General features: G+C 73.5%; 102 protein-coding genes and 2 pseudogenes (1 of these 104 only partly in view). 56 read left to right on the top strand and 48 right to left on the bottom strand.

Features of this window, described 5'->3' with window-relative positions; all coding sequences use genetic code 11:
- Positions 1–472: the 5' portion of a TetR/AcrR family transcriptional regulator gene (locus tag DDJ31_RS02865; RefSeq protein WP_240678304.1), read on the bottom strand. 101 nt of this gene lie to the left of the window's left edge; only the first 472 of its 573 coding nucleotides appear in the window; the start codon lies at positions 470–472; its stop codon lies beyond the left edge, outside the window.
- A 78-nt stretch (positions 473–550) separates the two neighbouring features.
- Here DDJ31_RS02865 and DDJ31_RS02870 point away from each other — a divergent pair, with 78 nt between their 5' ends.
- The 4 genes from DDJ31_RS02870 to DDJ31_RS02885 all read left to right on the top strand — a co-directional run bounded on the left by DDJ31_RS02870 (position 551) and on the right by DDJ31_RS02885 (position 3,717).
- On the top strand, positions 551–1,432 hold the full coding sequence (locus DDJ31_RS02870) for an SDR family oxidoreductase (RefSeq protein WP_127181878.1): 882 nt from the start codon (positions 551–553) through the stop codon (positions 1,430–1,432).
- Between the two features lie 241 nt (positions 1,433–1,673).
- Positions 1,674–2,666, top strand: coding sequence for a dihydroxyacetone kinase subunit DhaK (dhaK, locus tag DDJ31_RS02875; protein WP_127181877.1), 993 nt, complete (start codon positions 1,674–1,676; stop codon positions 2,664–2,666).
- A 48-nt stretch (positions 2,667–2,714) separates the two neighbouring features.
- Positions 2,715–3,314 carry a dihydroxyacetone kinase subunit DhaL gene (gene dhaL, locus DDJ31_RS02880; protein ID WP_127181876.1) on the top strand — a complete coding sequence of 200 codons (600 nt, stop codon included), beginning with the start codon at positions 2,715–2,717 and terminating at the stop codon, positions 3,312–3,314.
- A complete protein-coding gene (locus DDJ31_RS02885) occupies positions 3,307–3,717 on the top strand; it encodes a PTS-dependent dihydroxyacetone kinase phosphotransferase subunit DhaM (RefSeq protein ID WP_127181875.1) in 411 nt (136 codons plus the stop codon). Before dhaL ends, DDJ31_RS02885 begins: the two co-directional genes overlap by 8 nt.
- 167 nt (positions 3,718–3,884) lie before the next feature.
- Here the strand turns inward: DDJ31_RS02885 and DDJ31_RS02890 are convergent, their stop codons facing one another.
- On the bottom strand, positions 3,885–4,523 hold the full coding sequence (locus tag DDJ31_RS02890) for a TetR/AcrR family transcriptional regulator (protein ID WP_127181874.1): 639 nt from the start codon (positions 4,521–4,523) through the stop codon (positions 3,885–3,887).
- A 171-nt stretch (positions 4,524–4,694) separates the two neighbouring features.
- On the opposite strand from DDJ31_RS02890, the gene DDJ31_RS02895 reads away from it, so the two are divergent.
- Positions 4,695–5,453 (top strand): SDR family NAD(P)-dependent oxidoreductase, encoded by a 759-nt coding sequence (locus tag DDJ31_RS02895; protein WP_127181873.1) that lies wholly within the window; start codon positions 4,695–4,697, stop codon positions 5,451–5,453.
- A gap of 214 nt (positions 5,454–5,667) precedes the next feature.
- Here DDJ31_RS02895 and DDJ31_RS02900 read toward each other — a convergent pair whose 3' ends face one another.
- Positions 5,668–6,363 (bottom strand): glycoside hydrolase family 75 protein, encoded by a 696-nt coding sequence (locus DDJ31_RS02900; protein ID WP_127181872.1) that lies wholly within the window; start codon positions 6,361–6,363, stop codon positions 5,668–5,670.
- 495 nt (positions 6,364–6,858) lie between these two features.
- Between DDJ31_RS02900 and DDJ31_RS02905 the strand changes: the two genes are divergently transcribed.
- Both DDJ31_RS02905 and DDJ31_RS02910 read left to right on the top strand, forming a co-directional pair.
- A complete protein-coding gene (locus DDJ31_RS02905; protein ID WP_240678303.1) occupies positions 6,859–7,839 on the top strand; it encodes a fibronectin type III domain-containing protein in 981 nt (326 codons plus the stop codon).
- A 375-nt stretch (positions 7,840–8,214) separates the two neighbouring features.
- On the top strand, positions 8,215–8,820 hold the full coding sequence (locus DDJ31_RS02910; protein WP_127181870.1) for a hypothetical protein: 606 nt from the start codon (positions 8,215–8,217) through the stop codon (positions 8,818–8,820).
- A 67-nt stretch (positions 8,821–8,887) separates the two neighbouring features.
- On the opposite strand, the gene DDJ31_RS02915 is transcribed toward DDJ31_RS02910, so the two are convergent.
- The 4 genes from DDJ31_RS02915 to DDJ31_RS02930 all read right to left on the bottom strand — a co-directional run bounded on the left by DDJ31_RS02915 (position 8,888) and on the right by DDJ31_RS02930 (position 13,024).
- Positions 8,888–9,487, bottom strand: a complete 600-nt coding sequence (locus DDJ31_RS02915) for a PadR family transcriptional regulator (RefSeq protein WP_127181869.1) — start codon at positions 9,485–9,487, stop codon at positions 8,888–8,890.
- 24 nt (positions 9,488–9,511) lie between these two features.
- The gene (locus DDJ31_RS02920; protein WP_127181868.1) at positions 9,512–11,527 is read right to left on the bottom strand and encodes an NADPH-dependent 2,4-dienoyl-CoA reductase; all 2,016 of its coding nucleotides are present in this window, start codon (positions 11,525–11,527) and stop codon (positions 9,512–9,514) included.
- Positions 11,528–11,660: 133 nt separating this feature from the next.
- Positions 11,661–12,029, bottom strand: coding sequence for a hypothetical protein (locus tag DDJ31_RS02925; RefSeq protein WP_127181867.1), 369 nt, complete (start codon positions 12,027–12,029; stop codon positions 11,661–11,663).
- 119 nt (positions 12,030–12,148) lie between these two features.
- Positions 12,149–13,024 carry a hypothetical protein gene (locus DDJ31_RS02930; RefSeq protein WP_127181866.1) on the bottom strand — a complete coding sequence of 292 codons (876 nt, stop codon included), beginning with the start codon at positions 13,022–13,024 and terminating at the stop codon, positions 12,149–12,151.
- A gap of 293 nt (positions 13,025–13,317) precedes the next feature.
- Here DDJ31_RS02930 and DDJ31_RS02935 point away from each other — a divergent pair, with 293 nt between their 5' ends.
- On the top strand, positions 13,318–15,384 hold the full coding sequence (locus DDJ31_RS02935; RefSeq protein WP_127181865.1) for a SpoIIE family protein phosphatase: 2,067 nt from the start codon (positions 13,318–13,320) through the stop codon (positions 15,382–15,384).
- A 6-nt stretch (positions 15,385–15,390) separates the two neighbouring features.
- On the opposite strand, the gene DDJ31_RS02940 is transcribed toward DDJ31_RS02935, so the two are convergent.
- Entirely contained in the window at positions 15,391–16,197 is an 807-nt protein-coding gene (locus DDJ31_RS02940; RefSeq protein ID WP_127181864.1) for a putative protein N(5)-glutamine methyltransferase, read from the bottom strand.
- A gap of 238 nt (positions 16,198–16,435) precedes the next feature.
- Between DDJ31_RS02940 and DDJ31_RS02945 the strand changes: the two genes are divergently transcribed.
- Positions 16,436–16,897 (top strand): MarR family winged helix-turn-helix transcriptional regulator, encoded by a 462-nt coding sequence (locus DDJ31_RS02945; protein WP_127181863.1) that lies wholly within the window; start codon positions 16,436–16,438, stop codon positions 16,895–16,897.
- A 31-nt stretch (positions 16,898–16,928) separates the two neighbouring features.
- Here the strand turns inward: DDJ31_RS02945 and DDJ31_RS02950 are convergent, their stop codons facing one another.
- From DDJ31_RS02950 to DDJ31_RS02960, 3 genes are all read right to left on the bottom strand, one after another.
- The gene (locus tag DDJ31_RS02950) at positions 16,929–17,420 is read right to left on the bottom strand and encodes a hypothetical protein (protein ID WP_127181862.1); all 492 of its coding nucleotides are present in this window, start codon (positions 17,418–17,420) and stop codon (positions 16,929–16,931) included.
- Positions 17,421–17,773: 353 nt separating this feature from the next.
- The gene (locus DDJ31_RS02955; protein WP_127181861.1) at positions 17,774–18,499 is read right to left on the bottom strand and encodes a GNAT family N-acetyltransferase; all 726 of its coding nucleotides are present in this window, start codon (positions 18,497–18,499) and stop codon (positions 17,774–17,776) included.
- Positions 18,496–19,410 carry an NADP-dependent oxidoreductase gene (locus tag DDJ31_RS02960; protein ID WP_127181860.1) on the bottom strand — a complete coding sequence of 305 codons (915 nt, stop codon included), beginning with the start codon at positions 19,408–19,410 and terminating at the stop codon, positions 18,496–18,498. Before DDJ31_RS02960 ends, DDJ31_RS02955 begins: the two co-directional genes overlap by 4 nt.
- 213 nt (positions 19,411–19,623) lie before the next feature.
- Between DDJ31_RS02960 and DDJ31_RS02965 the strand changes: the two genes are divergently transcribed.
- The 5 genes from DDJ31_RS02965 (at position 19,624) to DDJ31_RS02985 (ending at position 23,774) form a co-directional block, all read left to right on the top strand.
- Positions 19,624–20,229 carry a sulfite oxidase-like oxidoreductase gene (locus DDJ31_RS02965; protein ID WP_127181859.1) on the top strand — a complete coding sequence of 202 codons (606 nt, stop codon included), beginning with the start codon at positions 19,624–19,626 and terminating at the stop codon, positions 20,227–20,229.
- On the top strand, positions 20,222–20,977 hold the full coding sequence (locus tag DDJ31_RS02970) for a ferredoxin reductase (RefSeq protein ID WP_127181858.1): 756 nt from the start codon (positions 20,222–20,224) through the stop codon (positions 20,975–20,977). Before DDJ31_RS02965 ends, DDJ31_RS02970 begins: the two co-directional genes overlap by 8 nt.
- A gap of 148 nt (positions 20,978–21,125) precedes the next feature.
- Positions 21,126–21,710 carry an Rv1733c family protein gene (locus tag DDJ31_RS02975; protein WP_127181857.1) on the top strand — a complete coding sequence of 195 codons (585 nt, stop codon included), beginning with the start codon at positions 21,126–21,128 and terminating at the stop codon, positions 21,708–21,710.
- A gap of 85 nt (positions 21,711–21,795) precedes the next feature.
- On the top strand, positions 21,796–22,764 hold the full coding sequence (locus DDJ31_RS02980; RefSeq protein WP_127181856.1) for an acetylxylan esterase: 969 nt from the start codon (positions 21,796–21,798) through the stop codon (positions 22,762–22,764).
- 266 nt (positions 22,765–23,030) lie between these two features.
- On the top strand, positions 23,031–23,774 hold the full coding sequence (locus DDJ31_RS02985) for a GntR family transcriptional regulator (protein WP_127181855.1): 744 nt from the start codon (positions 23,031–23,033) through the stop codon (positions 23,772–23,774).
- Here the strand turns inward: DDJ31_RS02985 and DDJ31_RS02990 are convergent.
- On the bottom strand, positions 23,752–24,489 hold the full coding sequence (locus DDJ31_RS02990; protein ID WP_127181854.1) for a class I SAM-dependent methyltransferase: 738 nt from the start codon (positions 24,487–24,489) through the stop codon (positions 23,752–23,754). The genes DDJ31_RS02985 and DDJ31_RS02990 overlap by 23 nt on opposite strands.
- Before the next feature lie 216 nt (positions 24,490–24,705).
- On the opposite strand from DDJ31_RS02990, the gene DDJ31_RS02995 reads away from it, so the two are divergent.
- Positions 24,706–25,107 carry a nuclear transport factor 2 family protein gene (locus DDJ31_RS02995; protein WP_127181853.1) on the top strand — a complete coding sequence of 134 codons (402 nt, stop codon included), beginning with the start codon at positions 24,706–24,708 and terminating at the stop codon, positions 25,105–25,107.
- Between the two features lie 95 nt (positions 25,108–25,202).
- Here DDJ31_RS02995 and DDJ31_RS03000 read toward each other — a convergent pair whose 3' ends face one another.
- From DDJ31_RS03000 to DDJ31_RS03010, 3 genes are all read right to left on the bottom strand, one after another.
- Complete coding sequence (locus DDJ31_RS03000) at positions 25,203–26,249, bottom strand: LLM class flavin-dependent oxidoreductase (protein WP_127181852.1); 1,047 nt, start codon at positions 26,247–26,249, stop codon at positions 25,203–25,205.
- Positions 26,249–26,758, bottom strand: a complete 510-nt coding sequence (locus DDJ31_RS03005) for an SRPBCC family protein (protein WP_127181851.1) — start codon at positions 26,756–26,758, stop codon at positions 26,249–26,251. The genes DDJ31_RS03000 and DDJ31_RS03005 overlap by 1 nt, the downstream gene beginning before the upstream one ends.
- Positions 26,759–26,955: 197 nt before the next feature.
- Positions 26,956–27,456 (bottom strand): winged helix-turn-helix transcriptional regulator, encoded by a 501-nt coding sequence (locus tag DDJ31_RS03010; RefSeq protein ID WP_127181850.1) that lies wholly within the window; start codon positions 27,454–27,456, stop codon positions 26,956–26,958.
- Between the two features lie 234 nt (positions 27,457–27,690).
- Between DDJ31_RS03010 and DDJ31_RS03015 the strand changes: the two genes are divergently transcribed.
- A complete protein-coding gene (locus DDJ31_RS03015) occupies positions 27,691–28,821 on the top strand; it encodes a chitinase (RefSeq protein ID WP_171480763.1) in 1,131 nt (376 codons plus the stop codon).
- A gap of 27 nt (positions 28,822–28,848) precedes the next feature.
- Positions 28,849–29,616 (top strand): NPP1 family protein, encoded by a 768-nt coding sequence (locus tag DDJ31_RS03020; protein ID WP_171480764.1) that lies wholly within the window; start codon positions 28,849–28,851, stop codon positions 29,614–29,616.
- A gap of 134 nt (positions 29,617–29,750) precedes the next feature.
- Here the strand turns inward: DDJ31_RS03020 and DDJ31_RS03025 are convergent, their stop codons facing one another.
- Positions 29,751–30,986: a cytochrome P450 family protein gene (locus DDJ31_RS03025; protein ID WP_127181848.1), complete on the bottom strand. Its 1,236-nt coding sequence runs from the start codon at positions 30,984–30,986 to the stop codon at positions 29,751–29,753.
- Positions 30,987–31,648: 662 nt separating this feature from the next.
- Here DDJ31_RS03025 and rho point away from each other — a divergent pair.
- Both rho and DDJ31_RS03035 read left to right on the top strand, forming a co-directional pair.
- Complete coding sequence (gene rho / locus DDJ31_RS03030) at positions 31,649–32,791, top strand: transcription termination factor Rho (RefSeq protein WP_127181847.1); 1,143 nt, start codon at positions 31,649–31,651, stop codon at positions 32,789–32,791.
- Between the two features lie 430 nt (positions 32,792–33,221).
- A pseudogene (locus DDJ31_RS03035) lies at positions 33,222–34,022 on the top strand (D-alanyl-D-alanine carboxypeptidase family protein); the annotation flags it as partial.
- Positions 34,023–34,105: 83 nt separating this feature from the next.
- Here DDJ31_RS03035 and DDJ31_RS39825 read toward each other — a convergent pair.
- From DDJ31_RS39825 to DDJ31_RS03095, 13 genes are all read right to left on the bottom strand, one after another.
- Positions 34,106–35,452, bottom strand: coding sequence for a glycosyltransferase 87 family protein (locus DDJ31_RS39825; protein ID WP_127181845.1), 1,347 nt, complete (start codon positions 35,450–35,452; stop codon positions 34,106–34,108).
- A complete protein-coding gene (gene mptB / locus DDJ31_RS03040; RefSeq protein ID WP_127182983.1) occupies positions 35,449–36,843 on the bottom strand; it encodes a polyprenol phosphomannose-dependent alpha 1,6 mannosyltransferase MptB in 1,395 nt (464 codons plus the stop codon). The genes DDJ31_RS39825 and mptB overlap by 4 nt, the downstream gene beginning before the upstream one ends.
- A gap of 101 nt (positions 36,844–36,944) precedes the next feature.
- The gene (locus DDJ31_RS03045) at positions 36,945–37,868 is read right to left on the bottom strand and encodes a glutaminase (protein ID WP_171480765.1); all 924 of its coding nucleotides are present in this window, start codon (positions 37,866–37,868) and stop codon (positions 36,945–36,947) included.
- Positions 37,869–37,913: 45 nt separating this feature from the next.
- Positions 37,914–39,326, bottom strand: a complete 1,413-nt coding sequence (aspA, locus tag DDJ31_RS03050) for an aspartate ammonia-lyase (RefSeq protein WP_127181843.1) — start codon at positions 39,324–39,326, stop codon at positions 37,914–37,916.
- A 206-nt stretch (positions 39,327–39,532) separates the two neighbouring features.
- On the bottom strand, positions 39,533–40,549 hold the full coding sequence (locus tag DDJ31_RS03055) for an asparaginase (protein ID WP_127181842.1): 1,017 nt from the start codon (positions 40,547–40,549) through the stop codon (positions 39,533–39,535).
- 28 nt (positions 40,550–40,577) lie between these two features.
- The gene (locus tag DDJ31_RS03060) at positions 40,578–42,020 is read right to left on the bottom strand and encodes an amino acid permease (RefSeq protein WP_127181841.1); all 1,443 of its coding nucleotides are present in this window, start codon (positions 42,018–42,020) and stop codon (positions 40,578–40,580) included.
- Entirely contained in the window at positions 42,017–42,694 is a 678-nt protein-coding gene (locus DDJ31_RS03065) for a FadR/GntR family transcriptional regulator (RefSeq protein ID WP_127182982.1), read from the bottom strand. Before DDJ31_RS03065 ends, DDJ31_RS03060 begins: the two co-directional genes overlap by 4 nt.
- Before the next feature lie 197 nt (positions 42,695–42,891).
- Positions 42,892–43,728 carry an undecaprenyl-diphosphate phosphatase gene (locus DDJ31_RS03070; RefSeq protein WP_127181840.1) on the bottom strand — a complete coding sequence of 279 codons (837 nt, stop codon included), beginning with the start codon at positions 43,726–43,728 and terminating at the stop codon, positions 42,892–42,894.
- 68 nt (positions 43,729–43,796) lie between these two features.
- Positions 43,797–44,171, bottom strand: coding sequence for a fluoride efflux transporter CrcB (gene crcB / locus DDJ31_RS03075; RefSeq protein WP_127181839.1), 375 nt, complete (start codon positions 44,169–44,171; stop codon positions 43,797–43,799).
- A 144-nt stretch (positions 44,172–44,315) separates the two neighbouring features.
- Positions 44,316–44,666, bottom strand: a complete 351-nt coding sequence (locus tag DDJ31_RS03080) for a DUF190 domain-containing protein (protein ID WP_127181838.1) — start codon at positions 44,664–44,666, stop codon at positions 44,316–44,318.
- A complete protein-coding gene (locus tag DDJ31_RS03085) occupies positions 44,663–45,124 on the bottom strand; it encodes a fluoride efflux transporter FluC (protein ID WP_127181837.1) in 462 nt (153 codons plus the stop codon). Before DDJ31_RS03085 ends, DDJ31_RS03080 begins: the two co-directional genes overlap by 4 nt.
- Positions 45,125–45,418: 294 nt before the next feature.
- On the bottom strand, positions 45,419–45,706 hold the full coding sequence (locus tag DDJ31_RS03090) for a helix-turn-helix domain-containing protein (RefSeq protein ID WP_127181836.1): 288 nt from the start codon (positions 45,704–45,706) through the stop codon (positions 45,419–45,421).
- A 131-nt stretch (positions 45,707–45,837) separates the two neighbouring features.
- On the bottom strand, positions 45,838–46,473 hold the full coding sequence (locus tag DDJ31_RS03095) for a ScbR family autoregulator-binding transcription factor (protein ID WP_127181835.1): 636 nt from the start codon (positions 46,471–46,473) through the stop codon (positions 45,838–45,840).
- Positions 46,474–46,633: 160 nt separating this feature from the next.
- Here DDJ31_RS03095 and DDJ31_RS03100 point away from each other — a divergent pair, with 160 nt between their 5' ends.
- From DDJ31_RS03100 to DDJ31_RS03170, 15 genes are all read left to right on the top strand, one after another.
- Positions 46,634–47,635 (top strand): ScbA/BarX family gamma-butyrolactone biosynthesis protein, encoded by a 1,002-nt coding sequence (locus DDJ31_RS03100; RefSeq protein WP_127181834.1) that lies wholly within the window; start codon positions 46,634–46,636, stop codon positions 47,633–47,635.
- On the top strand, positions 47,632–48,561 hold the full coding sequence (locus tag DDJ31_RS03105) for an NAD-dependent epimerase/dehydratase family protein (RefSeq protein WP_164785056.1): 930 nt from the start codon (positions 47,632–47,634) through the stop codon (positions 48,559–48,561). Before DDJ31_RS03100 ends, DDJ31_RS03105 begins: the two co-directional genes overlap by 4 nt.
- A 295-nt stretch (positions 48,562–48,856) precedes the next feature.
- Entirely contained in the window at positions 48,857–49,792 is a 936-nt protein-coding gene (locus tag DDJ31_RS03110; protein ID WP_164785055.1) for a hydroxyacid dehydrogenase, read from the top strand.
- 29 nt (positions 49,793–49,821) lie between these two features.
- Positions 49,822–51,231, top strand: a complete 1,410-nt coding sequence (locus DDJ31_RS03115; protein ID WP_127181831.1) for a M20/M25/M40 family metallo-hydrolase — start codon at positions 49,822–49,824, stop codon at positions 51,229–51,231.
- The gene (gene sbnA / locus DDJ31_RS03120; RefSeq protein WP_127181830.1) at positions 51,228–52,208 is read left to right on the top strand and encodes a 2,3-diaminopropionate biosynthesis protein SbnA; all 981 of its coding nucleotides are present in this window, start codon (positions 51,228–51,230) and stop codon (positions 52,206–52,208) included. The genes DDJ31_RS03115 and sbnA overlap by 4 nt, the downstream gene beginning before the upstream one ends.
- A gap of 56 nt (positions 52,209–52,264) precedes the next feature.
- Positions 52,265–53,272: a 2,3-diaminopropionate biosynthesis protein SbnB gene (gene sbnB, locus DDJ31_RS03125; protein WP_127181829.1), complete on the top strand. Its 1,008-nt coding sequence runs from the start codon at positions 52,265–52,267 to the stop codon at positions 53,270–53,272.
- A 34-nt stretch (positions 53,273–53,306) separates the two neighbouring features.
- Positions 53,307–54,572 carry a CoF synthetase gene (locus DDJ31_RS03130; protein ID WP_127181828.1) on the top strand — a complete coding sequence of 422 codons (1,266 nt, stop codon included), beginning with the start codon at positions 53,307–53,309 and terminating at the stop codon, positions 54,570–54,572.
- A 3-nt stretch (positions 54,573–54,575) separates the two neighbouring features.
- On the top strand, positions 54,576–56,378 hold the full coding sequence (gene asnB, locus DDJ31_RS03135; RefSeq protein ID WP_206280746.1) for an asparagine synthase (glutamine-hydrolyzing): 1,803 nt from the start codon (positions 54,576–54,578) through the stop codon (positions 56,376–56,378).
- A 42-nt stretch (positions 56,379–56,420) separates the two neighbouring features.
- A complete protein-coding gene (locus tag DDJ31_RS03140; protein ID WP_127181827.1) occupies positions 56,421–57,419 on the top strand; it encodes an aspartyl/asparaginyl beta-hydroxylase domain-containing protein in 999 nt (332 codons plus the stop codon).
- Between the two features lie 59 nt (positions 57,420–57,478).
- Positions 57,479–58,855: an ATP-grasp domain-containing protein gene (locus tag DDJ31_RS03145; protein WP_127181826.1), complete on the top strand. Its 1,377-nt coding sequence runs from the start codon at positions 57,479–57,481 to the stop codon at positions 58,853–58,855.
- Entirely contained in the window at positions 58,852–60,180 is a 1,329-nt protein-coding gene (locus DDJ31_RS03150) for an oxamate carbamoyltransferase subunit AllG family protein (protein WP_127181825.1), read from the top strand. The genes DDJ31_RS03145 and DDJ31_RS03150 overlap by 4 nt, the downstream gene beginning before the upstream one ends.
- Entirely contained in the window at positions 60,177–61,418 is a 1,242-nt protein-coding gene (locus DDJ31_RS03155) for an MFS transporter (RefSeq protein ID WP_206280744.1), read from the top strand. The genes DDJ31_RS03150 and DDJ31_RS03155 overlap by 4 nt, the downstream gene beginning before the upstream one ends.
- A 28-nt stretch (positions 61,419–61,446) precedes the next feature.
- Positions 61,447–62,475 (top strand): threonine aldolase family protein, encoded by a 1,029-nt coding sequence (locus DDJ31_RS03160; RefSeq protein WP_127181824.1) that lies wholly within the window; start codon positions 61,447–61,449, stop codon positions 62,473–62,475.
- Between the two features lie 226 nt (positions 62,476–62,701).
- Positions 62,702–63,781, top strand: coding sequence for a DMT family transporter (locus DDJ31_RS03165; RefSeq protein WP_127181823.1), 1,080 nt, complete (start codon positions 62,702–62,704; stop codon positions 63,779–63,781).
- 5 nt (positions 63,782–63,786) lie between these two features.
- Positions 63,787–64,407: a ScbR family autoregulator-binding transcription factor gene (locus tag DDJ31_RS03170; RefSeq protein WP_127181822.1), complete on the top strand. Its 621-nt coding sequence runs from the start codon at positions 63,787–63,789 to the stop codon at positions 64,405–64,407.
- Positions 64,408–64,414: 7 nt separating this feature from the next.
- Here the strand turns inward: DDJ31_RS03170 and DDJ31_RS03175 are convergent, their stop codons facing one another.
- The 3 genes from DDJ31_RS03175 to DDJ31_RS03185 form a co-directional block, all read right to left on the bottom strand.
- Positions 64,415–65,236 carry an alpha/beta fold hydrolase gene (locus DDJ31_RS03175; RefSeq protein ID WP_240678302.1) on the bottom strand — a complete coding sequence of 274 codons (822 nt, stop codon included), beginning with the start codon at positions 65,234–65,236 and terminating at the stop codon, positions 64,415–64,417.
- A gap of 157 nt (positions 65,237–65,393) precedes the next feature.
- Complete coding sequence (locus DDJ31_RS03180) at positions 65,394–66,953, bottom strand: glycosyl hydrolase 53 family protein (protein WP_127182978.1); 1,560 nt, start codon at positions 66,951–66,953, stop codon at positions 65,394–65,396.
- 190 nt (positions 66,954–67,143) lie between these two features.
- Positions 67,144–69,165: a beta-galactosidase gene (locus DDJ31_RS03185; protein WP_127181821.1), complete on the bottom strand. Its 2,022-nt coding sequence runs from the start codon at positions 69,163–69,165 to the stop codon at positions 67,144–67,146.
- 183 nt (positions 69,166–69,348) lie between these two features.
- Between DDJ31_RS03185 and DDJ31_RS03190 the strand changes: the two genes are divergently transcribed.
- From DDJ31_RS03190 to DDJ31_RS03215, 6 genes are all read left to right on the top strand, one after another.
- Positions 69,349–70,662, top strand: coding sequence for an extracellular solute-binding protein (locus DDJ31_RS03190; RefSeq protein ID WP_127181820.1), 1,314 nt, complete (start codon positions 69,349–69,351; stop codon positions 70,660–70,662).
- 116 nt (positions 70,663–70,778) lie between these two features.
- Complete coding sequence (locus DDJ31_RS03195; RefSeq protein WP_240678472.1) at positions 70,779–71,630, top strand: carbohydrate ABC transporter permease; 852 nt, start codon at positions 70,779–70,781, stop codon at positions 71,628–71,630.
- A complete protein-coding gene (locus DDJ31_RS03200) occupies positions 71,627–72,532 on the top strand; it encodes a carbohydrate ABC transporter permease (RefSeq protein WP_127181818.1) in 906 nt (301 codons plus the stop codon). Before DDJ31_RS03195 ends, DDJ31_RS03200 begins: the two co-directional genes overlap by 4 nt.
- Positions 72,529–73,560, top strand: a complete 1,032-nt coding sequence (locus tag DDJ31_RS03205; RefSeq protein ID WP_127181817.1) for a LacI family DNA-binding transcriptional regulator — start codon at positions 72,529–72,531, stop codon at positions 73,558–73,560. Before DDJ31_RS03200 ends, DDJ31_RS03205 begins: the two co-directional genes overlap by 4 nt.
- Before the next feature lie 133 nt (positions 73,561–73,693).
- Positions 73,694–74,044, top strand: coding sequence for a VOC family protein (locus DDJ31_RS03210; RefSeq protein ID WP_127181816.1), 351 nt, complete (start codon positions 73,694–73,696; stop codon positions 74,042–74,044).
- 70 nt (positions 74,045–74,114) lie between these two features.
- Positions 74,115–74,534: a MarR family winged helix-turn-helix transcriptional regulator gene (locus tag DDJ31_RS03215; protein ID WP_127181815.1), complete on the top strand. Its 420-nt coding sequence runs from the start codon at positions 74,115–74,117 to the stop codon at positions 74,532–74,534.
- 42 nt (positions 74,535–74,576) lie between these two features.
- On the opposite strand, the gene DDJ31_RS03220 is transcribed toward DDJ31_RS03215, so the two are convergent.
- A complete protein-coding gene (locus DDJ31_RS03220) occupies positions 74,577–75,200 on the bottom strand; it encodes a TetR/AcrR family transcriptional regulator (RefSeq protein ID WP_127181814.1) in 624 nt (207 codons plus the stop codon).
- A 214-nt stretch (positions 75,201–75,414) separates the two neighbouring features.
- Between DDJ31_RS03220 and DDJ31_RS03225 the strand changes: the two genes are divergently transcribed.
- Positions 75,415–76,326, top strand: coding sequence for an oxidoreductase (locus DDJ31_RS03225; protein ID WP_127181813.1), 912 nt, complete (start codon positions 75,415–75,417; stop codon positions 76,324–76,326).
- Here DDJ31_RS03225 and DDJ31_RS03230 read toward each other — a convergent pair.
- From DDJ31_RS03230 to DDJ31_RS03240, 3 genes are all read right to left on the bottom strand, one after another.
- Complete coding sequence (locus DDJ31_RS03230) at positions 76,298–77,425, bottom strand: hypothetical protein (RefSeq protein WP_206280742.1); 1,128 nt, start codon at positions 77,423–77,425, stop codon at positions 76,298–76,300. The genes DDJ31_RS03225 and DDJ31_RS03230 overlap by 29 nt on opposite strands.
- Positions 77,426–77,562: 137 nt before the next feature.
- On the bottom strand, positions 77,563–77,952 hold the full coding sequence (locus DDJ31_RS03235) for an SseB family protein (RefSeq protein WP_127181812.1): 390 nt from the start codon (positions 77,950–77,952) through the stop codon (positions 77,563–77,565).
- A 701-nt stretch (positions 77,953–78,653) separates the two neighbouring features.
- A complete protein-coding gene (locus tag DDJ31_RS03240; RefSeq protein WP_127181811.1) occupies positions 78,654–79,526 on the bottom strand; it encodes a ketopantoate reductase family protein in 873 nt (290 codons plus the stop codon).
- A gap of 70 nt (positions 79,527–79,596) precedes the next feature.
- Here DDJ31_RS03240 and DDJ31_RS03245 point away from each other — a divergent pair, with 70 nt between their 5' ends.
- The gene (locus tag DDJ31_RS03245; protein ID WP_127181810.1) at positions 79,597–80,226 is read left to right on the top strand and encodes a TetR/AcrR family transcriptional regulator; all 630 of its coding nucleotides are present in this window, start codon (positions 79,597–79,599) and stop codon (positions 80,224–80,226) included.
- Between the two features lie 455 nt (positions 80,227–80,681).
- Entirely contained in the window at positions 80,682–81,101 is a 420-nt protein-coding gene (locus DDJ31_RS03250) for a hypothetical protein (protein ID WP_127181809.1), read from the top strand.
- Between the two features lie 124 nt (positions 81,102–81,225).
- On the opposite strand, the pseudogene DDJ31_RS03255 reads toward DDJ31_RS03250, so the two are convergent.
- Positions 81,226–81,567: pseudogene (locus tag DDJ31_RS03255) on the bottom strand (hypothetical protein); the annotation flags it as partial.
- Between the two features lie 112 nt (positions 81,568–81,679).
- Between DDJ31_RS03255 and DDJ31_RS03260 the strand changes: the two are divergent.
- Both DDJ31_RS03260 and DDJ31_RS03265 read left to right on the top strand, forming a co-directional pair.
- Complete coding sequence (locus DDJ31_RS03260; RefSeq protein ID WP_127181807.1) at positions 81,680–82,345, top strand: SDR family NAD(P)-dependent oxidoreductase; 666 nt, start codon at positions 81,680–81,682, stop codon at positions 82,343–82,345.
- A 183-nt stretch (positions 82,346–82,528) separates the two neighbouring features.
- Positions 82,529–83,974: a glyceraldehyde-3-phosphate dehydrogenase gene (locus tag DDJ31_RS03265; protein WP_127181806.1), complete on the top strand. Its 1,446-nt coding sequence runs from the start codon at positions 82,529–82,531 to the stop codon at positions 83,972–83,974.
- Positions 83,975–84,044: 70 nt separating this feature from the next.
- On the opposite strand, the gene DDJ31_RS03270 is transcribed toward DDJ31_RS03265, so the two are convergent.
- Positions 84,045–85,916 carry an FAD-binding dehydrogenase gene (locus tag DDJ31_RS03270; RefSeq protein WP_240678300.1) on the bottom strand — a complete coding sequence of 624 codons (1,872 nt, stop codon included), beginning with the start codon at positions 85,914–85,916 and terminating at the stop codon, positions 84,045–84,047.
- A 203-nt stretch (positions 85,917–86,119) separates the two neighbouring features.
- Here DDJ31_RS03270 and DDJ31_RS03275 point away from each other — a divergent pair, with 203 nt between their 5' ends.
- A complete protein-coding gene (locus DDJ31_RS03275) occupies positions 86,120–87,292 on the top strand; it encodes a PucR family transcriptional regulator (protein ID WP_127181805.1) in 1,173 nt (390 codons plus the stop codon).
- Between the two features lie 24 nt (positions 87,293–87,316).
- Here the strand turns inward: DDJ31_RS03275 and DDJ31_RS03280 are convergent, their stop codons facing one another.
- Both DDJ31_RS03280 and DDJ31_RS03285 read right to left on the bottom strand, forming a co-directional pair.
- On the bottom strand, positions 87,317–89,365 hold the full coding sequence (locus tag DDJ31_RS03280) for a galactose-binding domain-containing protein (protein ID WP_127181804.1): 2,049 nt from the start codon (positions 89,363–89,365) through the stop codon (positions 87,317–87,319).
- Positions 89,366–89,505: 140 nt separating this feature from the next.
- Positions 89,506–91,053 carry a hypothetical protein gene (locus DDJ31_RS03285; RefSeq protein ID WP_127181803.1) on the bottom strand — a complete coding sequence of 516 codons (1,548 nt, stop codon included), beginning with the start codon at positions 91,051–91,053 and terminating at the stop codon, positions 89,506–89,508.
- A gap of 254 nt (positions 91,054–91,307) precedes the next feature.
- Between DDJ31_RS03285 and DDJ31_RS03290 the strand changes: the two genes are divergently transcribed.
- Positions 91,308–91,763: a hypothetical protein gene (locus DDJ31_RS03290; protein WP_164785054.1), complete on the top strand. Its 456-nt coding sequence runs from the start codon at positions 91,308–91,310 to the stop codon at positions 91,761–91,763.
- Between the two features lie 403 nt (positions 91,764–92,166).
- Here DDJ31_RS03290 and DDJ31_RS03295 read toward each other — a convergent pair whose 3' ends face one another.
- Positions 92,167–92,898 (bottom strand): DUF7873 family protein, encoded by a 732-nt coding sequence (locus DDJ31_RS03295; RefSeq protein ID WP_127181801.1) that lies wholly within the window; start codon positions 92,896–92,898, stop codon positions 92,167–92,169.
- A 102-nt stretch (positions 92,899–93,000) separates the two neighbouring features.
- Here DDJ31_RS03295 and DDJ31_RS03300 point away from each other — a divergent pair, with 102 nt between their 5' ends.
- Complete coding sequence (locus tag DDJ31_RS03300; protein ID WP_127181800.1) at positions 93,001–93,606, top strand: hypothetical protein; 606 nt, start codon at positions 93,001–93,003, stop codon at positions 93,604–93,606.
- 51 nt (positions 93,607–93,657) lie between these two features.
- On the opposite strand, the gene DDJ31_RS03305 is transcribed toward DDJ31_RS03300, so the two are convergent.
- Together DDJ31_RS03305 and lnt are read right to left on the bottom strand one after the other, a co-directional pair.
- Positions 93,658–94,137, bottom strand: a complete 480-nt coding sequence (locus DDJ31_RS03305) for an NUDIX hydrolase (RefSeq protein ID WP_127181799.1) — start codon at positions 94,135–94,137, stop codon at positions 93,658–93,660.
- Between the two features lie 89 nt (positions 94,138–94,226).
- On the bottom strand, positions 94,227–95,834 hold the full coding sequence (gene lnt, locus DDJ31_RS03310; RefSeq protein ID WP_240678299.1) for an apolipoprotein N-acyltransferase: 1,608 nt from the start codon (positions 95,832–95,834) through the stop codon (positions 94,227–94,229).
- A 289-nt stretch (positions 95,835–96,123) separates the two neighbouring features.
- On the opposite strand from lnt, the gene DDJ31_RS03315 reads away from it, so the two are divergent.
- Positions 96,124–97,128 (top strand): O-antigen ligase family protein, encoded by a 1,005-nt coding sequence (locus tag DDJ31_RS03315; protein WP_127181797.1) that lies wholly within the window; start codon positions 96,124–96,126, stop codon positions 97,126–97,128.
- A gap of 10 nt (positions 97,129–97,138) precedes the next feature.
- Here DDJ31_RS03315 and DDJ31_RS03320 read toward each other — a convergent pair whose 3' ends face one another.
- Both DDJ31_RS03320 and DDJ31_RS03325 read right to left on the bottom strand, forming a co-directional pair.
- Entirely contained in the window at positions 97,139–97,684 is a 546-nt protein-coding gene (locus tag DDJ31_RS03320; RefSeq protein ID WP_127181796.1) for a hypothetical protein, read from the bottom strand.
- Between the two features lie 105 nt (positions 97,685–97,789).
- A complete protein-coding gene (locus DDJ31_RS03325; protein WP_164785053.1) occupies positions 97,790–98,575 on the bottom strand; it encodes a glutamate racemase in 786 nt (261 codons plus the stop codon).
- A 70-nt stretch (positions 98,576–98,645) separates the two neighbouring features.
- Between DDJ31_RS03325 and DDJ31_RS03330 the strand changes: the two genes are divergently transcribed.
- Entirely contained in the window at positions 98,646–99,824 is a 1,179-nt protein-coding gene (locus DDJ31_RS03330) for a glycosyltransferase (RefSeq protein WP_127182976.1), read from the top strand.
- Between the two features lie 13 nt (positions 99,825–99,837).
- On the opposite strand, the gene DDJ31_RS03335 is transcribed toward DDJ31_RS03330, so the two are convergent.
- Positions 99,838–101,136, bottom strand: a complete 1,299-nt coding sequence (locus DDJ31_RS03335) for a TerD family protein (protein WP_127181794.1) — start codon at positions 101,134–101,136, stop codon at positions 99,838–99,840.
- 298 nt (positions 101,137–101,434) lie between these two features.
- On the opposite strand from DDJ31_RS03335, the gene DDJ31_RS03340 reads away from it, so the two are divergent.
- The 4 genes from DDJ31_RS03340 (at position 101,435) to DDJ31_RS03355 (ending at position 106,095) form a co-directional block, all read left to right on the top strand.
- The gene (locus DDJ31_RS03340) at positions 101,435–101,863 is read left to right on the top strand and encodes a DUF6643 family protein (RefSeq protein WP_127181793.1); all 429 of its coding nucleotides are present in this window, start codon (positions 101,435–101,437) and stop codon (positions 101,861–101,863) included.
- Positions 101,864–101,907: 44 nt separating this feature from the next.
- The gene (locus tag DDJ31_RS03345) at positions 101,908–102,822 is read left to right on the top strand and encodes an MOSC domain-containing protein (protein WP_127181792.1); all 915 of its coding nucleotides are present in this window, start codon (positions 101,908–101,910) and stop codon (positions 102,820–102,822) included.
- 123 nt (positions 102,823–102,945) lie between these two features.
- Positions 102,946–103,551: an Rv1733c family protein gene (locus DDJ31_RS03350; protein ID WP_127181791.1), complete on the top strand. Its 606-nt coding sequence runs from the start codon at positions 102,946–102,948 to the stop codon at positions 103,549–103,551.
- 108 nt (positions 103,552–103,659) lie between these two features.
- Positions 103,660–106,095, top strand: a complete 2,436-nt coding sequence (locus DDJ31_RS03355; RefSeq protein ID WP_164785052.1) for a right-handed parallel beta-helix repeat-containing protein — start codon at positions 103,660–103,662, stop codon at positions 106,093–106,095.
- Here the strand turns inward: DDJ31_RS03355 and DDJ31_RS03360 are convergent.
- On the bottom strand, positions 106,065–108,119 hold the full coding sequence (locus DDJ31_RS03360; protein WP_431029284.1) for a hypothetical protein: 2,055 nt from the start codon (positions 108,117–108,119) through the stop codon (positions 106,065–106,067). The genes DDJ31_RS03355 and DDJ31_RS03360 overlap by 31 nt on opposite strands.
- Before the next feature lie 905 nt (positions 108,120–109,024).
- Between DDJ31_RS03360 and DDJ31_RS03365 the strand changes: the two genes are divergently transcribed.
- Together DDJ31_RS03365 and DDJ31_RS03370 are read left to right on the top strand one after the other, a co-directional pair.
- The gene (locus DDJ31_RS03365) at positions 109,025–109,840 is read left to right on the top strand and encodes a DeoR/GlpR family DNA-binding transcription regulator (RefSeq protein WP_127181789.1); all 816 of its coding nucleotides are present in this window, start codon (positions 109,025–109,027) and stop codon (positions 109,838–109,840) included.
- Between the two features lie 213 nt (positions 109,841–110,053).
- The gene (locus DDJ31_RS03370) at positions 110,054–110,524 is read left to right on the top strand and encodes an SRPBCC family protein (protein ID WP_127181788.1); all 471 of its coding nucleotides are present in this window, start codon (positions 110,054–110,056) and stop codon (positions 110,522–110,524) included.
- A 272-nt stretch (positions 110,525–110,796) separates the two neighbouring features.
- Here DDJ31_RS03370 and DDJ31_RS03375 read toward each other — a convergent pair whose 3' ends face one another.
- On the bottom strand, positions 110,797–111,921 hold the full coding sequence (locus DDJ31_RS03375; protein WP_127181787.1) for a PLP-dependent cysteine synthase family protein: 1,125 nt from the start codon (positions 111,919–111,921) through the stop codon (positions 110,797–110,799).
- Between the last annotated feature and the right edge of the window lie 61 nt (positions 111,922–111,982).

Genomic DNA, 111,982 nt, shown 5'->3' on the forward strand with positions numbered 1-111,982 from the left:
TGGCCGCGGTCGACGTGCCGGCCCGCACCTGCCCGCGGCGCACCGCGCTGTCCAGACGGGCGGTGAGGGCGGCCTCGTTGGTGGCGGTGAGGCTCTCGTAGAACCTCACCGCCACCTCGTCGCTCTCGGCCGCCGCGGCGGTGCACGCGCGGATCAGGGAGGCGTTCTCGGGCTCGGCGAGGAAATCGGCGAAGGCTCGCAACCAGGCGCGCAGGTCGTCGCGGGCCTCGCCGCTGTCCGCGATCACGGCGGTCCTGGCCGGGACGTACCCCTCCAGGATGCACTCGGCGACCAGCTCGTTCTTGGAGCGGTACCAGCGGTAGACGGTCTGCTTGCCCGCGCCGGCGGCGGTCGCGATGCGGTCGATCGACAGCTTGTCGTACCCGCTCGCCGCCAGCTCGTCCCGGGTCGCCTCCAGGATGGCCTGCCGTGCGCTCTCGCTCCGAGCACGCCCCCGCGGTGAGTCAGCCATGGTGACGAGATTAGCGGGAGAGGTAGGGTGACCAAGTCATCGAGACAACCTGTCTCGTAAATGGGCGGGAGGCGGAACATGAGCGCGAAGGTGCTGGTCATCGTCGGAGCCGGTGGCATGGGCCTGGCGGTGGCGCGCAGGCTGGGCGCGGGCCGCACGGTCCTGCTGGCCGACATCGGGCAGGACGCTCTCCGGGCCGCCGAACAGACGCTGGGCGACGAGGGCCTCACCGTGGTCACGCAGGTGGTCGACGTGACCTCGGCCGCCTCCGTCCAGCACCTGGCGCTGACCGCGCGGGCGGCGGGCGAGGTCGACCAGGTCGTGCACACCGCCGGACTGTCCCCCGTCCAGGCGCCCGCGCGGGCGATCCTCGAGGTGGACCTGCTCGGCGTGGCGCTCGTGCTCGACGCGTTCGCACCCGTCGTCGCCGCCGGGGGCGCCGGCGTGGTGATCGCCAGCATGGCAGGCCACCTCGCGCCGGCGCTCACCCCCGAGCAGGAGCACGCCCTCGCCCACACCCCCGCCGACCAACTCCTCCAACTGCCGTTCCTCAGCCCGGACATCGTCACCACCCCGGCCGCCGCCTACGGGATCGCCAAGCGCGCCAACCATGTGCGCGTCGCGGCCGCCGGCTCCGCCTGGGGCGAGCGCGGCGCCCGCCTCAACAGCATCAGCCCCGGCGTGATCTCCACTCCGATGGGACAGCAGGAGCTCGCGGGCGAGTCCGGCCGAGTCATGCGCGCCATGGTCGACGCCTCCGCGACCGGCCGTCTCGGCACGCCCGGCGACATCGCCGCCGCAGCCGCCTTCCTGCTCGGCCCGGACGCGTCGTTCATCACCGGCACCGACCTCCTGGTCGACGGCGGTGTCGTCGCCGCCGTGAGGTCCGGCCGCCTCGGCACCCTGACCGCCCCGGCCGCACCGACCGGCCCGAGCGGCCCGAGCGGCCCGACCGCATAGCCTCGCCCCCCCCTTCCGCGAGGGGCCGTGGATCACGGTGGTCCCCCACGGTCTGGGACGCCCGGCACGGCCCAGCTCGTGACCTTCACCGCCGCAAGGTCGATACTTTCCCTAGGGGCCCGCTCCCGCCGCCCCTGGGCAGCACAACTGAACACTCCGAGATCGACAACCGGCCAGATCCACTCTGACCAGTGAAGACACCGGCCAGAGGCCCATCTGCCCATCTCGCCAGGAGGTACCGATGAGGATGCTCATCAACGTCCCGGAGACCGTGGTGGCCGACGCGCTGCGCGGCATGGCGGCGGCCCATCCCGAACTGACCGTCGACGTCGAGAACCGGGTGATAGTGCGGCGGGACGCCCCCGTGGCCGGGAAGGTCGCCCTGGTGTCCGGCGGCGGCTCGGGGCACGAGCCACTGCACGGCGGGTTCGTGGGGCCCGGCATGCTGTCCGCCGCCTGTCCTGGCGAGGTGTTCACGTCCCCGGTGCCCGACCAGATGCTGCGGGCCGCCGCGGCCGTGAACAGCGGCGCGGGCGTGCTGTTCATAGTCAAGAACTACACCGGCGACGTCCTCAACTTCGACATGGCGGCCGAGCTGGCCGAGGACGAGGGCATCCAGGTCGCCAAGGTGCTGGTCAACGACGACGTGGCGGTCACCGACAGCCTGTACACGGCCGGCCGCCGCGGCACCGGCGCGACGCTGTTCGTCGAGAAGATCGCCGGCGCAGCCGCCGACGAGGGACAGCCCCTGGAACGCGTCGAGGCGATCGGACGGCAGGTCAACGAGAACTCCCGCAGCTTCGGCGTCGCGCTCAGCGCCTGCTCCACCCCCGCGAAGGGCAGCCCCACCTTCGATCTCCCGGACGGCGAACTGGAGTTGGGCGTCGGCATCCACGGCGAGCCCGGCCGGGAGCGGCGGCCCATGATGACGTCGGGTGAGATAGCCGAGTTCGCGGTGGACGCCGTCCTCGACGACATGTCCCCGCGCAACCCGGTGCTCGTGCTGGTCAACGGCATGGGCGCCACCCCGCTGCTGGAGCTGTACGGCTTCAACGCCGAGGTGCAGCGCATCCTCACGGCGCGTGGTGTCGCCGTCGCCCGCACCCTCGTCGGCAACTACGTCACGTCCCTCGACATGGCCGGCGCCTCCGTCACCCTCTGCCAGGTCGACGGCGAGCTGCTGCGCCTGTGGGACGCGCCGGTGCGGACCGCGGGGCTGCGCTGGGGTATGTGACACGGTGAGGCCCGGTAACGCACCGTACTCATCACGTTAGGAGATCCCGTGCTCGACGCCGATTTCTTCCGTCGTTGGATGACGGCGACCGCCGCGTCCGTGGAGCGCGAGGCCGATCGGCTCACCGCGCTCGACTCGCCCATCGGGGACGCCGACCACGGCAGCAACCTGCGCCGGGGGTTCGCGGCCGTCACGGCGACCCTGGAGAAGGAGGCCCCGGACACCCCTGGCGGGGTGCTCACGGTCAGCGGACGGCAGTTGATCTCGACCGTCGGCGGGGCGTCCGGGCCGCTGTACGGCACGCTGCTGCGCCGCACCGGCAAGGCTCTCGGGGACGCCGCCGAGGTCAGCGAGGCCGAGTTCGCCACGGCGTTCCGCACCGGGGTGGAGGCGGTGATGACCCTCGGCGGCGCGGCACCCGGCGACAAGACGATGATCGACGCCCTGCTGCCCGCCGTCGACGCGCTCGGCGACGGTTTCGGGGCCGCCCGCACGGCGGCCGAGCAGGGCGCGCTGGCCACCACACCGTTGCAGGCGCGCAAGGGACGGGCCAGCTACCTGGGCGAGCGCAGCATCGGCCACCAGGACCCCGGCGCCACGTCGGCGGCCCTGCTGGTCGCGGCCCTCACGGAGGCACACGGTGACTGACACGAATCTGGTCGGGATCGTCCTCGTGTCCCACAGCGCCGCGGTCGCCGCGTCCGTGGCCGAACTGGCGCGCGGACTGACCGGCGGCGGGACGACGGTGCGGGTGGCCTCGGCGGGCGGCGCCGAGGACGGCGGGCTCGGCACCAGCGCGGAGCTGATCGCCGAAGCCGCCGCCTCCGTGGACCGCGGGGCCGGCGTCGCCATCCTCACCGACCTGGGCAGTGCCGTGCTCACGGTGAAGGCGCTGCTCGCCGAGGGCGACGAACTCCCGGACGGCGCCCGGCTGGTGGACGCCCCGTTCGTCGAGGGAGCGGTGGCCGCGGTCGTCACGGCGTCCACGGGCGCCGACCTGGCGGCGGTGGAGGCGGCGGCCGCGGAGGCGTACACCTACCGGAAGGTCTGACTCCGACCGGCGGGGGGCGGGGGAGCCTGGCCGAGGGTCCGAGCCTGGTCGAGGGATGGATGTGCCTGGTCACGGGCGGATGTGGCTGGTCAGGGGCCGGAGGGCTGTACGAGGTCCGGGCCGCCTGGTCGGGGGCCGAGGGTCTGATCAGGTGCCGGGGGCCCTCGTCAGGTCAGCCCCTCCGTGGCGGTGATGAGCGCCTCGCGCAGGGTGCGTTCGAGGGCCGCCTCCGCCGCCGTGCGGTCGAGGCCGGCGTCGGCGTCGTGCCAGGCGTAGTGCTCGACGGCCGCGCGCAGGGCCGCGTTGAACATCGCCGCCTGGATCGTGGACCGCAGGTCGTCCGCCGGCAGCCCGGCGCGCTCGGCGAGGGCGCGGGCGAACGCCGGTTCGGCTTCGTCGTGGGTCTGGAGCCAGACCGCGCGCAGCCCCGGCTCGGTACGGGTGAGCCGCACCAGGGCGCCCACGGTGGCCCGGTCGGGGCCCTGCCCCACCCGCAGGTCCGTCGTCAGGGCCGGTGTGAAGATCTCGTCCAGGGGCTCCCCGGGCCCCCACTGTCGCAGCCGGTCGGCGAGCAGGTCGATGCCCGCCGTGAAGAGGGGCCTGACGCACGCCTCCTTGCTGGGGAAGTAGCGCCAGACGGTGCGCGCGGAGATGCCGACCGCCTGCCCGATCTGCTCGCCGGTGGTCGCCGTCACGCCCTGGTTGACGAACAGGTCGACCGCGGCCCGCGCGATGTCCAACCGGATCTCGGCCTTCCGCTCCTCGGTGAGGGGCGGCCGTCCGGTGCGTCCGCCGGCTGCGGTCATGTCGTCCTCCGGCTCAGGTGATCCCGTTTCCGCGCATTCTCCCCCACATCTTTATGTCACTCACAGACAATAAGTCGTAGAGTGGGTCCAGGCGAAGCGTCCGCGCACCCGCGGAACGCCCTCACACACGCCCTCACACACGTCCTCACACGGAGATCGGGAGCACCTCACATGACCGCAGTCGACGGACGCAGCGTGATCGTCACCGGGGCGGGCTCGGGCATCGGGCGCGCCGCCGCCCTCGCCTTCGCGGCCCAGGGCGACCGGGTCGTGGTCGCGGACCTGAACGCCGACACGGCCGGGGCCGTCGTCACGGAGATCGAGGAAGCGGGCGGCACCGCGGTGGCCGTGGTGGGCGACCTCAGCGACCAGGCGGTGGTCGACGAGGTGGCACGCACCGCCGTGGAGTCCTTCGGCGGGGTCGACGTCCTCGTGAACAACGCCGGGATCATGGACCGGATGTCGGCGCTCGCGGACGTCTCGGACACCGAGTGGGAGCGGGTTCTGCGGGTCAACCTCACCGCGCCCTTCCTGCTGACCAGGGCGGTGCTGCCGCACATGCTGAAGGCGGGCAGGGGCGCGATAGTGAACACCGCCTCCGAGGCGGGCCTGCGGGGCAGCGCGGCGGGCGCCGCCTACACGGCTTCGAAGCACGGGGTGGTGGGGCTGACGAAGAACCTCGCGGTGATGTACCGCAAGCAGGGCATCCGGGCCAACGCGATAGCCCCGGGCGGCACCCTGACCGGCATCGTCCTCGACGCCGACCAGACCGCCCACGGCCCGGCCACCCTCGGCGCGCACTTCGTCAACGCCGGCGCGCTGGCCCAGCCCGAGGAACAGGCCGCGGTGATCGTGTTCCTCGCCTCGGACGCCGCGAGCAACATCAACGGCGCGGTGCTGCCGGTCGACGACGGCTGGGCGGCGGTCTGACGACGGGGCGGGGTACCGACGGCGGGTCCTGCTACCGACGGCGGGCCCGGGTACTGACGGCGGGCCCGGGTCCTGACGGCGGGCCCGGGTCCTGACGGCGGGCCCGGATTCCGGCGCCCGGCGCCCGGCGCCTGGTCCGTGCCCGCCCGGAACCGCACCGACCACCACCGACCGACCACCACCGCTGGTCACCGCCGCCCGCCGAGCGCCCGGCTCACTTGCCGGTCAGGAACATCCGCGCGAGGCGCTCGCCCGTGGCGACCGTGGCGGCGCGGTCCTCGATGGGCTTGATCCGCGCGTCGCGGAAGACGATGTAGGTCACGTCCTTGGCGGTGCCGCCGTCCCGTGGGTCGGCGACGATCCCCAGGCCGCGGGCGGTGGCGTAGGACGCCTCACCGATGACCCTGCGCGGGCCGACGTCCCCGACCACCGCGTACCGCACCCGGTCCCGGTAGACGACGGCGGCCACGGAACCGCCGCCCACCCCGTGGTCGCGGTGGTTCCAGATACGGCTCGGCGCGGGCACGACGATGTACGGCAGCGACTCGGCGCTCAGCGGACGCCCGTCGGACTGCGGGAAGGCGGTGGCACCGGAGAAGAGCGGGTCGGTGCGGCGGTTGCAGCGGGCGGTGGGCCGGCCGTCGCAGTCGATGTCCAGGTCCGCCTTCCAGAAGACGGCGTCCCTGGTGCCGCAGACGGGGATGTTCGCGGGCATCCCGTCGTCACTGCGGTAGCGGCCGCGGGAGACCTGGACGCACGTGCGCGTCCTGGCCAGCAGATCGGCGGCGCGGACCGTGCCCTCGCTCCACGCCACCGGCTCCTCGTGGACGCGGAGATCCGCGCCGGGCAACATCGCCGGGGCGAGCAGGGCCATGCCTGCCGCGGCCAGCGTCAGCGAAGGGACACGCACGACAAGGGACCCTTTCCGAGGAGGCTCTGACGGACACTCAGCCCAATCTGGTGCCACCTCTGGCACTCGGCCACCGTAAGGGGGCCGGACGGTGCGCCACGGTCCGCCCGGTGACACGCACCCGCCGTTCGGCCTACCGGCGACACCCGCCGTGCCCGGTGCCACCCGCCCCGCGGCCGGATCCGACGACCACCCCGACGCGCGCTCGCGACGCCAGGCCCGGCAACTGCGGGCAGGGGCCGGGAGGCTGAGCCCGTGTCGGCTCCTGCCACCCGGCCGCCCGCGTCACGGCACGGGGTCAGCGACGACAGCGGGCCCGCGCCAGCGGTACGAACTACCTTGCCCTCAAGGCGAGTTCGACCGCGAGAGACTCCAGCATACGTAACGCGGGAGGGTGCTCACGAACGCCCGAACCCGACCGCCCTCTTGATGGGAGGCACCAGGGACGTCATATTGGTCCGGACCATTGCCGTCACCGTCCGGGGAGGCAGAGCCGTGCGCCGTGCCGCCGTTCTCCTGCGTCGAGCCCTCGTCCTCGCCGCCGCGCTGCCGCTGGCCGTCTCCTGCGGCTGGGGCGGCGGGGACGACGACGGCCGGCTGCCCGGGGCCCCGGTGGGGGTCACCGCCGAGGCGGGCAGCGCCACCAGCGTGCACGTGATGTGGAACGCGGTGTCGGCCCAGCCGGCCGTCACCGGGTACGAGGTGTACCGGGGCGCCACGAAGGTGCGGGAGGTGCCAGGCGGCGAGCGCATGGTGGACGTCGTCCGGCTCTCCCCCGGCACCGCGTACACCTTCACCGTGCGGGCCAGGAACAGCGAGGGCCGGCTCGGGCCACCCAGCCGCACGGTGCGGGCGACGACCCCCGCGGCCGTCGCCGCCGACCGGGCCGCGCCGTCCCGGCCCGGCTCCACCCGGGGGCGGGCCGTCGGCAGCCGGGCCGTCCAGCTCTCCTGGTCCGCGTCGACGGACGACCGGGCGGTGCTCTCCTACGACGTCTACCAGGGGACGACGAAGATCCACAGCGTGGGCGGGAACCAGACGGCGACCGTCGTCACCGGGCTGCGGCCCGGCACCGCGTACGCCTTCACCGTGCGGGCCAGGGACGCCGCCGACAACGTCTCGGAGCCCGGCGCCACCGTCCGCCTCACCACCCCCGGGACCGACGACGGCCGCGACACCGCGCCCACCGGGTTCAAGGCCACCAGCCACCGCGAGGACGGCGCCTACTCGCTCGACCTGTCCTGGACCCCGCCGCGCACGGACGGCGTGATCACCGAGTACCAGATCCGGCTGGACGGGCAGGCCGCCACCTCCCTCGTCTACGGCGGGAACCCGCCGCGCGGCAAGGCGACCTACAGCTTCTACGTGGGCCGGGACGCCGGGGTGACCCACCGGGTCAGGATCCGCGCCAAACTGCCCGACGGCACCTGGGGCGGCTACTCGACGGAACGGACCGTGACGACCGGCGGCGGATGACCCGACCGCGACGCCGCGCGAGGGGCGTCGCGCGACGGGCGACGCCCCAAGCGACGGGCGACGGACCACGGACCACGGACCACGGACCACGGACCACGGACGACGGGCGACGGGCGACGGGCGACGGGCGATCGCTGGGTCGTCACCTCGGGTGGGCGCACGGGCGGCTCGCGGGTGAGGGGGCGGGCGGGCTTCAGCGGCCGTCCGGCGGCGGTCGCCGTGGTGTGCGCCGGACGATGGAACGCGTCACCTGCCCGGCGGCGGTCCGGGTGCGGGGCGGGCCCGGGGCGCGTTGGCTGCCCCTGAGGCAGCACGGGCGATTCCCGATCCCAGGCGGCGCAAGGGGTTCCGCCGACCGTGCCGTCGGAGGATCGCATGCGCCCTGCACCCCGCCCCCAGCGCCCCGCCGTTCTCACCGCCGCGCTCACCCCGGCGCTCGCGGTCGCGCTCCCGCTCGCCCTGGCCGCGGGGCCGGCCCAGGCCGCGGGTTCGGGGATCTCCGTGAGCACGAGCGGCTCCACCGTGTCGGTGACCACCACCACCTGCTCGCACACCAGCAGCAGCGGCAGCTGGGGCACCGCCGCGCTGCTCACCAGCAGCCAGACGAGCGCCAAGCAGGGGCGCCAGGTGGCGCTGTCGGGGACGGTCAACCTCCAGTCGGCGGCCTGGCAGAGCGTCAGTCCTGGGACGTACACCGTCATCGTCGACTGCTCGAACGGCGCCCGTGCGGGCTCCCAGTCGGTGATCGTGTCGGGCACCACCACCCCGACCACCTCCTCCACCTCGGCCGCGTCGTCCTCCACCTCCAGTTCCGCGTCCAGCGCCACGAAGGCTCCGTCCCGTGGGGTCCTGGGCGGTCTCGGCGGCTCGGTCAAGGACTACGGGCCCGTCACGCTCGGCGTGGGCAGCGCCCTGGTGGGCACGGGGGTGATCGGAGCGGCCTGGTTCCTGCGCCGACGCGCCAAGCCACACCGGCTCTGAACTCGACCCGCACGCCCCGACCCCCAGCCCCGGCCCTCAGCCGCGGCGGCTCCTCGGCTCCCCTGGTTCACATCGTGCCGTCAGGGCCGTCAGGGCCGTCAGGATCGTCGTGGCCGTCGAAGTCGGCGAGGTCCCCGAGGTGGGTGAACTCCGTCAGGGCGTGGCTGAGCCACTGGGTCCAGAAGGTCTCCAGGTCGATGCCCGCGCGCAGGACGAGGTGCTGGAGGCGGTCCTGCGGGGTGTCCCTGCCGGGCGGGAAGTCCCGCTTCTCGATCGCCTCGTACTCGGCCAACTGCCGCTGGTGCAGGTCGAGATGGCGGCGCAGGTCGGGCTCGATGCCGGTGCCGCCGACCACCGCCGCGGCGCGCAGCCGCAGCAGCAGGGCGTCGCGGTAGGGCTTCGGGTCCTGGGACGCGGCGGTCCAGCGGGCGAGTTCGGCGCGGCCGGCCTCCAGCACCTCGTAGCTCTTCCGCTGTCCGCGGGCCGGCTGCGCCGTGGGCAGCGCGCGGATGTGCCCGTCGGCCTCCAGTCTTCCCAGCTCGCGGTAGATCTGCTGGTGCGTGGCCGACCAGAAGTACCCGATCGACCGGTCGAACCTGCGGGTCAGCTCCAGCCCCGACGACGGTTTCTCGAGCAGGGCGGTGAGGATCGCGTGCGGGAGTGACATGGGGGTCATCCTAGGGACGGGCGCCTACAGGGCCGCCGCGACCTCGGTGCCCTGCCTGACGGCGCGCTTGGCGTCCAGTTCGGCGGCCACGTCGGCGCCTCCGACGAGGTGCGCGGCGCGGCCGGCGGCGCGCAGTTCCTCGTACAGGCCGCGGCGGGGTTCCTGGCCGGTGCACAGGACGACGGTGTCGACGGCGAGGACGGTGCTCCGCCCGTCGACGGTGAGGTGGAGTCCGGCGTCGTCGATGCTGTCGTAGCGCACGCCGGGGACCATGGTGACGCCCCGGTGTTTGAGTTCGGCGCGGTGGATCCAGCCGGTGGTCCTGCCGAGGCCGCCGCCGACCTTGGTGGGCTTGCGCTGGAGCAGGTGCACGGTGCGGGGCGGCGCGGGCCGTTCGGGGGTGACGAGTCCGCCGGGGGTGCGATGGCCGGTGTCGACGCCCCAGCGGCGGAAGTACGTCGCGGGGTCCTGGCTGGCCCGCTCGCCGTCGTCGGTGAGGTAGGCGGCGACGTCGAAGCCGATGCCGCCCGCACCGAGGACGGCGACCCGGTCGCCGACGGGCGCCTCGTCGCGCAGCACGTCCAGGTAGCCGAGGACGCTCGGGTGGTCGACACCGGGGATGTCGGGGACGCGCGGGGTGACGCCGGTGGCGACCACGATGTCGTCGAACTCGGCGACGTCGGACGCCTCGACCCGCACGCCGAGCCGCAACGCGACTCCACGCGCCGCGAGTTGGTGGCGGAAGTAGCGCAGGGTCTCGTCGAACTCCTGCTTGCCGGGGACCTTGCGGGCGACGTTGAGCTGGCCGCCGATCTCGGCCGCGGAGTCGAACAGGGTGACGTGGTGGCCGCGTTCGGCCGCGGTGACCGCGCAGGCGAGCCCGGCCGGGCCCGCGCCGACCACGGCGACGCGCCTGCGCAGCCGGGTCGGGGAGAGGACCAGCTCGGTCTCGTGGCAGGCGCGCGGGTTGACCAGGCAGGAGGTGATCAGGCCGCTGAAGGTGTGGTCGAGGCAGGCCTGGTTGCAGCCGACGCAGGTGTTGATGGCCTCGGGTGTGCCGGCCCGCGCCTTGGCGACGAAGTCGGGGTCGGCGAGCATCGGGCGGGCCATCGACACCATGTCCGCGCAGCCGTCGGCGAGCAACTCCTCGGCGAGTTCGGGGGTGTTGATGCGGTTGGTGGTGACGAGCGGGACGGTCACCTCGCCCATCAGACGTCTGGTCACCCAGGTGTAGGCGCCGCGTGGCACGGACGTCGCGATGGTGGGGATACGGGCCTCGTGCCAGCCGATCCCGGTGTTGATGAGGGTCGCGCCCGCCGCCTCGACGGCCTTGGCGAGGGCGATGACCTCGTCGAGGGTGGAGCCGCCGGGGATCAGGTCCAGCATGGACAGCCGGTAGACGACGATGAAGTCGTCGCCGACCGCCGCGCGCACCCGGCGCACGATCTCGACCGGGAAGCGCGAGCGGTGCTCGTGGTCGCCGCCCCAGCGGTCGGTGCGCCGGTTGGTGGGCGCGGCGATGAACTCGTTGATCAGGTAGCCCTCGGAGCCCATGATCTCGACGCCGTCGTAGCCGGCCAGCCGGGCGAGGCGGGCGGCGCGGGCGTAGTCGTCGATGGTCTCCTCGATCTCGGCGTCGGTGAGTTCGCGCGGTCTGAAGGGGCTGATGGGGGCCTGGAGGGGGCTCGGGGCGACCAGGTCCCGGTGGTGGGCGTACCGGCCGAAGTGCAGGATCTGCATCGCGATCTTGCCGCCCTCGCGGTGCACGGCCTCGGTGATGACGGTGTGCCGTTCGGCCTCGGCCTCGGTGGTGAGGGTGGCGCCGCCCTCGTAGGGCCGTCCCGCCTCGTTGGGCGCGATGCCCCCGGTGACGATCAGGCCCACTCCCCCGCGCGCCCGCTCCGCGTAGAACGCGGCCATCCGCTCGAAGCCGTGCTCGGCCTCTTCCAGGCCGACGTGCATGGAGCCCATGAGGACGCGGTTGGGGAGCGTGGTGAAGCCCAGGTCGAGCGGGCGGAGCAGGTGCGGGTAGCGGCTCATCGTCGGGCCCTCCGTGCGGGGGTCGTGCCCCTGGTGGTCGTGCCCTCTTTGTAGAGGACCCCACCCGCATTGTGCAACTAGTTGCAAAAGATCGAGGCGCGCGTCACCCTCCCGCTCCTCGGTCCCGGACGGCCTACCTGCTCTCCAGCCTCAGGTGCACGTCCCGTTCCTGGTCGCCGGAGGCGCCCGTCAGGTCCTGGACCGAGTAGACGGACTCCAGGGCCCTCCGGAAGCGTTCCACCGCCCAGTAGCCGCCCTGCACGTCCGCCGAGACCGTCCCGTCGAGATGGGCGGGGGCGGAGCCGGTGTGCGCGTCGGCGACGTCGAACGTGCCGAGCCAGACCATCGGGCGGGTGGTGTCCTGCTGCGCGGGGGCGTCCTCGGCGGTGCGGTCCGACGCGAAGCAGGCGCACAGGGTGCCGAAGACGGTGCCGGCGTCCTGCCGGCTGCAGTCGCTGAGGAAGACGGAGACGGGTTCCGGGTGCGTTCGCTCGTGGTCCATGGCGTTCGCTCCTCTCGGGGTGGGCGGCCGGTCCGCGGCCCGGCCGGGGGTGCCCCTCGGACCGCGTCCCCCTTCAAGGGAAACACCACCGGCCGCCCGGGGCACCACCTCGGCCCCGCTCAGCCCTTCGTGAAGCGGTACGTCTTGCTGTCGGTGAGCACGCAGAAGCCCGGCGAGACGACGATGACCCGCAGGGTGCCGGTACGGCGGTCGTAGTCGATGCCCTCGGCCTCGAAGGTGCCCGAGCAGGAGCTGCGCAGCGGGAGCTGGCGCAGGGCGCTGACATGGCCGGAAACGTTCGAGGTGCCGTTCGGGGCGGCCGACAGGTCGACCTGGAGGAGCGGCTTGGTGACGCCGAACAGGCTGCCCTCCGGGTCGTCGGACGAGCACAGGAGGGTGGTGCCGGTGGAGAAGTCGCAGCCCTGGACGTCCCGGACCGGGTGGTCGAGCTGGACGGTGGAGACCTGCGGGAGGTTCGCCGACGGGGAGGTGGCGGGGTTGACGCCGGGGGTCGGGAAGACCAGGAAGCGGGTCATGGTGCCGTACTCGCCCGAGAGCATCCACTGCCCGTCGGGGGTGATCGCGACCCAGGAGTTGTTGAGGGCCTCGCCGGGGCTGAGCGTGTGGACGTACTCCGACCAGCCGCCGCCCGGCGCCTGCACGCGGTACATCTTGGCGGTGCCCGAGTCGGCCTGGTAGGGCTCGATGTAGTGGCCGTCGTAGGAGGCGTCGGGGTCGCCGACGTGGTTCCAGCCCCGGCTGGACACCGAGATCGGGATGGTGCCGATGCCGGTGTAGCGGTTGGCGCTGTTGGCCGGGACCTCGACGGAGGCCAGGCCCTGGCTCTCGGTGAGCGGGTCGGCGCGGTCGGAGCCGACCTCGGTCCAGGTGTCGGCGGCCGACGCGGGCGGCGCGGCCGACAGGACGGCCGCCGTGGCGAGGGCGAGCAGGGCGGTCAGGGTCGCGTGACAACGTTGCCGGGCGCGCGGAGCCATGGGGGAACCTCCGTGGGGCGTGAGGGGAGAAGCGTGCTCGGCGGACAGTCTGGCCGGGCCCCGTAGGCATGTACAGACCAACATCGGAACGGCGGCTGTCGGCCGGGACAACCCTGGGCGGCCCCCATCCCGCACAGCCGTCACTCGGTCACCGCTTCACCGGACAGATCCGGCCATGGTGAGAGATGGTGGAGGGGAGCGTCGGGGTGGTCACAGGTGACTTCGCGCGCGGTGGAACTGGGGAGTCGGCACGGGGGACCACGTGCCGTGCGACGGCGAAGGCGGTGCGTGTCATGGGTCCGACCGGGTTCCCGGTGACCGGCGACGAGGAATCGGTCGGCCCGAGCGGCCTGCTGGACGTGCTGGGCGTGGCCTCGGTGCTGCTGGATGCCCGGGGGCACATCGTGCTGTGGAGCCCGCACGCGGAGGAGCTGTTCGGCTACTCGGCGGCGGAGGCGCTCGGCCGGTACGCGGCCGGGATCATGGTCCACGAACGCCATGTCGACCTGGTGGTGAAGCTGTTCGCGGACGTCCTGGCCACCGGCCAGAGCTGGGCGGGCGCCTTCCCGATCCGGCACAAGGACGGCCGCACCCGGCTGGTGGAGTTCCGCAACATGCGCCTCCTCGACGACCGCGGTGACGTGTACGCGCTCGGCCTGTGCGCCGACCACGGCACGGTGCGGCGGCTCGAACGGGACGTGGCGCTCTCCACCCGGATGATCGCGCAGTCCCCGATCGGGCTCGCCGTCCTGGACACCGAACTGCGGTACGTCTCCGTCAACCCGGCTCTCGAGCGGCTGAACGGAGTGCCGGCGGAGGACCACATCGGCCGGCCGCTGCGGGAGGTGCTGCCGGACGTGGAGGTCGACGTGGTGGAGGCGGAGGCCCGGCGGGTCCTGGAGACCGGCCGTCCGCTCGTCGACCGGCGGACCGTCGGCCGCACCCCCGCCCTGCCGGACGACGACCGCGTCTGGGCGGTCTCCCTCTACCGGCTGGAGGACGCGGCCGGCCGGGTGCTCGGCGTGGCCGGTTCGGTGGTCGACGTCACCGAGGAGCACCGGGCGGGCGTCGAGGCGGAGGCGGCGCGACGGCGCCTCGCGCTGATCGCGGACGCCTCCGCGCGCATCGGCACCACCCTCGAACTGGACCGCACGGCCGACGAGTTGGCGGACGTGGCGGTGCCCGAGCTGGCGGACGTGGCCGCCGTCGACCTGCTGGAGGCGGTGGTCGAGGGCAGACGCAGCAGTTTCGGCCCCCAGGAGCCGGCGCGGATACGGGCGCTGGCCGTCAGGGGACCGGACGCGCCCGAGGCGCTGCGGGCCGCCGACCCGCCGGGGCAGGTCGCCAGGTACGGTCCCGACCGGCTGGTCACCGAGTGCGTGCGCACCGGGGAGACGGTGCTGGTGGCGGAGGTGACGGCGGCCGACCTGCCGCGCATCGCCCGCTCCCCCGAGGCGGCGGAGCTGCTGGCCCGCGCGGGCGTCCACTCCTATCTCGCCGTCCCGCTGATCGCGCGCGGCGAGGTGCTGGGCGCCCTCGACCTGAAACGGACCGGCAACCCGCTGCCGTTCAGCGCCGACGACGTGCTGCTGGCACGGGAGTTGGCGGCGCGGGCGGCCGTGCAGATCGACAACGCCCGCTGGTACCAGAACGCCCGGGACACCGCCCTGACCCTCCAGCGCAGCATGCTGCCGAGCCATCCCCGGCTGACCGGCGGTCTGGAAGTGGCCTCCCGGTACCAGCCCGCGGGCGCCACCAGCGAGGTCGGCGGGGACTGGTTCGACGTGATCCCGCTGGACGGCGGGAAGACGGCGCTGGTGGTCGGCGATGTGATGGGCAGCGGCATCGACGCGGCGGCCACGATGGGCAGGCTGCGCACCGCGACCAACACGCTGGCCGTCCTCGACCTCGATCCTGCCCGGCTCCTCGCGCACCTCGACCGCAGCAGCGACGACGTCGACCAGTCCATCGCGACGTGCGTGTACGCCGTGCACGATCCGCGCGCGGGCCAGTGCAGGATCGCCAACGCCGGGCATCTGCCGCCGGTGCGGCTGCGTCCGGGGCGCCCGCCCGAGCTGCTCGAACTGCCCACCGGGGGGCCGCTGGGGGTGGGCGGGGTGGAGTTCTCCACGACCACGGTCGACCTGGTGCCCGGCGACCGGATCGTCTTCTACACCGACGGCCTGGTGGAGACGCGCCGCCATCCCCTCGACGAGCGGCTCGACGCGCTCCTCGACCTTCTCGACGGGCCCGACGCCCCGCTGGAGGAGACGTGCGACCTGCTGCTGCGCACCCTCCACCAGCCGGACAACTCCGACGACGTCGCCCTCCTCATCGCCCGGGTGCGGGCGCCCGGCTGAGCGGGTTCACGGGCGGACGCCGAGCACCACGTGGGCGTACCGCTCCTCGTCGGTGGCGAGCCGGACGGCCAGTCCCGCGGCGCTGAACACGGCCTGGGCCGCGGCCGCCTGGCGTTCGCTCGTCTCGACCAGCAGGCAGCCGCCGGGCGCGAGCCACCGGGGCGCCCCGCCGGCCACCCGGCGCAGCACGTCGAGTCCGTCGGGGCCGCCGTCGAGGGCGACGAGCGGTTCGTGGTCGCGGGCCTCCGCAGGGAGGAGGCCGACCTCGCCGGTGGGCACGTAGGGGACGTTGGCGGCGAGGATGTCGACGCGTCCGCGCAGGTGGCCGGGGAGGGCGTCGAAGAGGTCGCCCGCGTGGGCGTGGCCGCCGGCGGCGGCGACGTTGCGGCGGGCGCAGCGGACGGCGGCGGGGTCGATGTCGGCGGCGTGCAGTTCGACGCGGGCGCCGAGCGCGTCGGCGAGGGCGGCGCCGACCGCGCCCGAGCCGCAGCACAGGTCCACGACGACCGAGGCGTCAGGGGCGTGCGCGAGGGCCTGCTCGACGAGGAACTCGGTACGGCGGCGCGGGACGAAGACGCCGGGTTCGACGGATATCCGCAGGTTCCTGAACTCGGCCCAGCCGACGACGAGTTCGAGGGGGTGCCCGGCGACCCGGCGATCCACGAGCCGGGTCAGTTCCGCGGGGGTGCGGGCGGCGTCGAGGAGGAGCCTGGCCTCGTCCTCGGCGAAGACGCAGCCGGCGGCGCGCAGCGCGGCGACGACCCGGTCACGGTGGCGGGGCGAGGATAGGGGTGCGGGATCGGAGAGGGTCATGAGGGGCGAGAGCCTTTCGGGAGCCGAAGGGCGCTCTCGTGGTCACCGGCAGCGGTGATCCGGCGTGACCGGAGGGGAGAGCACCCGACCTGACTGAGCGGTAATGGGTCTCACCTCCTCGGTGGGCGACGGCCGGGACGTTCCGCGGCCGGACGGCGTCACGGTACCCCAACGGCCCTCGGCAGGGCGATCGGCGGGTCGAGTTGTACTCTGCAACCAGGTGAGCGAGGGAGGTGCGGTGGACGCAGCCGATGCCGTGGAGGTCATCCAGCGCGAGATGACGGTGTTCGCCCGGCGGGCCCGTGCCTCGGCGGGGCGGATGCATCCCGAGCTGTCGCTGGTGTCGTACACGCTGCTCGGGCACCTGGAGGAGAGCGGCGGCTGCCGGGCCACCGATCTGGCCGCGCACTACGCGCTCGACAAGTCGACGGTCAGCCGCCAGGTGACGGCGCTGGAGCGGACCGGCCTGGTGGAGCGGCGCCAGGACGCCGAGGACCACCGGGTGCAGGTCCTCCAGCTCACGGACGCCGGGCGGCGGATCCTCGCGCAGGTCACCGAGAGCAGGCGCGCCGCGTTCCGTGAGCGGCTCGCGGAGTGGCCGGCGGCCGACCTGGAGCGGTTCGCGGATTACCTGGTCCGCTACAACACCCGCCCGGACGCCCTCGCCGACCGCGACGAGCGGGGCTCGGCGCTGTTCTGAGACCCGGCGCGGGACGGTGTGCCGTGTTCGGCTACGCCGTTCCGTCGCCCGTCGGCGTGGCCGGGTCCTCCTCGGCGAGCCGGCTGGCGAGCCTCTCTATCGCCGATCGGATGCCGTGGCCGTAGGCGTCGTCGTCGAGCGCGTCGAGGTGCTCCCGGGCCTGGGCCAGGTGGGTGCGGGCCTGTGCGGTGTCCCGGAGCCGGTGGAAGTCCGCGGCGAGGTTGAGGTGCAGGGACGGATAGAACCCGCGGATGGCCAGGGAGGAGTCGTGCTGCTTGGCCCGGTCGTCGGTGACCGACGCGGCGGCGTCCAGGGCACGCAGATCCCAGGCCAGTTCGCTCCGCGGGTCCGGCTGGAGATCGGCCATGTAGTGGGCGAGGACGCAGCGGTGGAACGGGTCGCCGTCCGGGCTGATCTCCTCCCAGATCTCGGTGAACCGCTGCCGGGCCCCGTCGAGGTCACCTGCGTGCTGCATTCGCATGGCCTCCTCGATGTGCTGCATGGTCTTGTCCTCGGTGGTCATGGCGGCCCTCTCCGTCGCTCGTCCGGTGATCGCGACGAAGCGTAGGGGCAGCCACTGACATGAGGCCGGGGTCGGCGGCGCGTGAGCGAGTGAGTGGTGTGCCATTGGTGGTTGACGGGGGCCAGGGGGGTTCTCTCCCCGGCGGCACGGCACCTCCTCCAGCGGTGCGGGGAGACCGGAGCCCCGCCGCCCTCACGAGTCCACCGCCCTCGAAAGCGGCCTCGGGACCCAGCCACCCGACGCGCCCGCCCCGCTCCGGAGTCCGATCCGGCTGCGACCGCTCGGTCCACGCCCCCTGGGCAGCAGTCCACGACACGCGCCGACCGACGGTCAGCTGATCCACAGGAGATGGCTCAGCCGACCGCCACCGCCTCCCTCTCCTCCGTCAGGTGTTCGGGGGCGCGGGCCGCAAGGAACGCCGTCGTGCGGCGCAGCCGGAAGCCGAGGGACTCGTAGAGGCGGATGGCGCCCGTGTTGGCCGCGCCGGTGTGCAGGAACGGGGTCTCGCCGCGTTCCTTGATGCCGTGCGCGACCGCGCGGATCAGCCGGGTGGCGAGCCCCTCGCCGCGGTGGGCGGGGTCGGTGCAGACGGCGCTGATCTCCGTCCAGCCCGGCGGGTGCAGCCGCTCCCCCGCCATGGCGACGAGGGCGCCCTCGCGGCGGACGCCCAGGTAGGTGCCGAGTTCGACGGTGCGGGGCAGGAAGGGGCCCGGCTGGGTGCGGGCGACCAGGTCGAGCATCTCGGGCACGTCGGCGGGGCCGAGCCTGACGGCCTCCGGCTCGGGCGCGGTGACCAGGCCGTCGTCGACGAGCTGGACGCCGTCGAGGTGGAAGACGATCTCCCAGTCGGGCGGTACCCGGCCGTTGAAGCCGAGCAGCGGGACCTCGGCGCCCGGTCCCGTGAGCGCGGCGAGGTCGGCCCAGTCGTCGGCGTCGGGTTCGTCGGGCAGGGCGATCCACGGGGTGACGTCGACGGGGTAGCGCAGGATGCGCCGGTGCCGTTCGGCGAAGTGGGCGTGCGGTCCCGTCAGCGAGGTGAGGGCGGGGTTGTCGAGGACGTGCGCTGCCTCGGCGCTCATCCGGCGACCTCGATGACGATCTTGCCGCGGGCGTGGCCTTCCTCGACGGTGCGCAGCGCCTCGTCGGCCCGTTCCAGCGGGAAGGTGTCCGTGACGTGCGGGTCGAGGTCGCCGCTGACCACGAGGGCGGCGACGGCGGCCAGTTGCGCCGAGGTGCGGTCGCGCACCACCCGCGCGCCGCCGAGCCGCTCGACCTCCGCGGGCGGGGCGCCGGCCGTGACCAGCCGGGTCCTGTCGGTGAGGAGGGTCGCCGCCTCGGCGAGGACGTCGCCGCCGACGAGGTCGTAGACGCCGTCCACGGTGCCGGGCACCCGGGTGGTCCAGCCGTCGCCCGAGGGGACGTGGGTGGCGCCGAGGGACTCCACGAGGTCCCGCTTGCCCTCGCTGGCGAGGCCGAGCACCCGCAGTCCGAAGGACCGCGCGATCTGCACGGCGGCCACCCCGACGCCGCCGCCCGCGCCGGTCACCAGCAGGGTGTCGCCGGGCGAGAGGCCGATCTGGCGGACGCCGTCGTAGGCGGTGACGCCCGCGACCGGGAGGGTCGCGGCGTCGGTGAAGGAGAGCCCGTCGGGCTTGGCGGCGATCAGGTCGGTCGACAGGAGCGCGTAGGTGGAGTAGCCGCCTTCGACGGGCCGGCCGAACACGGCGTCGCCGACGGCGGGCTCGGTCACGCCCTCGCCCGTCTCCTCGACGACGCCGGAGACCTCGTTGCCGAAGACGGCGGGGAAGACGCCCTCGCCGGTCTCGCCGGGGCGCCGGTAGCCGGTGCGCTGCTTCCAGTCGACGGGGTTCACGCCCGCGGCGCGCACCGCCACCAGTACCTGGCCCGGCCCCGGAACGGGCCGCTCCACCTCCACCAGGGCCTCGGTCTCCGGTCCGCCGTAGCGGGTGAACACATACGCCTCGGGCATGGCTGCCACTCTCCTTCGCTTCCGCCCGGTATCCGGTGGTACGGGCACCGGCCCGGTCCTCCTCCGGGAAGGAAGATCGACGCGCGGCTATTCCCGGGCTCCGGGACTGTTCACGCCGCCTTAACGATCGGTGGCCCTCCCCGGGCGGGAGCACACCTGACGTGCACGTACCGTTGAAACGTCATCGATCGTCCCGACCTTCCGTGGGAACCCATGAACGTCACCCGCGACTTCACCGGGCGCGCACGCGTCCACAACCCGGGGCTGCCGCCCGGCCAGTACGACGCGGGCGACGACTGGCCCGTGCTCTCCGCCGAGGTCACGCCCGATCTGACGGCCGCCGACTGGAGCTTCCGGGTCGACGGCCTGGTGGAGCGTCCCCGCGCGTGGGACTGGGACGAGGCGCGCGCCCTGCCGGGCTCCGAGTACGCGGGCGACATCCACTGCGTGACGAGCTGGTCGAAGTTCGGGGTGCGGTTCGGGGGCGTCTCCCTCGACGCCTTCCTCGACGTCGTGCGGCCGCTGCCGACCGCCACCCACGCGGTCGCCTACGCGCACACCGGGTACACCACCAATCTGCCGCTGGCGGATCTGACCGGCGGACGGGCGTGGATCGCCTTCGAGTACGGGGGCAGGCCGCTGCCGCCCGAGCACGGCGGGCCCGCCCGGCTGCTGGTACCGCACCTGTACTTCTGGAAGAGCGCCAAGTGGATAGCCGGCATCCGGCTCCTCGACCACGACGAGCCGGGTTTCTGGGAGCAGAACGGCTACCACGCGCGCGGCAACCCCTGGCGCGAGCAGCGGTACGCCGGTGACTGAGACGAGCACGCCGCGCACCCGGTTCGCGGTGCCGGGACGGATCGCGGTCAGCAACCGGGCTGCCGCGCGGTGGCAGACCGCGACCCTCACCGAGATCCGGCGCGAGACGCCGCGCGCGGCCAGTTTCCGGTTCGCGGTGCCCGCCTGGGCGGGGCATCTGCCCGGCCAGCACCTGATGCTGCGGCTGACCGCGCCGGACGGGTACACGGCCCAGCGGCACTACTCGATCTCCTCCGCGCCCGACGACTCCGGGCACCTGGAGCTGACCTTGGACCATGTCGACGGCGGTGAGGTGTCGGGCTGGTTCCACACCCGGGCGCGGCCCGGCGACGAGGTGGCGGTGCGGGGGCCGCTGAGCGGCTTCTTCGCCTGGCCGGGCGACCGGCCCGCGCTGCTGGTCGGGGCGGGTTCCGGGGTCGTCCCGCTGATGTCGATGGTGCGGCTGCACCGGGCGCGTGGGCTCACGGTGCCGCTGCGGCTGCTGGTGTCGGCGCGCAGCCCCGAGGAGCTGATCTACGCCCGCGAGTACGGCGCCGAGACCCTGCCGGTCTTCACGCGCGAGGCGCCGCCCGGGGTGCCGGTGGGGCGGCTGGCCGCCGCGCACCTGGCGCCGGTGCTGGCCGAGCGGCCCGCGGGCGGCTGGGAGGCGTACGTGTGCGGCTCGAACGCCTTCGCCGAGCACGCGTCGCGGCTGCTGGTGGCGGCCGGGCAGCCGGTGGACCGGATCCGGATCGAGCGCTTCGGCTGACGGTCCCAGGACCGGCCGGGAGCCGCCGCGCCGCGCCGGGGTGCGCCGGGCGGGGGGTGTGCGGACTCGCACGTCCGGTCCGTGCGGAGCGACAATGGGACCCGGACACGGAACGCCCCTCCGGCATCGCTGAGGCGAGGAGGTCGGCATGCGGACCCGGGTGCGCGGCTGGCGCTGGCGGCAGAACCCGCTGCGGCGCCACTCGGACGTCGTCGAGGCTTGGACGGCGCTCCTGGTGGCGGTGCTGCTGTGTCTGGGGGCGCCGCTCGCCGGTGTGATGGCCGGCTGGTGGGCGCACGACTACGCGTACACGGTCGCGGCGGCCCAGCGGGCCCGGCTGCACGAGGTGCGCGCCGAGGTCGTCGGCCTGGACGCGGCCACCCAGCCCGGGGTGGGCGCCGGGGACGGCAGCGCCTACCGGGCGACGGTCCGCTGGACGGAACCGCACTCCGGGCGGCACACCACCACCGCGCCCGTCCCGCCGCAGTCACGGCAGGGCTCGGTGGTGGAGATCTGGCTCGACTCCCGGGGCCGGGCGGTGCCCGCGCCACCGGGTGACACGGCGGTCTGGCAGCACGCCGTGACGATGGGCGCCTGCGCGGCGGGCGGCACGGCCGGCGCGGTCCTGCTCGGCAACGCCGTGGTGCGCCGCACGGCGACCCGGCACCGGATGGCCGAGTGGGAGCGGGACTGGGCGAGGACCGAACCGGAATGGCGGCCGCGACGGCTGTGAGGTGGGCCGGAAGCCCTGGTAAGCGGCCGGACCGCCCACGTACGGTGTGATCATCCGCACGGTCCCTTCACAAAGGCGGTCCCCGATGGCCCTGTTCGATCTGCCCGTCGACGAACTGCGCGCGTACCGCAGCGAGTCCACCGAGCCCGACGACTTCGACGCGTTCTGGGCGACGACCCTCGACGAGACCCGCGCGCACGACCTGGACGCCCGCTTCGAACCGGTCGACACCGGGCTCACCACCGTGGACGTGTACGACGTGACGTTCAGCGGGTTCGGCGGGCACCAGGTGAAGGGCTGGCTGACGCTGCCCGCGGGCACCGACCGGCCGCTGCCGCTGGTGGTGGAGTTCGTCGGGTACGGCGGCGGGCGCGGACTGCCCCACGAGCATCTGCTGTGGGCGTCCACGGGCCGGGCGCACTTCCTGATGGACACCAGGGGCCAGGGCAGTGCCTGGGGCGCGGGCGGCGGCACCGCCGACCCGGTGGGCGGAGCGCCCTCGTACCCGGGGTTCATGACGCGCGGCCTGGACGCGCCGGAGAACTACTACTACCGCCGGGTGTTCACGGACGGCGTGCGCGCGGTCGAGGCGGCCCGCTCGCACCCGCTGACGGACGCGTCCCGCACGGTGGTGCTGGGCGCCAGCCAGGGCGGCGGCATCACGCTCGCCGTCGGCGGTCTGGTGCCCGACCTGGTGGCGGTCGCCCCCGATGTGCCGTTCCTGTGCGACTTCCCGCGCGCCACCGTCCTGACGGACCGTCACCCGTACCGCGAGATCGGCCTGTTCCTCAAGACGCACCGGGGCCGTACCGGCGACGCGCTGCGCACCCTCTCCTACTTCGACGGGGTGCACTTCGCGGCCCGCGGCACGGCACCGGCGCTGTTCTCCACCGCTCTCGAGGACCAGACCTGCCCGCCCTCCACGGTCTACGCGGCCTTCAACGCCTGGAACCACGAGGACAAGGCGATCGAGGTGTACGACTTCAACGACCACGAGGGCGGCGGCCCGTTCCAGGAGGCCGCGAAGGTCCGCTGGCTGGGCGCGTACGCCTGACGAGGCCCGGGGCGCGGCGGGATGCGGCGGGCGGGCCGGGGCGGGGCGGGCCTGGGCGGGACCGCCAGGTGTGGGTGGTCGTGGGTCAGTTGCCGGGGGTCAGGCGCCGGGTGTCGGGGGTCAGGTGCCGGGTGATCCTTCGGCCGCGCGGTGCGGTTTCGGCCGAACCGAGCGGCCGCCCTTCCCTGGCTGTTTAGACCAATGTTAGATCTGGTGGCGCAATGAGCCCGCACGGCTACCCCCTGTCACCGATCAGGAGGCGCGGCATGGCCCGCACCACCCCGCACGACCAACCATCCCCCACGGAAAGGCCGTTGTACTGGCGCGTCGCCGGCGAACTCCTCGACGAGCTGCGCGAAGGCGCCGCCGTTCCGGGCCAACGACTGCCGAGCGAAAGGCGATTGGCCCGGCACTACGGCGTCAGCAGGGAGACCGTGAGGCAGGCCCTCGAAGTGCTGCGCCGGGACGGGCGGGTCGTCACCGACCGGCGCGGCACCCAGGTCACGCTGCCCGGGGCCGCGGGCCGGGCCCCGTCCGCGATCACCTTCCCGGTGGGGTCGAGGAGCGTCGAGCCGGGGGCCGCCGACCGGGCCACGGTCACCTGGGAGACCCCGCCGCCCGAGCATGCCGAAGCGCTCGGACTGGCCCCGCACCGGCCGACGTTGGTGCACCGGTACGCGTCGGCGGGGGCCGACGGCAGCGACCGGCGGTCCGCTCTGACATCGTTTTCCCCGATCGCGCTCTCCGAGGTCGCGGAGCTGGCCCGCTACCGGGACCGCGCCGACGGCACCGCCCCGGCCCAACTCCGGCTGGCCTACGACTGGATGCGCAAGGCGGGTCTGACCCTGCACCACCGGGACTCCATCACCCGGCTCGCGGACACCCCGTCGGTCCGGGTGACCCGGCGCGTGCACGACCAGTACGCGCGCCCGCTGGAGATCACCGATCTGCTGGTGGACGCCCGACAGGACGTGCTGGTCTACGAGTTCACGCTGCCGGCGGCAGGCTGACCCGCGCCCTGCGCGCCGTCACCAGGCAGGCCCGGGGGCTGCCGTCCGCGCGTTCGCCGAACTCGGCGAGCGGGCGCCGCTCCACCACGAAACCGGCCCGCCGCAGCTCCCGGCCGACCTCGCCGAGCCGGAAGGCCCGGTAGTACATCACGAACGGCGGGCGCCGGACGGCGTTGCGCACGCGCATGCAGGCGTCGAAGCCGAGCAGCGCCCAGTACAGCGGGGAGGTCGGCCGGGGCGGGGCGAGGACGGGGAAGGCGAAGGTGCCGCCCGGCCGCAGCACGGAGTGCACCTGGGTGAAGAGGCCGGGCAGTTCGGCGGGCAGGAAGTGGCCGAACGCCCCGAAGCTCACGACCAGGTCGAAGGCGCCGGGGCGGAACGGGAGGCGGCGCGCGTCGGCGCGGACTAAGGAGGCGTGCGGGGCGGCGCGGCGGGCCACGTCCAGCATGCCGGTGCTGAAGTCGACGCCGGTGGCCCTCCCCCGGCACACCGCGTCGAGCACCGGCAGCCCCGCGCCGGTGCCGCAGCACAGGTCGAGTCCATCGCCGTAGGGGCCGGTCCGCCGCAGGGCCGCGGCGACCGCGTCGAGGACGGAGTCCGGGGTGCGGAACGGCGTGTGGTCGAACTTCGGGGCGAGCAGGTCGTACCCGCGCTCGACGGAGGACAGCGCCTGGACGGCGAGTTCACGCAGGCTGGGGCCTTCGGGGCTGAACACCTGCCCGAGCTTAGGGCCTGCCGTCCGGATCACGCGCCGGAACCCGGGACCGGGAGCGGCGGAGGGACGCGTGGACAGTGCGCGCCGGCCTGGATATGCTCATCCGCACCTAGTCAATTAGTTCACTATCACTGTCACCGCGGCGGCACGCGGTGCTCTCCCTTGTGGTCGAGTCGGCTGCCGCCGCCCCCGCTCCTCTCCCCGTGAGGTGATCAGATGCGCGCGTTCCGTGAGGCGGTCGAGGCCGGTGATCTCGATGCCGTCGAGGCGCTGCTGGCCGAGGACGTCGTCTTCACCAGTCCCGTCGCGTTCAAGCCGTACCCGGGCAAGGCGATCACCGCGGCGATCCTGCGCGCGGTCACCCGGATCTTCGAGGACTTCCGGTACGAGCGTGAGCTGGCCGGCGCGGACGGCCGTGATCACGCGCTGGTGTTCAGGACCCGGGTCGGCGGGCGTGAGCTGACCGGCTGCGACTTCATCCATCTCGACGAGAACGGTCTGATCGACGAACTCACCGTGATGGTGCGGCCGTTGTCGGCGGCGCAGGCGCTGTCCGAGGCGATGGGCGCGCAGTTCGACCGGATCGTCGAGGAGGCGGAGCGGAGCGGCACGCGGTGAACCGCGGGGCGGAACCCGGGACATGGCTCAGCGATGGTCCGACCTGTTCGGGGAGCGTCGGGACAGCGGTGGACGGCGCCGCCCCGGGGTGGGTGTCAGATCGCGTGGACGAGTTCGATCGCGCGGCCGAGGGTGGCGAGCCGCTCCTCCAGGGTCCGGCCCGCCGGGTAGAGCCGCACGGTGTCGACGCCCGCGTCCCGCCACACCCCGAGCCTCGCCCGGACCATCGGTTCGGTGCCGATCAGGGTGGTGGCCAGGACCATGTCGTCGGTGACGAGCCCGGCCGCGCCGTCCCGGTCCCCGGCCTGCCAGCGGGTGCGCACCTCGGCGGCGACCTCGGCCCAGCCCTGCCGGCTGTAGGCGCGGTGGTAGAAGTTGGTGGAGGCCGAGCCCATGCCGCCCAGGCTGAAGGCGAGTTCCTTCTTGCGTCCGGCGACCATCGCGGCGAGGGCGTCCTCGTCGGGGGCGAAGGCGACCTCGGCGCCCTGGCAGACGTCGAGGTCGGCGCGGGTGCGTCCGGCGCGGGCGAGGCCCTCGTCGAGCGGGGCGAAGTAGGCGTCGGCGGCGCCCTCGGGCACGAAGCTGGTGCCGAGCCAGCCGTCGGCGATCTCGGCGGTCAGCCGCAGCATGGCGGGCGAGAGGGCGGCGAGGTGGATCGGCAGCGGGTGCTCGGCGCGCAGGGAAAGCCGCATCGGGACGGCCTCACCGCCGGGCAGTGGAATGGTGAACTCCTGCCCCGTGTAGGCGAGTTTGCCGCCCGCGACGACCTGTCTGACGATCTCCACGGTCTCCCGCATCCGGGCCAGCGGCCGGGCGAAGGGGACGCCGTGCAGCCCCTCGATCACCTGCGGTCCCGAGGCGCCGAGGCCGAGCAGGAACCGTCCGCCGGAGAGGTTGGAGAGGGTGATCGCGGTCTGGGCGACGGCCACCGGGGTGCGGGTGGCGAGTTGCATGATCCCGGAGCCCAGCAGCATGCGGTCGGTGCGGGCCGCGTAGTAGCCGAGGGCGGAGGGCGCGTCGGAGCCCCATGCCTCGGCGACCCAGCAGACGTCGAGGCCGAGGCGTTCGGCCTCGGTGACGAACTCGGCCTGCTCGGACCAGTGTTCGCCGCCGGACGCCTCGACGGTGGTGGCGGCGCGCATCAGTTCCGCTCCGCCAGGCGCTTGATGCGGTCGAGGGTGGCCGTCATGTTCCGTTCGAACTCGCGCAGCCGGACGAAGACGATCTTCTGCTCCTTCTCCGGCATCCGCTCGATGGCCCGGCTCAGTCCTGAGCTGCCGGGGCCCATCCGCACCCACTCGGTCAGTTCGGTGCCGCCGCGTTCGGCCCGGAGTCCGAAGCGCCAGAGCGCGGTCGGTTCGGCGACGTCCTGCACCGCCCAGGCGAAGGCACGCGCGGGCGCGCACTCGACGACGTAGGAGGTGGTGGACCACTCGCCGAGCGCGTCATGGCGGCTGCGGCCCAGGAAGCGGGCGCCGAGCGCGGGCTTCGTGGCGCCGTCGAGCCATTCGGCGGAGCGGAGTTCGTCGCTCAGCTCCGGCATCAGCGCGATGTCGCTGACCAGCGGCCAGACGCGTTCGGGCGGGGCGTCGATCCAGGTCCGCACCTCGACCGTGGGTCCGTCGGCGTAGCGTGCGCCCGTCCACTCCACAGCGGTCGGCCTCCTCGCCTTTAGCGGGTCTGACCTCCAGAGTTGCTTCATAGGACTCACCCTGTCAAGGGAACGCGCCCAGCCCTGCGGAACCGGCCGGGCCGAATCGGCGGGATCAGGACGTGCCGGCCCGGTGGGACGACGACGCGCCTTTCGGCGGAATCGGCTCCGAGCGGCCTCCTCGTCGGGCGGCGGGATCAGTCGACGCCGAACCGGCGCCGCACCTCGGGGCGTTCGCGCAGCCGATCGGGGAAGCCGGGGCCCATCCGCATCGCGGTGTCGTCGGCGCGCAGCGGCTCGCGGCAGGCGGCGCAGACCACCTCGGCCTCGGTGTCGTGGCCGCAGCGGTCGTGGCGCAGGACGACCGGGGCGCCCTCCTCGCCGGCGAGCCACCGGTCGCCCCAGCGGGTCAGCGCGGCCAGCACCGGGAAGAAGTCGCGGCCCTTCTCCGTCAACACGTATTCGTGGCGCGGGGGTTCGTCCTCGTAGCGGCGGGTGTCGAGCAGCCCGGCCTCCACCAGTCTGCGCAGCCGGTCGGCGAGGGTGTTGCGGGAGATGCCCAGTTCCCGCTGGAACGCGTCGAAGCGGCGGACTCCGTAGAAGGCCTCGCGCAGCACCAGGGGCGTCCACGCGTCGCCCAGCAGATCCACGGTCCTGGCGATCGAGCAGGGCCAGTGCGAGAAGGACGTACGTCTCATCCGTTCACGATAGCCACTCCCCCGCCGGGGCCCGGCCGGTGCCGGGGTCAGGGCCCGTCCGGCCGTCGACGGCGTTCCTCTCCACGCCTGTTGACGCATCTGACCGGCACCTGTCAAGGTCTGGACCAAGGGGCGAGCGGGCTTTCCACCACCCCTCCGCGGTCCACCAACACCCCTTTCCCCACAGGGCGTTGAACCCCCCACCCACCCCCGCACCACCAAGGAGTGACAGCGATGTCCACCCCTCGTTTCCGCCGGATCCGGCCCAGACGGCTCGCCGTCGCCACCGTGCTCACCGCCCTCTTCACCGCCTTCCTGAACGTCACGCCCGCGAGCGCGGCGGACGGGCAGATCAGCGGGCTCGCCGGGAAGTGCGTCGACGTCGCCGCCGCGAACAACGCCAACGGCACCGCCGTCCAGCTCTACGACTGCAACGGCACCGCCGCGCAGATCTGGTCCAACCCGGGCGACGGCACCCTGCGGGCGCTCGGCAAGTGTCTGGACGTCGTCGACCGCGGCACCGGTGACGGCGCCGCCGTCCAGCTGTGGGACTGTTCCGGCGGCAGCAACCAGCAGTGGGTGGTGACCGCCGCCCGCGACATCGTGAACCCGGCCGCCGACAAGTGCCTCGACGTCCGCGACAACAACAGCGCCAACGGCACCCGGTTGCAGATCTGGACCTGCTCGGGCACCGCCAACCAGAAGTGGAACGCGCCCGCGAGCGGCGGAGGCGGCGGCACCCCGTCCGGATTCGTGGTGAGCGAGGCCCAGTTCAACCAGATGTTCCCTGGCCGGAACTCCTTCTACACCTACAGTGGGCTCACCGCCGCGCTCAGCGCCTACCCCGGCTTCGCCACCACGGGCGGCGACACCGTGAAGAAGCAGGAGGCGGCGGCGTTCCTCGCCAACGTCAACCACGAGACCGGCGGACTCGTGTACATCGTTGAGCAGAACACCGCCAACTACCCGCACTACTGCGACCCCGGCCAGCCCTACGGCTGCCCGGCGGGCCAGGCCGCCTACTACGGCCGCGGGCCCATCCAGCTCAGCTGGAACTTCAACTACAAGGCGGCGGGCGACGCGCTCGGCATCGATCTGCTCAACAACCCCTGGCAGGTGGAGAACAACGCCTCCGTCGCCTGGAAGACGGGCCTCTGGTACTGGAACACCCAGTCGGGCCCCGGCACCATGACGCCCCACAACGCGATGGTGAACGGCGCCGGCTTCGGCCAGACCATCCGCTCCATCAACGGCTCCCTCGAATGCGACGGCCGCAACCCGGCACAGGTGCAGAGCCGCGTCGACGCCTACCAGCGCTTCGCCCAGATCCTCGGTGTCACGCCGGGCGCCAACCTCTACTGCTGACCGCGCGGCCCGCAACCAGGAGCACAGATGAGCACGTTGAAGTCCCTCACCCGGGCGGTCCTCGGCGCGGTCGGCGCGCTGGCACTCGTCGTGGCGGTACCGGCAGGCGCGCACGCGAGCGTGCTGCGACAACTCCCGCAGAACGCCGACGGCCTGGAGCAGACGTTCTCCCCGGCCTACGACTACGACAAGGACGGCTGCTACGCGACGGCGGCCATCGGCGCCGACGGCACCCTCAACCCCGGGCTCAAGCTGGGCGGTGACGTCAACGGCCACTGCCACGACCCCGCCCAGCTCGCCGCCGCCAACACCTACGCACGGGAGAAGTGCAACAACGGCTGGTGCGCGGTGATGTACGCCAGCTACTTCGAGAAGGACCAGGCCACCCTGGGTCCCGCGGCGATCGGGCACACCCACGACTGGGAGCACGTCGTGGTGTGGATCCGCGACAACGAGGTCCAGTACGTGGCGGTGTCGCAGCACAGCGGGTACCAGATCGCCGCGCGGTCGGCCATCCGCTTCGACGGCACCCACCCGAAGGTCGTCTACCACAAGGACGGCGCCTCCACGCACTGCTTCCGCTTCGCGAGCGCGGGCGACGAGCCGCCCGAGAACTCCACCGGCGGCTGGTTCTACCCCCGCCTCGTCGGCTGGAACGGCTACCCGGACGGGCTGCGCGACAAGCTGATGGGCGCGAACTTCGGCAGCGCCACCCTGAAGATCAGGGACAGTGACTTCGCGTACTGGCTCGGCCGGGGCAAACCGTCCGGCATCCCCTTCGAGCCCGACGCCTGACAGGTCGCCCGCGGGCGCCTGCCTCGACCTGACGGACGGTGCCCGCGCCCGGCTCGGGGGCGGCCTCGACCCGGCCGCGGGGCACCTCGCCGTCACCCGGCCGGTCCTCGGCCGACGGGCCCGCGCGCGGCGGGTCAGGCGCGCAGGCGGACCGGCAGGGTGCGGACGCTGTTGCCGACGAAGCTCGCGTGGCGCGGGAGTTGCTCCTCCGGCACCGCCAGGTCGAGGTCAGGGAAGCGGGTGAAGAGGCGGCCGAGCGCGGTGGTCGCCTCGATCCGGGCGAGCGGGGCGCCCAGGCAGTAGTGGGCGCCGTGACCGAGCGAGAGGTGCCGGGCGGCGTCCGGGCGCCGGGGGCGGGTGACGTCGAAGCGGTCGGCGTCGGCGCCGTGCGCGGCCGGGTCGCGGCCCGCGGCGGAGTACCCGGCGAGCACCGGGGTGCCGGCCGGGATCACCGTCCCGCCGAAGGTCAGGTCCCGCACCGGGTAGCGGAACGGGAAGTAGCTCACCGGCGCGTCCCAGCGCAGCGTCTCCTCCACCACGTCGCCCCAGTCGGCGCGCCCCTCCCTCACCAGGTCGAGCTGGTCGCGGTGGGCGCAGAGGGCGCGGACCGCGTTGGTGATCAGGTTGAGGGTGGTCTCGTGCCCCGCGATGATCATCAGGACCAGGGTGCCGATCAGTTCGGCGTGGCTGAGCCGGTCGCCGTCCTCGTCGCGGGCGGTGAGCAGGGCGGTGGTGAGGTCGTCGCCCGGGTCCTGGGCCTTGGCCGCGGCGAAGGCGGTGAGGGTCTCGGCCAGTTCCCGGTTGGCGGCGATCGACCGCTCGGGCGTGATGTCGGTGGCCACGACCTGGTTGGAGAGGTGGTGGAGCCGGTCGCGGTGGGCGGCGTCGACACCGAACAGCTCACCGATCACGCCCATCGGCAGTGGCAGCGCGAAGTGCCGCCGCAGATCGGCGACCTGGCCGTTCTCCTCGGCGGCCCGCTCCAGGTCGTCGAGGAGCGATTCCGTCAACTCGGCGATCCTGGGCCGGAGTTCCTCGACCCGCCGGGTGGTGAAGGCCCGGCTGACCAGGGAGCGAAGCCGTCGGTGGTCGGCGCCGTCGGCGGTGGTCATGCCCTGTACGGACGCGAAGGTGGCCAATGGCCACCCCGGCGGGATCCCGCCCTCCCGCAGGGCGGTGAAGTGCCGTGCGTTCTTGGCGACTTCGGGATGCGCCAGGAACTCCCGGAGCGTGTCGTGGCCGAGGACGGCCATCCCCTCGACCTCGCCCGGCAGGACGACCGCGGCGACCGGACCCTCGGCGAGCATCCGGGCGTTGGCGGCGTGCGGGCAGCCGCCCGCGGGGTCGAGTCGGTGCTGGGCGGTGGTCATGGGCGCTCCCGACGGCCGGACGAGATGACGAGCTGATCGAGATGACGAGCTGACGAGCTGACGAGCTGATCGAGGTGACGAGATACAGACGCAGCCGATCGTAGGGGCGGCGCCCCCGATGACGACGCCGGTTCCGCGTCAATCCCGGGCGGGTGGCCTGGAACAGCGGGCAGCACGGAACGCGCGGGTGGCCCGGACCACGCGGAGTACACGGGCGGCGCGGACGGCGCGGACGGTGCGAACGGCGCGGGGTACGCGGGCGGAATACGCAGGGCGGTCGAGGCGTTGAAACCGGCAGGAAGACCTCCGGGCAGGAACCTCCCGGCAGGAGGACCTTCCGCCGGACGTGTCCGGGGCCGGTGAGGTCGGCGCCGCGAACCGCGTGCCTCACCCGCGTCCCGGTACGCCTGTGGTACAGTCACGGCAGCACTTGTGCACGCCCCACTCAGGGGCGCCGGTGCAGTTCTTCTCTCCACGCCGTATCGCCACCGTTCCCGGTCGGCATCCCGGCTCTCCAGCATCACCTCGTGACCGGTACGACCGTGTCGTACCCCGAGGCAGTGCTTTCCCGCCGCCGAAGGCGCGTACGCCGCCTTCCTCTCGCGGCCCCTCCCCTCTCTCCGCATGTCCCATGCCATCCGTCCGCGAAAGGACCGATCCCCATGACCACCACACTCGAACCCCCTCAGCTGAAGCAGGAAACCAGCGCCCAGACGGTCACCGGTGTCCTGGACATCGACCCGGCGGGCAAGGGCCACCTGCGGGCGAGTGACCTCCAGCCCACCCCCGCCGACCTGCCCGTCTCCCCCGCGCTGATCCGTCGTCACGGACTGCTCAAGGGCGACCTCGTCGAGGGCGTACGCGGCGACCGGCGCACCCTGACCGACGTCGTCCGCGTCAACGGACGCACGCCCGCCGACCTGCGGACCCGCCGTCACTTCCGTGACCTCACACCGCTGCACCCCCAGGAGCGGCTGCGCCTCGAACACCCAGGAGCCGGACTGACCGGCCGCGTCACCGACCTGATCGCGCCGATCGGCAAGGGCCAGCGCGGGCTGATCGTCGCCCCGCCCAAGACCGGCAAGACCGTGCTTCTCCAGCAGATCGCCGCGGCCGTCGCGGGCAACCACCCCGAGTGCCGGCTGATGGTCGTGCTCCTCGACGAACGCCCCGAGGAGGTCACCGAGATGCGGCGCTCGGTGCGCGGCGAGGTGTACGCCTCGACCTTCGACCGGGCGCCCAAGCAGCACATCGCCCTCGCCGAGCTGGTCATCGAGCGGGCCAAGCGGCTCGTCGAGGCCGGCGAGGACGTCGTCATCCTGCTCGACTCCCTGACCCGGCTGTGCCGGGCCCACAACAACGCGGCGGCCTCCGGTGGCCGCACCCTCAGCGGCGGTGTCGACGCGACGGCGCTGATCGGGCCCAAGCGGTTCTTCGGAGCCGCGCGTCTCGCCGAGGAGGGCGGCTCCCTCACGATCCTCGCCACCGCGCTGGTGGAGACCGGCTCCCGCGCTGACGACTTCTACTTCGAGGAGCTGAAGAGCACGGGCAACATGGAGCTGCGGCTCAGCCGCGACCTGGCCTCCCGCCGGGTCTTCCCCGCCGTCGACATCACTCCGTCCGGCACCCGCCGCGAGGAACTCCTGCTCTCCCCGGCCGAGTCGACGGCCGTGCGCGGACTGCGCCGTGCCCTGCAGACCCGCGAGGGGCAGGCCGGCGTCGAGACCCTGCTCGAACGGCTGCGGGCGACCCCGGACAACGCGACCTTCCTGCGCCGCGTCCAGCCCACCCTGCCCGCCGACTGACGCGCGGGAACACGCCCGGCCGGCGCGTCGGAACGCGCCTGGCTGACACCCGGGAGCGCGCCCGGCCGACACCCGCGCCCCGGCTCACCCACCGGGCTGACCCACCGGCCACCCCGTGACCCGCCTCCGCCGCACCCCGCGGCCACCGTTCCCCGCGAGCCGCTCCGGGCGCACCTCCGCCCCACCCCATCCGCCGCAAGCCGCTCCGGGCGCACCTCCACCGCACCCCATCCCCCGCAAGCCGCTCCGGGCGCACCCCCGCCGCACCCCATCCCCCGCAAACCGCTCCGGGCGCACCTCGGCCGGGTCGAATCACCGTCCCGCTGCGGCATCCGGGTGCTCGCGTACCTCCTCTCGGCCGGGGCAGCGCGCCGAACGGCGGCTCCATTCCTACGTTTGCGGTATGACTATCGGATTCTCTTCCCGGGCGATGGCGTCGACCTGCGCGCTCTGTGTGACGGGTCTGCTGGCGTTCGCACCCGCCACCGCGTCCGCCGAGCCCGGCCCCGATACGCCCGGCGGGCCGCGGGCCGCGACCCCGGCGCCGGCGCTGCTGTACGAGGACGGCGTCCAGGTCAGACCGCGTCGCGGCGCTCCCCAGGTGCCGGACGTCTCCGCGCTCTCCTGGGTGGTCGCCGACGCCCGCACCGGCGAGGTGCTCGGCGCCCACGACGCGCACCGCCAGCTCCCCCCGGCGAGCACCCTCAAGACCCTCTTCGCGCTCACCGTGCTGCCGGTGCTGCCCGGCGGTCTGCGCCACACGGTCACCGAGGACGAGCTGTCCGACATCGGGCCGGGATCAAGTCTGGTCGGCGTCTCCGAGGGGCACAGCTACCAGGTGGCCGACCTGTGGCGGGGCGTCTTCCTCAACTCGGGGAACGACGCCGTGCACGTGCTGGCCGCGCTCAACGGCGGCTGGGACGCCACCGCCGCGCAGATGCGGGCCAAGGCCCGTGCCCTGGGCGCCCGCGACACCCACGTCCTCTCCCCTGACGGGTACGACACCCCCGGCCAGGTCTCCTCCGCCTACGACCTCGCCGTGTTCGGGCGGGCGGGACTGCGCAACGCCGACTTCGCGCGCTACTGCGGGACCGCCGACGCCACCTTCCCCGAGGACGGCTGGTCGGTCGAGATCCAGAACACCAACCGGCTGCTGACCGGCGCCGACGGCGTCGCGCCCTATCCCGGTCTGATCGGCATCAAGAACGGCTACACGAGCAACGCGGGCAACACCCTGGTCGCGGCGGCACGGCACGGCGGGCGCACCCTCGTCGTCACGGTGATGAACCCCCAGGCCGGCGGCGGCTACGCGGTCTACGACGAGGCCCGCGAGCTGCTCGACTGGGGGTTCGACGCGGCCGGGCGGGTCGACCCGGTCGGTTCGCTCGACGCCCTGCGGCCCACGCCCCGGGTCCGCCCCGAGCCGCGTCCGGTGGCCGCGTCCGCCGCCCCGCCCGCCAGGACCCGGTGGGCGGAGACGGCCGCGGTCTCCGGCGCGGCGGCGCTCGGCGCGCTGCTGGTCGCGGTGGTGACGCGGGCCAGGGGCCGGCGCCCCGACGAGCGGTGACCCGCGGGCAGCCACAGCAGCAGCCCGAGGGTGATCCAGGTGTACGTGTTGCCGCCGAGGAAGCCGCCGACCCCGGAGGCGTCGTCGAACCACAGCCACACCACGCTGGTGCAGAGCACGGCGTACAGGGCGCCCGCCGTCCGCGAGTGCCCGGCCCTGAGCAGCACCGCGAACGACGGCAGCAGCCACACCAGGTGGTGCACCCAGGTGATGGGGCTGACCAGGCAGGCGACCAGGCCGGTCAGCGCGAACGCGGCGGCCGGGTCGCCCGCGGCCGTCGCCCGTCGCACCCGCACCGCCCAGACCGCCAGGACCAGCAGGACCGCCCCGGCCCACACGGCGCGGTCCTGGACCCCGAGGCGGGCCAGGATGCCCTGGAGGGACTGGTTGGAGACGTAGTCCAGGCGTCCGACCCGGCTGGTGTCCCAGAGCGCCTCGGTCCAGTAGAAGCGGGAGGCGCCCGGCGCCACCAGGAGGGCGAGGGCGGTGGCCGCCGCCGTCACGGCCGTCGCACGGGCGGCGGCGCGGCGCTCTCCCGTCAGTAGGAGCAGCCCGATGAAGACGGCCGGGGTGAGCTTCACGGCCGCCGCGAGCCCGATCCCGACGCCCGCCCAGCGGTTCCGCCCGGTGCTCAGCAGCCGGGCGTCGACGAGCACCAGGGCCAGCAGCAGGACGTTGACCTGCCCGAAGCTGAAGGTGTCGCGCAGCGGCTCGAACAGGGCGAGCAGACAGGCGCCCAGGACGGCGCCGTACCAGCCGTAGCGGCGCCACGCCCCGTCGGTCAGGAGGTGCGCGACGAGCGCCAGGGCCGCGAGGTTGAGCAGCAGCGCGAGGACGACGGCCGTGCGCAGGCCGACCAGGGCCATCGGCAGCATGCAGACGGCGGCGAACGGCGGGTAGGTGAAGCCGTAGCCGGTGCCCGGCACCCGGTAGTCGTAGAGCCGGCCGCCACCGTGCACCCAGCTGTCGACGGCGCCGTGGTAGACGCGCAGGTCGAACCAGTCGCGCAGCAGCGGCACGGTCGCGGTGAAGGCCGCGACGGCGGCCGTGAGGGCGAGGGCGAGCAGCAGGCGGCCCCGGTCGGTGCCGCTCACGCGAGGTGTCCGGGGGCCGGCGCCTGCGCCGCCTGGTGGGCCTGCCACAGGACGACCACGGCGAGCGCGCCCCCGGAGACCGCGAGGACCAGTTGCCCGGAGTCGGCGGGGCCGCCGCTCGGCAGGGTGGCCAGGGCGAGCACCCCGGTGACGGCGGCCATCCGGTGCCGTACCGGGGCGGTCGGGGCCGCGGCGGCGATCAGGAACAGGCCCCAGAGCGCGTACCAGGGGCGGACGGCGGGTCCGAAGGCGGCGACGGCGGCGAGGCTCAGGCCGAGCGCGTACACCGGGCGGGGCCGCAGCCGCCACCAGATCGCCGTGAGCAGGACGGCGGTGAGGGCGAGGCCGAGCAGATGCCAGGCGGGCACGGCGAGCGGGGCGAGCGAGCTGCCGAGGTGGTGGAGGAGGGCGCCGGTGGCGCGGCCGAGGAGGCTGGTGAGGGCCCAGTTCTGGGCGGAGACGGGGGTGTCGAGGGCGCCGATCCAGCCGTAGCCGGTGCCGGCGACGGCGGTCGCGGCGACCGTGGTGGCCGCGGCGGCGGCGACGGTCGTCGCGGTGGCCCGCAGCGGACCGCGCCCCGCCCTGATCTGGAGGACGGCGACGGCGGCGAGCCCGAGCGCGGCGGGCGCCTTGACCAGCGCGGCGAGCGTGACGAGGACGGCGCCGACGACCGGCGGGCGGCCGAGCGCGGCGACCAGTCCGACGCCCAGCAGCCCCAGCATGACCGCGTCGTTGTGGGCGCCCGCGACCAGGTGGAGGAGGACCAGCGGGTTGAGGGCGCCGAGCCAGAGCGCGGCGGCGGGGTCGGCGCCGCTGTGCCGGGCCAGCCGGGGCAGCGCGGCGGCCATCAGGGCGACCCCGAGCAGCGCGACGATCCGCATCCCGACCAGCCCGGCCGGGAGTTCGCCGCGGGTCAGTCCCGACAGGCCGCGGGCGAGGACGAGGAAGACCGGGCCGTAGGGGGCGCCGGTGTGCCGCCACAGCGGGGCGACCTCGTCGGCGAGCGGTCCGCCGAGCCGGGCGGGGCCGTGCGCGTAGACGTCGATGTGGGCGTCGACCATCGCGCCCTGCGCGAGGTAGCTGTACACGTCCCGGCTGAACAGCGGCGGGGCCAGCAGCAGCGGGGCCGCCCAGACCGCGAGGACCAGCAGCAGGGCGCGCGGGGTGGGGGGCCGGCTGCCGCGCACCAGGCGGCCGAGGAGGATCCAGGCCGCGATCAGCAGGACGACGCCGAAGTACACGCCGACCAGGCCGAGGGCGGCGCGGGCGTCCGCGGGGGCCGCCAGTTCGCGGACCGGCAGCGCGCCGGCCGTCTCACCGCCGAGGGCGAGGAAGGCGGTGCCGGCCAGGCCCAGCACCTGGCAGCGGCGGAGATCGACGGGGAAACCCAGGGCCAACACGTGGGAAGCGTGCCAAGGCCGGATGACCGCGAGGCGACGGGTCGCCCTCCGGGCGGGGGCCTGCGTGTGACCGGCGCGTGCCCCGGTGGCGGTCAGAACACCGAGAGTCCGGTGAGGGTGGTGAACCGGTCGAGGGCGGCCACGCCGGAGACGGAGTTGCCGCGTTCGTCGAGCCCCGGGCTCCAGACGCAGAGCGTGCAGCGGCCGGGGACGACGGCGATGATCCCGCCGCCCACCCCGCTCTTGCCCGGCAGCCCGACCCGGTAGGCGAACTCGCCCGCCGCGTCGTAGGTGCCGCAGGTCAGCATCACCGCGTTGACCTGCTTGGCCTGGCTGCGGGTGAGCAGCCGGGTGCCGTCGGCGCGCAGGCCGTGCCGGGCCAGGAAGCCGGTGGCGAGGGCGAGGTCGGCGCAGGAGGCGCGGATCGAGCACTGCCGGAAGTACTGGTCGAGGAGGACGGGCACCGGGTTGTCGATGTTGCCGTAGGAGGCCATGAAGTGGCCGAGGGCGGCGTTGCGGTCGCCGTGCGCGGCCTCGGACTCGGCCACCTCGGGATCGAAGTCGAGGCCGGGGTTGCCGCTCTCGGCGCGCAGGAAGGCGAGCAGTTCGCCGGCCGCGTCGCCGGTACGGGTCTGGAGGCGGTCGGTGACGACGAGGGCGCCCGCGTTGATGAACGGGTTGCGCGGGATGCCGTTCTCGTACTCCAGCTGTATCAGGGAGTTGAAGGCGTTGCCCGAGGGTTCCCTGCCGACGTGCTCCCACAGGGCGTCGCCCTCGCGGGCCAGGTCGAGGGCGAGGGTGAAGACCTTGGTGACGGACTGGGTGGAGAACGGCTCCCGCCAGTCCCCGACGCCGTAGACCGTGCCGTCGGGTTCGGCGACCGCCATGCCGAAGCTGCGCGGGTCGCAGGCGGCGAGCGCGGGGATGTAGTCGGCGGGCCGGCCGCGGCCGGGGGTGCGGGCGACCTCTTCGGCGATGCGGGCCAGGACCGGCTCGAAGGTCGGCGGAGACGTCATGATCACTATTGTGCCTCCGGGCCGGTCCTGGTGCGCGTCCGCAGGTCAGCCGGTGGCGGGGCCGGTGCCGGCGACCACTTCGGGCCGCAGCAGTTCGCTGAGCCGGTCGGCGGGCAACAGGCCCTTCTCCAGGACGAGTTCGGCGACGCCCCGGCCGGTGGCGAGGGCTTCCTTGGCGATGTCGGTGGCCGCCGTGTAGCCGATGTAGGGGTTGAGGGCGGTGACCAGGCCGATGGAGTTCTCGACGCTGGCGCGCAGCGCCTCGGTGTTGGCGGTGATGCCGTCGACGCAGCGTTCGGCGAGGGTGAGGCAGGCGCTGCGGAGGTGGGTGAGGCTCTCCGAGAGGGAGTGCAGGATGATCGGTTCGAAGGCGTTGAGCTGGAGCTGGCCGGCCTCGGCGGCCATCGTGATGGTGACGTCGTTGCCGATCACCTCGAAGGCCACCTGGTTGACGACCTCGGGTATGACCGGGTTGACCTTGCCGGGCATGATGCTCGAACCGGCCTGCACCGGGGGCAGGTTGATCTCGCCGAGCCCGGCGCGCGGCCCCGACGACAGCAGCCGCAGGTCGTTGCAGCTCTTGGAGAGCTTGACGGCGATCCGCTTGAGGACGCCCGACATCTGGACGAACGCCCCGCAGTCCTGGGTGGCTTCGACCAGGTTGGCGGCGGTGACCAGGGGCAGTCCGGTGATCTCGGAGAGGTGGTGGCGGGCCGCCTCGGCATACCCGGCGGGGGCGTTGAGCCCGGTGCCGATGGCGGTGGCGCCGAGGTTGATCTCGTGGATCAGCTCGACGGCCTCGCCGAGCCGGCTGCGGTCCTCGTCGATCATGACGGCGTAGGCGGAGAACTCCTGGCCGAGCGTCATGGGGACGGCGTCCTGGAGCTGGGTGCGGCCCATCTTGAGCACGTCGTGGAACTCGGCGGCCTTGCGCGCGAAGGAGCCCTGGAGGACGGACATGGCTTCGAGCAGGGCGTGCACCGCGAAGACCGCGGAGATCTTGACGGCGGTCGGGTAGACGTCGTTGGTGGACTGGCCGAGGTTGACGTCCTCGTTGGGGTGCAGCAGCGCGTACTGCCCCTTCTCGTGGCCGAGCAGCTCCAACGCCCGGTTGGCGATGACCTCGTTGGCGTTCATGTTGGTCGAGGTGCCTGCGCCGCCCTGGATGACGTCGACGACGAACTGGTCGTGCAGCTTCCCGGCGCGGATCTCGCGGCAGGCGGCGACGATGGCGGCGGCCTTGCGCGGGTCGAGCAGCCCCAGTTCCTCGTTGGCGAGGGCGGCGGCCTCCTTGACGGCGGCGAGGGCGTCGACGAGGTGCGGGTAGGCGGAGATGGGGGTGCCGGTGATGGGGAAGTTCTCGGTGGCCCGCAGGGTGTGGACACCCCAGTAGGCGTCGGCGGGGACATCCCGGTCCCCGAGCAGATCGTGCTCACGACGGGTGACGGCGGTGGTCATGGGGTGCGTATTCCTCTTCCGGACGGGTCGATTTGCTTCGGGGGGGCGGGGCCTGGTTCGGGGGCGCGGGGAACTGTCTTCCCGGGGCGCGGGGAGCTGTCTTTCCGGAGCGCGGGGAGCTGTCTTTCCGGAGCGCGGGGAACGGCGCGACCGGCCACAGCCGGCCCGCGCCCGCTCCCGCTCCCGCTCCCGGACGACCGCGGGCGTCACACGGGAGAGGGCCCCGTGACCGGGTCGAGCGCCCGCACCACCCGCACCGCGCCCACCGGCTTCCCACCGCCGAGCAGCGCCTCCCCGGCGAAGGGGGTCAGTGCCGAGGGGTCGACCCCGGCCCTGACGAGCGCCGCCGCGGTGACCGGGACGCGTGCCCGGTCCGCCCCGTCGGAGATCTTGACGGCGACGGCCCGGCCGTCGGGCAGCGCGGCGATCTCCACGCCCTCGAACCCGTCCTTGGCGAGCAGTCCCGGCACGGCGCCCATCAGCGCGGCGACGTCCCGTCCGGCGCCCGAGGCCATCTCCGGGTAGGCGCGCATGGCGTCGGCGACGCGTGCCTCGGGGGTGCCGGGCGCGGCGGTGGTGACGCGGGCGGCGGCGCGGGCCAGCCCGCCCAGGGAGACGGAGAACAGGGGTGCGCCGCAGCCGTCGACGGTGACGCGGGCGATCCGCTGTCCGGTGAGGTCCTCGACGATCTCGGCGATGGCCTGCTGGAGGGGGTGGCCGGGGTCGAGGTAGTCGTCGAGGGACCAGCCGTTGAGCGCGCAGGTGTAGAGCATGGCCGCGTGTTTGCCCGAGCAGTTCTGCGCGAGCCGGGAGGGCGCGCGGCCCTCGCGGATCCAGGTGTCCCGGACCGCGGTGCCGAACGGCAGGTCGGGGACGTTGCGCAGCCGGTCCTCGGTGAGTTCGGCGAGGGCGAGGATGCGGCGGGCGCCGGCCAGGTGGCGTTCCTCGCCCGAGTGGCTGGCCGCGGCGAGGGAGAGGAGTTCGCCGTCGAGCGGGAGTCCGGCGCGGACCATCGCGACGGCCTGGACCGGCTTGAGCGCCGAGCGCGGATAGAACGCGGCCTCGATGTCGCCGATCTGGAGCCTGACCTGTCCTTCGGCGTCGAGGACGACGACGGAGCCGTGGTGGACGCCCTCGACGACCCCGTCGCGGATCAGGTGGGCGACGGGGGCGTGCAGGGGCTCGCGGATCTGGGGTGCGTCCGCGACGTTGCTGCTGTACATCACTGCCTCTCGGGGAACGGCGCGTGGGTCACGCGTCGGTTCCGGTGGTGGACGTGGGTGCGGTGCGGCCGCGGATGCCGAACCATCCGGCGACCAGGGCGGCGACGATCAGCGGCAGGCACAGCACGGTGGTGCGGCCCGCGCCTCCGTCGGCGTACATGAGGACCAGGACGGAGACCAGGAAGGCCAGCGTCACGAGTTCGGTCCAGGGGGAGCCGGGCAGCCGGTAGCTCGGGCGGGTCAGCTCGCCCGCCCGCGTCTTCCGCCAGAAGAACAGGTGGCAGACCATGATCATGCCCCAGGTGGCGAGGATGCCGAGGGCGGCGAAGTTGAGGACGATCTCGAACGCGTCGGCGGGGACCACGAAGTTGAGGGCGACGCCGAGGACGCAGATGCCGCTGGTGAGCAGGATGCCGCCGTAGGGGACCTGGCTGCGGCTCATCCTCGCGGTGAAGCGGGGCGCGGAGCCGTTGACGGCCATGGAGCGCAGGATGCGGCCGGTGGAGTAGAGGCCGGAGTTGAGGGAGGACATGGCCGCGGTGAGGACGACCAGGTTCATCACGCCGCCCGCCGCGGGGACGCCGATGTTGGAGAGCACGGTGACGAAGGGGCTCTGGCCGGCGGTGTACTTGTTCCAGGGCAGCAGCATGGAGAGCAGGACGACCGAGCCGACGTAGAAGAGGGCCACCCGCCACATGATCGAGTTGATCGCCTTCGGCATGATCTTCTCGGGGTTCTCGGTCTCGCCCGCGGCGACGCCGACGAGTTCGACGGAGGCGTAGGCGAAGACGACGCCCTGGATGATCAGCAGCATGGGCAGCAGGCCGTTGGGGAAGACGCCGCCGTGGTCGGTGATCAGGGACGGGCCGGGGGTGTTGCCGTCGACCGGGTGCTGGGTGACCAGCAGGAAGATCCCGATACACATGAAGATCACCAGGGCGCTGACCTTGATGATGGCGAACCAGAACTCCAGCTCGCCGAAGAACCTGACCGAGATGAGGTTGACGGTCAGCACCACGGCGAGGGCGATCAGCGCGATCACCCACTGCGGGATGTCGGAGAACATGCCCCAGTAGTGGGTGTAGGTGGCGACGGCGGTGATGTCGGCGATGCCGGTGGTGGCCCAGTTGAGGAAGTACATCCAGCCGGCGGTGTAGGCGCCCTTCTCGCCGAGGAACTCACGGGCGTAGGAGACGAACGCGCCGGACGAGGGCCGGTACAGGACGAGTTCGCCCAGGGCGCGCACCACCAGGAAGGCGAAGAGGCCGCAGACCGCGTAGGCGATGAAGAGGGAGGGCCCGGCGTCGGCGAGCCGGCCGCCCGCGCCGAGGAAGAGGCCGGTGCCGATGGCGCCGCCGATGGCGATCATGTTGACGTGCCGGGACTTGAGGGACTTGCTGTATCCTGCGTCCCCCGCGTCCACATGGGCGGCGGTTCGGCGCGTCTCCTCCTGGATCGACTGCTCGCTCACGCGTCGGTTCCGCCTTCCGGGCTGCTGTCCGCGCGCACGGGGCGCACGATGTCGGTGAGGGTCGTCTCGACGCGGTCGAGATGGTGGGCCATGGCTTCGACGGCGTCGGGTTCGGAACCGTCCATCAGGGCCTCGACGATCGCCCGGTGCTCGTGGTTGGACTGCTCGCGCCGGCCGCCGAGTTCGTTGAGGAACGCGGACTGGCGGGCCAGCGCGTCCCGGATCTCCTCGATGACCCGGCGGAAGACGGGGTTCTGCGCGGCCTGGGCGACGGCGAGGTGGAAGAGCGTGTCGAGGGCGACCCACGAGGTGGTGTCGGTCTCCTGCTCCATGCGCTCCAGCAGATGGGCCAGGTGGTCGAGGTCCTCGGGGGTGCGGCGGACGGCCGCGTACCCCGCGACCGGGATCTCGACGTGCCGGCGCACCTCCAGGAGGTCGCTGGCCGCGTAGTCGCCGAAGGTCGGGTCCTCGACGGTGTTGGCGACCACGAAGGTGCCCTTGCCCGTCCGGGAGACGGTCAGGCCCATGGTCTGCAGGGCCCGCAGCGCCTCGCGCAGCACGGGCCTGCTGACTTCGAGGCTCCGGCACAGCTCGGCCTCCGAGGGGAGCTTGTCCCCCACCGCGTAGGCGCCGCGTTCGATGGCGGCGCGCAGGTGCCCGAGGACCGCCTCCATGGCGCTGACGCGCCGAGGGCCCTGACTGGCTGTCTGGCTGTCTGACAGGTTCACGAGGGTGATCCTGGGGGTGACGGGCGGGAGCTGTCAAGGGTGGCGGGACAAGCGATCCGGCGGGCCGTCGGCGGGGCGGGCGACCGGGCCGCCCGCCCCTTAACGCACCGGGACGGTCCGCCCCGCGCCGGTGTTCCGGCAGGTCAGCCGCTGATCGCGCCCACCGAGAGCAGGCCGAGGAGGAGCACCCCGACGATGATCCGGTAGATCACGAAGGCGTTGAAGTTGTGTTTGGCGACGTACTTCAGCAGCCAGGCGATGGAGGCGTACGCCACCACGAAGGAGACGACCGTGCCCGCGGCGAGCGGCGCGGCGCCCACCCCGGTGCCCAGGGCGTCCTTCAGCTCGTAGATGCCGGCGCCGGTGAGGGCCGGGATGCCGAGGAAGAACGAGAGCCGGGTGGCGGCGACCCGGTCCAGGTCGAGCAGGAGGGCCGTGGACATGGTGGCGCCCGAGCGGGAGAAGCCGGGGAAGAGCAGCGCGAGGATCTGCGAGCTGCCGACCAGCATGGCGTCCTTGAAGCCGGTGTCGTCCTCACCGCGCTTGTGCCGGCCGCGCTGGTCGGCCACCCACATCACGCCGCTGCCGACGATCAGGGAGGCGGCGACCACCCACAGGGAGGCGAGCGGTCCCGCGATGAGCGGCTTGGCGGCGAGGCCGACGACCACGATCGGAATCGTCGCGGCGATCACCCACCAGGCGAACTTGTAGTCGTGGTGGTAGCGCTCCTCCTTGTCCACGAGGCCGCGCCCCCAGGCGGAGACGATCCGCACGATGTCCTTGAAGAAGTACACGAGCACGGCGGCGATGGCGCCGACCTGGATGACGGCCGAGAACCCGACGACGGCGGTGTCGTCGACGGGGATGCCCATCAGGCCCTCGGTGATCTTCAGATGGCCGGTCGAGGAGACGGGAAGGAACTCGGTCACCCCCTCGACGGCTCCGAGGACGACGGCCTGACCGACGTTGATGACGCTCATGGGATCCAGTTCTGAGATGGTCGACAGTGCTGTAGACAGTGTTACTACGCCGGAGCGAGAACGACTGCTTACCCCCACACCGCCCGAGCGAGCGACACCCCCGCAAAAGCCGCGCCGAGGCCCGCCGCCACGCTCCCGACGACGTTGGCGGCGGCGTAGAACCCGGCACCGGTCTCGGTGAGTCTCAGCGTCTCGTGGGAGAAGGTCGAGTACGTCGTCAGCGCGCCGCACAGGCCGGTCCCGATCAGCAGTTGGAGGTGCGGATCCGCCGCTCCGGCGGCTGCCGCGCCGGTCAGCACGCCGAGGACGAGACAGCCGCCGACGTTGACGACGAAGGTGCCCCAGGGGAAGACCGAGTCGTGCCGGGACTGCACCGCGCGGTCGGTCAGATAGCGCAGCGGGGCGCCCACCATGGCACCCGCGACGACCAGCAGCCAGTTCACAACGACCTCTTACCCTTCGCGTCCGGTTCGCCGGTTTCGTCCGGCCTCTCTGGTCCCGGTGGTTCCTCTGGTCCCTCTGGTTCCTCTGGTCCCGGTGGTTCCGATGGCCCCTCTGGTTGCGGTGGTTCCGCCGGCTCGTGCGCGTCAGCCGGGTTCGCCGCCGCGTCCGACATAGCGGACGACCTCGCAGGCGTCGAGGGTGACAAGGCCGTCCTGGACGAGTTCGTCGAGCTGCGGCAGGAAGGCGCGGATCCGCTCCTCGGTGTCGACGACGACGACCGCGACCGGCAGGTCCTCGCTCAGGGACAGCAGCCGCGAGGTGTGGATCCGGGAGGAGGCGCCGAAGCCCTCGACGCCCCGGAAGACGCTGGCACCGGCGAGCCCGGCCGCGTGGGCGCGGTGCACGATCTCCGAGTAGAGGGGCTTGTGGTGCCAGACGTCGTTCTCACCGATGAACACGGTCAGGCGCAGCGCGGTCCCGGTCAGCCTGGTCATGACTGCCTCCACTTCAGGGCGCGGCGGGCCAGGGTCGCCCCGCCCTGGACCGCGGTGAGCGCCGCGAGCAGGGTCGCGGCGAGATAGGCGAGGCCGACGCGGGCGTGGCCGCCGTCGACGAGTCGCTGGATGTCGACGGCGTAGGTGGAGAAGGTGGTGAACCCGCCGAGGACGCCGGTGCCGAAGAAGGGCCTGACCAGCCGGTGGGCCACCCACACGTCGGTGATGAGGACCATGAGGACGCCGATGGCGGCGCATCCCACGACGTTCGTCCAGAACGTGCCCCAGGGGAACCCGCCGGGTCCCGCGGGCCAGTGGAGGGCGATCGCGTAGCGGGCGCAGGCGCCGAGCGCGCCGCCTAGGGCGATCACGGCGACGATCGGGGCCTGGCCGCGCCAGTCGGCCCGCCGGACCGGGCGGGGCGGGGTGCGCGGGCTCTCGGTCTCCGGGGAGGTCATGGGCACGCTTCTCCTACTCGCCGGGCCCGCGCAGGCGGGCGCCGCTGGGTCGCAAGTAGGGACCGTTGGCGGCACCGGTGCCGCGGTTCGGGTACGGCGGGCCCCACCGCCGCGCCGCGAGGGTGCTCGCGGCCGGGCACCAGGTTAACGCCGCCGCGGTGGTGGGGTCATGTCGGCCAGGGTGGAGCGGGGGCCAGCGCGGCGCGCGGCGGGCCCCGATCGGCGTCGGGGTCCCGCGGCGCGTTCCGGGCCCTGTGGCGCGTTCCGGACCCTGTGGCTCGTTCCGGGGGTCGACTACCAGCCTTTTTCGAACAGGCGAGCCACCTCGGCCGTCCGCATGTCGTCGCGCCGGTAGTGGGTGCGGCCCCGGACGCTGCGCGCGCGCAGCAGCCCGAGGTCGGCGAGGAGGCCGAGGTGGGTGTCGGCGACCGTGCGCGGCACGCCGAGCCTGGCGGCGACGGCGTCGGCGGTGACGCCGTCCTCGGCGAGGTCGCCGTCCGGCTGGGGCGGGAAGTGCGCGACGGGGTCCCGCAACCACTCCAGGACACGCAGCCGCAGGTCGCTGACGGGAGTTCTGAACATCCTGCCCCCTCCGGCCGAACCGCCACGCACCGCGGCCTCCCACTCTCCCGCACCCGGCGCCGCCGTGTCCGGCACTCCGCGCGCGTTGGCCGGGACCGGGCGGCTCGGGCCGGGTGCCGGGCCCCGCGGGGTCAGACGCGCGCGGGCAGTCCGAGCCCCGGCGAACCGGCGGGCAGGGCCTGCGCGGCGGCCTCGGGGGTCGCGATGCCGGGCAGCAACTGCCGCCACCAGCCGGTCAGTCGCTCATGGAGGTCACGGCGTTCGGAGAGCACGTGGGACAGCATCTGGATGCCGGTGAAGGAGCCCACGACGGTCGCCGCGACCTCGTCGGGCGCCATGTCCTCGCGCAGTTCGCCCGCGCCCTGGGCGCGCGCCAGGTCTCTGCCGAAGGCGCGCAGCCACCAGTCGTACAGATCGGCGTCGTTGGCCTGGAAGGTGCCTCGTTCCACGGTGAGCCGGATGCTGGCGCGGAACAGGACGTTGGTGCGAAGGTGGTGGGCCAGTTCATGGGTGAGGTCGATGACCTGCTGGAGGGGTGAGGTGGAGTGAGTGCGGGTCCCGACCGGGATCTCGGTCTGCGCGGCCATCACCCCGCGCGCGATGTCCTCCTTGGACGCGAAGTGGAAGTACATGGCGCCCTTGGTGACGCCGCTGCGCTCCTGGATCTCGTTGATGCTCGCGGCGGCGTAGCCTCGCTCGTCGAAGACCTCGGCCGCCCCGACCAGAAGCCTCCGCCGTGTCTCGATCGCCCGTTCCTGTCGTGCCATTGCGTGAAATCCTCGTTTCCTGGGCGTGGCAGGTTCATGAGCAACCTGGTGAGACGGCCCAAAACAAACCGTACGTTAGGTACTGTACCGGCGGACGACCGCACCCGGGCCCTCCCTGGTGTCGCACCTTTCGGGCAAGCGCAGACAGGAGCCGTGTGACATGTCAGTCGACATCAGCCTTCCATCCCCCTCCCCCGCTTCCGCTCCTCCCTCCACCGACCAGCGGTTACGCCCGCTGTCCTTCGACCGGACGGCGCCGCGCGGACTCGTGCACCGGCGGGCCGTCGGAGAAGTCTTGCTCACCGACTGGATACGCCTCGGGCAGCACCGTTTCCAGGTGGGAGCCCAGTGGCCGCGCGGGCACGCCTTCTACGGCCCGATCGGTGAACTCTGGCACGACCCGCTGCTGGCCGCCGAGAGCGTCCGTCAGGCGTCGTCTCTGGTCAGCCACGCCTTCTACGACCTGCCCTGCGACCATCCGACCCTGATGACGGAGCTGGACCTCGACGTCAGACCGGACGCGCTGCGGCTCGACGGCCGTCCCGCCGACGCGGTGCTCGGCATCGACTGCACCGGTGTGACGGTCCAGGGCACCCGGCTCACCGGGATGACGATGAACGTCCAGATCACCCGGGGCGCCGTCCGGCTCGGCCGGGCCCGGATGACGCTCAACTGCCTGCGCCCGTCGGTCTACCGGCGGCTGCGCGGCGCGCACGCCGAGGTGCCCGAGGCGCTGCCCGAGCAGCCCGCGCCGCTGCCTCCGCGCGAGGTGGGACGCGCCGTCGAGGCCGACGTGGTGCTCGGCCCGCCCGCCGCGAGCCTCGCGGAGCCCGGCGAGGGCGCCTGGCCGCTGCGGATCAACTGGTCCCACCCCACGCTCTTCGACCACCCCACCGACCATGTGCCCGGGATGCTGCTCCTTGAGGCCGCGCGGCAGGCGGCCCAGCGGCTTTCGGGGCCCGGTCCTGTCCTGGTCCGCGCGATGCAGAATCGATTCCTCCGCTATGTGGAACTGGACTCCCCCGTTCTGGTCAGGGCCCGCCCGGTGACCGCGGCCGACGGAGGCCGGCAGATACGCGTGACGGCCGAGCAGGACGGCAGCGTCGCCTACACCTGCGTCCTCGACACGCACCGCGCGCCGGCCGCCGGGAGCGGCGGGTGAACCGCCCGCACGTCCTCGTCACCGGCGGGGCCGGGTTCGTCGGCGGCGCGGTCCTCCCGCTGCTGCGGGCGGCGGGCGTCCGGGTCCGGGTGCTCGCCCACCGGCGGCCCACCGAGCGCGGGCCGGACGTGGAGGTCGTGGACGGCGACCTCACCGACCCGTCGAGCGTGCGCGGCCTCTGCCAGGGCGTGGACCGCGTCCTGCACCTCGCTTCCTACGTCGGCAAGGACGAGGAGCGGTGCCAGGCCGTGAACGTCGAGGGCACCCACCGGCTGGTCGCCGAGGCCCGCCGGGCGGGCGTGACCGGGTTCGTGCGGCTCGGCACGGCCGCGGTCTACGGCAACGGGCCCTTCGTGCGGACGGCCGAGGGCGCGGAGGAGCCTCGTCCCGTCTCCTCGACCAGCCGCAGCAGGCTGGCCGGGGAAGAGCCGGTGCTGGCGGCGGGCGGCGCGGTGCTGCGTCCGTACCTGGTCTACGGCGCGGGCGACCGGTGGGTGATGCCGGCCCTGGCGCGGATGCTGCGCGCCCTGCCCTCCGGGCTGCCCGAGCGGGGGTCGGCGCGGCTGTCGCTCACCGAGGTCGGCAGCCTCGCCGCGGCCCTCGTCGGGACGGCCGTGCACACGCCGCCGCGGCGGGCCGCCGGGGTCTTCCACGCCTGTCCCGAGCGGCCGGTGACCCTGCGCGAGCTGGTCGCGACCGCCCACCGGGAGCTGGGACTCCCGCTGGTGCGGGGCGACCAGCCGTTCGAGCGGGCCCGCGAGGAGCTGCTCGCCGCCGGGTGCGACCCCCATCTCCTCGACCTGTTCGGGGTCGACCACTGGTTCGACGGCACCCGGCTGCGCACGCTGGGCTCCCACCCGCCGCTGACCGGCCTCGCCGAGGGGCTCGCCGCGCACGCCGACTGGTACCGCGCGCACCTCCCCTGACCCACCGGCACTCCCCCGCCCCGCGCCGCGGCCCCCGGGCCCCGCGGACCGGTGCCCGCCGATCGGCACCGGCCCGCGGGACGGCCGGCCCTTCGGTCCCGGCCTCGCGCTCCCCCGGCCTCCCGGTCCTCCGTGTTCCGCCCCTCCGTCATCTGGTCCGGACCGTGACGCGGGCCACAGGAAACGGTGGCGTGAGGACCCTTCCCCTGAAACAAACCGACCGTTACGCTTCCCTCATAACAAACCGAATGTTCGGGTTTTTACCTGGCTTCGACGCCTCTTCGAGGAGAGATCCGTGCCCACGCCGATCGTGATCGTGAGTGACGCACTGCCCGGCGACACCGTCGCCCCCCTGAAGGCCGCGTGCGACGTCCGTCAGATCGACGGCCGTGACCGCCAGGCCCTGCTCGCCGCGCTGCCCGAGGCGGACGCCCTGATCGTCCGCAGCGGCACCCGGGTAGACGCCGAGGTGCTCGAACGCGCCACCCGGCTGCGGGTCGTGGCCCGCGCGGGCGTCGGCCTCGACAACGTGGACACCGCCACCGCGCGGGCCCTCGGCGTCACCGTGGTCAACGCCCCCGACGCCAACTCCGTGAGCGTCGCCGAACTGACCGTGAGCCTCGTCGTCGCCTCGGTGCGCCACCTTCAGGAGGCGGGCCGCTCCCTCCGGGCGGGCGAGTGGCGCCGCTCCGACTTCGCCGGGACCGAGCTGTCGGGACGCACCGCGGGCATCGTCGGCTTCGGCCGCGTCGGCCGGGAGGTCGCCCGCCGCCTGGCCGCCTTCGACATGCGGATCCTCGTGCACGACCCGTACGCGGACACCCTCGCCGACGACGTCCACGCCACCGGCCTCGACGAACTGCTCGCCGCCGCCGACGTGGTGACGCTCCATCTGCCGAGGACCCCCACCACCACCGGCCTCATCGGCGCCCGCGAACTGCGGCTCATGAAACCCACCGCGCACCTGGTCAACACCGCGCGCGGCGGCATCGTCGACGAGAGCGCCCTGTACCGGGCGCTGTGCGCGGGCACCCTGGCCGGCGCGGCGCTCGACGTCTTCGCCACCGAACCGCCGGGCGCCTCACCGCTGTTGGACCTCCCCAACGTGGTCGCCGTCCCGCACCTGGGCGCCTCCACCGCCGAGGCGCAGCTGCGGGCCGGGCACGAGGCCGTCCGCAAGGTCCTCGCCGAGCTGGCCCCGCTGCTGGCCCCCGCGCCCACCACCGTCTGAGCTCCCGCACCCGCACGCAGGAGACCACCATGTCTGCACGCCCCACAGCCGCCCCCGGGCGCTCGCTGATGGCCCGAGCCCGCGACGACCTCGCCGCCCTGGTCGGGCTGCGCACCGTCGCCGGCGTATCGCCCCCCGAACAGTTCCACCGCGCGGCCCGGCTGATCGCCGACCTGCTCGTGGACGCGGGCCTGCCGGAGATCCGGCTGCTGCCCGCCGACGACGGCACCGAGACCGTGTACGCCCGCAGGCCGGGACCGCCCGGCGCACCCCGCGTGGTGCTCTACGCCCACTACGACGTCGTCTCCGCGCAGGACGAGACGGCCTGGCGGAGCCCGCCGTTCGAACTGACCGAGCGGGACGGCCGCTGGTACGGACGCGGCAGCGCGGACTGCAAGGGCAATGTCGTCGCCCACCTCACGGCGCTGCGCTCCCTCCAGGACGCCCTGCCCGACGAACCCTGGCCCGAGCTCGACCTCGTGGTCCTCGTGGACGGCTGCGAGGAGCCGGGCGACGCCGCCCTCGAGAAGCTCCTTCGGGCCCGCCCCGACCTGCTCGCGCCGGACGTCGTGGTCGTCGCGGACACCGGCAACCTCGCGCCGGGCGTCCCGACCCTCACCACCTCGCTGCGCGGCATGGCCGTCGTGGAGATCACCGTCTCCACGCTCGCCAGGACCCTGCACTCGGGCCAGTTCGGCGGGCCCGCGCCGGACGCGCTGACCGCCCTGATCCGGCTGCTCGCCACCCTGCACGACGCCGACGGGACCCCGTGCGTGCCCGGCCTCGGCTCCGCGAGCGGCCCGGGACCGGGCCGCGCCGGGTACTCCGAGGCGGAGTTCCGCGCCGACGCCGGGGTCCTGGACGGCGTGCGGCTCATCGGGTCGGGAACGGTCGCCGAGCGGCTGTGGGACCGGCCCGCCGTGACCGTGCTCGCCGTGCGGTCGCCGTCCCTCGACGACGCCGTGCCCGCCCTGCTGCCCTCGGCGAAGGCCCTGGTCAGTGTCCGTACCCCGCCGGGCACCGAGGTGGCCCGGGTGCACGAGGCGCTCGCCGGTCATCTGCGCGAGCACGTCCCGTGGGGCGCCCGGCTCGACATCAGGCGCGTCACCAGCGGTCCCGCGTTCCGCGCGGACACCGGCGGCCCTGCGCACACCGTGATGCGCGAGGCGCTGTCGGACGCCTTCGGGGTGCCGGCCCGCGAGGTGGGCGCGGGCGGCTCGATCGCCGTCTGCTCCGCCTTCAGGTCGCTCTACCCGGACGCCGAGATCGTCCTGTGCGGGGTCGAGGACCCGCCGTCGAACATCCATGGCACCGACGAGAGCGTCAGCCCCGGGGAGATCGCCGCCCTGGCCCGTGCCGAGGCTCTCTTCCTGCGCCGCCTGGCCGCCGCCCGCACGGGCCGGCGCGCCGCCCCGACCGGACCGCGGGAGGACCGATGATCTACCAGCGCGCCTGCGACATCGTCACCGACGACGTATTCCTCGAACTGGACCGGATCCTGCCCGACAGCCGTCTCTTCCTGAAGCTGGAGGGGATGAACCCGGCCGGTTCGGTGAAGCTCAAGTCCGCGCTCGGCATGGTGGAGGACGCCGAACGCAAGGGCAGGCTCTGGCCCGGTGGCCGGATCGTGGAGTCGTCCTCCGGGAGCCTCGGCATCGCCCTGTCCGTGATCGCCGCCGCCCGCGGCTACCACTTCACCTGCGTGACCGACCCGAACGTCTCCCCGCAGAGCCTCGCCCTCATCCGGGCCCTCGGCGGCGAGGTCGTCGAGGTCACCCGGCGCGACCACAACGGCGGCTACCTGGGCACCAGGATCGCCCTCATCCGGGAGATGACCGCGGCCGACCCCGGCCTGGTCTGGCTCAACCAGTACGCCAACCCGGCCAACGCGCAGGCCCACGCGCAGCGGACCGCCACCTCGATCCTCAAGAACATCGGCCACGTCGACGTGCTGCTGGTCGGCGCGGGCACCACCGGCACCCTCATGGGCTGCACCCGGCACTTCCGGGCGTTCTCGCCGTGGACGCGGATCATCGCCGTCGACACCGCGGGCTCGGTGACCTTCGGCGGCCCGCCAGGACCCCGGTACATCCCCGGCCTCGGCACCAGCCGCCGCCCCGAACTGTGCAGGCCCGACCGGGTCGACGAGATCGTCCTGGTCGACGAGAGCGACGCGGTCCGGATGTGCCGCAGGCTCGCCCGCGACCACGGGCTGCCGGCCGGCGGGTCCACCGGGTCCGTGCTCGCGGCCCTCGAGTCGGTCGCCGACCGCGTCCCGCCCGGCTCGCGCGTCGTGGCGCTCTCCCCCGACATGGGCGACCGCTACGTCAAGACGATCTACGACGACCTGTGGGTCGCCGACACCTTCGGCGCCGACGTCCTCGACGACGCGGACGCGCGCCCCGTCGCCGTGTGACCGCCCGCGGCCCACCCGCACCGACGCGACCCCCGCACCAGCAGAGAGGCACCCGCATGTTCGACTTCCACGTGGTGGGCGGAACCGCCCTGCGCACCCTCATCGACGTCTCGCGCCCCGACATCGTCGAGACGGTCCGCGCCGCCTACCTCACCCACGACGCCGGCGACTCGGTGAACCCCAACAGCTACTTCCTGCGCTTCCCTGAGAAGCCCGAGGCCCGCATCATCGCGCTCCCCGCCCACCTCGGCGGCGACCACCGCGTCTCCGGCATCAAGTGGATCGCCAGCTACCCCCGCAACATCGAGCGCAACATCCCGCGCGCCTCCGCCACCCTGCTCCTCAACGACCACGGGACGGGCTACCCGTTCGCCTGCCTCGAGGCGTCCCAGATCAGTGCCGCCCGCACCGCCGCCTCCGCCGTCCTCGGCGCCCAGGAACTCACCGGCGGCCGGAGCGCGCGGCGGGTCTGCCTGGTCGGCGCCGGGGTCATCGCCCGCAACATCGCCGAGTTCCTCGCCGCCCAGGCGTGGTCGGTCGAGCAGTTCGTCGTCCACGACCGGGAGCCCGGCTACGCCGACGCCCTCGTCCGGCGCGTCGCCGACCTCGGCTACCGCGCCGAACGGGAGGACTCCTTCGAACGGGCCGCGGCCGACGCCGACCTGGTGATCTTCGCGACCACCGCGCCCCGGCCCTGGGTCACCAGGCCCGACACCTTCGCCCCGGGACAGACCGTCCTCAACGTCTCGCTGCGCGACCTCGGCCCCGAACTGGTGGCGGGCGCGCAGAACATCCTCGACGACGTCGACCACTGCCTGACCGCCGACACCTCGCCGCACCTCGCCGAACAGCTCCTGGGACACCGGGACTTCATCGACGGCACGCTCGCCCAGATGATCCGCGGCCGGATCGCGCCGGCCACCGACAAACCCCGGATCTTCTCCCCGTTCGGGCTCGGCGTCCTGGACCTCGCGGTGGGCGAGAGCCTCTACCGGCAGGCCGTGGAGAAGGGCCTCGCGACGGAGGTGCCCGGCTTCTTCGGTGAGACCACCCGCTGGAGCTGACCCGCCCGCCGCACCCGACGAGAAAGGCACCCGCATGCCGCACCCCACCGCCACCGCCGCGCGGACCGGCTCCCCCGCCCGCGCCGCCGAGCTGGCCGCGCTCGCGGCCGGCCACGCCCAGCGCTTCCCGTGGTACCGCGAACTGCTGCTGCGCCGAGGCGCGCTCGGCTCGGGGGACCTCTCCGACCTGCCGCCGGTCTCCACCGGCCTGCTCGGCGCCCACTACTACACCGCGGACCACCCGCACCTGCCGGACGCCTCCGCGTACCACACCTCGGGTACCTCCGGCGGGCTCCGCAAGCGCATCCTCTACTCGCCCGCCGACGACGACGCGTATGTCGCCCAACGCCGCTGGCTGTTCGGGGAGTTCACCGCGTCCGTGCCGGCCGGCTCGGTCGCCGTCGCCGACCTCGGCACCGGCCACGCGGCGGCCTCGGCGCACCGGGTCTTCGAGGAACTCGGCTTCCAGGCCCACGACATCGACTTCACCCGGCCGGTGGACGAGCACGTCGAGAGGCTCAACTCGCTGCGTCCCGACGTGTTCTTCACCATGCCGATGATCCTCGACCGGCTGTTCCAGGCAGGTCCTGAGCTGGACATCAGCCCGCGGAAGGTGATGGTGGTGGGCGATGTCGCGCCGCCCGCCTGGCGGGCCAACGTCGCGAAGCGCTTCGCCCTCGAACCCGCCGACGTCCTCGACGTGTTCGGCTCGATCGAGATCGGCGCCATCGCCCACTCCTGCGCGCAGACCGGCCTCTACCACTTCCACGACCACATCGTCCCCGAGGTGATCGACCCCGAGGAGCTGGCCTCGGCGAGCGAGCACGACCGGGTGCCGTCCCGGCAGGAGGGCAGCGGGGCACTGCTGCTCACCTCCTTCACCCGCGGCTACTTCCCGGCCGTCCGCTATGTGACGGGCGACGCCGTCACCGGGCTGCGCCGCATCGTCCACGAGGGCCGCGAGGTCTTCGCGTTCGAACGCGTCGACGGCCGCCTCGGCGGCGACTTCAAGCACGGCGAGCGGATCAGCAACCACGATCTGACGCAGATCATGGCCGAGGTCTTCCCCGGCTCGCCCTTCGAGGCGTCCGACGACGACGGCCTCGTCGTGCGGGTGGTCGCGGACACCGTCACCGACGCGCAGCTCGCCGCCGTCCGGGCAGGGCTCGACCGGCAGGCCCCTGACGTCGCCCAGATGATCGCGTCGGGGCTGGTCGGAGCGGTCCGGGTGACCGCCGTCGGGCCCGACGGGCTGCGCTCGGGGCACGCCAAGCGCCGACTCGACCTCAAGGAGGGCTGACCGGTGTGCGGTATAGCCGGCACGGCGTCCCTGGGAAGCGGCGCCTTCCACCCGTCCTTCCCGTCCGCCGCCTGCGCCGCCATGGCGCACCGGGGCCCCGACGAGACCGGGTCCTTCGCCTCGGGCGGCACGGCCCTCGCGATGTGCCGGCTCAAGGTCCTCGGCCTGCACGACGGTTCGCAGCCCGTGTACAGCGACGACGGCAGCGTCGTCTGCGTCCTCAACGGCGAGATCTACAACCACCGCGAGCTGCGCGCCTTCCTCGCCTCCCGGGGCCGCCCGGTGCGCGGCGGCAGCGACGCGCAGGTGCTGCCGCACCTCTACCAGGAGCTGGGTGAGGAGTTCGTCGAGCGGCTGCACGGCATGTTCGCGGTCGCCGTCCACGACCTGCGCGCAAACCGGCTGGTCCTGGCGACCGACCGGGTCGGCAAGAAGCCCCTGTTCCTCGCGGCCCCCGCGGGCGGCGGGGTGGCGTTCGCGTCGGAGCTGCCCGCGCTGCTGCTGCACCCCGGCATCGGCCGGGAGACCGACCCCGTCGCCATCGACCAGTACCTGAGCTACCGGGTCGTCCCCGCCCCGCACACCGTCTACCGGCAGGTGCGGAAGCTGGAGCCGGCGACCGTCGCGGTCTTCGAGCCGGGAAAGCCCGAACGCCGACGCGTCTACTGGGAGTTCGGGTTCACCAACGAACTGACGGACGTGCCGCAGGCGGAGATCGACGACACCGTCGACGCCCTGCTCCAGGAGGCGGTGCGCGACCGGCTCGAGTCGGAGGTGCCGCTCGGCTCGATGCTCAGCGGCGGCCTCGACTCGAGCCTGGTGACGGCCATCGCCACCCGGCAGCTGGGGCGGCCCCTGCACACCTTCTCCGTCGGGTTCGAGCACGCCGCGTTCGACGAGTCGGCGCACGCCCTCGCCATGGCCGAGCACTGCGGGACCCGGCACCACGTGTACCGGATCGGCGCGGCGGACGCCCTGGAGGCCGTCGACACCGTCCTCACCCACATGGGAGAGCCCTACGCGTTCCCGTCGGCGATCGCCGCGTCCTGCATGTACCGGCTGGCCCGTCGGCATGTCACGGTGGTGCTGACCGGTGACGGCTCCGACGAGATCTTCTGCGGGTACGGCCGCTACCGGCGGCTGCGCGACCTAGGGGGCGCGGGCGACCTCGCCGACCGCTACGAGCGGGTCCTGGTGGACGGGGTGCCGGGCGCGCTGAAGGACCGGCTGTACACGGACGCCTTCGCCGCGCGGCTCCCCGGCCACCCGCACAACTACCTGCGGGACCGTTTCGCGCGCACCGACCCGGCCGCCCCGGACCTGGACCGGGCCATGCACGTCGACAGCGGATTCTGGCTCTCCGACGCGCAGTTGGTGAAGATCGACCGGATGTCGATGGCGCACTCGGTGGAGCCCCGCAGCCCGTTCCTCGACCACCGGCTCATCGACTACGTCAGCCGCGTCCCGGCGGACCGCAAGCTCGTCGGCGACCAGGAGAAGGCCCCGCTCAAGCGGGTGGCGGCCCGCTATCTGCCCCGGCAGATCCTGGAGCGCCGCAAACAGGAGCTGGCCGTGCCGCTGGAGAGCTGGCTGGGCACCGAGCTGCGCCCTGTCATCAGCGGCACCCTGCTGTCCGAACCCTCCCTGGAGCGCGGCTACTTCGACCCCGACCAACTGCGCACCGTGGTCCGGGAGTTCCGCCCCGAGCACAGCTACGCGCTGTGGACCCTCTTCATGCTGGAGCGCTGGCACCAGCTCCAGGCGGACACGGCGGACCGCGAGCCGGCCGCCGCCGGCCTGGTCTGACAGCGCCCCCTTCCCCTCCCGACACCCGCCAAGGACGTACCCATGTCATCCTCCGCACCGCTCCTCGACACCGTGCCCATGCCCGCCGAGGGCGTCCGACTCAAGCCCGCGTTCGACGCGGGACGGCTGCTGCGCGAGCTGACCTCCCTGCGCGAGCACACCTGGGACCAGCAGCGCGTCTACAGCGAGGACGGCGTCGGCGCCGCCACCGAGGTCGACTGGCGGTGCCTCGCGCTGCGCAGCCCCGGCGGCGAGGCCGACCGCACCGACCCGGGCGGCCCGGGACCGCGCGACTTCGCCGACACCGAGTGGCTCGACCGCATCCCCTACGTCCGCGAGGTCCTGGAGTTCATCCCGGCCCCGCTGCACGCCGTCCGGTTCATGGCGCTCGGCCCCGACACCGTCGGCATCGACCACACCGACCCCAAGTACGGGCCGCGTTGGGGCGTCGGACGGCTGCACGTGCCGGTCGTCACCAACCCCGGCGCCGTCCTCGTCCTCGACGGCGTCGAACACCGCTGGCAGCCGGGCGAGTTCTGGTTCGGCGACTTCAGCCGCACCCACCGGGTGCAGAACACGGGCACCGAGCACCGGGTGCACCTGGTGATCGACGTGCTGGTCACCCCCGGCCTCGCGGCTCTCTTCCCGGAGAGCTGGCAGAGCTACTTCCGGGACGGCGAGGTCCTCTACAACCGGCAGGAGAACCCGCAGACCCCGGACGAGGTCCGCAGGCTCGCCACCCGCTTCCCGGTCCCGGAGACCTTCCACCTGTGGGAGGACGACACCCCGCTCTCCGCCGATCTGCCGGTGCGGACCGCGTCCCTGGCCGAGCAGGACGGGCGGGCGGTGCTGCGGCTGGCCGACGGCCGGGTGTTCGCGCTGGTGCACCTCGGCGACCACGAGTACCGGTTCGCCGGCTGGAGCGAGGAGCGCACCCTCCAGGTCTTCCCCGACGGCCCCGACCCCCGGGTGGTGCTGCGCACCCGGGCCGGCAGCGGGGTCGACGAACTGACCGTGACCGCCGAGCGCCTGCCCGCCTGATCCGCGCCGTGCGGGGGCGCGGCACCTGCCGCGCCCCCGCACCCCGACCGAGGGACACCATGACCACCTTCCGTGCCAGCGGCGGGCCGCCCGCGCCGGACCCCGCCGACGGCTTCCGGCCCGCCGTCGTCGTCATCACCGACCTGATCGTGTTCGCCAAACACCTGCGGCTGCTCGACGCGGCTCAGGAGCGGGGCGTGGCACCGCTGTTCGTCTTCGGCCCCGAGACCCCTGACCGCGAACTCGCCCGGCACCGCGCCGACCCCGACCACCCGCTCTCCCGCCTCCCCGACGACGACGTCCTGCACCTGCCCGACACCTCCCTGGAGACCCTGCTGCGCGGTGTCGCGCCCTGGCTGCGGGAGCGCCCGGTGCGCGCCGTGCTCAACGTCGGCGAGGTGTTCGTGGAGGCCGCGGGGGCCCTGGCGCAGAGCCTCGGGCTGCCGGGGCCCGGCACGCACGCGGCGCGCGTCTGCCGCAACAAGCTGCTCCAGCGGCTGGCGGCGCCCGGCCTCGCGCCGCGCTGGACCGTCCTCGACCAGGGCCGCGCCGGGGCCGCCGGAGACTGGCACGCCTATCCCGCGGTCCTCAAACCGGCCTCGCGGATGTCGAGTTCGGGGGTGCGCGCGGTCGCGGGACCCGACGAGGTGGGCCCGCTGCTGCCCGGCTACGACGCCGGTGAACTGGTCCTTCTGGAGGAGCGGATCGCCGGCCGCGAGTACTCGGTGGAGAGCCTGGTCCGTGACGGCGTGGTGCTGTGGGCGGGGATCACCGCCAAGGACACCAACGAGTCGGACACCTCGTTCTTCACCGAGACCGGCCACACCTCGCCCGCCCCGCACCTCACCCCCGCGCAGGAGGCGCTGCTGCTCGACGCCAACAGCGCGTTCCTGCGGGCCGTCCGGTTCGGCACCGGGATGAGCCACGCCGAGTTCCGGCTGACCGCCGAGGACCGGGTGGTGCTGATGGAGGCCGCCGCACGGCCGCCGGGCGACGCGATCACCCGGCTGTGGCGGCTGGCGACCGGGATGGACCTGGACGCCGCCCTGCTCGACCTGGCCCTCGGCACCGACCCGGTCACCGCGCCGCCGCGCCGCCGTGCCCGGCAGGTCTACCTCGACCATCCGCGCGGTCTGCTGACGGACGTGAGCGCCGCCGACGTCCCCGTGCACTGGGTCGGCGAGCGGGGCCGCTGGCCCGATCTGCCGCCGGCCGCCGCCGACGCGCCGTCCCGGGGCCACGCCGTGCTGGTCAGCCGCAGCCGGGGCGATCTGCTCGGCGACCAGGCCGACTCGCAGGGCCGGTCGGTCTCCGTCGTCCTCGACGGGCCGCTCGGCGCCGACCTCGACGCCGTCACCCGGGAGACCGCCCGCGCGGTGACCATCCGCGCCGTGCCGCTCGCGGCGGCCGGCCGGTCCGAGGAGGCCGTCCGATGAGCGGCGGTCCCGGCACCGCGTCCGCCGCGGGCAGCGCGCGGGGCACCGCCGCCGACGACGCCAACGAGCGGGCGGTGGCCCGGCTGACCGGCTCCCGGCCCGTGCTGGAGACGGTGGCCCGCGCGGGTGACGTCGTCCGCGGTCTGACCGACCGCACCATCCTCGTCTCCGGGCCGCCGATGGCGTGGGACCGCTACACGGGCGGCCAGCGGCGGGCGATCATCGGCGGCGCGCTCTACGAGGGCCTGGCGGGCGACGAGGCGGAGGCCGAGGCGCTGCTCGCCGACGGCTTCCTCACCGTCCGCCCGTCCCACGACCACGCGACCGTGGGCTCCCTCACCGGCGTGTGCACCGCGTCGATGCCGGTGCTCGTGGTCCATGACCAGGCGTCGGGGCGGCGCGCGTTCTGCCGGATGAACGAGGGCGCCGACCGGGCGTCGCTCACCTTCGGGGTCTGGGACGACGGCGTCGAGGCGCGGCTGCGGCACGTCAGCGACATCGTCTCGCCCGCCCTCGCCGAGGTGCTCGAGCGGATGGGCGGGCTCGCGGTCGGGCCGATCGTGCGCCGGGCCCTGACGATGGGCGACGACCTGCACAGCCGTCACAAGGCGGCGGGGGCGCTGTTCAGGGCCGAGGTGCTGGACGCCGTCCTCGACCTGTCGCGGCAGGGCGTCACCCGCAGGTACCGGGCGCTGGCCGGATATCTGCGCTCCGCCGAGTACCTGTTCCTGCACATCGTGATGGCCGCGGCCAAGGCCGCGGCCGACAGCGCCTCCCATCTCGCGGGCAGCAGCCTCGTCACCGCGATGAACCTGAACGAGAAGGAGTTCGGGCTGCGGGTCTCCGGCCTCGGCGACCGCTGGCTGACCGCTCCGCTCCCGCCCGTCGCCACCCTGCGCGGCCGGCTCTACGACGGCTGGAGCACCGACGACCTCGCGTACGTCGGAGGCGAGAGCCTCATCACGGAGACCATCGGCCTCGGCGGGATGGCGGCGGCCGCCGCCATGCCGTTGCAGGACCACTCCGCCGGATCGCCGCCCGAGATGCTCCGCACCACCGAGCGCATGTACCGGATCACGCTGCGGGAGCACCCCGACTACCGCATCCCCGCCCTCGCCTACCGCGGCGTGCCGTGCGGCATAGACGTACGGCGGGTCGCGGAGACCGGCGTCGTCCCCGCGATCCACCTGGGCGCCACGCTCCGCGACGGCGGCCACGCCGGCGCCGTCCTCTTCCGTCCCCCGCTCGAACCCTTCGAGCGGGCGGTCGAACTGCTGTCCAACGAACCGACCCTCACCCCCGCACGACCCGGAGATCCCCTGTGACACCCTCGTCCCCCTCCCGCCAGGACACCGACGCGGTGGACGCCGCGGACGGCGCGGAACCCGCCGCGCACTCCCCCGTGCTCCTCGGACCGGTGCGCCGATGGTTCGCCGTCGCCGCCGTCGGCACCGGAGTCTTCGCCTTCACCACCACCGAGATGGTCCCGATCGGACTGCTCCCCGCGATGAGCGGCGACCTGCGGGTCTCCGAGGGCACCGTGGGCCTCTCGGTCACCCTGTACGGCGCCATCGCGGGCGTCTTCGCGCCCGTGCTGACCGCGGCGACCCGCCGCTTCGACCGGCGGCTGCTGCTCCTGCTGGTCCTCGCGATCTTCGTCGCGGGCAACGCGTTCACCGCGCTGTCGTCGTCGTACGGCGTCCTCATGGTCTCGCGGCTGCTGACCGGCTTCGCGCACGGCGTGATGTGGTCGATCGCCGCGTCCATCGCCGTCCGGCTGGTGCCGCCCGCGCAGTCGGTGCGGGCCACCGCCGTCGTCTTCAGCGGCATCTCCATCGCGTCGGTGGTCGGCGTGCCGTTCGGCACCTTCGTCGGCGGGCTCTCCGACTGGCGCACCGCGTTCTGGTCGATCTCCGCGATCGGCGTGCTGATCCTCGCCACGGCGGCCTTCCTGCTGCCCCCGATGGCGCCGCGCGCCGTGGTCAGGCTCGCCGAACTGCCCCGGCTGCTGCGCGACCGCAACCTGCGGATAGCCACCCTCGTCACGGCCGCCATGGTGACCGGCCACTTCGCCGCGTACACCTATGTGGCGCCGTTCCTCGAACAGGACGCGGGCATCCCCTCCCACTGGGTCAGCGGCCTGCTGCTCCTGTACGGCGTCGCCGGCGTCGTCGGGAACTTCGCGGGCGGCGCCGCGGCGGCCCGCGCGCTGCGCGCCACCACCCTCAGCTGCGTCCTGCTGCTCGCCACCGCCGTCGTCCTGCTGGTGGCGAACGGCAGTTGGCACCCGGGCACGGTGATCCTGCTGCTGGTGTGGGGCGTCGCGTACACGGCGCTGCCGGTCTGCCTGCAGACGCTGGTGTTCGCCAGCGCCCCGCAGGCCGCGGAGGCGGCGACCTCGCTGTACATCTGCGCGTTCAACGTGTCGATCGCGCTCGGCGCGCTCGTCGGCGGCTGGGCCGTGGACGCGTCGGGGCCGTCGTCCGTGATGTTCCTGGGCGCCGGATTCAGTGTGCTGGCCGCCCTGTTGATGACCCGGTACCGCGTCGAGCGCGCCGACTAGCGACCGCTCCCACCTCCCGGAGGCTGCGATGGCACCACCCCCGGCCGGACCGCAGGTCGACCTGCGGTCCGACACCGTCACCCGTCCCGACGCGCGGATGCGCCGGGCCATGGCCGACGCCGAGGTCGGCGACGACGTCCTCGACGGCGACCCCACCATGCGGGCCCTGGAGGAGGAGGTCGCGGGGCTGCTCGGCGCCGAGGACGCCCTGTGGGTGCCCAGCGGTTCGATGGGCAACCTGATCGCCCTGTGCGTCCGTCTGGAACGGGGCGACCGGTTCCTCGCCCCCGACCAGGCGCACGTCCTGGAGCAGGAGGTCGGGACGGCGGCGTGGCTGGCCGGGGGCATGCCCCGGGCGCTGCCCTGGACGGCGGGGCCCGGCCGGCCGAGCCCCGCCGACGTCACCGGGGCGGTCGCCAGGGGCGGCCCGTACTTCGCGCTGCGGGACCGGCTGCTCTGCCTGGAGAACACGCACAACGCGGCGGGCGGCACGGTCACTTCGCCGTCCGAACACCGGGAGCTGGTGGCCGCAGCGCACGCGGCCGGGCTGCTGGTCCACCTCGACGGCGCCCGGCTGTGGAACGCGGCGGTCGCCCTCGGGGTGCGGGTGGCGGAGCTGGCCGAGGGCGCGGACAGCGTCCAGGTCTGTCTCAGCAAGGGGCTCGGCGCGCCGGTGGGTTCGGTGCTCGCGGGCGGCGCGGCGTTCGTGCGGGAGGGGCGCCGGGTCCGCAAGATGCTCGGCGGCGGGGTCAGGCAGGGCGGGATCCTGGCGGCGGCGGGTCTGGTGGCCCTCGGGCGGGTGGACCGGCTGGCCGAGGACCACGAGCACGCCCGGCTGCTGGCGGCGGGGCTCGCCGAACGCGGCTGGAAGACCGACGTCCCGCAGACCAACATCGTCCTGCTGCCGGTCGACGACCCGCCCCGCACCGTCGAGCTCCTCGCCGGGTACGGCATCCGCACCGTGCCCACCGGCGACGCGGTCCGCATGATCACCCACTGCGACGTGACCCGCGAGGACGTCCTCCGGGTGGTGGACGCCTTTCCGGCGCCGGTCTGAACGGGGCCGTTCCGGCGGCCACTTGGAAGGCCGGGCCGGCCGGGGGGCGGGCTCGCGGCCCCAACGGGGGTGCCTGAGTCGGCGATCGGGCTCCTCCTCCCGGGCGCGACACCGCACCCCCGCACCCCCGCACCCCCGTCCCACCGGGCCCCGGCACCACGCGCCGACCGCCCACCGCTCAAGGCCCGTTGCCCGTCACCCGTCGCCCTCTGTCCCGGGAGCGCCCATGTCCATGTCCCGCCCGTCGCGTGACCGTGCCCCGGCGGCCGGTCGTGCGGCGCCGCCCCGGCCCGCCGCCGTGCCCGCGCCCCCGTCGGGCACGGCCGGGTCCGGGGTGCTCCCGTTGGTCGCGGCCGTCGCGGGCGGCGCCGCGCTGGCCCTGGAGTCCGTGGTCAACGGCCGGCTCGGTGAGCACGCCGGGTCGGTGTCGGCGGCCGTCTGGTCCAACACGCTCAGCCTCTGTGTCGCGGCGGTGGCCGCGCTGTTCCTGCCGCGCCTCGGGCCGGCGTTCGGGGCGCTGCGGGCCGCGCTGCGGGCCCGGTCGCTGCGGCCGTGGCACTGTCTCGGCGGGGTCGCGGGCGGCAGCATGGTGCTGACGCAGGCGCTGACCGCCGCCGCGCTGGGGCCGGCCGCGTACACGCTGGCGCTGGTCGCCGGCCAGACCCTGTGCGCGGTGGCGGTGGACCACCTCGGTCTCGGTCCCGGTGGCCGGCGCCGGGCCACGGCCAGGCGGCTGGCGGGCGGGCTGCTCGCGGTCTGCGCGGTGGCCTTCCCGGTGCTGGCGGCGCCGGACGCGGGCCGCGCGCTGGCGCTGGCCGCGCTGCCGTTCCTCGCCGGGTGCGCGCTGTCCTGGCAGATGGCGGTGAACGGCCGGGTGGACGAAAGCTGCGGGCACCATCCGTACCCGGCGGTCCTGCTCAGTTTCGCCGCGGGTACCGCCCTGATGGTCGCCGCCCTCGCGGTGCTCGCGGTCTCCACCGGGCTGCCGCGGCCAAGGTCGGGACCGCTGTGGCACTTCACGGGCGGGCTGCTGGGCTGTGTGGTGGTGCTGACGGCGGTGCTGACCGTGCGCAGGATCGGGGTGCTCGCGGCCGGGCTCGGCATGATCAGCGGTCAGGTGCTCGGCTCGCTGCTGCTCGGCCCGCTGCTCGGCGAACCGCCCGCGCACCAGGGGCTCGTGGCGTTCGGGGCGGTGCTGCTGATCGGCGCGTCCGTGCTGGCGGCGCCCACCGGTCCACGGCCGGCTCCGGTGGCCGCGGGCGGGCCCAGACGACGCGGGGACGGCGGTGCGGACGGGGGGAACTGAGTCCGATGCCCCGACAGCAACGCGCCGTCCGCTCCCGTGAGGCCATCGTCCGGGCCGCCGCGCAGGTCGTCGACCGGTACGGTCTGAAGGCGGCGACCCTCACCAGGGTGAGCGAGGCGGCCGGACTCTCCAAGGGCGCGGTCTACTTCCACTTCGCCGACAAGGACGCGCTGGCCTCCGCGCTGGAGCAGGAGGCGGTGCGGGCGCTCGACACGCTGGCCGCGGCGCGCGGCCCCGGGACCGGGCAGGCGCTTGCGGCGCTGGTGGCGACGTCACGAGAGCTGGCCCGGCTGCTGAGCGAGGACGTGGTGGTGCGGGCCGGGTTCCAGGTGAGCTGCGACCGGGCGGACGGCGAAGTCCCGCTGCTGCGCGGCCGGTTGGTGGCGCTGCTGCTGCGGCTGCTGGAGGACGCCAGGCGGGACCGGAGTCTGCCGCCCGGCGTGGTGGCCGAGGACGTCGTCGCCACCGTGCTGGCGCTGACCGTGGGGGTGCAGATCCTGTCCCGTCAGCCGGGCGCGGCCCGGGAGGCGTCCCAGGTGGTGGAGCACTTCTGGCGGGCCGCGCTGCCCGGTCTGACGGCGGCCGGGCGCCGTGAGGAACCGCGGCCGGGCGACCCGGCCGGGTGAGTGGCGGTCAGCAGGCGTGCGCGGGGTGGCGGACGGCCCGCGCGAGGTGGCCGGCCAGGGTGCGGGGGTCCTGGGCGTGGGCGAGGTGGCCCTGTCCCGGCATGACGACCACCCTGGCCCTGGGCAGCGCGGTCGCGAACGCGGCGAACGCCTCGCCGTAGGGCGCGACGCCCTCGTTGTCGCCGCCGAGCAGCAGGGTGAGGGGCGGCAGGTCGAGGGCGGCGAGGGCCGCGAGGTCCACGGGATGGTCGTCGAGGGCGGTCAGTTCGCGGGCCAGGGGCGCGGCCAGCGGGCGCAGGACGTCCCAGACGGGGGTGGCGCGCAGGCCGTTCACGTACGCGGCGGAGAAGCCGGACACGTCGCGGTTGACGATCTCCACGGCGCGGTCGAGGTCGCCTGCGGCGTCGGCCTCCCGCAGGGCGGGCAGTGCCGCGCGGCCGAAGGGGCGGGCGACCGGCTCGTAGAGGGTGAGGGAGCGGACGGCGGCGGTGCGGCGGGCGGTGGTCTCCAGGGCGACGAGTCCGCCGAAGCTCCAGCCGAACAGGTCCACGCCCAGGTGCGGGCCCTCGGCCGCGGTGATCTCGTCGAGGACCCGGGTCAGGTCGTCGATCTCGGTGCGCAGCGAGTAGTCCGCGCCGAGCGGACCGCTGGGGCCGCGTCCGCGCCGGTTCAGCACGTAGACGGGTCCTGGGACGTCCAGCGCGTCGACGACGGGCTGCCAGCCGGCCGCGTCGGCCATCACCCCCGGGACGAGGAGCAGGGGCCGGCCCGTTCCGGCGCGGCGGGTGAGGGTGAGCGGGACTCCGTCGCGTTCCACGCGTGTCAGCACGGTGCGGTTCCTCCTGGGGAGACGGTGGGGCGGCGTGCCCAACGACCAGGTAGGCGCGGTGTAACGGCGGATTCCGGCCGGTCGCGGGTGCTTCGGCCGGGTGGAGCGCGCGAGGGGCCCGGCCGCTGTCCGGCGGCCGGGCCCTGGTGTGCGGCGGTCAGCGGTGGCTGAACCACGCCATCGAGGTGAGCGCCCGGTCGTCGAAGCCGAACAGGGCCTGGTTCTCCCAGCCGTTGCCGGAGGACGCGTCGGCCGGGTCCCAGCCGTTGCCGGTGACGGCGGTCCAGGTCGCCTCCCAGTAGAAGACGCCCAGGCCGCGGCCGCCCGGGACCGCCTCGACGACGTTGGCGACGGCGTTCATCCACGCCAACTGGCCCGCGGCGGAGGCCGGGTAGCCGGCGACGAGCTTGTCGGTGGTGTCGATCTGGTTGGCCAGCGAGTCGTCGCTGTCGAGACGGAAGGGGTAGGACGTCTCGGCGATGAAGACGGGCTTGCCGTAGCGCGCGGCGGTGTCGTCCAGGGTGGCCTGGGCGGCGGCGAGCGAGCCGTGCCAGAAGCCGTAGTAGGAGAGCCCGATCAGGTCGTGACTGATGCCGTACGTCTTGGCGTTGTCGAACCACCAGCGGACGGTGCCGTCGTCGCCCGCGTTGGCGAGGTGCAGGGCGACCTGGGTGCCGGTGGAGACGGCCTTCGCGGCGCTGTAGCCGGAGTTGAGCAGTCCGGCGAGCTGCGACCAGTTGGCGGTGGAGCCCTCGGACCAGAGCATGCCGCCGTTGATCTCGTTGCCGACCTGGACCATGTCGGCGGTGGTGCCCTGCGCCTTGAGGGCGTTGAGCACGTCGTAGGTGTGGTTGTAGACGTCGGTCTTCAACTGGCTGTAGGAGTGGGTGGCCCAGGCGGCGGGCTTGGTCTGCTTGCCGGGGTCGGCCCAGGTGTCCGAGTAGTGGAAGTCGACCAGCAGCTTCATGCCGGCCGCCTTGACGCGCTTGGCGACGGCCAGCACATGCGCCTTGTCGTTGTAGCCGTCGGCCGGGTTCACCCAGACCTTGAGGCGCGCGTAGTTCATGCCGGCGTTCTTCAGGATGGTGACCGCGTCGCCCGTGGTGCCCGAACTGCTCTTGTAGACACCGCCCTTCGCCTCGCTCTTGGCGAGCGAGGAGATGTCGGAGCCCTTGATCGACAGGCCGGTCGAGCCGGACGCGAACGTCAGGTCGTCGACGTTGATCCAGTTGCCCGCGTTGGCGTCGGAGGTGACGCTGATCGTGCACTGGTTGTCGGTGACGGCGATCGAGGTGACGATCCGCACCCAACTGCTGCTGGAGACCGGCAGGTCGGTGCGCTGCTCCGGGCTGCCGCAGTTCTTCAGGGCGAGGTGGGCGGCGTTCTGCCCGCCGCCCGAGCGGACCCACGCGGTGAGGGTGTAGGTGCCGTTGGTGAGGCCCGACAGGTACTGGTACGTCTCGACCTTGTAGGCGCTCGACGCGTAGTGGGTGAGGCGGTAACTCCCGCTGTGGCCACCGGACTCGGTGTAGGAGGCGGCGGTGTCGCCGTACTCGGACCAGCCGGCCGGGACGGCCGCGCCCGCGCCGTCGGACTCGAACCCGGCGTTGGTGAGGGTGCCGGCCGCGGTGGCGGTCTGGGCGGGCAGGGCGGTGAGGGCGAGCCCGGCCAGGAGCGGCAGCAGCAGGGCCCTGAGCGCGCGTCTGGGATGGAACATCATGGTCCGTCGTCCCTTCGACGAGATGGCGAGGGGATGCCCTGCGAGCGGGCCGCGCCCGCGTGCGGATCGCTCCGCCGCGGGACGCGCCCGGCCGCGGGGCGCGTCCCCTCTCGGGGTCCCTCCCGGGGAGCGGAGGGCGTTCCCCTTCGCCCGCGGCTCGCAGCTCGCGCGGGCGAAGGGAGTGGGCTCAGCCGTCGAGTCGTACGACCCGGACGGCTCCGGCCGGGACCGCGAGGCGGCCCGCGGCGCGTTCGCCGGTGAGCAGCTCGGTGCCGGCGCTCTCCAGTGCCACCTTGGCGTCGGCGGCGGTGTGGTTGATCGCGAACAGGAAGGTGCCCGACTCGCCTGTGCGGCGCACCACTTCGACGTCCCGGGGCAGGTCGGCGCGCGGGGCGAGGCGGGCGTCCTGGCCGGCGCGGGCGAGGACGGCGTCCAGGCCGTCGGCGGCCAGGCGGGTGGAGACGTACCAGGCGGTGCCCTCGCCGAGGCGGTGCCGGGTGACGGCGGGGCGGCCGGCGGTCAGGCCGTCGGCGTAGCTCCAGACGGTCTCGGCGCCGCGCGGCACCACGAACTCGGTCCACACGTCGGCGCCGAGGGCGAGGCCGTCGGGTCCTTCGAGCCGTACCGCCTGACCGGCCAGGAGTGGGGAGAACTCCTCGACGGTCAGGCCGAGGACGTCCCGCAGGGCGCCCGGGTAGGGCCCGTCGTGGACGGCGTCGTGCTCGTCGACGATGCCGGAGAAGTAGGAGACGACGAGGGTGCCGCCGCCTTCGACGTAGGCGCGCAGGTTGTCGCCCGCGGCCTCGGTCATCAGGTAGAGCGCGGGCACCACGACCAGGGGGTAGCGGGACAGGTCGGCCTCGGGGTGGGCGAAGTCGACGGTGAGGTGGCGGTCGTAGAGGGCCTCGTAGAAGGCGTCGGCGCGTTCGCGCGCGTCGTGGTCCTCGCTGGGCCGCCACTGGAGGTTCTGCGCCCACCAGGAGTGCCAGTCCCACAGGACGGCCGCGTCGGCGTCGGTGCGGGTGCCCTTGACGGGCGTCAACGCGTCGATGGCGGCGCCGAGTTCGACGACCTCGCGCCAGACGCGGGTGTCGGTGCCGCCGTGCGGGAGCATCGCCGAGTGGAACTTCTCGGCGCCGCGGCGGGACTGCCGCCACTGGAAGAACAGGGCGCCCTCGGAGCCGCGGGCCACGTGGGCGAGGGAGTTGCGGGCCATCTGGCCGGGGGCCTTGGCGGGGTTGCGGGGCTGCCAGTTGACGCCCGAGGTGGAGTGTTCGAGGAGGAGCCAGGGGGCGCCGCCCGCCACCGAGCGGGTGAGGTCGGCGGCCATCGCGAGGTTGACGTGGGTGCGGCGGCCGTCGGTGATCAGGTAGTGGTCGTTGGTGACGAGGTCGACCTCGCGGCCCCAGGCCCAGTAGTCGACGGAGTCGCACTGGCTGAGGGCGGTCATGAAGTTGGTGGTGACCGGGATGCCGGGCGCGAGGCGGTGCAGGATGTCCCGTTCGGCGACGAAGTTCTCCCGCATGGTGGCGTCGGCGAACCGCTTGTAGTCGAGGGCCTGGCCCGGGTTGCCGACGGTCGGGGCGGTGCGCGGCGGGGTGATCTGCTCCAGGTCGGCGTAGCGCTGGCCCCAGAAGGCGGTGCCCCAGGCGGCGTTGACCGCGTCGACTGAGCCGTGCTCGGCGGCCAGCCAGCGGCGGAAGTGGGCGGCGCAGGAGTCGCAGTAGCAGGCCGAGACGGGGACGCCGTACTCGTTGTGGACGTGCCAGAGGGCGAGCGCGGGGTGGTCGCCGTAGCGTTCGGCAAGCCGGGTGGTGATGTCCGCTGCGGCGGCCCGGTAGTCGGCGTTGCTGTGGCAGATGGCGCCGCGGGAGCCGAAGGCGAGGCGGACGCCGTCGGCGTTGACCGGCAGCGCGTCGGGGTGGTCGCGGTAGAACCAGGCGGGCGGGACCACGGTCGGGGTGCCGAGGTCGACGCGTATGCCGTGTTCGTGGAGCAGGTCGAGGAGCCGGTCGAGCCAGCCGAAGTCGTGTTCTCCGGGGGCGGGTTCGAGCAGCGCCCAGGAGAAGATCCCGACGCTCACCAGGGTGACGCCGGCCTCGCGCATCAGCCGGACGTCCTCGTCCCAGACGGATTCCGGCCACTGCTCCGGGTTGTAGTCCCCACCGAAGGCGAGCCTGGTGAGGCCCTTGGGGGTGGTCTCCGGCATGGATCTCTCCCGAGTTATCGATCATTTGGGAACGTGCACACACATCATTGACGGTGCGAGCCCAACATAACCGCACAGCAACAACCATTGACAAGTGTCCGGGATGTTTCTCTACTGTGAACGCTCACAGAAGCATGGCAGGCCCTCGCAGCAGGCGCGGGCCCCAGGTCAGGGGAGAAATCCATGCCCATCACGAAGCACAGTCGCCTCGTGGCCACCACCCTCGCGGTCGCCCTCGGCTCCACCGCCCTCGCCGCCTGCGGCTCGGACGACGACAAGGCCGCGTCGGGGCCGGTCTCGCTGACGTACTGGACCTGGGCGCCCGGCATGGACAAGGTCGTGGACCTGTGGAACAAGGGGCCGGGCAAGAAGGACCGGATCACCGTCACGGTGAAGAAGCAGGCGTCGGGCGACACCCTGGTCACCAAGATCCTCACCGCGCACAAGGCGAAGAAGGCACCCGACCTGGTGCAGGCCGAGTACCAGGCGCTGCCGACGCTGGTCAGCAATGACGCGCTCGCCGACATATCCGGGGACGTGGGCGACGCCAAGGGCAAGTTCGCCGCCGGCGTCTGGCAGCAGACCACGCTGGGCACGGACGCCGTCTACGCGGTGCCGCAGGACATCGGACCGATGATGTTCTACTACCGCGAGGACCTCTTCAAGAAGTACGGGCTCAAGGTCCCCACCACCTGGGAGCAGTTCGCCGAGACCGCCCGCGCCCTGAAGAAGAAGGCACCGGACACCGACCTCACCACCTTCTCCGCCAACGACTCCGGTCTCTTCGCGGGCCTCGCCCAGCAGGCGGGCGCCAAGTGGTGGACGACCTCGAAGGACACCTGGAAGGTCGCCATCGACGACCCCGCCACCGAGAAGGTCGCCACGTTCTGGGGCGACCTCGTCAAGGAGGGGGCCGTCGACAACCAGCCGATGTACACCCCGGCCTGGAACAAGGCGCTCAATACCGGCAAGCAGATCGCCTGGGTCAGCGCGGTCTGGGCGCCCGGCACCCTGAACACCGCCGCGCCCGACACCAAGGGCAAGTGGGCCATGGCCCCGCTCCCCCAGTGGTCGGCGACCGAGGACGTGACCGGCAGCTGGGGCGGCTCCTCGACGGCCGTCACCACGGACTCCGCGCACCGGTCCGCCGCCGCCAGGTTCGCCACCTGGCTGAACACCGACGGCGACGCGCTCAACGCGCTGGCCAAGGAGAGCGGCATCTACCCCGCGTCCTCCTCCGCCCAGCTCTCCGGCGCCTTCACCACCCCGCCCGACTACTTCGCGAACCAGCCCGACTTCTACACCAAGGCCGCCGAGATCGCGAAGACCACGGCACCCTCCGCCTGGGGCCCGAACGTGAACGTCGCCTACACCACGTTCAAGGACGCCTTCGGCGCCGCCGCCAAGAACAAGTCGGACTTCGCCGCCGCCCTGCGGACCATGCAGGACGCCACCGTCGCCGACATGAAGAAGCAGGGCTTCGGAGTCTCCGAGTGACCACCGCGCGCCGCACGCCGTCCGGGGCCGAGGGGGCCCCGGACGGCCGCACCTCCTCCGCCACCCTCAGAAGGGCACGGAGCGCCCCCTACTTCTTCCTCGTCCCCGCCGCGCTCCTGTTCGCCCTGTTCTTCGCGCTGCCCATCGGGTACGCGGTCTGGCTCAGCCTGCACAAGGTGCACGTCTCCGGCCTCGGCCTCGGCTCCGGTGCCCGGGAGGAGGTCTGGGCGGGCCTGGAGAACTACACCGACACCCTCACCGACAGCGAGATGGTCGGCGGCGCGCTGCGGGTGCTGGGCTACGGATGCGTCGTCGTCCCCGTGATGCTCGGTCTGGCGCTGCTGTTCGCGCTGATGCTCGACTCCGACAAGGTCCGCTTCACGCCCTTCACCCGGCTCGCGATCTTCCTGCCGTACGCCATCCCCGGTGTGGTGGCCGCGCTGCTGTGGGGCTTCCTCTACCTGCCGGACGTCAGCCCCTTCTCCTACGTGCTGGAGAAACTGGGGCTGCCGCAGCCCGACCTGCTCGACGGCGGCCCGCTCTACCTCGCCCTCTCCAACATCGCGGTCTGGGGCGGCACCGGCTTCAACATGATCGTCATCTACACCGCGCTCCAGGCCATCCCCGTCGAGGTGTACGAGGCGGCCAGGCTGGACGGCGCGACGCCGCTCCAGATCGCGCTGCGGATCAAGATCCCGATGGTGGCGCCCTCCCTGGTGCTCACCTTCTTCTTCTCGATCATCGCCACGCTCCAGGTCTTCAACGAGCCGACCACCCTCAGACCGCTCACCAACTCCGTCTCCACGACCTGGAGTCCGCTGATGAAGGTGTACCAGGACGCCTTCGGCAACGGGGACATCTACCGGGCGGCGGCCGAGGCGACGATCATCGCTCTGGTCACGCTGGTCCTGTCGTTCGGCTTCCTGCGAGCCGCGAACCGCCGCACCAAGCAGGAGGCCGCCCGATGAGTTCCACAGCCGTCCGCGAGGCCGCCCCGGCGGCGGGCACCGCTCCCGGCACCGCCCAGGGCCCGCCGCCGCGCCGCCGGATCGCGCTGGTCCCGACGGTCGCGCTGCTGCTCGGCGCCGTCTACACGCTGCTTCCGGTGGCGTGGGTGGTGATCGCGTCCACCAAGTCGGGCAGCGAGCTGTTCTCCACCTTCACCTTCCTGCCCGGCTCGGGCTTCGTCGACAACGTCAAGGACCTCGACGCCTACCGCGACGGCGTCTACTGGACCTGGATGGGCAACTCCGCCCTGTACGCGGGTCTCGGCGCCCTGCTGTCGACCGTGGTCTCCGCGCTCAGCGGCTACGCGCTCGCGACCTACCGCTTCCGCGGTCGCGAGACGATGTTCAACGTGCTGCTCGCCGGTGTCCTGATGCCGCCGATCATCCTCGCCATCCCGCAGTACCTGCTGCTGGCCAAGGCCGACCTGACGGACTCCTACCTGTCGGTCCTGCTCCCGCAGATCCTCTCCCCCTACGGCGTCTACCTCGCGCGCATCTACGCGGCGGCGGCCGTGCCCACCGACGTGGTGGAGGCGGGACGGATGGACGGCGCGGGCGAGTGGCGGATCTTCACCCGGGTCGCGCTGCCCATGATGGTGCCGGGCATGGTGACGGTCTTCCTGTTCCAGTTCGTCGCCGTCTGGAACAACTTCCTGCTGCCGTACATCATGCTCAGCGACGACGAGCGCTTCCCGATCACGCTGGGTCTTTACACGCTCCTCGAACAGGGCGCCAACACCCCGGCCCTGTACACCCTGGTGATCACCGGCGCGTTCCTCGCGGTGATCCCGCTGGTCGCCCTCTTCCTGGTCATCCAGCGGTTCTGGTCGCTCGATCTGCTCTCCGGAGCCGTAAAGTCATGACCATGAGCAACACGGGGGGCCGGCCGAGACCGCCGACGATCCATGACGTCGCCCGCGAGGCAGGGGTCTCGCGGGGCACCGTGTCACGGGTGCTCAACGGCGGTCACTACGTCAGCCCGGCCGCCCAGGACGCGGTCAACGCCGCGATCCGCAGGACGGGTTACGTCGTGAACCGGCACGCCCGCTCACTGATCACCGGGCGTTCCGACTCGGTCGGCTTCCTGCTGACGGAACCCCAGGAGCGGTTCTTCGAGGACCCCAACTTCAATGTCCTGCTGCGGGGTTGCACCCAGGCGCTGGCCGCGCACGACATCCCGCTGCTGATGATGCTGGCCGGCACCGAGGACGAACGGCGGCGCCTCACGCGGTACATCACCGCCGGGCACGTCGACGGCGTGCTGCTGGTCTCCAACCATTCGGGCGACCCGGTCGCCGAGGAGCTGCGGGCGGCGGGCGTCCCGCTGGTCGCCTGCGGCAAGCCGATCGGGCTCGGGTCCAAGGTGAGCTACGTGGCGGCCGACGACCGGGACGGCGCCCGGGACATGGTGCGCCATCTGCTGTCGCTCGGCCGCCGCCGGATCGGCGTGGTCACCGGACCGCTGGACACCCCGGGCGGGGTGGAGCGGCTGGCCGGGTACCGGGAGGTGCTCGCCGAGGCGGGCATCGAGGGCGACGAGCGGCTCGTGGTCTCCGGTGACTACAGCCGGGCGAGCGGCGAGGCGGGCGCCGAGCTGCTGCTGTCCCGGGCCCCTGACATCGACGCGGTGTTCGTGGCGTCCGACCTGATGGCGCAGGGCGTGCTGCTGGCCTTCGAGCGGGCCGGACGGCGCGTTCCCGAGGACATCGCGGTGGGCGGCTTCGACGACTCCCCTGCCGCCGTCTCGGCCCGCCCCGAGCTGACCACCATCCGCCAGCCCTGGGACCGGATCAGCGCGGAGATGGTGCGCGTCCTGCTGGCCCAGATCGGCGGCGAGGACCCGGCCGCGGTGATCCTGCCGACGGAGCTGGTGCGCCGCGAGTCGACGTGACGGCGGCCTGCGGGCCCCGAAGCCGGGTGGGCCGGGGGAAGCCGGTCAGGATCGGAGAAGCGTCCGGCGCCGCGGCGTTCTAGCGTGAGGGCATCGGCGAGAGGCGCCGGTGCCGCACCACGAGGAGCCCGTCATGACCGCAGGCGTGAAGACGATCATCTACCCCGTCAAGGACATCGAGCGGGCGAAGGCGCTGTTCACGGCGTTGCTGGAGACCGAGCCCTATGCGGACGAGCCGTACTACGTCGGCTTCAAGGACGGCGGCCAGGACGTCGGCCTCGACCCCAGCGGCCCGTCGAAGGGGCTGACCGGGGCGGTGCCGTACTGGCACGTCGACGACATCAGGGCCCGGCTCGCCGCGCTGGTGGCGGCGGGTGCCGAGGTGCAGCAGGACGTCCAGGACGTCGGCGGCGGCCGGCTGATCGCCGCCGTCAAGGACGGGCAGGGCAACTTCGTCGGCCTGCTCCAGGACCCGCCGGCCTGAACCCGGCCCCGGATGCGCCCGCACTAGTTGCACAGTCAACGAACGGTCGCTCCGGTGTTACCGTGCAGGTATGGCAGTGAAGACGGTCGAGACGGTCGGCCCCCGGCTCGAAGAGAGATGGCGGGGCATCCTGGCGGTCCATGCCCGAGCGCTGTGCGAGATCGACCGCGCCCTGCACCCGCACGGCCTGGGCGCCAGCGACTTCGAGGTGCTCGACCTGCTAGTGACCGAGGCGGCCGACACCGCCCCCGGCGGACCCGCCGGCCAGTGCCGGGTGCAGAACCTGGCCGGGCGGGTGCACCTCAGCCAGAGCGCGCTGTCCCGGCTGATCGGCCGGCTGGAGAAGGACGGCCTGGTGGAGCGCTCCGTCTGCGCGGAGGACCGGCGCGGCGTCTGGGTCGCCCTCACCGAGAAGGGCCGCGCCCTGCACACCCTGGCGCTGCCGCTGCAACGCGCGGCCCTGGCACGGGTGTTGGGCGAGGACATCTAGCCGGCACCTCAGCCGCGGGGCCGGTCGGCGCGCCGTCGACCGTCAGGCTTCCGCGGGATCGGGTGCCGCCCCCCGCAGGATGAACTCCAGTACCTCGTCGAGCCCTTGCCCCGGCTCCTCGTCAGCGGTGTCCGGCGGCAGCATGCCGGTGGCGGCGAGGTCGGCGTAGCCGTGCAGGGCCGCGAAGACCGGCAGGGCGACGCCCATCACGGGCCCCTGCCGCACCTCGCCCCGCCGCTGGCCGTACTCGATGAGGCTGATGGCGTGGTCCGACCAGCGGAACGCGACCGCGACCAGCGCCTTGGACGCGTCGGGATCGTGCTTGGTCGAGTACATGAGGTCGAGCAACTCGGCGTTGGCCGAGGCGAATGAGACGTACGCGTGCACCAACGCCCGCAGCCGCTCGGCGAACCCGTCGCCGAGCCCCTCCTGTGACGCCTCGGCGGTCGCCGCGAGCCGTTCGAAGCCGTCCAGCGCGAGCGCGTCCAACAGCGCCTGCTTGTCCTTGAAGTGACGGCTGGGCGCGGCGTGGCTGACGCCCAGGTCCCGGGCGAGTTCGCGCAGGGACAGGGCGGCCGGCCCCCGCTCGCGGAGCGTCTCCTCGGCGCGGGTCAGCAGGGCGGCACGGAGGTCTCCGTGGTGGTAGCGGCGCGGGCTGGTCTGCATGCGGGCCAGTGTATCGACCATGTGTCTGACGCCTACATTGTTGACGGCGCCCCCATTGTTGGCGGTGACACCATCGCGACGACGCCCCCGGCACGCCCACCACTCCTTCCTGCCTGCCGCCTCGGACGACAGCTTGTTGTCATCGCCATCATTGTTGACGGTGCAATCATTGTTGTCATTGACAGCATTGTTGGCGACGCCTACATTTGGAGGCATGACTTCTACCGCACCCTCCAAGTGGAACGTGACCGACATCCCCGACCAGAGCGGCCGCACGGCCGTGGTCACCGGCGCCAACAGCGGCCTCGGTATCGCCACGGTGGAGGCGCTGGCGGGCGCGGGCGCCCATGTGGTGCTCGCCGTCCGCGACCCCAGGCGCGGCGAGGCGGCCGCCGCCCGCATCCCCGGCAGCGTCGAGGTGCGCCGCCTGGATCTGGCCGACCTCGCCTCGGTGCGGGAGTTCGCGGCCGGCTGGCGGGGCGATCTCGACCTGCTCATCAACAACGCCGGTGTCATGAACATCCCCGAGTCGGCCACCAAGGACGGCTTCGAGACCCAGTTCGGCACCAATCACCTGGGCCACTTCGCCCTGACGAACCTGCTGCTGCCGCATCTCACCGAGCGCGTGGTGACGGTGTCGTCGGGCGCCCACCGGATGCCGGGCACACCCCGAATCCACTTCGACAACCTCGACCTGACCGGCGAGTACGCGCCCATGAAGGCGTACAGCCAGTCCAAGCTCGCCAACCTCCTCTTCACGCTCGAACTCCAGCGCAGGCTCACCGCGGCGGGCTCCCCCGTGCGGGCGACGGCCGCGCACCCCGGCTGGGCGGCGACCAACCTCCAGAGCCACGACGGAAGCGCCGTGCGCCGCGCGTTCATGCGGGTGGGCAACCGGCTGGTGGCCCAGGACAACCGCGCGGGCGCGCTGCCGACGCTGTACGCGGCCGTCGCGGACCTGCCCGGCGCGAGCTACGTCGGACCCGACGGCTTGGGCGAGATGCGCGGGGGTCCCGCGCTGGTCGGCCGGTCCGCGGCGGCGAGCGACCCGGTGGCGGCACGGCACCTGTGGACGGTCTCCGAGGAGCTGACCGGCGTCACGTTCCCGGTGCCTGCGGCCGTGTGACGGAGGAGTCGGGCGGCTCCTGGCCGGGACGGCGGTCGACGGGCCGCAGGGGCGGGATCGGCACCGTCGGGAAGTCACGCGGGCCGGTCCAGAGGGCGGGCACCGCGTCGCAGCGGCGGCACAACTCGTAGGCGACGGCCTCGTAGTTGACGCGCCAGCCGGTGAAGTCGGGCCAGGCGTCGGCCGGGGCGCGCTCCGCGCGGAAGCCGGCCCGGTCGAGCATGACGACCGCCTCCTCGAACTCCGGGTAGGAGAGCAGGATCGGCCCCGCCGGGTCCGGATCGGCGTCGAAGGGGACCCGTAGGGCGCGGGCGATGTCCCGCAGGGCGGTGAAACCGGCCCGCAGGGTCAGGCGCGCCTGCGGTGGCGCGGTGCGCGGGGAGAGCGCGAGGTGCAGGGCCGCCGCGTCCATGACGGCGACCAGCCCGACCAGCCAGTGCCGGTAGGGGCGGGGCGAGCGGAAGGCCACCAGGACCGGGTAGCTGGAGTGGCTCTCGCCGACGTCCGAGGCGAGCAGCTCCCAGGACCGGTACAGCTGCGGCAGCGCGGTCTCGGTCTCCACCAGCCACTGACGGGCCAGGATCTCCGGCCCCCAGGCGGGTTCACCCGCGCGCGACTCCAGCAGCGTCACCTCGAGCTCCCGCCGGTTGTAGGCCGCGTAGAGGGTCGGCAGGTAGGCGATCTGCAGGGCGATGAGCACGGGCCCCGTGGCCGCGGCGAGGAAGTCGAGGGCGGACAGCCGCTGCCGGACGTCACTGGCGAAGCCCAGCGTGAAGAGGCTGGAGCCCGCCTCCTGGAACGACGTGTCCCAGGGCAGCCCCGACCGGGCGTGCAGCAGCAGCCCGTATCCGGCGAACGCGCCGCCGAGCCAGGTGGCGAGCATGCCGATCAGGATCAGTGGGGCGAGCCAGGCCTGCGCGCGGTCGATGGCGCGGTATCCGCCGCGCGGCGCGCCCAGCCGCAGCAGTCGTCGCAGCACCCACCACAGCCGGAACACCAGCGCGGAGTAGAGGCCGCGCGGCACCACCAGGGTGCGCAGGACGCTGACCCCGAGTACCGCGAGCAGCAGGCCGCCGGCCACGCCGGAGATCCATCCCATGCCTCATTGTGACCCGGTCGGGCCCACGACGAACGCCGACGGCGGCCGACCTCGCGCTCGTCGCGGCGGACATGGAGAGGGCCCGGCTGCTCCCGCTGCGCGCGGCGGGCGGCCGGGCCCTCGTCGAAGAACGGGCCCTAGGTGCGGGCCAGCAGGGTGCGCACGCCCTCCGAGGTGAGGGTCAGCGGGTGGGCGGAGCCCGGGTCGATGCTGAGGGAGAGTTCCTCGGTCGGCCACTGCGAGGCGAGCGCGCCCAGCGGGACCAGGCGGTAGCGGGAGACGGAGGGGAGGACGCCGGCCAGTTCGCCCTCCGAGGTGAAGACGGGCACGATCGGGTCGCCGCCCGGCTGCTCCAGGATGGGCAGCGCCACGACGGCCGGGTCGGCGGTGGCCTCCGGGTTGGCGTCCTCGGGAACCGGCACGAGGACGTCGCTCTGCGCGAGGGTGTCGAGGGCCGCGGTGTTCTCGGTGTCGACGGCCAGCGCGTCCAGTGCCTGCCGGGCCGGCGTGTCGGTGTTCTCGTTCATGGGTGTCTCCTTGCCGGACCGGCGGGTCCGGCGGTCGGGACGCCCTGGAGCCCTCCTGGCCCAAGGCACGGTTCAGCGACGCGTACCCGATCCGGACGCGGGCATTCCTCCCTGCCGGGAGCGGTACCGACGTCCGCCCGGAGGGTCGGGAGGCGCGACGGCCTCACGCCGGGAGGACCTACGGGACAGTGTCGGCCCGGGGGGGGCCGGGATGCGCCGCCCTCACGGCAGGACGGCCTGCGGGACACCACCGACCCGCGCCTCCCGACACCCGCCGGGAGAGCCGGGAGGCGCTGCCGCCCCACACCGGGACGGCCACCGCCCCCACCCCTCCCGACACCCGCCCGGAGAAACCGGGAGGCGCCGCCCCCTCACGCCGGGAGGACCTACGGGACAGTGCCGACCCGGGGGGATGCGCCGCCCTCACGGCAGAACGGCCTGCGGGACACCACCGACCCGCGCCTCCCGACACCCGCCGGATGAGCCGGAAGGCGCCGCCGCCCCACACCGGGACGGCCACCGACCCCCACCCGGAGGACCGAGGCGCCGCCCCCTCACACCGGGACGGCCACCGACCCCTACCTCTCCCGACACCCACCCGGAGAAACCGGGAGGCGCCGCCCCCTCACGCCGGGACGGCCCGCCGGACACCGCCGAACCCCGCCTCCGTACGGCCCAGGGGACACCGCTGCTCCCCGCCCCTAGCGGGCCCCCGCGCGGGCGTGCAGCTGTTCCGTCAGCCGCTCCAGTTCGGCCGCCGTCGCCGGTGAGGTGTCGCTGAGGCCGCTGTGCACGGCCGTCGGGCTCCGCAGAAAGCGCCGCAGCGAGGGCACGAGCAGTCCTTCCGGCAGTGTCCGCAGCGCGGCGAACCCGCGAGGGACCGGTGCCGTCGGCAGGGCGGCCAGGTTCCGCCGCATGAGGTGGAGCATCGCGCGGACCGCGTCCGGGTCGTCGGCCAGCGCCGCCGGCCCGCCCGCCGCGTACGCCGCCTGCCCGAGCGGCACCGTGAACGCGGCGTGCGTCGTGAGCCAGGCGTCCATCCGCGACTCCGGCCTGGCGTTGATCCCGGCGGCGCGGAACGCCCCGACGACGCGTTCCAGTCGCGGGGTGACGCGGCCGTCGGGTTCGCCGACCGGTATCGCGACCCGGCGGGTCAGCAGGCTGGGCGCGCGCCGGCGGACCACGTCGCCGTCCCTCGTGCCGCCGTCCGCGGGGAAGCCGAGCAGCACCCGCCCGGCGCCGATCCCCGCGCCCAGCGGCTCCGCGCCGCCCGCCCAGGCCAGCAGGAAGAGCACGTCCCCTCCGAGACCGGCGAGCGATTCCAGGACCGTGTCCACCTGGTGGGTCCTGACGAAGACGGCGACCAGGTCGTACCCGCCGGCCGGGTCCTCGACCACCGGCACGGGTATCCGCCTGACCCCGGGACGGCCCTCCTCGGCGAGCAGCACCCCGCTTCGCCGCAGGGCGGCCAGCCGCTCGCCCCGGGCGAGGAGCGAGACGTCGTGCCCGGCCTCGTGCAGACGGGCGGCGAAGAGGCTGCCGAGGACCCCAGCGCCGTACACGAGCAGTTTCATGACCACCGACCGCCTTCTCTCACGGGAATTCAAACGTTCGTTTAAAACGAACGTCTGTAGAGTACGGCACATGGCGCCACCCGATACCCGCACCCAGCTCCTCGACGCGGCCGAACGCCTCTTCGCCGAGAACGGATACCGAGGCACCTCGGTCCGCGCGATCACCGACCTCGCCGGAGCGAACCTGGCCGCCGTCGGCTACCACTTCGGCTCGAAGGCACGGCTCCTCGCCGAGGTCGTCCGCCGCGTGGTCGATCCCCTCACCGCCGCCCAGCGCGCGGGGCTCGACGAACTGCTCGCCCGCACCCCGGACCCGCCGGTCGCGGACCTGGTGGAGGCGTTCGCGGGGCCGCTGTTCGACGAGATGCCGGCCGGCGACGAGAGCGGCGCCAGGAGATCCCGGCTGATCATGACGATCCTCAGCGACCCGGCCGAGGAGGCGCGCAGTTGGACCGGCCCGGACGAGGCCGCGGTCAGCGAGCGCTATCTCGCGGCCTTCGGGCGCGCACTGCCCGGACTTCCCCCGGAGGAGCTGCTGTTCCGGATGCGGGGCATCCTCGCCGTGACGGCCGTGGACCGCGCCGAGGTCCACAACCGGCCCTCCCCCGGCTGCCCGACCCCGGCGGCGGGCGAGACGGCCAAGCGCTGGGCGATCACGTTCCTGACGGCGGCGATGAGCGCGCCACCGACCGGGACGTGACGACGCGGTCGGGGGTGAGGGCGCCCCCGCCGACGCGAAGTCAACTCACTCGCGCATAAGGAGGGTTGAATCCACCACCCCCACAACTGCGCTTCACGGGGCGGCCATCCGGGGTCACCCTCCCCGCCGGTCGCGACGACCGCCGCCGGACACCCTTACGCCGCAGGGAAGTTCGGCACGACGCCGTCGAACCACCGGAGTGGGGGTCCACGGTCGTCCGGAGGGGGGACCCCGGACAGCCGCGACCGGGCGCGTCCGGTGCCGGAGGCGCCGTCGCGGAGCCCTCCGTCCGAGGTGGTGTTCGAACGCAGGCGAGCCGGTCGTCGCACCCCCTCGTTCCCGTGGCCATTGCGGCCCTGAGCTGGGACGATGACCTCTGACAGGCAGGCTGGGTCGAGCCGGGCTACCTTCAGGAGCGGCAAGGATTTCGTCCTCCAGTTCGAGAGGCATGTCCCATGACAGCAGTAGCGAAGACCCGCCGGTTCCGGATGGCCGCGATAGGCACCGCCTGCGCGGCGGCCCTGCTCGCCGGTGGAGCGGGCGCCACCGTCGCCGCCGCCGACCAGCCCGCGGCCCCGGCGAGTCACACGGCCACGCCGCCGCACAAGGCCAGGATCACGGTCACGTCGAACAAACACTCCGTCAAGGCCAAGGAGACCGTCCGGCTCACCGGCTCGGCCACCGGCCTCAAGGACGGCGAGAAGCTCACGGTGCAGCACTACAAGAACGGCAAGTGGACGACGCTCCACTCGTCGACCACCGTCAGGAAGCACCTGTACAGCACCGACGTGAAGCTCAACGAGAAGGGCACCTGGAAGCTGCGGGTGGTGCACGGCGGCACGCACTCGGCGACCACCACCGTCAAGGTCAGCTGACCGGCGTCGACGGGCCTTCCCCGTCGTACACCCCGCACGAGGGGTGTGCGACGGGTCGCCCCGTTCCGGACCCGGCGGTTCATTCCTCTCGATCGCCTTGCACCACAGTCATCGTGACGCTGCGTCAGATCGGCGTCTCGACACGGTCGGGGGTCGCCCGGTGAGTGCGGAACGCTCCCGGCCGGTCGGTGCGCGGGGAGCCGTGGGCGCCGAAGTGGTCGCGCCGGCGCCGCAGAAGCGCGGCGGGCAGCCGTCCCGCGCGCCGGGTGTCGTAGTGGGCGTGCCCGACCCGCGAGGCGAACCCCGCGGCCTCGGCCGCGGCTGAGCGCGCGCGTGACCCCGCGGGCAACCCGGCGCGGGCGGCCAGCCGTTCGCCCTGCGAGGACGCGGCGCGGGCGAAGGTGGCCCGCGCGACGGCGGTCACGGGCGGTCCGAGGTCGAGGGCGGCCCGCACGGTCCACCGCCCGGTGCCCTTTCGGGGTCACCCACAGGAGGGAATCCGGGCTTTTCGGGCACGAACGGCGACGGCCGGGCCGTTCCCATTGTGCGGGGCCGTCCACGACCGGATCGGAGACACCATGACCACCATTGCCATCGTCGGAGCCGGTCCCGGTCTTGGCGCGGCCGTCGCGCGCCGGTTCGGGCACGAGGGGTTCGCCGTCGCGCTCGTCGCCAGGGACCGGCGGCGGCTGGACACGTTCGCGGCGGAGCTGGGCGCGGCGGGCGTCACGGCCGGGAGCTTCCCGGCGGACGTGCGGGAGCCCGCGTCGCTGACGGCCGCGCTGGCCGAGGCGGCCGAGGTGCTCGGTCCCGTCGAGGTCCTCCAGTACAGCCCGGTCCCCCGGCGTGACTTCATGCGGCCCGTCCTGGAGACCGGGCCGGACGACCTGACCGGGCCGATCGAGTTCTCCGTGTACGGTCCGGTCGCCGCGGTGCGGCAGGTGCTGCCCGGGATGCGGGGTCTCGGCCGGGGCACCCTGCTCTTCGTCAACGGCGCGACGGCCGTCGTCCCCGAGCCGGAGCGGGCGGGCACCTCGATCGCGTTCGCCGCCGAGGGCGCGTACGCGCACCTGCTGCACGAGCGGCTGGCCCCTGACGGCATCCACGTGGCGCAGCTGATCATCCCCGGGGCGATCGTCGTCGGGCATCCCCGCAAGGACCCGGCGGTCCTGGCGGATCTGCTGTGGGAGCTGCACCGGGGACGGGAGGGGTTCCGGTGCTTCGCCGACGACCTGGACTCCTGACGTCCGCGGGGCACGGGCGCCGGCGGGGGACGGGCGGTCGCCGGCGGGGCGCTCGCATCCGAGGTCCACGCGGGGCCCGTTCCGCGCCTGTCGGCCGGGCGGTGTCCGGTGGTGGGGCCCCGCATCCGGCCCCGCACGGCGCGTGTTTATCATATGAGCGCCGCCTAGCTCGAAAGATGAACTGTGACTGTCAACGACGACTCGTTCAGCAACTGGAAGACCCGCGAGGAGATCGCGGAGTCGATGATCCCGATCATCGGGAAGCTGCACCGCGAGCGGGACGTCACCGTCCTGCTGCACAGCCGCTCCCTGGTGAACAAGTCGGTGGTCAGCATCCTCAAGACCCACCGTTTCGCCCGGCAGATCGCCGGCGCGGAGCTGTCGGTCGTGGAGACCCTGCCGTTCCTGCGGGCGCTCACCACGCTCGACCTCGGCCCCTCCCAGATCGATCTGGCGATGCTCGCCGAGACCTACCGAGCGGACGAGCGGGGTCTATCGGTGGAGGCGTTCACCGCCGAGGCCGTCGCCGGCGCCACCGGCGGCAACAAGATCGAGCGCGGCGCCGGCCGTGACGTCGTCCTGTACGGCTTCGGGCGGATCGGCCGCCTGGTGGCCCGGCTGCTGATCGAGAAGGCCGGTTCGGGCAACGGACTGCGGCTGCGGGCGATCGTGGTGCGCGGCGGCGGCGAGCAGGACATCGTCAAGCGCGCGTCGCTGCTGCGCCGGGACTCCATCCACGGCCAGTTCCAGGGCACCATCACGGTGGACGAGGAGAGCGGCACGATCCTCGCCAACGGCAACGCGATCAAGGTGATCTACGCCGACGACCCGTCGGAGATCGACTACACCGCGTACGGCGTGCGGGACGCCATCCTCATCGACAACACCGGCAAGTGGCGTGACCGCGCGGGCCTCTCGCAGCATCTGCGCCCCGGGATCGACAAGGTGGTGCTGACCGCGCCCGGCAAGGGTGACGTCCCGAACATCGTGCACGGCGTCAACCACGACACCGTCAAGCCCGATGAGCGGATCCTGTCCTGCGCCTCCTGCACCACCAACGCGATCGTGCCGCCGCTGAAGGCGATGGACGACGAGTACGGCGTGCTGCGCGGCCATGTGGAGACGGTCCACTCGTTCACCAACGACCAGAACCTGCTGGACAATTACCACAACTCCGAGCGCCGGGGCCGGTCCGCGCCGCTGAACATGGTGATCACCGAGACGGGTGCCGCCTCCGCCGTCACCAAGGCGCTGCCCGACCTCAAGGCGCGGATCACCGGCAGTTCGATCCGGGTGCCCGTGCCGGACGTGTCGATCGCGATCCTCAACCTGCAACTGGCCCGCGAGACCTCGCGGGAGGAGGTCCTCGACCATCTGCGGGAGGTGTCGCTGACCTCGCCGCTCAAGCGCCAGATCGACTTCACGACGGCGCCCGACGCGGTCTCCAGCGACTTCATCGGCTCCCGCCACGCGTCGATCGTCGACGCGGGCGCCACCAAGGTCGAGGGCGACAACGCGATCCTCTACCTCTGGTACGACAACGAGTTCGGCTACTCGTGCCAGGTCATCCGGGTCGTCCAGCATGTCTCGGGCGTCGAGTACCCGACGTTCCCGGCCCCGGCGGTCTGAGCCGGGGCCCGGACCGCGCCCCCGGGTGGTCGGGCGTGCCGGAGCGGGGGTTCTCCGGCACGCCGTCCCGTCAGGTGGCCGTCGCCGCGGCCGCCGCCCGTCCCGCCTGGCGGCCGGAGAAGAGGCAGCCGCCCAGGAAGGTGCCTTCGAGAGAGCGGTAGCCGTGCACTCCGCCGCCGCCGAAGCCGGCGACCTCCCCGGCCGCGTACAGACCGGCTATGGGTGAGCCGGTCGGGCCCAGGACCCGGCCGGAGAGGTCGGTCTGGAGGCCGCCGAGGGTCTTGCGGGTCAGGACGTTCAGCCGCACGGCGATCAGCGGACCGGCGGAGGGGTCCAGGATCTTGTGCGCGGACGCGGTGCGGCTGAGGGAGTCGCCGATGTACGCGAGGGCGTTGCGGATGCCCATGACCTGGACGTCCTTGGTGTACGGGTTGTCGATCTCGCGGTCGCGGGCCTCGATCTGCCGCTTCAGGTCGGCGAGCCGCACCAGGTCGTTCCCGGTCAGCTTGTTCATCCCGGTGACCAGGTCGGCCAGCGAGGTGGCGACGACGAAGTCCGCCCCCTTGTTCTTGAACCTCTCGATGGGCTCGGGGGTCTGCCAGATCCGGGAGAGCAGTTGCCAGACGTTCTTGTCGGTGAGGTCCGGGTTCTGTTCGGAGCCGGAGAGCGCGAACTCCTTGGCGAGGATCTTCTGGGTGGTGACGAACCAGGAGTAGTCGTAGCCGGACGCGGTGATCGAGCCCAGCGTGTGCAGGGTGTCGTAGCCCGGGATGTCGGGGGTGCCGAAGCGTCTGCCGGTGGCGTCGAACCACATCGAGGACGGTCCCGGCAGGATCCGGATGCCGTGGTTGGGCCAGATCGGGGCGTAGTTGCGCAGGCCCTCCGTGTAGTGCCACATCCGGTCGGGGTTGACGATCCGGGCGCCCGCCTGCTCGGTGATGCCGAGCATCCGGCCGTCGACGTGCGCGGGCACCCCGGTGACCATGAACTTCGGCGGTGTGCCGAGCCGGGCCGGCCAGTTCTGCCGGATCAGGTCCTGGTTGGCGCCGATGCCGCCGGAGGTGACGACCACGACGGGGGCGCGCAGCTCGAAGTCCCCGACGACCGTGCGGGAGCTGGGGGTGCCGCGTGCCGCGCCGCTCGGTTCGAGGATCGCGCCGCGCACACCGGTCACCACTCCCCCGGTGGTCACCAGGCCGTCGACCCGGTGCCGGAACCGGAAGCCGACCTTCCCGGCCGCGACGGCCGCCCGCACCTTCTTCTCGAAGGGTTCGACGACGGCGGGACCGGTGCCCCAGGTGACGTGGAAGCGGGGCACCGAGTTGCCGTGCCCGTGCGCGAGTCCGCCGCCGCGCTCGGCCCAGCCGACGATCGGGAACCACTGCACGCCGAGCCCCGCGAGCCAGGAGCGCTTCTCCCCTGACGCGAAGTCCACATAGGACTCGGCCCACTTGTAGGCCCAGTGGTCCTGGCCCTTCGGGTCGTCGACGCCCCGGTCGAAGCCCGCCGTGCCGAGCCAGTCCTGCCAGGCGAGGTCGCGCGAGTCCTTGACGCCCATGAGCCGCTGCTCGTCGGAGTCGACGAGGAACAGCCCGCCGAAGGACCAGAACGCCTGCCCGCCGAGACTGGCCTCCGGCTCCTGGTCGAGGAGGAGCACCTTGCGCCCCGCGGCGGCGAGTTCGGCGGTCGCGACCAGCCCGGCGAGGCCGTGTCCGACGACGATGGCGTCCGCGTCCTGGGACTCGGCGCCGAACGCGGGGGACGCCTGGGCCGCGAGCGCCGCGCCGGCCAGCACACCGCCGGCCACGGTGAGGGCGTGCCTGCGGGTGACCCCGGTGGCGGGGCCGGGGAGCGCGCCGCCGGTCCCGTCCGCCGGGCCCGTCGCGCGGGCCGTGGGCGCGGTGTCGAGGGGCGGGTGCGCGGTGTCTGCCATGGGTGCCATGCGTGCCTTCCGGTGCGGGACGGGAGGGGCGGGAGACACCGGCACGTCGAGAAGGTGCGAAGGGTGTTCCCACGGGAAACGCGCTGTTACCGTCGGTAGCCCACAGGAAACCAGGTCGCAACGTCGGCGCGATAGTGGGCGATCGTCAACGCGGCCACCGCTTCGTTGTGTCCCGGCCACAGCGGTCGGGCGGAAGAGGGACCATGACCGTCCTGCAGGGGCCCGAGCCGGTCACCGAGATCCTGCGGAGCATGGCCGTCGACACGGACGTGTGCGGCGAGCTGGTCCGCGCGGCCCGCAGCCGCTCCCCCGAACTGTCCCGGCTCACCGAGGCGCAGACCCGCTCGCACGTGCTGGCCGTGATCACCGGGGCCGCCCCCTGGTTCGCGGCGCTCAACCGGGCCGAGGCCGTCGACGAACAGGACTTCGGGGCCGCGCTGCTGCTGGGCGCCGACCGGGCCGCGCAGGGCGTCCCGATGACCGCCGTGCTGCGGGGCGTGCAGGCGGCGACCACCCGGGTGGTCGAACTCGTCGTGGACCGCTGCCGTTCGGCGGGCGTCCCCGACAGCCTGCTGCTCTCGGTGGTGCTGCGGCTCAAGGAGTACGGCGACGCCGTGGAACGGCACGTGGTGCACGGCTACCGGGCGGCCGAGCAGCGGTCACCGCGCCGACCGGCCCGGATACGGGCCGAGTTGCTGCGCCGTCTGCTCCTCGACGGGGAGGTGCCGTCGGCCCGCGAGCTGGCCGGGGCGGGCATCCGCCCGAACGCCGAAGGGCTCCACCACTGCTTCGCGGCGGCCCCCGCGCTGCCCGGCGCCGTGTTCACCGCGCGGGCGGTCTCGACGGTCCTCGACGGGCGTCTGGCCGGCCTCTGCGCCCGCTTGCCTGAGCCCGCCGACCTCGACGCCCGGACGCTGGTCGTCGTCGCGCCCGCGGCGGGGCCGGCCGAACTGCGGTCGCTGTACCGGCTGTGCGCCCACGCGGTGGACCTGGGGCACGGTCGGGGGCTGCGCGGCCGGTACGAACTCACCGACTTCGCGGCCGAGTTGGCTCTGGACCGGCAGCCGTTGCTGGGCGCGCACCTGAGCCGCAGACTGCTCGGCCCGCTCGATCCGGCGGACGGCTTCCACCGCCAACTCGCGCTGACCGCAGTGGCGTTCCTCGACAACGGCCGCCGTCTCGACCAGACCGCGTCCGCCCTCTTCACCCATCCCAACACGGTCCGCTACCGGCTCGGCAGGCTCCAGGACATCACCGGCGGCTCCCTCACCGACCTTCCCTCGGACGGCCGTTCACGGCTGCTGTCCACCCTGCACTGGTGGTGGGCGCTGACGGACTGGCTCCGCCAGGAAGGACCGCGCGCCGATCGGGCGTGACCGGTGCGCGGTGGGGCGGCCGGGTCAGGAGCTGTGCACCGTGACCTCGTTGAGCGAGTAGCCCCAGGCGGTGCCGCGTTGGAGGCCGTGGACGCGGAGGTAGCGGGCCGGTGTGCCGGTGAAGCGGGCGGTGTCGAGGCCGCCGTCACCGGTGGTGGTGGACCAGGCGGTCGACCAGTTCACGCCGTCGGTGGAGAGTTCGACGCGGTAGCTCCTGCCGTAGGCGCGCTCCCAGTCGAGGGTGACCCGTGCGACGCGGTGGGTGGAGCCGAGGTCGACCTGCCACCACTGGTCGTCGCTCCAGTCGCTGGCCCAGCGGGTGGCCCGGTCGCCGTCCACCGCGCGCCCCGCCCGGTAGCTGGTGAAGGGGTTGGACTCCGTCGAACTGGCCGTCGCCGCGGCCCCCTTGGCGAGATCGACCGCCGCCCGATGGCCCTCGGTCGATCCCCAGGTGCCGAGGTAGGACTCCGCGCCCCGGAAGAGGTCGTCCACCACGCCCTGGCCGCCGACCCGCCGGATGTCCTCGATCCAGTCCGGGATCATGCCGACGTGGGCGGCGCCGTCGGTGTTGAGGTCGAAGGTGCGCTGCCCGGAGGTCTGCCGGTCGACGACCGAGCCGCCGTCGGCGCTCCGGAACGGGTAGACGACCCGGTCGGCGGCGTCGGCGCCGCGCGGGGCGGGGTGGTCGCCGATGCCGTTGAAGTCGGTGCCGAAGCCGTATCCGACGCCGTACGCGGTGCGCAGCGCCCGCGTGCGGGCGGCCTCGGCGGTGAACGCCTCGGAGCCGTGCATGTACTGGGCGACGAACCCGCCCAGGGAGTAGACCCGTTCGGTCCAGTTCAGGTCCATCCAGCTGTGCGAGGAGAGCACGCCGGGATAGGACGCGGCCTCGAAGATGTCGAGCGCCTGGCCGGTCGCCTTCACGCTCATGTGGTCGACCTCCAGCATCATCTTGCGCTGCATCATGCCGCGTACGGCGTACTCGCCGAGGTCGGTCAGCCCGCGCACATTGCACCGCGCGCCGCTGTCGTAGGCGGGGACGCGCACGCCGGCCGGCAGGTCGCCCTCCGCCGCGGAGGCCGCGGTGCCGATCGGGTTGTCGGCCTGCGGGCCCTTGCACGTCTCGGTCTGCCAGAAGGTGCCCGTGGACAGGAACTGCCCGACGTTGATGGCGGTGCCGAGGCCGCCCTCGTCGAAGCGGACGCCGCAGAGCGCGTTGTCGAACTTGTGGCACAGGAACATGCTGCGCACGCCGAGCGCGTACAGCTCGTCGAGGCCCTTGTCGATGTCGGCCTTGCCGCACTGCGCGATGTCGAGGATCTGCTTGCAGCCGAACGGCTCGGAGGTCTCGACGCCGAGGACGACGGCCAACTTGCCCTGTTCGACGACCTGTCGGGCCTGCGCGCTGTCGGTGACGATCCGGAACCAGCCCTTGCCCGGACCGCCGTACTGGGTGTCGATGAACGCCTGGAGGTCGTAGGTCAGCCGGGCCTGGAGCCGGATGGACGTCATCTCGTCACAGCTGCGGACCTTGAACGGATAGACCGAGCAGATCATGCCGTTGGTGACGAGGTCGTTGACGAGCACCCGCTGCCCGCCGCGCCAGGCCCGCTCCACCCAGGCGTAGTAGTTGGCCTGGTGGGTCATGGAGTCGTAGGCGGGCCAGTCCTTGAAGGTCGGCCAGCCGGTCGGGTCGTGCTTGCCGTCGCCGCCGTGGGTGATGTAGTCGAAGAGGGCGAGCGAGCCGTCCGGATAGTGCTCGGGACAGTCGGCGAGCGCGTCGGCGACCCCGGCGGCGGAGAACACCTTGCCGCAGATCAGCCGCCCGCCGAAGGCCTCGTTGGAGAAGAGGTGGTTGTGCGCGTCGACGAACCCGCGCACCTCGCCCCGCGCGTCGGTCCCGGTGAAGGGTTCACCGGTGACGCCGGTCCGCACATCGGCCTCGGCCCTGGCGACCGGCTCCCACCAGTCGCTCCCGGCGGCCGAACTGGGCGTGGGCGCGATGGCGACGGTCAGCAGCAGAAGCAGCAGGGAGACGAGCGTGACGTGCCTGATACGCCGGCGTCGAGCCATGGTGAGTCCCCACGTCCATGTCATCTTGTCATGACTAGTGCAAGTTACCGACGAGGATCGCCAGAAGGTAAGAGCGAGTCAAGAGCGGGGGCGCACGGCGTGCCGACCGGGGATGACGACCGCGGGTAGATCAACCCCCGTCAGACTGCGACGAGTTGCCGCATGACGGCGACCGGCAGAACCGGATTGGCGGCGACCGCCTCCCGCACGGAGGCGTCGCCGTCGGCGAGCAGCTCGCCGAGGGCGTTGACGGGGAGGGCGGCACGCGCCGCCGCGACGCGTCGGCCGTCCAGGTCGGTGAGGCAGGGGAGCAGGACCGGGGCCGTGGCGTGCGGATGGCGGGCGATCACACGCAACACCTTGGGCGCCGGGGGGCGGTGCGCGGCCAGCGACAGCAACAGGGCCGGGGACGCACCGGGGTTCTCCGCCACCTTCACGACGACCCGCACGCCGTGCCGCTCCACCATCGCCGTCAACTGCTGCTCCCCGAGGCCCGGATGAGGGGCGACGGCGTTGACCACCTTGGCGTCGGGATCCCGGGCCAGCGCGTCCCGGACGTCGTCGGGCAGATCGCGCCGCCGGGCCACCAGCATCCGCACTCCCGGGTGCGCAGAGGCGGCGAGGGCGGTGATCTCGGCGCGCGTGGCGGAGTCGAGACAGGGCAGCGGAGACCGGCCCTGGCCGCGCAGCCCCGCCAGCCGGGGCAGCAGGTCGAGGGGCAGGCAGGGGTGGCGGGCGAGCCGGCCCAGCACCTCGGGGTCGGGGTCGGCGGCCAGGGAGCGGATCAGCCGCGCGTCGATCCCGGGGTTGTCGGCGAGGTCCGCCCGCACCCGCGGGTCAGGGTCCCGGGCCAGCAATTCGTAAGCCGGGCGCGGCAGATCGGGGCGAGATGCCAGGTGGCGGCGGAGCAGCGCGCAGGGGGTGCCGGCGAACCGGGCGGCGACATCGGCGGGGGTCGCCGGGTTGCGCAGGGCCTGCTCGTGGATGTGCCGCTCGGCGGTCCGGTGACGGCCGTCGCACTCGGTGTCCGGGAGGAAGACCTCCGTGCCGTCGCAGAACGGGCATAACCGTGCCGGGGGTTGCGGCCCGCCGGCCAGCAGGGCGGCCAGGGTGGCGGGCGGGGTCGCCTCGTTGGCCGCGACCGAGCGGCGGACATCGGTGTGCGGATGGGCCGCGAGCCCCGCGAGGAGCTCCGGTGAGCAGGTCCAGACTGCGAGTTCCGCGACGACGGCCGCCGCCGGGTCCGTGGCGAGTCGGCGCACCACGTCGGGCGGGAGCCCGGGACAGGCCGCCAGCCGCTCGCGGTGCTCCACGGAGGGTGCGCCGACGAGCAGCCGGGCCCAGCTCCGACGGTCGGCGTCGCCGGGGAGGCGGGGGCGCTCGGGACGGTCGGCGTCGTCAGGAGACCGGGGCCCCTCCGCGCACCCCGTGTCCCTCTCCAGCAGGGCGAGGGTGAGGCGGGGGCGGGCCATGGGGTCGGGGTCGGCGGTGATCAGCAGCGATCGGCGGGCGAGCCGGACGGCCGCGTCCTCACAGCGGGAGGCGAGCGCGGCCGTCTGCGCGCTGCTGAGGTCCGGGCGCTGGGCGAGCCGGTCGGCGAGGTCCGCGTCCGCCCCGGCGATCAGGCGGTCGGCCACCTCGGCCGGCAGCGCGGGGTTGGCCGCCAGCCCGTACAGAACGTCGTTCACGGGATCATCGTGGCGCAGACACCGCCGGCGGGCCTCTTGTTTTCCGCCGAGGCGCGCACCGCACCCGGGAAGTGCGAACCACGCCGAAGGGTGAGCATCCGCCGACCGCGCCCCGCGCTACAACCACCGGCCCGCTGCCCCGCCGCCCCACCCCAGCTCCCCCGCACCGGAGTTGTACACCTGCTGTACTGTGCCCCGCCCGGCCACCCCTCTCTTCACCCCCGGCCACCCCTCTCCCCTCCGGAGGCTCCCTCATGTCGCCCCGTCTGTCCGTTCGTTCCGGTTTCGCTCCTGACGCGCCGGGCGACGCCGTCGTCGTTCTCGTCGTCGATCCGGACGGCGCTCCCGGGGAGCGGGCGGTGGCCCTGCTCAGCGGGTACTGCTACGAGGGGGACGGCGCGGTCCATCTCGTGCGGACCGACGGGTGGGCCGAGCGGGAGGTGGACGGGGAGTCGCTGCGGCTGGCGGTCGCCGTGTATCCCGTCGCCTTGGCTCACGTGGGCGTGGAGGCGGGTGAGTTCGCCGAGCGGTCGGCTGTCGATCCGGAGGCCGTGATCGTGCTGCGGGCGCGGACGGCGCTGCCCTCGGCGCCGGTCGGTCGCCTCTCGGACGCCACGGCCGTGTTCTCGGCCGCTCCGGAGGTCTCCGTCGACGAGCTGCTCGCCTCGGACGACTGGCCGATGGTGCTGGCGCCCCCGCCCGGGGACTGAACCCGGCCCGGACGTCAGCGGGCCCCGGGAGCGGTATCCAGCTCCCAGGGCCCAGAGGTGCCACCCACTTGCGCACACCGGCGGCGTTTAAGGCCGTGGATCATTCTGAGGTCGACGCGTTCTACCTTTGAACTACCGCGCCATGAGAGAGGCACAGGAGGGACTTGAACCCCCATTCGTCGACGATCGTCCGCGGCCGGGCGATCCGGCGTTCGGTGGCGAATGCTGAGACTTGAGCGAGAATCTGAGATTCAGGGGGCCGCCTCTACCGATTGGGCCACCCCGGCACGTGTGCCGGGGGAGGGATTCGAACCCCCACCTGCCACCCCTGGTCAGCTTCGACTTCAGTGTCAGCTTGCGCTCATCGCGCCACCCCCCGCTCGCACGAGGGGCGTTCAAGGGGCTACCTGAACAGGTAGCCGAACACGGCGTCACCCACCCGCTGGTCGGTGACCTCGGCGCCGTTGGCCTCCTCGCGGGCGTACTTGACGGCCTGCTGGAGCCTCTCGACCCGGTCGAGCAGCTCGTTGACCCGGCGGGCGGGCAGCGCGCCGGAGAACTTGACCGTGGTCCAGTAGCCCACGGGCACGTCCTCGTAGTACACCTCGACCTGCGCCGGGTGCTTCTCGGTGGCCTCCGCCTTCACGTGGTTGCGGGGCACCTTCTTGGTGCGGATGGTCCGCACCGGCTCCGTCTTCCAGGCGTCCGTCGACGGGTCGAGCGCCCACGACTCGGAGGCGTCGAGCACCGGCAGCTTCCGCACGAACGTGTGCAGATCGGTGAGTTGCTTCTCCAGGAAGAGGAGGTAGGGCACGGGGACGTCGGCGAGCAGCACGGTGCCGTCGACCACCACGTCGGCCGCGGCGGTGCGGTTGGCCCAGTCCTTCGTCGCCGTCACGTCGAACAGCCGGGTGAGGGTGGAGGCCGTGGCTCGCAGCACGTCCTCGGCCATGACCTGAACACGCGTGGACTCGGGCGGGAGTTGCTCGCCCTCCTCGTCCTTCGGCTGGTAGGTGCGGGAGATCCCGGCGAGCAACGCGGGCTTCTGCACGTCGTGGTGAGCCTGCGTCAGCTCCTGGAGCGACTTCGACTTGACGCCTTTTTCGACGGCGATGATCTGATTGAGCTTGGGCACCCGAGGAAGCTACCAAGCCCGTACCTCCCACGTCACCCGTATTTTCCGCTGGTAGCACCGCCCCACCGGCGCCCCGCGGAGCGCCGGCCCTACCCTGGGCCGGTGACCGCACCGCACCCCGACACCGACTTCACGCTGCTCCTGCACGCCTACGGCACCGCGGCCGACACCCCGGCCCGGCTGCGCGACCTCGTCTCGCGGGACGAGCGGGCCCGCGCGCGGGCGCTCCTCCACCTCGACTCCGCGATCGTGCACCAGGGCACGCCGTGGACCGCGACCGGCCCGGTGGCCGCCCACGTCTGCGCCCTCGTCGGCCGGGACGCGCTGCCCGACGACCGGACCCTGACCGGTGTCCTCGCCTTCCTCCACGACGTCGCGCAGGCGGCCGTGCTCGTCGCCGACGACCTGGACGGCCTCGCCCACCCCGCGGGACGCGACGTCGACGCCGAGGTGGCGGCCCTGCTGAACGGCCCCGACCCGGAGGAGGGGCACGATCTGATCTACGAGGACGCCGAGTTGGCGGACGCCGTGATGGCCCGCGCGGTGCTGTCCTGCCGCGAGGTCCTGCCCGCCGTCGCGGCGTCCGCCGCCCACGCGCTGACCCACCCGGACGACCAGGTCCGCGCGGCGGCCGAGGAGACCGCCGCCATGGCGCGCGAGGCGACCGACCTCGTCGCGGCGCAGAGGGCGAACACCCGTTGCGCGTAAGGGACTTGCTCCCGCCGGGCCGTCACCCGTCCCCGCCGCTCACCGCCCGTGTCACTCGGTGCCGGGTGCCTCGAACCAGGCCGGTTCGTCGGACAGCGCCTGCTTGATGCGGAAGCGGTGGAAGTCCGCCAGCTCGGGCAGCTCGTCGAGCGCGAACCAGGCGACGGCCAGCGACTCGTCGTCGTTGACCCTGGCCTCCCCCGAGACGGCCCGGCACCGGAAGCACAGATCCATGAACTGGCAGCGGTCGCCGTTGGGGAAGGTGACCTCGCGCCCGGACCTGACGGTGATCAGCCGCTCGACGTCGACCACCACGCCCGTCTCCTCCTCCACCTCCCGCGCGATGGCCGTCGCGGGCTGCTCGCCGGGGTCCGGGATGCCGGAGATCAGCGCCCAGCGGTGGTTGTCCGCGCGCTGCCCGAGCAGCACCCTGCCCTCGTCGTCGAAGACGACGGCGCTCACCCCGGGCAGCCAGAGCAGCTCGTGGCCCGCGAAGGCCCGGATCTCACGGATGAAGTCAGGAGTAGCCATGGCCCGACCCTAACCGTGCCGATCACGGCCCTCCCACGGGACGCGGACCGCGTCGCACGGCCAGGAGCGCCCCGGGGCGTGCCGTCGCCCTACGCGTCCGCCGGGCGCCGTCCGCGCACCCCGGCCGTGACCGCCCAGCCGAGTCCGCCCGCGGCGATCAGCACCAGGGCGGTCTCGGGCAGCACGCCGAGCCGGGTCGCGGGCGTCTGCGCCGAGCGCAGCGGCACCTTCTGCACCAGGTGGTCGGCGACGAACATGGCGGTCCTCCGGGTGATGGTGCCGTCCGGCATGATGATCGCGCTGACGCCGCTGGTGACCGGCACGGTGACGGTCCTGCTGTGCTCGACCGCGCGGACCCGGGACATCGCGAGCTGCTGGTAGGTCATCTCGCTGCGGTCGAAGGTGGCGTTGTTGCTGGGCACGGAGATGATCTGGGCGCCGTCGGTGACCTCGGAGCGCACCGCCCAGTCGAAGGCCGCCTCGTAGCAGGTGACCAGGCCGACCTCGGCGCCGCCCATGGCGAAGACGCCGGGCCGGGTGCCGCGGCTGAAGTCCTGGCGGACCATCGACGTCCAGTCGCTGTTGATCGCGCCGATCAGGGACCGCATCGGCAGGTACTCGCCGAACGGCTGGATCTGCCGCTTGTCGTAGGTGTCGACGGGGCCCTTCCGCGGGTCCCAGAGGATCTGCTCGTTCCAGAGCTTGCCGTCGCGTTCGACGACCCCGCCGACCGAGATGGGGACGCCGATCGACCTGGCGGCCTCGTCGATGACCGCGCGCGCGTCGGCGTTGGCGAACGGGTCGACGTCGGAGGAGTTCTCCGGCCACAGCACGAAGTCGGGCCTGGCGACCTTGCCCGCCTCGACGTCGGCGGCCAGCCGCTCCGTCTCCCGCGCGTGGTAGTCGAGGACGGCCCGGCGCTGGGCGTTGAAATCCAGGCCCGCGCGGGGCACGTTGCCCTGGATGACCGCGACGGTGACGGTGCCGTCCTCCGCCCTGTCGCTCACCAGGGTCCGGGCGGCGAGCGCGCCCGCCACCGGCAGGACCACGCTGACCAGGGCGACGACGGCGGCCGGCCGCCGTACGGCCCTGGTGCGGCGGCCCTCGACGGCGAGCCGGACCGTCGCGCAGAGGCCGAAGCCGCACAGCACCACGCCGAAGCCGAGCACCGGGGTGCCGCCGACCGCGGCGAGCGGCAGGAAGATCCCGTCGGCCTGGCCGAAGGCGACCTTGCCCCAGGGGAAGCCGTGGAAGGGCACGCGCGCGCGTGCCGCCTCGCCCGCGATCCACACCGCCGCCGCCCACAGCGGCCACCCGGGCAGCCGGGAGACGGCGGCGACACCCGCGCCGACCAGCGCGACGAACAGGGCCTCGATCGCGACCAGCGCGATCCACGGCACCGGGCCGACCTCGACACCCGTCCACACCAGCAGCGGCAGCAGGAACCCGAGGCCGAAGAGGTAGCCGAGACCGAGGGCCGCCTTCCAGCCGCGTCCGCGCAGCACCCAGCCGAAGCCCGCGAAGGCGGGCACGGCGAGCCACCACAGGGGGCGCGGCGGGAAGCTGACGTAGAGCAGCGCTCCGAAGAGGGCGGCGGCGAGGGCCGGGACGCAGCGCTTCAGACGCGCCGCCCAGGAGACGGGCGCGACCTGCGACGACTGGTCGGAGGTGGCCCCGGAGGGTGCGGTGACGGTCACCCGGGGAGTGTACGGCGCGTGACCATGGAGCCGACAGCGCGGCCCTGGGCGCCGGACGGCGGGACGGACCGGGGTGGGCGGTCGCATCCTTCCTGGGTGGCTCTGCCCAACTCATCCCCAAAACGCCCCTCAGCCGTTACGGTGGCCGAAACCCCCGTCGTCCGGTCGCCGCGCGCCCGGCCGGCGGGGCCGTACTGGGTCGGGGGGCGGGGTGGCTGTCACCGGGTTGACGTCCGACGGTGGTCCTGGGGAGGACCCCGAGAGACGAAACGTTTCTGATGCGGCGGGCGTGGTGGTCCTCGGGGCCTGTGCCGCGTGGTCGCTGATCTCCGCGGGCGCCCACGACGGGCGTCCCGAGGGTGTGCTGCTCGCGATCCTCGCGGTGGCCGCCGGGTACGCGGCGGGCCGGATCGGCGGGGTGCTGCTGCCGGTCGGCACGCCCTGCGCGGCGGCGCTCGCCGGGCTGGTGCTGACGGTCGCCGTACCGCACCTGGCCCCCGGTCCGCGGTTCGCCGCGCCGCTCGGCCAGGCGGGCGCCACCGCCGGCCTGCTGGCCCTCAGCACGGGGGCCGCGTGCTGCGCCGCGTGGAGCGCCGGCAACCGGGCCGCGCGGCCGGCCCTCGGCGCGCTGGCCGTGGCGATCACGGTGACCGCGGCCGTCGTCGGTTCGATGGCCGGATTCGTCGCCTGCGCCGCCGTCCTGCTGTGCTCGGTGGCCGCCGGACGGCTGCGCGGGCGCGGCCCCTGGCTCGCCGGTGCGGCCGTGACGGTCGCCGCGGCGACCGGACTGACCTGGGCACTCGCCGGGGACTCGGTACCCGAGGGGCCGTCCGACGCGCTGGCGGGGCAGCTGACGGGACACCGGATCGAGCTGTGGCGTGACGCACTGCGCCTGGCGCGCGACCACCCGGCCCTCGGGGTGGGCCCCGGCCGTTTCGGCGAGCTGAGCACGGCGGCGACCGGCATCGCGGCCCCTGACGGCCGCCCGCACTCGGCGCCGCTGCAACTCGCCGCCGAGCAGGGAGTCGTCGGTGTGGTGCTGCTCGCGGCGGGGTTCTGCTGGGTGCTGTACGCCCTGTGGCGTTCGCCGCGCCCCACCCCGGTGGTGCTCACGGCGGCCGCCGCGCTGACCGTCCTCGCGGTGGTCGCCACTGTCGGCAACGCGCTCAGCTTCTCCGCCGTGGCGGTCGGCGCGGGTCTCCTAGCGGGTCTCGCGACGGCGCGGCCGCCGGCCGAGGAGCCGACGTGCGAGAGGCAGGACGTACCGGTGTGGGACGACCGGCTGACGCCGTGAGCGGGTGGGCTCAGCGCACCGTGCCGGGGGTGGCCGGCCGCAGCCGGTCCCTGATCACCAGGACGGCGGCCTCGGCGTCGTCCACGGTGATGGTGAAGCTGTGGCCGTCCCACAGCCGCAGCACCACGCCCTCGCCGCGCCGCACCACGACGGCGGTGCCCTTCTCGGGCCGCCAGCGGTAGCCCCAGCCGCCCCACTGGCGCGGGGTGACGTACGGGGCGAAGTCGGCGCCGGCCACCTGGGTGAGCGGAATGCGGCGGCGCGGCAGCCCGATGTGGCCGCAGCGCACCTCCACGGAGTCCTGGTCGAGCCGCAGGTCGACGTGGACGAAGGCGAGGGTGCCGAAGAGGATCAGCAGCCCGGCGGCGATGCAGCCGACGACGGCCATGGCGAGCGGGGCGACCCCCGAGGTCCACGCGGAGTCGACGGCCAGCTCGATGCCGAGCGCGAGGAAGGCCGCGCCGCCGACCGCGAGCAGCCACTGGACGCGGTTGGTCGCGCGTCCCGTCCAGACGTCGGGATGCGGGGTGATGTCGCCGTCGAGGTGGTCCCTCATGGCTACGAGATTACCCACGTTTCGGCGCGCGGGTCCCGGGTCGGGGAGAGTGGTTCCGCCGACCGGGGGTGCCCGGAGCCACTCGCTCCGCTTCCGTCCCCGTGGTCAGCGCGCGGGCGTGACCGCCTGGAGGAACCGGCCTTCGGCGTACGCGAGGGCGGGATCGGGGAGGCTGCCCTCATGGCCGCTGAGCAGCACCGTCAGGGTGCCGCTCGTCTGCACGCCGGTGACCGGCTGCGCGCCGAGCCTGCGCAGCGCCTGGGCGGCGACGGCGCCCGCGGAGCCGTGCAGCACGAGCGGCGGGCGGCCGGGGCGCTGGACGGCGTTGCGGATGCGTTCGGCGACGAGTTCGTAGTGGGTGCAGCCGAGGACGACGGTCGTCACGTCGTCCGGGGTGAGCGCCGCGGCGGCGGTGACCGCGGCGTCGACGGCGGCGGCGTCCGCGTGCTCCACGGCCTCGGCGAGACCGTGGCAGGGCACCTCGGTGACCCGGACCCCGCCGGCGAAGTCGGCGATCAGGTCGCGCTGGTAGGGGCTGCCGGTGGTGGCCGGGGTCGCCCAGATCGCGAGCGGCCCGCCGCCCGCCGCGGCCGGCTTGATCGCCGGGACCGTGCCGATGACCGGCAGGGCGGGTTCGAGGCGGGCCCGCAGGGTGGGCAGCGCGTGGACGGTGGCGGTGTTGCAGCCGACGATCAGGGCGTCGGGCCGGTGCGCGGCGGCGGCCTGCGCGACGGCGAGGGCCCGCCGGGTGAGGTCCTGCGGTGTCCGCGGGCCCCAGGGCATGCCCTCCGGATCGAGGGAGAGCACGAGATCTGCGTCGGGCCGCAGACGCCGTACCGCGGCGGTGGCCGCCAGTAGACCGATTCCGGAGTCCATGAGCGCGATCTTCACCCGGCCACGATAGACGATGAGCCGGTGACGGCCCGTCCGATGGGGCAGACTTCGCGAGGTGAGCGCCATCGTGTGGATCGCCGCCGTGTCCCTCGTCGCCTGGCTGTGGCTGCTGCTGTGCCAGGGCTTCTTCTGGCGCACGGACGTCAGGCTGCCGCCCCGCGAGGATCCGGGGCGGTGGCCGTCGGTGTGCGTGGTGGTGCCCGCGCGCGACGAGGCGGCCGTGCTGCCCGCGAGCCTGCCGTCGCTGCTCGCGCAGGACTATCCGGGCCCGGCCGAGGTCTTCCTCGTCGACGACGGCAGCACCGACGGCACCGGGGAAGTGGCCCGCGCGCTGGCCGCGGAGCACGGCGGGCTGCCCCTGACAATCACCTCCCCCGGCGAACCGCCCGCGGGCTGGACGGGGAAGCTGTGGGCGGTGCGGCACGGCATCGCGCTCACCCGCGCGCGTGAGCCGGAGTTCCTGCTGCTGACGGACGCGGACATCGCGCACGCCCCCGACAGCCTGCGGACGCTGGTCGCGGCGGCCGGCTCGGACGGCTCAGGCCGGTTCGACCTGGTCTCGCAGATGGCGCGGCTGCGGGTGGAGAGCGGCTGGGAGCGGCTGGTGGTGCCGGCCTTCGTCTACTTCTTCGCCCAGCTCTATCCGTTCCGCCGGATCGGCCGGGCGGGGTCACGGACGGCAGCGGCGGCGGGCGGCTGTGTGCTGCTGCGCGCGGACGTCGCCGAGCGGGCGCGGATCCCGGACGCGATCCGGCACGCCGTCATCGACGACGTGGCGCTCGCGCGGGCGGTCAAGGGCGCCGGCGGTCGTGTCTGGCTGGGGCTGGCCGAGCGGGTGGACAGCGTGCGGCCCTATCCCCGGCTGGACGACCTGTGGCGGATGGTGTCGCGCAGCGCCTACGCCCAACTGCGGCACTCCCCCGCGCTGTTGGCCGGGACGGTGGCCGGTCTCGCGCTGGTCTACCTGGTGCCGCCGGTGGCGCTCGCGGTGGGCCTGGCGGCCGGGAACGCGGCCGTGGCGGTGCCCGGCGGGCTCGCCTGGCTGGTGATGACGGGCACCTATCTGCCGATGCTGCGGTACTACGGACTGCCGTCCCGGCTCGCCCCGCTGCTGCCGTTCACCGCGTTCCTCTACCTGCTGATGACGGTGGACTCGGCGGTGCGGCACTACCGGGGGCGCGGCGCGGCCTGGAAGGGCCGCACCTACGCGCGCCCCGCGCCGGTCACGGACGAGCCGTCGCCCTGACCGGCGCGGGAGGTCACTTGCGGCCGGGTGTCCAGTTCATGCCCCAGCCGTAGACGTGGTCTATGGTCCGCTGCGGGCTGACCCCGCGTTCGGGCACCAGGTAGCGGGCCTCGCGCTGGACCATCAGGTCGTCGCCCGTGTTGGTGAGCAGGGCGAGGGCGCAGACGGTGGACGGGACGGTGCACTCGTCGAGCGAGAAGTCGATCGGCGCCCCGAACTGCGGTTGCAGGGTGACCGTGGCGTGCAGGTCGGCGAAGGAGCGCGCGCCCTCGTAGATGGTGACGAAGACGAGGATGCGCCGGAAGTCGCGGGTGTGGTCGAGGTTGACGGTGAGGTTCTCGCCGCTCTCGACGGCGCCCGTGCGGTCGTCGCCGTCGAGGTGGATGTACGGCGGGCGGTGCAGGGCGCCGAAGGAGTTGCCGAGGGCCTGCACCACGCCCTTCCTGCCGTCGGTGAGTTCGTAGAGGGCGCACAGGTCGAGGTCGAGGTCCGCGTGCCGGGCGACGGCCCGGCCGCGCTTGCTGCCCCACCCCGAGAACTGTTTGCGCGACTGCCAGTTGAGGTTCACGCGCAGCGCGCCCGAGGTGCCGCCCTGCTTGGCGAGCGAGACCGCGGGGGCCGCCTTGGTGAGCGTGACCTTGGTCAGCCGGACCGGCGCGGCGGGCGCGACCGGCGGCGGGGTGACCGGCGGGGGCGGGGCGACGGGCGGAGCGGCCGGGGGTGGCGGGGCAACCGGGTTGTGGGGTGCGGGAGTTGCGGAGGGTGGCGGCGGTGCGGCGGCGGGCGCGCGCTGCGGCTCGTCGACCGTGATGCCGAAGTCGGTGGCGAGGCCCTCGAGTCCCGTGCTGTAGCCCTGGCCGACGGCGCGGAATTTCCAGGCGCCCTGGCGGCGGTAGAACTCACCGAGCAGGAAAGCGGTTTCGACGCTCGCGCCCGCACTGTCGAAACGAGCGATCACACCGCCCTGGGCCGCGTCGGTGACCTCGATGTAGAGGCCGGGGACGCTCCCGAACGTCCCGCCGTCGGCGGAGGCCACGAGGACGATCTTCTCGACGGCGGGCTCCACGCGCGCGAGGTCGACGAGCAGGGTGTCGGTGACGCTGCCGCCGCCGTCCCGCTTGCCCTCGTGGCGGACCGCTCCCGAGGTGTGGGCGGGCTGGTTGTAGAAGACGAAGTCGCCGTCGGAGCGCACCTTTCCGCCAACCAGCAGCAGGGCCGAGGCGTCCGCGTCGGGCACTTCGGGCCCCGACCGCCAGCCCAGCTCGACGCGGAGCGCCGTCGTCGGCACCGGCGTGTTCTGCCCCTTCGCCATGGTCATCTCTTCGCCCCCATCACGTGTCACCGCACCGGGCCGTGTCCCGGCTGCCGTTCGGGTACTTCCACGCACAACCTATTCTCCAGGGCCGCGAAGTCCCACGAGGGGCACGGGAAGACGCCCGTCAACCTCCGGTAACCCGTGCGGAACTTGGGCTTTACACGATCCGAACGCGGGTACCCGCCCCTTTTTGGCAAGTTCGCTCGCATTGGGGATACGCGACTACCCCCGACACGGAAAACAACCCTCTTATCGGTCTCCCCAACCAGCACATCGTGGGCTTAACTTATGTGCCATGACCTCCCCCCGCTCCACTTATGGCGGCGGCTTCTACTCCGCCTCCTTCCCGGACACTCCGATCTACGACCGGCTCGTGGCCGAGCGGGGCACCCCGCAGATCGCGCCGATCCGGGTCCCCGCGGCCTACGACATCCCGAGCAGCCACCTGCCCGCGCTGCCGTCGGCCCTGCCCGCCCTCCCGGCGGGACCGTCCCAGCCCGTCTACGGCTACCCCCAGACGGCCCAGCCCGCCCCGCTCCAGCAGGCCCCGGCGGCCTACATCCCGCCGCAGGCCGTGCCGCGCGGATACCCCGGCCAGCAGCAGCCGCAGCCCCAGCGCCCGATGCCCTCCGGTTACGAGGCGATGCGCCCCGCGGCTCCCCGGCCCGCCCCGGCCCAGTACCAGGACCCGTACAGCAACCAGCAGCAGTACCGCGGTTACTGAGTCGCCGCGCGCCGACTGTCAGTGCGGCCTGGCACGATGAGGTCATGGGGAACGCACGGCTGAGGTCGATCCATGTCCATCCGGTCAAGTCGCTCCGGGGCATCGCGCCCCGGCAGGCCGAGGTGGAGCCCTGGGGGCTGGCCGGAGACCGCCGCTGGGTGCTGATCGACGACAGGGGAAGGGTCGTCACACAGCGTCAGTGCCCGCGCCTGGCACAAGCCGCCGCCGAGCCACTGCCCGGCGGCGGCGTCCGGCTGTCCGCGCCCGGCCTGCCGGTTCTCGACGTCGCGCCGCCCCGCTGGGCGCGGACGGTACGGGTGGAGATCTTCCGTGACGAGGTCGCGGGCGTCCCGGCCGAGGACCCCGCCGCGCACGCCTGGGTCAGCCGCTGCCTCGGCGCACAGACCCGCCTGGTGCACATGGACGACCCCGCCGTCCGCAGACCCGTGGACCCCGCCTACGCGAGGCCCGGCGAGACCGTCTCCTTCGCCGACGGCTATCCCCTGCTGCTCACCACCACGGCCTCCCTCGACGCCCTCAACTCCCTGATCTCACAAGGCGATCACCCGGACGAGGGCCCCCTGCCGATGAACCGCTTCCGGCCCAACGTGGTGGTCGAGGGCACCACCCCCTGGGCCGAGGACGGCTGGACGCGGCTGGCGATCGGCGAGGTCGTCCTGCGGGTCGCGAAGAGCTGCGGGCGGTGCGTGGTGACCACCACCGACCAGACGACCGGCGCGCGGGGCAAGGAGCCGCTGCGCACGCTCAGCGGACACCGCCGGTTCGGCACCAGGCTGGTCTTCGGGCAGAACCTGGTGCCGCTGAACCGCGGCACGATCCAGGTCGGTGACCAGGTCACCGTCCTCGAAGAGGGCCCTCCGCCCGCCGTGCCCGGTGATCGGGACAGGACGGCCGAGCCGGGAACCGGCGCCGGGGTACGGCGCGTTGGGATGAGGTGAAGGGGGCACCGCGGCGGGTGGGCGAGGGCCGGGGAAGGTGATTTCGCTCTCTCTTTCGGCGGTCGGCACCGGTCGGGGCGGTGCGAGGGGTTATCACGGAGAGCGAGAAGGGGGTGTTCGACGGTGCGAGCGATGGGCGGACTCTGGCGGTGGCGGCACAACCCGCTGCGCCGTGCGACCGACCTGGTCGAAGCGTGGCTCGCGCTGACGTCCCTGCTGCTGATCCTCCTGGTCGCACCGGTGATCGGCACGCTCGTCGGCGGCCTCGCCCAGGACACCCTGCAGCGCTCCGTCCGGGACCAGATCAGAACCCGGCACCTGGTGACGGCGACCGTCGTCCGCAAGCTGTCCCGCTCCCCGCTGGACACCGACCCCGAGACGTCGTCGGCGCACGACCTGCGCAACCGGGTGATCGCCGACTGGACCGCTCCGGACGGCTCGTTCCACCACGGGCCCACCCTCGTGGAGGGCAAGTCAGCCGACCCGGGCGACCGGTTCGCGATGTGGACGGACGCGCACGGCGCCGTCGTCGCCCGCCCGCTCGACCCGGCGACCGCCACCACCCACGCCGTCCTCGCCGGCATCGGCGCGGCGCTGCTCACCGCGGGCGCGGTCGAGGCCGCCAGGCGACTGCTGGTGTGGCGCATGGTCCGTCGCAGATACGCCCGTTGGGACCAGGAGTGGGAGCGGGCGGGTCCCGACTGGGGCAGGACCGGCGCCGGCAGCTGACCGCACACGGCTCTGGTCAACCCACCGCCCGCGCGCACGCTACGGTGGACCGGCCGACACGCTTTCGGCATCGACCCGCGTACGACGAGGTGGGGGCAGAGCAACGCCATGGCACAGGGCACGGTCCAGGTGACGCACACCGGTACATCGCGGTGGCGGCGCCGCACGGGTGAGTACGCGTCGCTCGCCGCCGCCCTGGAGGCCGCGGCCGAGGGAGACGTGCTCACCGTCGCTCCCGGCACCTATCGGGAGAATCTCGTCATCGAGCGGGCGGTGACGCTGCGCGGCCCCGAGGGCGCTCCAGGCTCCGTCCGGATCGCCCCGCTGGACGGAGTGCCCCTGACGGTGCGCGCCTCCGCGGTCGTCCAGGACCTGCATGTGGAGGGCCAGGACTCGGCCGCCCCCGCGCTGCTCGTCGAAGAGGGCGCCCCGGAGCTGACGGACGTGCGGATCGTCACCCGCTCCGCCGCAGGCATCGAGGTGCGCGGCGGCGCCCGGCCGACCGTGCGGCGCTGCACCGTCGACAACCCGGCCGGGGTCGGCATCGCCGTCCTCGACGGCGGCGGTGGCGTCTTCGAGGAGTGCGAGGTCGTCGCGGCGGGGCAGTCGGGGGTCGCGGTGCGCGGCGGCGGACACCCGCGCCTCGACCGCTGCCGCATCCACCACACCTCCGGCGCGGGCCTGACGGCGACCGGCGAGAACTCCGCCCTGGAGGCGGTGGGGTGCGAGATCTACGAGGTGCGGGGCAGTGGCGTGCAGATCACCGCCCGCGCCACCGCGCACCTCACCGACTGCGCGGTGCACCGCACCACGGCCGACGGCATCACCCTGGACACCGACGCGGTGCTGACGCTCGCCGACTGCCGCATCCATGACATCCCGGAGAACGCGGTGGACCTGCGTTCCCGCTCGGTCCTCACCCTGACCCGCACCACGGTCAGGCAGTTCGGGCGCAACGGCCTGTCGGTGTGGGACCCGGGCACCCGGGTCGACGCCAACCAGTGCGAGATCTTCGACAGCACGGGCGACTACCCGGCCGTCTGGGTCAGTGACGGCGCGACCGCCGTCCTCGACTCCTGCCGGGTGCACGACGTGCCCGACGCCCTGTTCGTGCTCGACCGCGGCTCCCGCGCCGACGTCGTCGACAGCGACCTCTCGCAGGTGCGCAACACGGCGGTGTCGGTGAGCGACGGCGCCACCGCGCAGCTCGACGACTGCCGGATCAGGGACGCGGCGACGGGCGCCTGGTTCCGTGACCACGGCAGCGGCGGCACCCTCAACAACTGCACGCTGGACGGCACCCAGACCGGGGTGATCGTCACCAAGGGCGCCGACCCGACCATCGAGCGGTGCACGGTCGACTCCCCCGCCGAGGCCGGCTTCTACGTGTCGGCGGGCGGGCGCGGGACGTTCCTGCACTGCAAGGTGACGGGCAGCGGCGGCTACGGCTTCCACGTGATAGACGGCTGCCGGACGACGCTCCGCAGATGCCGTACCGAGCGGTGCTCGCGCGGCGGCTACGAGTTCGCGGACATCGGCCCGGACGCGGCGCCCGGCACGGGACCCGACGTCGAGGACTGCACGAGCGACGAGAGCGGCGGGGTGCGGCCGCCCGCGGCGGAGCCCGTGGTGCAGACGGCCGCGCAGTCCTCCGGGCTGCTCGGCGCGATCCCCGGGCAGCGCACCGCGGAACCGTCCGTCCCCGCCGTCCCCGAGGAACCGGCGCAGCCGGCCCGCACCTCCACGGCCGTCCTCGGTGAACTGGACGCGCTGGTCGGCCTGGACAGCGTCAAGCGCGAGGTGCGGGCCCTGACCGACATGATCGAGGTGGGCAGGCGCCGCCAGCAGGCCGGCCTCAAGGCGGCGTCGGTCAAACGCCATCTGGTCTTCACCGGCTCCCCCGGCACCGGCAAGACGACGGTCGCCCGGCTGTACGGCGAGATCCTGCGCTCCCTCGGCGTCCTGGAGAAGGGCCATCTCGTCGAGGTGTCCCGGGTCGACCTGGTCGGCGAGCACATCGGCTCGACGGCGATCCGCACCCAGGAGGCGTTCGACCGGGCGCGCGGCGGGGTCCTGTTCATCGACGAGGCGTACGCGCTGTCGCCCGAGGACTCCGGGCGGGACTTCGGCAAGGAGGCCATCGACACGCTGGTGAAGCTGATGGAGGACCACCGGGACGCGGTCGTGGTGATCGTCGCGGGCTACACGGCGGAGATGGAGCGGTTCCTGTCGGTCAACCCCGGTGTGGCGTCCCGTTTCTCACGGACCATCACCTTCAGCGACTACGGTCCCGAGGAGCTGCTCAGGATCGTGGAGCAGCAGGCCGAGGAGCACGAGTACAGCCTCGCGGAGGGTGCCTCGGACGCGCTCCTGGCGTACTTCGCGCAGTTGCCGAAGGGCCCGGCGTTCGGCAACGGCCGTACCGCGCGGCAGACGTTCGAGGCGATGGTGGAGCGGCACGCGAGCCGGGTCGCCCAGCTGCCGGAGCCGAGCACCGACGATCTGACGCTCCTCTACGGCGAGGATCTGCCCGAGTCGGCCTGAGCGGGCGCGGGCTCCTCGGGGCGCGGGCCCGGCAGGGCGGGGGCGAGCCGGGCGAGGAGCCGGGCGCGTTCCTCGGCGAAGGCGGGGTCGGCCTGGTAGTCGGAGTGGCCGAGGATCGGCGCGGGCAGCGGGTGCGTGGCGGTACGGCCGTAGGAGAGCGGGTCCTTCAGGGGCGGCCGGTCGACCTCGGGGCCGCAGCCGCCGGGCAGCCTGACCGGGCCGCCGATGGGGTCGGTGAGCCGGTACAGGTTGCGCCAGCAGTCGACGTCGCGGTGGAGGGCGCCGAGCGCGTCGGGGCCGAAGTGGGCGGGGAACCAGCGGCCGTAGAGGCGTTCCAGCGGGCAGCCGTAGGTGAGCAGCGCGATCCGGGCGCGGACCGGCGCGGGCAGTTGCCAGGCCGCCGCGGCGGCGAGGACGCTGCCCTGCGAGTGGCCCGAGAGGACGAGCCGGCCCCCGGTGGCGCGGGTCCAGGTGGCGATCCGCCAGGTCAGGTCGGGGACAGCGCGTTCCGCGTAGCAGGGTGGGGCGAAGGGGTGGGCGGCGCGCGGCCAGAAGGTGCCGACGTCCCAGAGGATGCCGATGGTGCGGCGCGCGGCGGGGTCCTTGTAGGCCCGCCTGCCCCAGGTGACGAACAGTATGAAGCCGAAGCCGATGAGCCAGGACCCGAGGGCCTGGGACGCCTGGGCCGCGCCGTGCACGAGGGCGAAGGCGGGGCGCGCGGCGTCGTCGGGCGGCAGGTCGGTGGTGAACGCGCCGACCAGGGCGCCGGCGCCGAGCAGCAGGGTGGTGGCGGAGGTGGCGCCGACGAGGAGCGGGGCGCGGTCGGTGAGGGTGGCCATCGCGCGGGTGGTGGCGATGCGGTGGGTGCGGGCCGGGTCCTCGGGCTCGCCCGGATGGTCGAGGGACACGACGGCCAGTTCGGCGCGGCGCAGCCGCCAGGCCCGGCGGGCGAGGTGGCCGCAGAGCACGAGCAGGACGACGAGCAGGCTGGGGATGACGGAGGCCTGCCAGGTCAGCAGAACAGGCGGTCCAGGCAGGGCGGAGCCGGTGCCGTCGAGCCAGTCGGAGACGCGCTGCGAGACGCCGCCCGACATCACCCCGCCGAGCGCGCAGGAGAGCATCGCGACGGCGGGTCCGCCGAGGCCCCGCAGGGCGGAGCGGCGGTCGGGGCGGGTGGCGTGCAGCAGGCGGGCGGCCACGGCGAGGGCCACGACCAGCGCGCCCTGGCCGAGGGCGAGGGCGCCGAAGGCGGTGCCGCCCGGCAGCCTGCCGCTCGACTCCCATCCTGGGCGGGCCCAGCAGGCGTGCGCGGCGGTGAGCATCAGCAGGGCGAGCGCGGCCAGCGGCAGCCGGCGCACCAGATGGGCGTCGAGGTGCCGGTCGAGGCGGTTCTCGCTGCGGCCCCTGCGGCACACCACCCACACCACCATGACGGCCCCGGCCAGGTGCGCCGCGATCAGCAGCAGCCCCAGGGCGCCGAGTGCCGTCGGGCCGCCCGCGCGGTCGAAGCGGGCGGCGGCCGCGGCGAGCGCGGCGGAGACGGTGAGCAGCCCCGCCGCGGTGTGCGCGGCGCGCAGCCGGGCGACCAGGCGGCGGCCGTACCAGAAGCCGGGTCGGTCGAGGGCGGTGTGGTCGGTGTCCTCGTCGGCCGCAGTCTCCGGCACGCGGTCGAGGGGCTGCTGGGACTCGTAGGCGTTCCAGGTGCGGCGGGAGAGGTACCAGAGCAGCCAGGTGAGCGCGGCGGGGATCACGGCGGCGACGGCGAGGCGCCGTCCCGGCGGGCTCCACCAGCCGTGGTGCGAGGCGTCGGGTGACAGGAAACCGAGCCAGGTGTGGCGCTCGGCGCAGACGCGGGCGCCCGCGCACTGCCAGGCGGTGAGGTCGAGGGCGACCTCGCAGACGGCGGCGACCAGCAGCACGGTCAGGGTCAGGCCGGTGAGGCGGACGAGGAGTCCGTAGCAGCGCACGGTGCGGCGGCGGCCCCGGGAGGCGGGGCGCATCCAGTGGGCGAGGTTGACGACCATGAACGGCAGCAGGAACAGCCACAGGGCGCGGGCGCCGTTGCCCGAGGTGAGGTTGCACCAGACGTACGCCTCGGGGACCGGGCGGGTCGACCGGTCCGCGGAAGGAGCGCCGGGAACACCGGAAGTGTCGGAAGCACCGGGAGAACCAGGAGTGTCGGTGTGACGATCGCGACCGGCGGGGCCGTCCGCGGTGTCCCCCGGGGCGTGCTTCGAGGACCACCCGGCTTCCCCGGCCCGGTCGGGACGGTCCGCTCGGGCGGAACGGTTCGCTCGGCCTGGTCTGCCTGCCCGGTCTGTCGGGGCCGCTGGGCTTGGTGGGACTTGTGGGGCTCCTGGAACCGCTGTGACCCCTGTGACCCCTGTGACCGCTGTGGCCCCTGTGACCGCTGGGTCCATCGAGTCCCCCGGGTCGGGACGCTGCGTCCGCCCGGTCTGCTCCGCCCGCTCGATCCGCTCGGCGTCGACGTCCGCCGCGCGCCGGAAGACGGCCGCCGTGTCGTCGCCGGTGATCCGTACCGTGCGGGGGTCGTCGAGCATCTTCTCGGGTGTGGTGCCGCCCACTCCATGGACCAGGAGTTCCAGGGCGGTGCCGGTGTGTTCGTTGGCCCGTTCCACTGTCCGCGCTTCCCTCGTGGCCTGCCGTCCGGTCGGTGCCGTGCGGGCCCAGGATCGCTCCTGGGGCGCGTGCGCACACCGCTCGTCACGGAATCTCCCCGATCCGGGTGACACCTGTGGCGCGGAGGGGACGGGAGTGACGCGAGCGCACTCGGGTGGTGGGGGGCGCCGGGTCGGGCGGCCCGTGCGAGGATGGGGCGTCCGCGCACAGGGGGCGGCGAGAACGCCCTTGTCGGAGTGGGTGGGCCGGGCGTGTCGGACGGCTTGAGGCGAAAGGAACCGGAGCGTACGTGAGTGAGAATCAGAACCTCCTCGCGGAGCAGCGACGAGCCCTGATCCTGGATGAGGTCCGGCGCCGGGGCGGGGTCCGGGTCAACGAGCTGACCCGGAAGCTCGGTGTGTCGGACATGACCGTCAGGCGCGATCTGGACGCGCTGGCCCGTCAGGGCGTGCTGGAGAAGGTGCACGGCGGCGCGGTCCCGGTGGTGGAGGCGAGCACCCACGAGCCCGGTTTCGAGGCGAAGTCGGGTCTCGAACTGACGGCCAAGGAGGACATCGCGCGCGCCGCGGCCCAGTTGGTCGCGCCGGGGAGCGCGATCGCGCTGTCGGGCGGGACGACGACGTTCGCGCTGGCGCACCAGCTGCTCGACGTCGCGGATCTCACCGTCGTCACGAACTCGGTGCGGGTGGCGGACGTGTTCCACGCGGCGCAGCGGGTCGCGGGCCCCCGGCCGGGCGCGGCCACGGTGGTGCTGACCGGCGGGGTGCGGACCCCGTCGGACTCGCTGGTGGGTCCGGTGGCCGACCAGGCGATCGGGACGCTCCACTTCGACGTGCTGTTTCTCGGGGTGCACGGCATATCGGTGGAGGCCGGTCTGTCGACGCCGAACCTCGCGGAGGCCGAGACGAACCGACGGCTCGTGCAGTCCGCGCGCCGGGTCGTGGTGGTCGCGGATCACACCAAGTGGGGTGTGGTGGGCCTGAGTTCGTTCGCGGCGCTGGAGCAGGTCGACACCCTGGTGACGGACTCCGGGCTGCCGGGCGGGGCGCGTTCGGAGATCGCGGAGCATCTGCGGCTGGTCGTGGCGGGCGAGCGGGAGGACTGACGCCCGGGGGGGCAGGCATACGGGCCCGGCGGTGTGCTGCGGCCCACGGCCTTACCGCCGCGCGGACTTCGGGGTCGTGGAGCGGGCCTTCGGCGCTCCCCCTTCGGTGACCGGTGCGTGGGAGCCGGTCCGCGTGGGCAGACACCTGATGGCACGTCAGCTAGGGTGACCTCGCTCGCCCAACTTGCCTTCTCCGCCCAGGGGGTTCGGCCCATGGTCCACCGACTGCGCCCGGTCGGACTCGACTTCGTCGAGACCGCGCCCGTCCGCCTGGTGTTCGCCCGGGAGATCTCCGCCGCGCCCGACGCCGTCTTCCACGCGCTCGCCGAGGACATCCCCGGCTGGCCGTCGTGGTTCTCGGCGGTGACGCTTGCTCGGCCGCTCGACGACGGTGCCCGCCGCGAGGTCCGGCTGCGCGGCGGCGGCCGCTTCGAGGAGACGGTACTGACCGCGAAGGCGGCGGAGCTGTACGCCTACCGGGTCGACGCGACCAACGCGGCGGGCGCACGGGCCCTCGTCGAGGAGTGGCGGCTGACCCCGGCGGGCCGGGGCACCCGCGTGCAGTGGACGTTCGCGGCGGACGGGACCGCGCCGTTCCGGCTGGCCGTACGGTCGGCGCGGGCGGGACTCGGCCGCGCCTTCCGGCAGGCGGTCGCGGCGCTGGACGAACGGCTGACCGCGTAGCCGGACAGCCGCTACGGGGGTACGGCAGGCACGGCGGGTATGGCGAGTACGGCAGGCACGGCGGGTACGGCAGGCCAACGAAGACGGCGGGCCAACGGAGACGTTGGGCGGTGGAGACGTTGGGCCATGGAGACGTTGCGCCGACGGACGCAGCGGCCCAACGGGTGCGGCTGCCAAGGGTGGTGAGCCGGTGCGGCCGGGTGACGGCCCGGTTGTCCGCCGGTCACCGCCGGCGCTCGCGCCGGGTTGGCCGGGGTCCGCCGGGGAGCCGGTCAGTCGGGCCAGACGCCCGTCTTCAACAACGACTCGATCGCCGCCGCGTACGGCGCGATGTCCAGTCCCTGGCCGGCCAGCCACTCGTCCGAGTAGTACTTGTCCAGGTAGCGGTCGCCCGGGTCGCAGAGCAGGGTGACGACGCTCCCCTGCCGGCCCTCGGCCACCATCTCCGCGACGATCTTCAGGGCGCTCCACAGGCCGGTCCCGGTGGAGCCGCCCGCCTTGCGGCCGATGGCCCGCTCCAGGGCGCGGACGGCGGCGACGCTCGCCGCGTCGGGGACCTTCATCATCCGGTCGATCGCGCCGGGCACGAAGCTCGGCTCCATCCGGGGGCGGCCGATGCCCTCGATGCGGGAGCCGCGCTCGCAGGTGACGTCCGGGTCGCCGCTGGTCCAGCCCTCGTAGAAGCAGGAGTTCTCGGGGTCGGCGACGCAGATGCGGGTGTCGCGCAGCGTGTAGTGGACGTACCGGGCGAGGGTCGCGGAGGTGCCGCCGGTGCCGGCCGTGGCGACGATCCAGGTCGGCTCCGGGTACCGCTCCAACTCCAGCTGGCGGAAGATGGATTCGGCGATGTTGTTGTTGCCGCGCCAGTCGGTGGCCCGTTCCGCGTAGGTGAACTGGTCCATGTAGTGGCCGCCGGTCTCCACCGCGAGGCGGGCCGACTCCTCGTACATGCGTCGTGAGTCGTCCACGAAATGGCACCGGCCGCCGTGGAACTCGATCAGCCGGCACTTCTCGGGGCTCGTGGTGCGGGGCATGACGGCGATGAAGGGGACGCCGACGAGTTTGGCGAAGTACGCCTCGGAGACGGCCGTCGAGCCGCTGGACGCCTCGATGACCGGGCGGTCGGGTCGGATCCAGCCGTTGCAGAGGCCGTAGAGGAACAGGGAGCGGGCCAGCCGGTGCTTGAGACTGCCGGTGGGGTGGGTCGACTCGTCCTTGAGGTACAGGTCGATGCCCCAGCGCTCGGGCAGCGGGAACCACAGCAGATGGGTGTCGGCGGAGCGGTTGGCGTCGGCCTGGACCTTGCGGACGGCTTCTTTCAGCCAGTTCCGGTAGCCGTCGTCACTGCGGTCGACGTCGAGGGTCGCGCCGGTACGGGCCTGCTGGGTGGTGCTCACGACGGTGCTCCTTACGGTGGCTGCCGACGACGTCCCACGCGGCCGACACCTCGATCATAGG

It is taken from the genome of Streptomyces griseoviridis (assembly GCF_005222485.1).
Classification (GTDB): Bacteria; Actinomycetota; Actinomycetes; order Streptomycetales; family Streptomycetaceae; genus Streptomyces; species Streptomyces hintoniae.

Excerpts from the sequence above, each read along its gene's own strand:
- sbnB (WP_127181829.1), top strand. The coding sequence starts at position 52,265 with ATGTTCGACTTCCACGTGGTGGGCGGAACCGCCCTGCGCACCCTCATC.
- DDJ31_RS03080 (WP_127181838.1), bottom strand. The coding sequence starts at position 44,666 with ATGACCAGGCTGACCGGGACCGCGCTGCGCCTGACCGTGTTCATCGGT.
- DDJ31_RS02950 (WP_127181862.1), bottom strand. The coding sequence starts at position 17,420 with ATGACCACCGAGGACAAGACCATGCAGCACATCGAGGAGGCCATGCGA.
- DDJ31_RS03070 (WP_127181840.1), bottom strand. The coding sequence starts at position 43,728 with ATGAGCGTCATCAACGTCGGTCAGGCCGTCGTCCTCGGAGCCGTCGAG.
- DDJ31_RS03240 (WP_127181811.1), bottom strand. The coding sequence starts at position 79,526 with ATGAAACTGCTCGTGTACGGCGCTGGGGTCCTCGGCAGCCTCTTCGCC.
- DDJ31_RS03215 (WP_127181815.1), top strand. The coding sequence starts at position 74,115 with ATGGCAGTGAAGACGGTCGAGACGGTCGGCCCCCGGCTCGAAGAGAGA.
- DDJ31_RS03210 (WP_127181816.1), top strand. The coding sequence starts at position 73,694 with ATGACCGCAGGCGTGAAGACGATCATCTACCCCGTCAAGGACATCGAG.
- DDJ31_RS03305 (WP_127181799.1), bottom strand. The coding sequence starts at position 94,137 with ATGGCTACTCCTGACTTCATCCGTGAGATCCGGGCCTTCGCGGGCCAC.
- DDJ31_RS03320 (WP_127181796.1), bottom strand. The coding sequence starts at position 97,684 with ATGAGGGACCACCTCGACGGCGACATCACCCCGCATCCCGACGTCTGG.
- DDJ31_RS03020 (WP_171480764.1), top strand. The coding sequence starts at position 28,849 with ATGAGCACGTTGAAGTCCCTCACCCGGGCGGTCCTCGGCGCGGTCGGC.
- DDJ31_RS02995 (WP_127181853.1), top strand. The coding sequence starts at position 24,706 with ATGCGCGCGTTCCGTGAGGCGGTCGAGGCCGGTGATCTCGATGCCGTC.
- DDJ31_RS03090 (WP_127181836.1), bottom strand. The coding sequence starts at position 45,706 with ATGTTCAGAACTCCCGTCAGCGACCTGCGGCTGCGTGTCCTGGAGTGG.
- DDJ31_RS03220 (WP_127181814.1), bottom strand. The coding sequence starts at position 75,200 with ATGCAGACCAGCCCGCGCCGCTACCACCACGGAGACCTCCGTGCCGCC.
- DDJ31_RS02895 (WP_127181873.1), top strand. The coding sequence starts at position 4,695 with ATGACCGCAGTCGACGGACGCAGCGTGATCGTCACCGGGGCGGGCTCG.
- DDJ31_RS03230 (WP_206280742.1), bottom strand. The coding sequence starts at position 77,425 with ATGGGATGGATCTCCGGCGTGGCCGGCGGCCTGCTGCTCGCGGTACTC.
- DDJ31_RS03055 (WP_127181842.1), bottom strand. The coding sequence starts at position 40,549 with ATGTACAGCAGCAACGTCGCGGACGCACCCCAGATCCGCGAGCCCCTG.
- DDJ31_RS03345 (WP_127181792.1), top strand. The coding sequence starts at position 101,908 with ATGGGGAACGCACGGCTGAGGTCGATCCATGTCCATCCGGTCAAGTCG.
- dhaK (WP_127181877.1), top strand. The coding sequence starts at position 1,674 with ATGAGGATGCTCATCAACGTCCCGGAGACCGTGGTGGCCGACGCGCTG.
- DDJ31_RS02925 (WP_127181867.1), bottom strand. The coding sequence starts at position 12,029 with ATGGACCACGAGCGAACGCACCCGGAACCCGTCTCCGTCTTCCTCAGC.
- DDJ31_RS02870 (WP_127181878.1), top strand. The coding sequence starts at position 551 with ATGAGCGCGAAGGTGCTGGTCATCGTCGGAGCCGGTGGCATGGGCCTG.
- DDJ31_RS03015 (WP_171480763.1), top strand. The coding sequence starts at position 27,691 with ATGTCCACCCCTCGTTTCCGCCGGATCCGGCCCAGACGGCTCGCCGTC.
- DDJ31_RS02920 (WP_127181868.1), bottom strand. The coding sequence starts at position 11,527 with ATGAGCCGCTACCCGCACCTGCTCCGCCCGCTCGACCTGGGCTTCACC.
- DDJ31_RS03150 (WP_127181825.1), top strand. The coding sequence starts at position 58,852 with ATGAGCGGCGGTCCCGGCACCGCGTCCGCCGCGGGCAGCGCGCGGGGC.
- DDJ31_RS02955 (WP_127181861.1), bottom strand. The coding sequence starts at position 18,499 with ATGAGCGCCGAGGCAGCGCACGTCCTCGACAACCCCGCCCTCACCTCG.
- sbnA (WP_127181830.1), top strand. The coding sequence starts at position 51,228 with ATGATCTACCAGCGCGCCTGCGACATCGTCACCGACGACGTATTCCTC.
- DDJ31_RS03130 (WP_127181828.1), top strand. The coding sequence starts at position 53,307 with ATGCCGCACCCCACCGCCACCGCCGCGCGGACCGGCTCCCCCGCCCGC.
- DDJ31_RS02935 (WP_127181865.1), top strand. The coding sequence starts at position 13,318 with ATGGGTCCGACCGGGTTCCCGGTGACCGGCGACGAGGAATCGGTCGGC.
- DDJ31_RS03000 (WP_127181852.1), bottom strand. The coding sequence starts at position 26,249 with ATGCGCGCCGCCACCACCGTCGAGGCGTCCGGCGGCGAACACTGGTCC.
- DDJ31_RS03025 (WP_127181848.1), bottom strand. The coding sequence starts at position 30,986 with ATGACCACCGCCCAGCACCGACTCGACCCCGCGGGCGGCTGCCCGCAC.
- aspA (WP_127181843.1), bottom strand. The coding sequence starts at position 39,326 with ATGACCACCGCCGTCACCCGTCGTGAGCACGATCTGCTCGGGGACCGG.
- DDJ31_RS03340 (WP_127181793.1), top strand. The coding sequence starts at position 101,435 with ATGACCTCCCCCCGCTCCACTTATGGCGGCGGCTTCTACTCCGCCTCC.
- DDJ31_RS03205 (WP_127181817.1), top strand. The coding sequence starts at position 72,529 with ATGACCATGAGCAACACGGGGGGCCGGCCGAGACCGCCGACGATCCAT.
- DDJ31_RS03245 (WP_127181810.1), top strand. The coding sequence starts at position 79,597 with ATGGCGCCACCCGATACCCGCACCCAGCTCCTCGACGCGGCCGAACGC.
- DDJ31_RS03065 (WP_127182982.1), bottom strand. The coding sequence starts at position 42,694 with ATGGAGGCGGTCCTCGGGCACCTGCGCGCCGCCATCGAACGCGGCGCC.
- rho (WP_127181847.1), top strand. The coding sequence starts at position 31,649 with ATGACCACCACACTCGAACCCCCTCAGCTGAAGCAGGAAACCAGCGCC.
- DDJ31_RS03290 (WP_164785054.1), top strand. The coding sequence starts at position 91,308 with ATGTCGCCCCGTCTGTCCGTTCGTTCCGGTTTCGCTCCTGACGCGCCG.
- DDJ31_RS02980 (WP_127181856.1), top strand. The coding sequence starts at position 21,796 with ATGGCCCTGTTCGATCTGCCCGTCGACGAACTGCGCGCGTACCGCAGC.
- DDJ31_RS03095 (WP_127181835.1), bottom strand. The coding sequence starts at position 46,473 with ATGGCACGACAGGAACGGGCGATCGAGACACGGCGGAGGCTTCTGGTC.
- DDJ31_RS03200 (WP_127181818.1), top strand. The coding sequence starts at position 71,627 with ATGAGTTCCACAGCCGTCCGCGAGGCCGCCCCGGCGGCGGGCACCGCT.
- DDJ31_RS03115 (WP_127181831.1), top strand. The coding sequence starts at position 49,822 with ATGTCTGCACGCCCCACAGCCGCCCCCGGGCGCTCGCTGATGGCCCGA.
- DDJ31_RS02975 (WP_127181857.1), top strand. The coding sequence starts at position 21,126 with ATGCGGACCCGGGTGCGCGGCTGGCGCTGGCGGCAGAACCCGCTGCGG.
- DDJ31_RS03270 (WP_240678300.1), bottom strand. The coding sequence starts at position 85,916 with ATGGCACCCATGGCAGACACCGCGCACCCGCCCCTCGACACCGCGCCC.
- DDJ31_RS03165 (WP_127181823.1), top strand. The coding sequence starts at position 62,702 with ATGTCCATGTCCCGCCCGTCGCGTGACCGTGCCCCGGCGGCCGGTCGT.
- DDJ31_RS03275 (WP_127181805.1), top strand. The coding sequence starts at position 86,120 with ATGACCGTCCTGCAGGGGCCCGAGCCGGTCACCGAGATCCTGCGGAGC.
- DDJ31_RS03260 (WP_127181807.1), top strand. The coding sequence starts at position 81,680 with ATGACCACCATTGCCATCGTCGGAGCCGGTCCCGGTCTTGGCGCGGCC.
- DDJ31_RS03235 (WP_127181812.1), bottom strand. The coding sequence starts at position 77,952 with ATGAACGAGAACACCGACACGCCGGCCCGGCAGGCACTGGACGCGCTG.
- DDJ31_RS02940 (WP_127181864.1), bottom strand. The coding sequence starts at position 16,197 with ATGACCCTCTCCGATCCCGCACCCCTATCCTCGCCCCGCCACCGTGAC.
- DDJ31_RS03100 (WP_127181834.1), top strand. The coding sequence starts at position 46,634 with ATGTCAGTCGACATCAGCCTTCCATCCCCCTCCCCCGCTTCCGCTCCT.
- DDJ31_RS03010 (WP_127181850.1), bottom strand. The coding sequence starts at position 27,456 with ATGAGACGTACGTCCTTCTCGCACTGGCCCTGCTCGATCGCCAGGACC.
- DDJ31_RS03180 (WP_127182978.1), bottom strand. The coding sequence starts at position 66,953 with ATGTTCCATCCCAGACGCGCGCTCAGGGCCCTGCTGCTGCCGCTCCTG.
- DDJ31_RS03140 (WP_127181827.1), top strand. The coding sequence starts at position 56,421 with ATGTCATCCTCCGCACCGCTCCTCGACACCGTGCCCATGCCCGCCGAG.
- DDJ31_RS02960 (WP_127181860.1), bottom strand. The coding sequence starts at position 19,410 with ATGCCCGAGGCGTATGTGTTCACCCGCTACGGCGGACCGGAGACCGAG.
- DDJ31_RS02915 (WP_127181869.1), bottom strand. The coding sequence starts at position 9,487 with ATGTCACTCCCGCACGCGATCCTCACCGCCCTGCTCGAGAAACCGTCG.
- DDJ31_RS03190 (WP_127181820.1), top strand. The coding sequence starts at position 69,349 with ATGCCCATCACGAAGCACAGTCGCCTCGTGGCCACCACCCTCGCGGTC.
- DDJ31_RS02965 (WP_127181859.1), top strand. The coding sequence starts at position 19,624 with ATGAACGTCACCCGCGACTTCACCGGGCGCGCACGCGTCCACAACCCG.
- DDJ31_RS03355 (WP_164785052.1), top strand. The coding sequence starts at position 103,660 with ATGGCACAGGGCACGGTCCAGGTGACGCACACCGGTACATCGCGGTGG.
- DDJ31_RS03335 (WP_127181794.1), bottom strand. The coding sequence starts at position 101,136 with ATGGCGAAGGGGCAGAACACGCCGGTGCCGACGACGGCGCTCCGCGTC.
- DDJ31_RS03145 (WP_127181826.1), top strand. The coding sequence starts at position 57,479 with ATGACCACCTTCCGTGCCAGCGGCGGGCCGCCCGCGCCGGACCCCGCC.
- DDJ31_RS02890 (WP_127181874.1), bottom strand. The coding sequence starts at position 4,523 with ATGACCGCAGCCGGCGGACGCACCGGACGGCCGCCCCTCACCGAGGAG.
- DDJ31_RS02910 (WP_127181870.1), top strand. The coding sequence starts at position 8,215 with ATGCGCCCTGCACCCCGCCCCCAGCGCCCCGCCGTTCTCACCGCCGCG.
- DDJ31_RS03085 (WP_127181837.1), bottom strand. The coding sequence starts at position 45,124 with ATGACCTCCCCGGAGACCGAGAGCCCGCGCACCCCGCCCCGCCCGGTC.
- DDJ31_RS03250 (WP_127181809.1), top strand. The coding sequence starts at position 80,682 with ATGACAGCAGTAGCGAAGACCCGCCGGTTCCGGATGGCCGCGATAGGC.
- DDJ31_RS02930 (WP_127181866.1), bottom strand. The coding sequence starts at position 13,024 with ATGGCTCCGCGCGCCCGGCAACGTTGTCACGCGACCCTGACCGCCCTG.
- DDJ31_RS03360 (WP_431029284.1), bottom strand. The coding sequence starts at position 108,119 with ATGGTCGTCAACCTCGCCCACTGGATGCGCCCCGCCTCCCGGGGCCGC.
- DDJ31_RS03160 (WP_127181824.1), top strand. The coding sequence starts at position 61,447 with ATGGCACCACCCCCGGCCGGACCGCAGGTCGACCTGCGGTCCGACACC.
- DDJ31_RS03280 (WP_127181804.1), bottom strand. The coding sequence starts at position 89,365 with ATGGCTCGACGCCGGCGTATCAGGCACGTCACGCTCGTCTCCCTGCTG.
- DDJ31_RS02985 (WP_127181855.1), top strand. The coding sequence starts at position 23,031 with ATGGCCCGCACCACCCCGCACGACCAACCATCCCCCACGGAAAGGCCG.
- DDJ31_RS03185 (WP_127181821.1), bottom strand. The coding sequence starts at position 69,165 with ATGCCGGAGACCACCCCCAAGGGCCTCACCAGGCTCGCCTTCGGTGGG.
- DDJ31_RS03170 (WP_127181822.1), top strand. The coding sequence starts at position 63,787 with ATGCCCCGACAGCAACGCGCCGTCCGCTCCCGTGAGGCCATCGTCCGG.
- DDJ31_RS03225 (WP_127181813.1), top strand. The coding sequence starts at position 75,415 with ATGACTTCTACCGCACCCTCCAAGTGGAACGTGACCGACATCCCCGAC.
- DDJ31_RS03370 (WP_127181788.1), top strand. The coding sequence starts at position 110,054 with ATGGTCCACCGACTGCGCCCGGTCGGACTCGACTTCGTCGAGACCGCG.
- DDJ31_RS03045 (WP_171480765.1), bottom strand. The coding sequence starts at position 37,868 with ATGACGTCTCCGCCGACCTTCGAGCCGGTCCTGGCCCGCATCGCCGAA.